A 113,612-nucleotide genomic window follows, 5' to 3' on the forward strand; every position below is an offset into this window, starting at 1 on the left:
GGTCGGCGCCTGGGCGCTGCCCCTGCCGACCATCGACGCGCAGATCGTCCGGCGGTCCGCGCAGGCCCTGGAGCGGTACGGCCCCGACTTCCGCTACCGCGAGTACGCGGCGGTGCGGCGTCTGCCGGCCGCGCTGGGCGGGGTCGCGGCCGTGGGCGCGCTCTTCGCCGCCGCCCAACTGCCGCCCGCACGCCGCTGGTTGTCCGACCGGCTGAAGCCCGGGGAGGGGCCGGGGCCGCAGAAGCGCGCGAAGAGCTGGTTCTCCGTCCGTTTCGTGGGCGAGGGCGGCGGCCGGCGTGTGTACACCGAGGTGGCGGGCGGCGACCCCGGGTACGGCGAGACGGCGAAGATCTTCGCCGAGTCGGCGCTGTCCCTGGCCTTCGACGACCTCCCGCCGACGGCCGGTCAGGTCACGACGGCGGTCGCGATGGGCGACGCGCTGACGGAGCGGCTGCGGCGGGCGGGGATCACGTTCCGGGTCGCGGCCGGCCACTGACCGGCCCGCCTACGCGGACCATCCCACCACCGTGTAGATCATCCCGCCGATCCAGCCGATCCCGGCCAGTACCGCGAGGACCAACGCGGCCGTCACGGCACGCTCCACGGGCCGGTCGGGGTCGGAAAGGGGCTTGGGGGCACGGTGCGTCGTCATGGGGCCCAGCCTGTCGATCCGCCCTGCGCCCCCACATCCGTACAGGTACTCAGACGAGGTACTCAGACGGTCGCCTCCCGCAGTGCCCTCCGGCACAGCGCGTCCGCCCTGCGGGTCGTCTCCGGCAGGCGGTACTCGGGTGTCAGCGCGAGCGTGTGGGCGCAGGCGTTGTCGAGGCTCACGCGGTGACCGACGGAGACGAACACCGGCTTGACCGCCTCTCGTGTGCGCAGGGCGCGGCCCACTTCCTCGGTGTCGGCGAGGAGGGGCGACGTACTGCCGCGCGGGGCGTCGGGGTCGTCGTACGTGAAGGTGAACGGGTTCTTGGCGACGCCGATCGTCGGCAGGCCGGTGAGGACGCCGAGGTGGCCGGCGAGGCCGAAGCGGCGCGGGTGGGCGCGGCCGTAGCCGTCGCAGACGACCAGGCCGGGCGGGCAGGGCAGGGCGTCCAGGGCGGCGAGGACGGTGGGGATCTCGCGGAAGGCGAGCAGGCCGGGCACGTACGGGAAGGAGATCCGGCCGACGGCCGTGGCCTCGGCGACGACGGCGAGACTCGCCGCGTCCAGCACGACGGCGGCGGCCACGACGACGTCCCGCTCGTCGTCGTAGGCCACGTCGACTCCGGTCACGTGGCCCGTGCCGGGCGGCGGACCGGGCTCGTCGAGCACCACCCGCTCGCGCAACTCGTCCTGGATCGCGCGGGCCTGCTCCTCGGTCGCGGGCCAGCCCGCGGGAATGCGTACGGTCGTCATGATGGGGACGAGCCTACGACCGGCCAACGAGCGCGGCGTAGGCTCGCGATCATGTTCGTACTCGAGCTGACCTACACCGCCCCACTGGACGCCGTCGACGCCGCGCTGCAGGCGCACATCGCCTGGCTCGACCAGCACTACGAGAAGGGCGTCTTCCTGGCGTCCGGGGCAAAGAACCCCCGCGACGGCGGGGTGATCGTCGCCGTCGCGGAGGACCGCGCGCGCATGGAGGAGATCGCGGCGGGCGACCCGTTCGTCACCGCAGGGGTGTGCGCGTACCGCATCACCGAGTTCACCGCGACGAAGACGGCACCGGAGTTGGAGCGGTTCCGGGAGACCGCCGGCTGAGCGGTCAGCGGTCAGCTCTTTCCGCCCAGCGCGCGCTGCAGCTGGCTCTTGTTCATGTCCGAACGGCCCTGGATTCCGCGCCGCTTGGCCTCCTCGTAGAGCTGGTCGTAGGTGGGTCCCTGGGAGCCCTTGCCGGAACGCTGGCCGCCCCGCTTGCCGGACGACATGTCCTTGGTCGAGGTGCGGCTCGCGCCCTTCGACTCGCCGGACCGGGCGCGTTCCTTGTTGACCGTCCGCGCCGCGATCTCCTTGGCGCGGCCGGTGCTCTCGCCCCGGTCCTCGGCGCTCTTCTTGATGTGCTCATACTGGCGCTCTCTCTTGGAGCTGGAACCACGTGGCATGTCCGCTCACTCCTCTCACGTTCGGTGAACGGGTACCCGGATTCCGGCAAATACGGCATACCGCAAGCTGTCTGCTCTACGGAAAGTTCTCAGCTCTCCAAGCGAGCCACCCGCCCCTGCTCGCCGGACGCCCAGCAGCCCATGTCCGGCGTGCAGTCCACGGTGTCGTACGAGCCGGTGTCCACCGTCCGCCACGTGCGGCCGCCGTCCGTCGTCAGATCCGTGCCGCTGGGACCCACCGCGAGGGCGGCCGTACGGCTGTACGGGAGCCAGGCCACGCCGGATCGGTAGGCGGGCGGCGGCTCGGCGGCGGGCTGCCAGTCGCGGCCGCCGTCGGCGGTGCGGGCCGCGGGCTGCGGCGAGGTCTGGTCCGGGCGGTAGTCGCCGCCGACCGCGAGGCCGTGCGTGCGGTCGCGGAAGGCGAGGGCGAAGACGCCACGGGCCGGATCGCCCGCCGGGATCGGCGTGTCGGAGGCCGTCCAGGTCAGCCCGCGGTCGGCGGAGTGCAGCACGCGCGCGCGTGCGGCCCCTCCGGTGGCCAGCCAGACATCCTTGGGGCCGGACGAGACCAGGCACTGGCCGCTCGCCGCGAACCCCGCCTCACCGTCCTGCGCGGCCGGCATGCCCTCGCTCGGCAGCACCTTCCAGGTACGGCCGCCGTCGCCGGTGGACAGGATGCGGAACTTGCCGTCCACCGGGTCGCTCATCGCGAGGCCGTGGCGGCGGTCGAAGAAGGTGAGGCAGTCGTAGAAGGCCCGCGCGTCGGTGTTGCGGAAGGACTCGGTCCAGGTCGCGCCGCCGTCGTCGGTGCGGTACACCCGGGACGCCTCGCCCTCGCCGATGGCCAGCACGACGGCGCGCCGCGCGTCGAACGCCTCGATGTCGCGGAACTGCAGTTCGGCGGCGCCCGGCGGCGAGACGTTCCGCCAGCTCGCGCCGCCGTCGGTGGTGCGCAGGACGGTGCCCCGGGTGCCGGCGGCCCACGCGGTGTTCCGGCTGACGGCCGCGAGGCCCCGGAACCGCACGTCGGGGCTGCCGCTGTCCTTGAGCTCCCAGTGCGGCGTCCGGTGCTCCGGTCCATGTGCCTGTGCCGGTACGGCGGTCAGGGCGGCCAGCGCCGCCGCACAGGCGGCCCCCGCGGCAATGGTCCGGCTCGCAGGTGTCGTCCGTCGTCTCGTCCGTCGCGTGTTCCCCAAGCGCCTCATGGCGGGCGAAGCTAGCCCACCGTCCCGGTGCCGTCCAGAGGCCCTCGACCACGCCGGGGCAGGTGCGCCGCTCGCCACAAGTGCCCGTCGGATCCCGGGAGGAGAGCTGCGCCACTCCCGTGAATGAACGCGGTGACAGAGGTCACTCGACTTTCGTGTGCACGGATTGGCTCATTCCGTCGTCTCTTCCAGTGCCCGGCCTCATCCCCGGAAGTCCGTCCCGCCGTCACAAGGGAGCAAGGCGTTGTCCATCGTCATCGAGCAGCCCGTCGAGGCCCGTCTCGTCGCCGCCGCGCCGCGGATGCCGAGCATTCCCGCCACGCTGCACTACGACCGGCGTGATCCGTTCGCCGTCCGCATGACCTTCCCCGCCCCGGCCACCCTGGAGGGCGTGGAGGTCTGCTGGACCTTCAGCCGCGAACTGCTCACGGCCGGCCTGGAAGAGCCCGAGGGCCACGGCGACGTGCGCGTACGGCCGTACGGCTACGACCGCACCGTCCTTGAGTTCCACGCCCCGGAGGGCACCGCCGTCGTGCACGTCCGCACGGGCGAGCTGCGGCGCTTCCTCCAGGCGACCGGCGAACTGGTGCCCGTCGGTCTGGAGCACCTCCAGCTCGACCTGGACCACGACCTGGCGGAGCTGATGCGGGACGCCTGCTGAAGCTCCGCTAACGGACCCGCCCCAGCAGCGCGTTGAGCTCGCCGTAGTCGAGCGCGCCCGCCAGCGACTCGTACGTCCCCGCGCCCAGCAGCTCCCGCGCGGCCCGGCGGACCAGGGCGTGCGCGGCCTGGGCGATGCCCGAGCCGACGCTCACGCGCGCCACACCCAGAGCGGCCAGCTCGGCAACAGGCGGTGCACCGGGAGCGGCCATGACATTCAGCGGTCCGTCGACGCCGTCGACGAGCAGCTTCACGGTCCCCGGGTCGACGGCCCCGGGGACGAAGATCCCGTCGGCGCCCGCGGCGAGGAAGGCGGCGGCCCGCTCCAGGGTGAGGTCGACTCCCCCGGTGCCGCGCAGGAGTGTGTCGATACGGGCGTTGACGAACAGCGGCACGCCCTGCGAGTCGGCGGCCTCGCGGGCGGCGGCGATCCTCTCGGCCTGCTCGGCGATCGGCCGCAGCGGGGCTTCCCCGGCCTCATACAGCGCGTCCTCGATGTTCACCCCGACCGCACCCGCCGCGAGCACCGCCCGGACGGTGTCGGCGACGCCCGCCGGATCCTTCGCATACCCGCTCTCGATGTCCGCGCTGACGGGCACGTGGACCGCGGCGGCGATGCGCGCCACCGCGTCGAGGGCGCGGTCGCCCTCCAGCCGGTCGCCGTCCGCCGCGCCCAGGGCCCAGGCGAGCCCGGCGCTCGTGGTCGCCACGGCGGCGGCGCCGGCGTCCTGGACGAGACGGGCGCTCGCGGTGTCCCAGGCGTTCGGCAGGACGAGCGGGCTCCCCGGAGCGTGCAGGAAGCGGAAGGCGAGAGCGCGGTCGCGAAGGGTGTTCGGGTTCGTCATGCGGTTCACCCAACCAGCCGTGACCGACCGCCGGCTGGCAAGAATCCGACATCGACGTGCGGGCTCAGCCACCGCCGGATGCGGACACCGCCATCAGCACTTCGGGAAAGACCCTCCGCAGCACGGGCGAGGCCGCCCCGCTCCGCTCGGTCAGTTCCTCCAGCCGCTGCCTGTGGCCTGCGAGGTCCTTGCCCGGCACCAGCGTGCGCAGCTCGGCCGCGGCGGCCAGGGCCACGACGGCCGCGTCCCGGTCGGAGACCTCCGCGACCGGCACCGGTCCTTGGAGAACCCGGCGCGCCTCCTCCTGCAACGCCCTCACATCGGCGACACGCTCCAAGGCGTACTCCACGGTCGGGAAGACCCCGAGGACCCGGCTCTTCTCCGCGCGCAGGTAGCCCTCGGCGGTCAGCTGCTCCCGTACGGCGTCCAAGGTGACCCGTGCCCGTAGGGTCACCCAGGCCCGCCACCGGTGCGGGCGGGACTCCCGCACGAGCTCCAGCACCCCGTCCAGGACGGCGTCCCCGGTGAGGGCGTCCAGGTCCACCGGCGTGGCGATGCCGTCCTCGTCGGTGAGCAGGCCGCGCCGGACCAGTTCGGTGAGGGCGCCGGCCCGGACCAGGCGGTCCAGGCCGGCGGCATCCGTCGCCTCCTGCCTCGCGGTGTCCCAGGCCAGCAGATAGAGCCGGGCCGGCAGCGAGAGCGAACCGTTGGGCACGGGGCCTCCTTGGCGCAGTGAAGGGGGCTCACGTTAATGCGTTGACAGCCCCAAAGCCCGCTCCTACGGTGTACAGCGGTCCTGTTGCCGTCGATTGGAGAAGGACGTTGCTCGTCTGAGGTCCTGAGACACCGCGTCACACCCGCGAGGTGTGTGCGCCGCGTGCGACCTCGGCGTTCGAGCCGTCCTCCGGAGCAGGGCTTTTCTCATGCCCCCGGGGCTTCTCCCCCGTTGGTCGCCGGTGTCTCGATACGCGTTTGCCCCTGATCACCTCGAGCAACCGCGGAGGCCCGCATGCCTACTGCCATCACCTGTACGTCCCTGTCCTTCACCTGGTCCGACGGCACCCCTGTCTTCGAGGACCTCGACGTCGCCTTCAGCCCCGGCCGGACCGGACTCGTCGGCGTCAACGGGTCAGGAAAATCAACCCTGTTGAAGCTGATCGCCGGAGAACTCACCCCGACCGACGGCACCGTCCGCGTCGCCGGTGAGATCGGCTACCTCCCGCAGAACGTCACGCTCGACACGGCACTGCGCGTCGACGAGGCGCTCGGCATCGCCGCACAGCGCGTCGCGCTGCACGCCATCGAGGCGGGCGACGTGGCCGAGGAGCACTTCGAGACGGTCGGCGACGACTGGGACGTAGAAGAACGAGCCCTCGCCACGCTCGGCGAACTCGGGCTCGGCCACATCGAGTTGGACCGCACCATCGGCGAGGTCTCGGGCGGTGAGTCGGTGCTGCTGCGGCTGGCCGCGCTGCTGCTGCGCCGGCCGGACGTCCTGCTGCTCGACGAGCCCACGAACAACCTCGACGTGTACGCGCGCAGGCGGCTGTACGCGGCCGTGGCGGCCTGGCCGGGGGTCATGGTCGTGGTCAGCCACGACCGCGAGCTCCTGGAACTGGCCGACCAGATCGCCGATCTGCGCTCCGGAGGGATCACCTGGTACGGCGGCAACTACTCCGCCTACGAGGAGGCGCTCGCCACCGAACAGGAGGCGGCGGAGCGGATGGTGCGGTTCGCCGAGGCCGATCTGAAGAAGCAGAAACGCGAACTCGTCGAAGCCCACACCAAGTTGGCCCGGCGGACCCGCTACGCGAACAAGATGTACGAGAACAAGCGCGAGCCCAGGGCGGTGATGAAGCTGAAGAAGCGCTCGGCGCAGGTCTCCGCGGGCAAGCACCGCATCATGCACGAGGAGAAGCTGGCCGAGGCCAAGGACCGGCTCGACGAGGCGGTGGAGGCCGTACGGGACGACGACGAGATCCGCGTCGACCTGCCGTACACGGCCGTACCGCCGGGCCGCGACGTTCTCACCCTCATGGATCTGGAGCTCGCGTACGGCGCGCGCGTGGCCGGCGGTTTCGATCTGCGCGGCCCGGAGCGGATCGCGTTGATCGGACGCAACGGCGCGGGCAAGACCACGCTGCTGCGGACGATCGCCGGGGAGCTGGAGCCGGTGTCGGGTGAGGCGAAGGCGCACGTTCCGCTCCGCTTCCTGCCGCAGCGGCTGGACGTGCTCGACGGCGAGCTGACCGTTGCCGAGAACGTGTACCGGTTCGCGCCCAGCGCCACCAACAACCGGATCAGGGCGCGGCTGGCCCGCTTCCTGTTCCGGGGTGGCCGCGCCGACCAGAAGGCGGCGACGCTGTCCGGCGGCGAACGCTTCCGGGCGGCGCTGGCCGCGCTGATGCTGGCGGAGCCGGCACCGCAGCTGCTGATGCTGGACGAGCCGACGAACAACCTGGACATGGCGAGCGTACGGCAGCTCACCACGGCCCTGGAGTCGTACGAGGGGGCGCTGATCGTGGCCAGCCACGACCTGCCGTTCCTGGAGTCGATCGGCATCACGCGCTGGCTGCTGCTGGACGGAGAACTCCAGGAAATCACGCCAGAAGCTGTCGGGTATCCCGCCTAGCGTCGGTGCATGCCCGATTTCATCACCCTCACCGGAGCCCGGGAGAACAACCTCAAGGACGTCACCCTCCGCATCCCGAAAGGCCGGCTGACCGTGTTCACCGGCGTTTCGGGATCGGGGAAGTCGTCGGTCGTCTTCGACACGATCGCGGTCGAGTCGCAGCGCCAGCTGAACGAGACGTTCACCTGGTTCGTGCGCAACCGGCTGCCCAAGTACGAGCGGCCGCACGCCGACGCGCTGGAGGACCTCACGCCCGCCATCGTCGTCGACCAGCGGCCGATCGGGGGCCACTCCCGGTCCACGGTCGGCACGATGACCGACATCTACTCGGTGATCCGGGTGCTGTTCTCCCGGCACGGCACCCCGAGCGCCGGTCCGGCGACGGCGTACTCGTTCAACGACCCGTCGGGCATGTGCCCCGAGTGCGACGGCCTGGGCCGGACGGTACGGCCGGACTGGGACCGCATCCTGGACGCCGGCCGCTCGCTGGCGGACGGGGCGGTCCGTTTCCCGCCGTTCGCGGCGGGGACCTGGCAGGGGCAGGCGTACACGAACACCGACGAGCTGGACCCGCACAAGCGTGTCGGTGAGTTCACGGCCGCCGAACGCGAGTTCCTGATGCGCGGCAGGCCCGGCAGCAAGGTCACCGTCAACGGCAGCGGCGGCACCTGGACCACGGAGTACGAGGGCCTCGCCGACCGGTTCGAGCGGCTGTACCTCAAGCGCGACCTGTCGGCCATGAGCCAGAAGACCCGTGACCTCGTGCGGGACTTCCTGGCCGAGGGCACCTGCCCGGTCTGCCACGGCGCACGCCTCAACCAGGCCGCGCTCGCCACCCGGATCGGCGGCCGGAACATCGCCGACTGCACACGGATGCAGGTCACCGACCTCGTCGCCGTACTGAAGGAGATCGACGACCCGGTCGCCGCCCCCATCGCCGGGGCCGCGATCACGGCGCTCGAACGCATCGACGCGATCGGCCTGGGCTATCTCAGCCTCGACCGGGAAACCGCCACACTCTCCGGCGGCGAGGGGCAGCGGTTGAAGACGGTGCGGCATCTGGGCTCCAGCCTCACCGGGATGACGTACATCTTCGACGAGCCCAGCGTCGGCCTGCACCCGCGGGACGTCGGCCGACTCGGCGACCTGCTGCTGCGGCTGCGCGACAAGGGGAACACCGTGCTGGTCGTCGAGCACGACCCGGACGTCATCGCGCTGGCCGACCATGTCGTCGACATGGGGCCGGGGGCCGGTGCGCAGGGCGGGCGGGTGGTGTTCGAGGGGACGCCGGACGAGCTGGCCGGGACGGAAACCCTCACCGGGCGGTGCCTGCGTCGCCGTACCGCGCTCAAGGCAGAGACACGCACGGCCACCGGCGGGCTGTGGGTGAAGGGCGCCGACCGGCACAACCTGCGGGACGTGAGCGTCGAGTTCCCTACCGGGGTGCTGACCGTGGTGACCGGGGTCGCCGGGTCCGGGAAGAGCACACTGGTCGCGGAGTTCACCGGCGGCCATCCGGACGCCGTCGTCGTGGACCAGTCGTCGATCGGGATCTCGGCGCGGTCGACTCCGGCGACGTACATCGGGATCATGGACACGGTACGGAAGGTCTTCGCCCGCGAGACGGGGGCCGAGCCCGGGTACTTCAGCTTCAACTCCACCGGCGCGTGCGGCACTTGCGAGGGTCGCGGGATCATCTACACCGACCTCGCCTTCATGGACCCGGTGACGACGACCTGCCACGACTGCGAGGGGCGCCGCTTCAGGGGCGAGGTGCTGCGGCTGACCGTCGGGGGCAACTCCATCGCGGACGTACTGGAGATGACGGCCGACCAGGCGCTCGGCTTCTTCGACGACTCGGGGGTACGACGCCGGCTGCGCGCCCTGCGTGACGTCGGACTCACCTACCTCACGCTCGGCCAGCCGCTGTCCACGCTGTCGGGCGGTGAGCGGCAGCGCATCAAGCTGGCCACGCGCCTGCACCGCACGGGCGCTGTCTACGTGCTCGACGAGCCGACGACCGGGCTGCACATGGCGGACGTCGAGGGGCTGCTGGCCCTGCTGGACCGGCTGGTCGAGGCGGGCAACACGGTCGTGGTGGTCGAGCACAACCTGGACGTCGTGGCCCACGCCGACTGGATCATCGACCTCGGCCCGGACGGAGGCCGCGACGGGGGTCGGGTGATCTTCGAAGGGACCCCACGAAATCTTCTGAAAGCACGGGACTCCCACACGGCGGAGCATCTCAGGAGGGCCACAGCCTGACAACGAGGGTTTTGCCCGCGCGGACCGGCGCTGCATGATGGCTGATCGGCGCCGCAAAACGGCGCCGGACCTGCCCCGCCGATACGGAGTTCCCTCGTGCCCAGCAAGAAGGCCCTCGTCCGCCGTCCCAGCCCGCGTCTCGCCGAAGGTCTGGTGACGCACATCGAGCGGGAGAAGGTCGATGTCGACCTCGCGCTCGAACAGTGGGAGGCGTATGCCGAGGCCCTGCGGGCGCACGGCTGGGAGACGATCGAGGTGGACCCGGCCGACGACTGTCCCGACTCGGTGTTCGTCGAGGACACGGTCGTCATGTACAAGAACGTCGCGCTGATCACCCGTCCGGGCGCGCGGTCCCGGCGTGACGAGACCATGGGCGTCGAGGAGGCCGTGGCCCGCCTGGGCTGCTCGGTGAACTGGATATGGGAGCCGGGCACGCTGGACGGCGGCGACGTGCTGAAGGTCGACGACACGATCTACGTCGGCCGGGGCGGCCGTACGAACGCGGCCGGCGTCCAGCAACTGCGAGCCGCCTTCGAGCCGCTCGGGGCGCGGATCGTCGCCGTGCCGGTGAGCAAGGTGCTGCACCTGAAGTCGTCGGTCACCGCGCTGCCCGACGGGACGGTCGTCGGACACATCCCGAAGGTGGACAAGCCCTCGCTGTTCCCCCGGTTCTTGTCGGTGCCGGAGGAGTCCGGGTCGCACGTGGTGCTGCTGGGCGGCGAGAAGCTGCTGATGGCGGCGAGCGCGCCGAAGACGGCGGAACTGCTCGCCGACCTCGGCCACGAGCCGGTCCTGGTCGACATCAGCGAGTTCGAGAAGCTGGAGGGCTGTGTGACATGTCTCTCGGTGAGGATGCGGGAGCTGTATGCATGACGGGGTGAGTGCATCGCCCCTTTCCGTCCCGGACCTGCGGTTCCGGGGGCCATTTGCCACGCCGGGGAACACGGCTGATCAGGGGTCTTTACACGGCACTTAACCTACGGCTTCGTAACCTACGGTTTCGTAGCCTACGATTCCGTAGGTTGTCGGCACCGCTCGCCGACTCGTACCCCTTTCCCGCGTCCCACTGGAGTACCCGTGACGATCACTTCCCCTCACCTCGGCAGTCCGTCCTCCGCGTGGACCGACGCCCGGCTGCTGTACGCACTGGAGGAAGTCGTCGAGAAGGAGCTCAACCGGCACCTGAGCGTCGCCAAGGACTGGATGCCGCACGAGTACGTGCCGTGGAGCGACGGCCGCAACTTCCCGGGCGTCTTCGACGACGGCGAGGCCTGGGAGAAGGAGCAGTCCAAGGTCACCGAGATCGGCCGGATCGCGCTGGTGGTGAACCTGCTCACCGAGGACAACCTCCCCAGCTACCACCACGAGATCGCCAGCCTCTTCGGCCGTGACGGCGCCTGGGGCACCTGGGTGCACCGCTGGACGGCCGAGGAGGGCCGGCACGGCATCGTGATGCGGGACTACCTGCTCACCTCCCGCGCGGTGGACCCGGACAAGCTGGAGCAGTTCCGTATGGCCCACATGAGCGAGGGCTTCGAGTCGGACAACCGCCACTCGATGCTCCACTCGGTGGCCTACGTCGCCTTCCAGGAGCTGGCGACCCGCGTCTCGCACCGCAACACCGGCCACCAGTCGGGTGATCCGGTCTGCGACCGCATGCTGGCGCGCATCGCGACCGACGAGAACCTCCACATGGTCTTCTACCGCAACCTGCTGAAGGCGGCCTTCGACCTCGCGCCCGACCTGACGATGCAGGCGGTGCGCGACGTGATCGTGAACTTCCGCATGCCCGGTCACGGCATGCCCGGCTTCGAGCGGGCCGCCGCGCAGATGGCGATCGGCGAGATCTACAACATGCGCATCCACCACGACGACGTCATCCAGCCCGTCCTGCGCTTCCTGAAGGTCCTGGAGATCGACGGCCTCGGCCCGGAGGGCCTCAAGGCGCAGGAGGAACTCGGCCTGTACATGAGCGGCCTGGACTCGGAGGCCTCCAAGTTCGACGAGAAGCTGGCGGCGCGCAAGGCGCGGATGGCGGCGCGGGCGGGCGCCTGACAACTCGCCGACACGCCGGCGGCGAGCAGGGCGTACGACTCGGGGGGCCTGGAGCGGGCCCTAGTGCCCCGACAGGCAGCGTCCGCCCCGTCGCGACGCCCGGCACGCTCCCCCACTGCCTCAGGGGCGTGGGAGATGCTCCCAGTCGCCGCTCCTCAATGGGCAAACGTTGCCCGCCGGGGCACTAGTGGGTCGGGCGCCTGAGGTGCAGCCGCTCCTTCTCCGACAGGCCGCCCCAGACGCCGAAGCGTTCGTCGTTCGCCAGCGCGTACTCCAAACAGGCGGAGCGCATCTCGCACATGCCGCAGATGCGCTTCGCCTCGCGCACCGAACTGCCCGGCTCGGGAAAGAAGAAGTCCGCCCCGGTCTGCGCGCACAGCGCCTGCGTCTGCCAGGCGAGGTCGGCCGGGGTGATCGTGTCGATGTGCATGAGCGAGATCGTGCCGGGAGGCGAAAAACGTTCGATCAACGCCCGATCAACGCCTCGTTCAGGGCCTCCGGCCGTCCGATCATGACGTGGTCGGGCACCCGAGCGCACGGCGGCGCGCGGGAAGATGTGGCGACGATATGAACGCCTGTGATCACCCAGTGTGACCATGCCTGGGCGGCAAACCCGCGCGATTGTCAGTGGGCGGTGGAAGACTCGGCAGTGCAGGCAACGGGACCCCGAAGAACGGGACCTCTCAAAGGAGGGCAGAGATGCTCACCACCCGCTTTGTCACCGGCGCTCCGAACTGGCTCGATCTCGGCACACCCGACATCGACGGCGCCGCCTCCTTCTACGGCGGCCTCTTCGGCTGGGAGTTCCGTTCGGGTGGTCCCGAGACGGGCGGCTACGGCTTCTTCCAGCTCGACGGCAGGACGGCCGCAGGCGGCATGCAGACCACCCCGGACCAGGGCCCGCCATCCTGGACGGTGTATTTCCAGACCCCGGACGCCGACGCCACGGCGAAGGCGGCCGAGCAGGCGCACGGCTCGGTGCTCATGCAGCCCATGGACGTCCTGGACCAGGGCCGTATGGCGATCCTCGCCGATCAGGCGGGCGTGCCCTTCGGCATCTGGCAGCCCGCCGCCAACAAGGGCCTGGAGGTCGTGGAGAAACCGGGCTCGCTGTGCTGGCTGGAGCTGTACACGCCGGACCTCCCGGGGGCCGCCGGGTTCTACAACCGGTTGTTCGGCTGGGAGACCTCCGCCCTCACGTTCGCCGGGGTCACGTACACCACCGTCCACCCGGCGGGGACCGAGTCGGACGCCATGTTCGGCGGCATCGTCCCGCTGGATGACGATCCGACCAGGGAGAAGGCCGGGGCCTGGCTGCCCTACTTCGAGGTCCTGGACACGGACGCCACGGTCGCCGCGGCGCAGGAGCGGGGCGGCGTCGTCCGCCTGCCCGCGTCGGACCTGGAGGACGTCGGCCGCATCGCCGAACTCGCCGACCCGTACGGCGCACGCTTCGCGGTGATCAAGAGTTCGCCGCCGCAGACGTGACCGAGTGCATTCCCCGATAGGCATCACGCCGAGGCGCGTCGCACCAGCGTCGTCGGCAGGACGACACCGGACGGTGTGGCTCCCTGCTCCAGCGTGGTGTTCCGCCGGTCGAGGCCGCGCAGCAGCAGGCGGGCCATCAACCGGCCCATCTCCTCGATGTCCTGACGGACCGTCGTGAGCGGCGGATCGGTCTGTTCGGCGACCGGGAGCATGTCGTCGAAGCCGATCACGGCGACGTCCTCGGGCACCCGCAGCCCGCGCTCGCGCAGCACGCGCAGGGCTCCCGAGGCGGCGAGGTCGTTCGCGGCGAAGACGGCGTCCAGGTCCGGGCGGCGGTCGAGGAGTTCGCGCATCGCCCGTTCGCCGCCGGCCGGGGTGAAATCGCCCTCGACGATCAGCCGCGGGTCGGCGTCCACCATGACGTCCCGGTAGCCGTCGAGCCGGTCCACCGCCGAGGTCTGGTCGAGGGCGCCGGTGATGTGTGCGACCCGGGTGCGGCCGAGGCCGACGAGATGGCGTACGGCCTCTCGGGCGCCGCCTCGGTTGTCGCTGTCGACGTACACCACACCGCCCCAGTCGCCGCTCCAACCGGGCCGGCCGCCGAACACGGTCGGCACTCCCGCCCGTTGGATCAGTTCCGGCAGCGGGTCGTCGAGGTGCAGCGAGAACACCAGCGCTCCGTCGACGTGACCGCCGGCGAGATAGCGGCCGACGCGGGCGTGGTCGTCGCGGCCCTCGGTGAGCAGCAGCACGAGCTGGTTGTCGTGGGCCGTCAACTCCTGGCTGATGCCGCGCAGTTGCAGGGCGAAGAAGGGGTCGGCGAAGACGCGGGTCTCGGGTTCGGCGACGACGACGGCGACGGCGTCGTGGCGTTTGGTCACCAGACTGCGGGCGGCCTGGTTGGGCACGTACCCGAGTTCCTCCACGGCCCGCCGCACCCGCTCGACGAGGGGCTCGCGCACCCCGTCCCCGCCGTTGACCACACGGGAGGCGGTGGCCCGTGAGACCCCGGCCCGGGCGGCCACGGCCTCCAGCGTGGGGCGCGGCACTGTGTCGGTCACTTCGGGGCTCCTCGTCGGCGGGTGCGGATCAGGATAGCCCTGGCCCGACCACCGGGGTGAGAGCGCTCTCGACACCCTCACCGACGGGTTTCCGCAGCGTCACGACCCCATGGTCCCGTTCCCCGTCGCTGGCCGACCTTCGACCGTCGACTGCCGACCGTCGACTGCCGACCGTCGTCTGTCGCCTGCCGTCTGCCGTCTGCCGTCTGCCGGTGACCGTCGACCGTCAGTGTTCGTGCGGGGACGCAGACTCGGGCGCGGCCCGGTGCTCGTGCGGCTCGTACCCGGGGATCGTCCCGTCCGTCTTCTTCACCAGGAACAGCCCCACCATCCCCATGTCGGAGTGGCTCTGCACATGGCAGTGGTACATCCAGGCCCCCGCTCCGACGCCCTCCCCCGCGATCACCTGGAAGCCGAAGGAGTCGGCCGGGCCCGTGATCTTGTTGTCGATGACCTGACTCGGGTCGTCGGGCCCGGTGAGCATGCCCGTACGGTTGTCCGCCCAGCGGTGACCGTGCATGTGGAACGTGTGGTAGAACTCGCCGTGCGTGATCACCGCGAACTCGACGCGATCCCCCACCGTGGCCTCGAAGTTGGGCCCGGAATGCGCCGGCTTGTTGTTGATCAGCATGTCGTTGAAGACGATCGTGTGCGTCCGGTCGGGCAGGACGTCTCCCTTGCGGCGGACGATCACCGGGCCGTACAGGCCGTTGCGGAGACCGCCGGTGCCGTGCTCCGTGCCGACGACATGGTCGTGGTAATGCCAGTAGCCCGCGCTGCCCGCCCGCCAGGTGCCGTCCTTGCGGCGGCCGGGGGCGTGGGTGCGCCAGGTGTAGGTGCGGGTGCCGCCGGGTTCGACGTCGCTCTTGTTCAACTTCGTGCCATCGCTGGTGATTTCATAGTCCAAGCCGTGGACGTGGAGGCTCACCGCGACATCCATCGTGTTCTCGAACTCGATGTGCAGGGTGTCGCCCTCGTTGAGCTCGATCAGCGGCCCGGGGATCGTCGCCTTCCCCTTCTCGAGGCCGTACCCCATCTGTCCACCGGCGAGCCTCTCGGCGTACAGCTTGATGCGCTTGACCTGGCCGCCGGCCGGGGCCGTCCTCGCCGGTCCGTCCGCACTGACGGCCTCGGGGGCCAGGGACAACGATGTCGCGGCGACCCCACCACCCACGGCGACCGCGCCGCCCAGCAGCACACGCCGGTTGAACCCGCGTCTGTCCATGCGGAACTCCCCACCCTGATACGGAATTTGCGGAGACGTACCTGTGATGAACCTGTGCGACGGTACCGGCCCCGCTCCTGTTTATCCACACTCAGGACAAAGTTGGTGCCATTGCGGTCATAGGTATTGGCGAGTGATGCAAAGAGGTCTAGCTTCCTTGGCGCCGTTGCTGTGACCGAGGAGGTGCCCATGCACTTACGAGGGTTGAGCACAACAAGCACGAGAAGACGGGCCTGGGCGGCCACCGTGACCGCCGGGGTCGTCGCCACGGGACTGCTGTCGGGCCCCGCGGCCAACGCCCGCCCTACCCCGGAACCGTCCCCGACAACGATGTCCGTCAAGTCGCCGCCCGGCGGCGCGAACGTACGGGTGCTGCTCTTCCACGGGTCCGCCGCGGCCGGGGACGAGTCGCCGGTCGTGAACGCCGGCATCGAGGCCATCGAGCGGATCGGCCTGTCCGGCCCGGCGAACCAGCGCTTCAAGGTCGAGGCCACCGACGACGCCTCGGTCTTCACCAATGACACGAAACTGGGCCGGTTCAACGCGATCGTGTTCCTGACCGGCGGCGGAGACGTCCTCGATCCCGAGCAGGAGGCGGGCCTGGAGGCCTACATGGAGGCCGGCGGCGGTTTCGTCGGCATCCATGACGCGGCCCGTGCGGAGCCGTACTCGGACTGGTTCACCGGCCTGGTCGGCGCCCGCCCCGCCGCGTCCAGCCCTACGACCGTACAGCGCGCGACCGTTGAGGTCGCAGACCGGCAGCATCCGGCCACCAAGGGGCTGCCGGTGCAGTGGAAGCGCCCCGACCAGTGGCTGAACTGGGTGAAGAACCCGTCGGGTGACGTGCATACGGTCGCCCGCGTACGGGAGTCGACATACCAGCCGGGGGCGAGCGCCAACGGCTGGGACCATCCGATCAGCTGGTGCCGGGACTACGACGGCGGCCGCTCCTTCTACACGGGCATGGGCGGCACGGTGTCGTCGTACGACGAGACCGACTTCCGTGCGCATCTGCGCGGCGCCCTGATGTGGACCACCCGTCTGGTGCAGGCCGACTGCAAGGCGACGATCACCGGCAACTACAAGGCGGAGCGGCTCACCCAGCCCAACCAGCCGGGGAAGAACGACCAGATCGGCGAGCCGCACGGTCTGGTCACCGCGCCCGACGGCCGCGTCCTGTACATCGGACGGGGCGGCGCCGACTCCTCCCAGCCGGTGGTCACCGACTGGAACAACCCCGACATCGGCAAGGGCAAGGGCGAGATCCACATCTACGACCCGAAGACCAAGAAGGTCACGCTGGCGGGCGAGTTGACGGTCTTCGGCAACAAGGGCGGCGGCGACGAGCTGGTCAAGGTCGAGGAGGGTCTGCTCGGCATCGAACTCGACCCGCGCTTCGAGCAGAACGGCTGGGTGTATCTGCACTACACGCCCCACGCGCAGATCAACCGTGACACGCGGATGGCCGAGCGGCGTGTCTCCCGCTTCACGCTCGACCCAGCCACCGACAAACTCGACCTGAGCAGCGAGAAGGTGCTGCTCAAGTGGCCGGTGCAGATCCACAGTTGCTGCCACGCGGGCGGCGGGATGGCCTGGGACTCCAAGGGCAACCTGTACATCGCCACCGGTGACAACAACTCCAGTGGCTTCAGCGGCGGTTACTCGGGCAACAACCCCCAGCCCAACTACAAGGGCGTCTCCTTCGCCGACGCGCGCCGCACCGCCGGCAACACCAACAACCTCAACGGCAAGATCCTGCGCATCCATCCGGAGCCCGACGGGACGTACACCCTCCCGGACGGCAACCTGTTCACCGGCAGGGAGACCGACGAGGGCGGCGGTAAGACACGCGGCGAGATCTATGTGATGGGGGTCAGGAACCCCGCGCGCATCTTCGTCGACCGGCGGACCGACGTCCTGTACGCGGGCTGGGTCGGCCCGGACGCGAGTGCGCCGTCCCCGACCTGGGGTCCGGCCAAGTACGACACGTTCGCCGTGATCACCGAGGCGGGCAACCGTGGCTGGCCGTACTGCATGGGCAACAAGCAGCCCTACCGCGACCGCAATCTGCCCGATCCGTCGCAGCCGCTGGGCTGGTACGACTGCGACCACCCGAAGAACGAGTCGCCGAACAACGACGGCCTGGTCAACCTCCCGCCGGTCACCGGCAACAACATCTGGTACTCGCCCCAGGGCGGCGCCCCGGACTACCCGCGCGACGCGAACGGCATCCCGTCGTACAAGCAGGAGGAAGCCACCCATCTGCTGCCGTGGCTCAAGGGCGGCGGCCAGGCGGCGATGAACGGGCCGGTCTACCGGTACGACGACGTCTCGGCCGGCAGTGACGTCAAGTGGCCTTCGTACTGGGACGGCAAGTGGTTCGTCGGCGACTTCTACGACGCCGACCAGCCGCGTCACGCGGTCATCACCGACCCGAAGAACCACGGCGACGGCGGTCTGCCGATCCACGCGGAGTCGCTGAAGAGGATCGTGCCGGTCGGCAACGACGGCATCAAGAACCTCATGGACTGGAAGTTCGGTCCGGACGGCGCGCTGTACGTCCTCGACTACGGCCGCGGCTTCTTCACCTCGGACGCCAAGTCGGCGCTGTGGCACGTCACTTACACGGGCGGCGGCCAGACGCCGACCGCCGACCAGCTGGCCAGGGGGGCGCAGTGAGACGGCAACGAAGAGTCTGGACGGCCCTGTTGGCCGCCGTACTGATGATGCTCGGGCTGCAGTCGACGTCCACCGCGCAGGCCGGGCGGGCTGAGCAGAGCGAGCAGCCGGCTGCCGCCCAGGTGCTCACCTGGACCGCCGGCAACGACATCGACAAGTACACGTCCGCGCCCGCCACGGCCGTCGCGGGCGCGGCGACCATCGTCTTCGAGAACAGCGAGGCCACCGGCAACACGACCGGCATGCCGCACACGCTGACGTTCGTGACCAGCGATCCCGAGTTCAACAACGACGTCCAGCTGAACATCCTGGCCAACCCGAACGACGACCAGGGCGGCCGCCACACCGCCGAGGTCACGCTCACGCCCGGCCGGTACTTCTACCACTGCACGATCCCCGGCCACGGCCAGATGCAGGGCATCCTCGTGGTGACCGAGGGCGGGGGCGAGGACACGACGCCGCCGGAGACGGCGGCGAAGGTGACCGGCACGCAGAACACCCAGGGTGAGTACGTCGGTTCGGCGAGCGTCGCGATCAGCGCGACGGACGAGGGTGGGTCCGGTGTCGACGGTATCCAGTACGCGATCGGCGACGCGGGCGACTGGCGACCGTATACCGCGCCGGTCGTCGTCGACCAGGTCGGCGGCCACAAGGTCCGTTACCGAGCCACCGACAAGGCGGGCAACACCTCCGCCGAGAAGAGCGCCGAGTTCACCGTCGTCGCACCGTCCTCCGACGACACCACACCGCCGGACACCTCGGCGACGGTGAGTGGCGAGAAGAACGCCGACGGGGCGTACATCGACATGGCCACGGTGACCGTCTCCGCCTCCGACACCGGCTCCGGCGTCAACACGATCGAGTACGCGGTCGGCTCCGGCGCCTGGCAGCCGTACACCGCGCCCGTGATGGTGCATCAGGTCGGCACGCACACCGTGCGCTACCGCGCCACCGACAAGGCGGGCAACGTCGCGGCCGAGAAGAGCGTCGAGTTCACGGTCGTCGCGGCACCCGCGCAGGACACGACACCGCCGGTGACGGGCGTGACCGTCGAGGGCACGAAGAACTCCGACGGGGCGTACGTCGGGAATGCCAAGGTCACCGTGAGCGCCACCGACGACCACGGCGGGTCGGGTGTCGACCGAATCGAGTATTCACTCGACGGGGGACCGTACATCGCATACACCATTCCGGTGGTGGTCGACCGCGCGGGTGCACACACCGTGGCCTACCGGGCGGCCGACAAGGCGGGCAACACCTCCGCGGCACGCACGGTGAGCTTCACGGTGGTGTCGAGTCAGGTTCCGGCCCCCAACTGCCCCGAGTACGACGAGCGGTTGACGGTGATCGTCGGCACGGTCGACTCGGGCGTGCCGAACCGGGTCACGGGCAGCCGGTGCCGGATCAACGAGTTGATCGAGGACGAGAAGGAGTGGACGTCCCACGCACTGTTCCTCAAGCACGTGAAGTCAGTCCTGGACGAGCTGCTCGCGGAAGGAATCGTCGACCAGCGCGAGTTCAACGCGATCCAGAAGGCCGCCCGTCAGTCCGGCATCGGCAAGCCCGGCCAGACCGAGGGCTACCGTACGATCCTCGACGGCAGCGCGGAGTCCTTCGCCAAGTGGCAGCAGGTGGGCGGCGGTTCGTTCGGGCTGAACGCCGACGGGTCGATCACCAGCGGCACCACCAGGGCGGGCCTGGGCATGCTGTGGTTCCCGCAGCGCAAGTACGGCGACTTCTCGCTGAGGCTCCAGTGGCGTGACGACGCTCCGGGCACCGGGAACGCCAACTCCGGTGTGTTCGTGCGGTTCCCGTGGGTCCACGACCACCCGGAGGAGTCCCGGCCGGAGTGGGTCGCCATCAAGTACGGGCACGAGGTGCAGGTGCTCGACCGGCCCGACGGCGACATGTACAAGACGGGCTCGGTCTACGGCTTCGACCGGGTGGGGCTCGCCGGTGCCGGCGTCACCCAGAAGGGAACCTGGAACGACTACGAGATCCGGGTGGTCGACCAGCACTACTCGGTCTACCGCAACGGCGTGCTGATCAACGAGTTCGACAACATCGGCGGCCAGGACTTCACCCCGCCCCGCTCGGACGACCCGGGCACGGACGGGCGACGGTTCGCCTCCGGCTACATCGGGCTCCAGGTGCACGGCACGACGGACGTGGTCTCGTACCGGGACATCAGGATCAAGGAGCTGTAGGCCCCGGAGGAGGTACCGCCTTCTTCGCTCTGCTCGGCTGTACCCGCTTGGGTTCCCCCGGCATCTTCGGATACTCGGGCGGGTACGGCAGATCGCCGAGCCCGTGATCGTGCTCGTCACGGCGCGCCAGTTCCAGCAGCGCTTCGAGCGAGAAGCGGTGGTCGTCCATGTCCGCGTGCACGTCGCCGAGTTCGGCGAAGCGCACGGGCATGGTCGCGAGGTCGAAGTCCCGCGGATGGGCCTCGCCCACCTCCTCCCAGCGCAGGGGTGCGGAGACCGGGGCGTGCGGGCGCGGCCGCACGGAGTAGGCGGAGGCGATCGTGCGGTCCCGGGCGGTCTGGTTGTAATCCAGGAAGATGCGCCGGCCCCGCTCCTCCTTCCACCACTTGATGGTCACGTGGTCCGGCATCCGGCGTTCCATCTCGCGTCCGACGGCGATGGCTGCGCGCCGGACCTGGGTGAAGGTCCAACGCGGTTCGATGGGGACGAAGACGTGCAGGCCCCGGCCGCCGGACGTCTTGGGCCAGCCGCGCAGGCCGCCGAACTCGTCGAGGACGGCGCGCAGTTCGTGGGAGGCGCGGACGGCGTCCTCGTAGTCGGTGCCGGGCTGCGGGTCGAGGTCGATGCGCAGTTCGTCAGGGCGGTCGACGTCGTCGCGGCGCACCGGCCAGGGGTGGAAGGTGAGCGTGCCGAACTGGGCGGCCCACAGCACGGCCGCCTCCTCGGTGGGGCACATTTCGTCGGCGCTGCGGCCGCTGGGGAAGGTGATGTGGGCGGTGGGGATCCAGTCGGGCATGTTCTTCGGGGCCCGCTTCTGGAAGAAGGATTCGCCGGTCACTCCCTCGGGGTAGCGCTCCAGCATGGTGGGCCGGTCGCGCAGCGCGCGGAGGACGCCGGGGGCGACGGCCTGGTAGTACCGGGCGAGGTCCAGCTTGGTGAAGCCCCGCTCAGGGAAGAAGATCTTGTCCGGGCTGGACAGCCGTACGGTCCGGCCGCCCGCCTCCAGCTCCACCGCTTCACCCATGCGAGCCACGGTAGGCGCACCGAGCGAACCTCGCACACCGGGCGTATCTCGCCGTACAAGAGCAGAATCGGACCATGGATCTGCCGGTGATGCCGCCCGTGAAGCCGATGCTCGCCAAGTCGGTGGCGAGGATCCCGCCGGGCATGCACTACGAGGCGAAGTGGGACGGGTTCCGGGCGATCGTGTTCCGCGACGGGACCGAGGTCGAGCTGGGCAGCCGTACGGGAAAGCCGCTGACCAGGTACTTTCCCGAGCTGGTGGCGGCGCTGAGGGAGCGGTTGCCGCAGCGTTGCGTGCTGGACGGGGAGATCGTCATCGCCCGGGAGGGCCGGCTCGACTTCGACGCGCTGACCGAGCGCATCCACCCGGCGGACTCCCGGGTGCGGATGCTGGCCGAGAGGACGCCGTCGTCGTTCGTGGCCTTCGACCTGCTGGCGCTGGCGGACGAGTCGCTGCTGGACGTGCCGCTGGGCGACCGGCGGGCGCTGCTCACGAGCGCCCTGTCGGGAGTGACGGCGCCGGTGCATGTGGCGCCGGCGACGACGGACATCGACGTGGCGCGGCAGTGGTTCGAGCAGTACGAGGGGGCGGGCCTGGACGGGGTCATCGCCAAGCCGCTCACCGTGCGGTATCTCCAGGACGAGCGCGCCATGTTCAAGATCAAGCACGAGCGCACGGCGGACGTCGTGGTCGCGGGCTACCGCCTCCACAAGAGCGGCCCCGTGGTCGGCTCTCTCCTCCTCGGCCTCTACGACGACCGTGGCGCCCTTCAGCACGTTGGCGTGTCCGCCGCCTTCCCCATGAAGCGGCGTGCCGAGCTGGTCGAGGAGCTGGAGCCGCTGCGCATGGACGACGTGGCGGGGCACCCCTGGGCGGCCTGGTCTCAGGAGGCGGCGCACGAGACGGCCCGGCTGCCGGGCGCGCCCAGCCGCTGGTCGGGCAAGAAGGACCTGTCCTGGGTGCCGCTCAGGCCGGAGCGCGTGGCCGAGGTGGCGTACGACCACATGGAGAACGGCGTGCGCTTCCGCCACACGGCCCGTTTCCGCCGCTGGCGCCCGGACCGGACCCCGAAGAGCTGCACCTACGCGCAGTTGGAGGAGCCGGTCCGCTACGACCTGGAGGAGATCTTCGGGGGCTCCTGACTCACGGCGTCATCAGCACCTTGACGACTCACGGCGTCATCAGCACCTTGACCGCGCCCTCCCGCTTGCGCTGGAACATCTCGTACGCGTGCGGCGCCTCGCTGAGCGGCAGCCGGTGGGTTGCGAAGTCGTCGACGCCGAGGGGGTCCTCGTCGGTGAGATACGGGAGGATCTCGTCGCTCCAGCGGCGCACGTTCGCCTGGCCCATCCGGATCTGGATCTGCTTGTCGAACATGGTGAGCATCGGCAGCGGGTCGGCCATGCCGCCGTAGACGCCGACGAGCGAGAGCGTGCCGCCCCTGCGCACCAGTTCGATGGCGGTGTGCAGGGCGGCGAGCCGGTCGACGCTGAAGCGTTCCGCGAAGGGGCCGCCGATCTTCCGGGGCAGCAGGGCCGAGGCCTGCTGGGCCAGCCTGGCGGCGGCGCTGCCGTGGGCCTCGGTGCCGACCGCGTCGATCACCGCGTCCGGGCCGCGCCCCTCGGTCTCGTCGCGGATCGCCGCGATCAGCTCCTTCTCGTTGTCGTAGCTCCTGAGGTCGTACGTCTCCACGCCCCGGGACCGTGCCCGGCGCAGCCGTTCGCCCACCAGGTCCACGCCGAACACCCGGCCGGCGCCGCGCACCTGGGCGACCCGGCAGGCCATGTCCCCGATCGGCCCGAGGCCGAGCACGGCGACGCTGCCGCCCTGCGGGACGTCCGCGTAGGCGACCGCCTGCCAGGCGGTGGGCAGGACGTCGGAGAGGTAGACGAACCGGTCGTCGGGCGGGCCCTGCGGGACCTTGATCGGGCCGTACTGCGCCTGCGGGACGCGCAGATACTCGGCCTGGGCGCCCGGTACGGCGCCGTACAGGCGGGTGTAGCCGAACAGGGCGGCGCCCATTCCCTCGCTGGTGACCTGGGTGGTCTCGCACTGCGTCGGCAGCCCGGTCAGGCACATCCAGCAGTCGCCGCAGGCGATCTGGAACGGCACCACGACCCGGTCGCCCACCGCGAGGTCCGGCACCCCGGCGCCGACCTCCTCGACGGTGCCGATGGCCTCGTGGCCGAGGATGTCGCCCGGTGTCATGAACGCGGTGAGCACCTCGTACAAATGCAGGTCGGAGCCGCACAGCCCGGTGGAGGTGATGCGGATGACGGCGTCCGTCGGCTCCTGGATCTTCGGATCGGGCATGTCCTCCACCCGGACGTCCCGCTTGCCCTGCCAGGTCACTGCCTTCATCGCGGAGCGCTCCCTCCGTCACGTCTGCGTGTCCGGTTCGGTCCTGCGGTGGCGCCCGGGTACCCGGGCGCCGGGCGCGCGAACCGCCGTATCTGGGTCGATCGGTCTATCCAAGGCACGCAATCGGAACCGGTCAGATATGGCCATCAATGGACCTATAGGCGCACAATCGGCCTATAGGCGAACAATCAATGGCAGAAGGTTGGTTGGTGGGCATGGGACGCAAAGCACGCAGGCAACGCACCACTACGACGGTGGCGCTACTGGCCGCCTCGGTGACGGCCGCGCTGGCGGCGGGCTGCACGGGATCGGGCGGCCCGGCCGACGACGGGCGTGGCCAATCGCGGATGCCCGCCGCGGCCCAGAACCTCGCAGGCCCCACCAGCCGCGCCGGCTCGGTGCTCGCCGTGAAGATCGACAATGTGCGCGAGGCCCGGCCCCAGGCGGGCCTGAACTCCGCGGACGTCGTGTACGTCGAGCAGGTCGAGGGCGGGCTGAGCCGGCTGATGGCGGTGTACGCGACCCAGCTGCCCGAGGTCGTCGGGCCGGTGCGCAGCGCCCGCGAGTCCGACCTGGAGCTGCTGCGCCAGTTCGAGCGGCCGACGCTCGCCTTCTCCGGGGCGCACAGCAAGCTGATCCCCCTGATCAACAAGGCGCCGCTGGACGCGCAGACGCCCGGCAAGTCGGCCGACGCCTTCTTCCGCGACTCCGGCCGGGCGTCGCCGCACAACCTCTTCCTGCGCCCGAACAAGCTGCTGTCCTCCGCTCCGGGCGAGGACGCGCTGACGACCGGCTTCCGCTACGGCGCCGCACCCGAGGGCGGGCAGCGGGAGACCTCGCGGACCGTGCGCTACCCGGCCGCGCAGTTCACCTTCACCTGGTCCGCGGACCAGGGCCGCTGGTTGGTCTCGCAGGACGGGACGCCGACCGTGACGACCGACGGGAAGCGCGCGGCGCCCGCGACGGTTGTCGTGCAGCACGTGAAGATACGCCAGTCCGAATTCCGCGACGTCGTCGGCAGCAACTCGCCGTACACCGAGACGGTCGGCTCGGGGAAGGCCGAGGTGCTGCGCGACGGCCGGGCCCACGACGCGCGCTGGGAGCGCGAGAAGGCGACGGACGGCACGGAGTTCACCACGAACGACGGTGCGCCCGTGAACTTCGCCCGGGGTCAGGTGTGGGTCGTGTTCGTGAAGGCATGACCGGGCCAGGGGCAGTGTTCAGGGCTGTGTGACGAGGGGCTCCGCCGGGTTGCGGAGCCCCTCGGCCGCGTCGGAGACCCGCCGGATGAGGTCGAAGAAGACGGTCTGTTCCTGGGCGGACAGCGGGGCCAGGAAGACCTGGTTCATCCGGGCCGTGCGCACGGTCAGCTTGCGGTGCGTGCGCAGCCCGTCGTCGGTGAGGCGCAGCAGGAAGCGGCGGCCGTCCTGCGGGTCGCGCACCTTGTCGAGCAGTCCGCGCCGGCCGAGCCGGCTGATCACCTCGGCGATGGTGGACCGGTCCAGCCCCACCCGCTCCCCCACCGTGCGCTGGTCGAGTCCCGGCTCGGCGACGAGCGCGTTGAGGACCGCGAACTGCGGCGAGGTGATCTCCTCGGAGACCATCGTGTTCCACAGCAGGTAGTGCGCCTGCTGCAGCCGCCGGGCCAGGTGCCCGGGGTGGGTGGAGAGGTCCACCGCGGCCATACGCGCTCCCGAGATCGAGTTCATCGGTGTATTCGTTGGTGTATTTGTTCGTGTATTCGTTTGCGCTATTCGTTCGTGTACTGAACATTACCGGGTGGTGGCCGACCTGTCTGCGGGTCGTGCACCTCACTGACCTCGCCCTTGTCGGAGGCCTTGACGCCTCGGTCCGCCAGTGGCAGCGTGAGGGACACCTCGCTGAATACTCAGTGCCCTGACTAATCACTCACCGGGGTGCTCGGACGGGATGGGGCTTCACGGATGGACAAGGTGGTCGCCACGGCCCTGGAGGCGGTGGCCGATGTGCCGGACGGTGCGTCACTCGCGGTGGGCGGCTTCGGACTGAGCGGTGTGCCGAACGTGCTGATCCAGGCACTGTACGAGCGGGGGGTCAGTGGCCTGAGCGTCGTCTCGAACAACTGCGGGGCGATGGACTCGGGACTGGCCGTGCTGCTGTCGGCCGGGCGGATCGCCAGGGTGACCGGCTCCTACATCGGCGCGAACAAGGAGTTCGCCCGCCAGTACCTCGGCGGAGAGCTGGAGGTGGAGATGATCCCGCAGGGCACGCTGGCCGAAAGGCTGCGGGCCGGCGGAGCCGGGATCCCCGCCTTCTACACGCCCGCCGGAGTGGGTACCCAGGTCGCCGACGGCGGACTGCCGTGGCGCTACGACGGCTCCGGTGGGGTTGCTCTGGCGTCGCCGCCGAAGGAGGTGCGGGAGTTCGACGGCACGGAGTATGTGCTGGAGCATGGGATCCGTACCGACTTCGCGCTGGTCAGGGCCTGGAAGGGCGACCGGCACGGCAACCTGGTCTTCAACAAGTCCTCGCGCAACTTCAATCCGCTCGCGGCGATGGCCGGCCGGATCACGATCGCCGAGGTGGAGGAGCTGGTGGAGCCCGGGGAGATCGATCCGGACTCGGTGCATCTGCCGGGGATCTTCGTGCAGCAGGTCATCGCGCTGACGCCCGAGCAGGCAGGCGACAAGCAGATCGAACAGCGGACGGTGAGCAGCTGATGGCCTGGACGCGTGAAGAAATGGCCGCGCGGGCCGCCCGCGAGCTCGAGGACGGCCAGTACGTCAATCTCGGCATCGGCCTGCCGACCCTCATCCCCAACTACCTACCGCCCGGCGTCGAGGTGATCCTCGAGTCGGAGAACGGCATCCTGGGTACCGGCCCCTACCCCACCGAGGACCAGGTCGACCCCGACCTGATCAACGCGGGCAAGGAGACCGTCACCGTCCTGCCCGGCGCCTCCTTCTTCGACTCGGCGCTGTCGTTCTCGATGATCCGCGGCGGGCACATCGATGTCGCCGTCCTCGGCGCCATGCAGGTCTCCGAGCGGGGCGACCTGGCCAACTGGGCCATCCCCGGCAAGATGATCACCGGCATCGGCGGGGCGATGGACCTCGTCCACGGGGCCCGCACGGTCATCGTCGTGATGACCCACACGGCCAAGGACGGCTCCCCCAAGATCCTCGCCGAGTGCGCGCTGCCGCTCACCGGCAAGGCGTGCGTGAACCGGATCATCACCGACCTCGGCGTCCTCGACATCACGGAGGACGGCCTGGTGCTCGTCGAGACCGCGCCCGGGGTGAGCGTCGACGAGATCACCGGCAAGACCGACGCCAAGCTGACCGTCGCGGAGGGCCTGAAGTGAAGAACGTCTACATCGTCGACGCCGTCCGCACCCCGGTCGGCCGCTACAACGGCGCCCTCGCCGCCGTACGCCCGGACGACCTGGCCGCGCATTCCATCCGTGAACTGCTCGGCCGTACACCCGGGTTGGACCCGTCCCGGATCGAGGACGTCTACTTCGGCAACGCCAATGGCGCCGGTGAGGAGAACCGCAACGTGGGCAGGATGGCCGCGCTCCTCGCCGGCCTGCCCACCTCCGTGCCGGGCGTGACCGTGAACCGGCTGTGCGCGTCCGGCCTGGAGGCGGTCATCCAGGCCGCCCGGGCCATCGCGGTCGGGGACGCCTCCATCGCCATAGCGGGTGGGGTCGAGTCGATGACTCGGGCGCCGTATGTGCTGCCCAAGTCGGACAAACCGTTCCCGGCCGGGCACGCCGAGCTGTACTCCACCACGCTGGGCTGGCGCATGGTCAACCCGAGGATGGAACCGCAGTGGACCGTCCCGCTGGGCGAGTCGGCCGAGCTCATCGCCGAGAAGCACAAGATCAGCCGGGAGCAGCAGGACGAGTTCGCGCTGAACAGCCACCGCAAGGCCGCGCAGGCCCAGGGCGAGGGCCTGTTCGACGCCGAAATCGCGCCGGTGTCGATCCCGCGGCGCAAGGGCGAGCCGGTGGTCTTCGCCGCCGACGAGTGCGTACGGCCGGATGCCTCGTTGGAGGCGATGGCCAGGCTGAAGCCTTCCTTCCGTACCTCCGAGGGAACGGTCACGGCCGGCAACGCGTCACCTTTGAACGACGGCGCCGCCGCCCTGCTCCTCGTCGACGAGGAGGGCCTGAAGGCCACCGGCCGCGAGCCCCTCGCCCGCGTCTCGGCCACCGGCGTCTCCGCCCTCGACCCGCACTACTTCGGTCTCGCCCCCGTGGAGGCGGTCAACCGGGCTCTCGCCAAGTCCGGCAAGGCATTCGACGATCTGTCGGTGCTGGAGCTCAACGAGGCGTTCGCCGCTCAGGTCCTCGGCTGTGTGGCCGAGTGGCCCGAGTTCGACCCGGCGATCCTCAACCCGCAGGGCGGTGCCATCGCTCTCGGCCACCCGCTGGGCGCCTCCGGGGCCCGCCTCGCCGGTACGGTCGCCCACCAGCTCGCCCGCCGGGGCGGCGGTACCGGCGTCGCCACCCTCTGCATCGGTGTGGGCCAGGGCCTCGCCCTCGTCCTGGAGCGCTAGGAAGCGTTAGGAAACCCATGACTCTCACGCAAGCGGACATCGACCTGGAGATCGCGGCCGAGCGCGCCGCGTACGAGAAGCGCGTCGCCGACGGCGCACCCGTCGAGCACCATCCGCGCCGCGGCTACGCCCCGTACCGCTCCTCGGTGCTGCGCCACCCGAAGCAGCCGCCGATCACCATCGACGTCACCCAGGATCCGGAGCTGGTGGAGCTGTCCTCGCCCGCCTTCGGGGAGCGGGACATCACCGAGATCGACAACGACCTCACGCGGCAGCACCACGGCGAGCCGATCGGCGAGCGCATCACCGTCTCCGGCCGGCTGCTGGACCGGGAGGGGCGGCCGGTCCGCGGACAACTGGTCGAGATCTGGCAGGCGAACTCGGCCGGCCGCTACGCGCACCAGCGCGAGCAGCACGATGCCCCGCTGGACCCCAACTTCACCGGCGTCGGCCGCACGATCACGGACACCGACGGCTTCTACCGCTTCACCACGATCCAGCCGGGCCCGTACCCGTGGCGCAATCACGTCAACGCCTGGCGGCCGGCCCACATCCACTTCTCGATGTTCGGTACGGCGTTCACGCAGCGGCTCGTGACACAGATGTACTTCCCGAGCGACCCGCTGTTCGACTACGACCCGATCCTGCAGTCCGTGACGGACGACGCCGCCCGCCAGCGCCTGATCGCCACCTACGACCACAGCCTGTCCGTGCCCGAGTTCTCGCTCGGCTACCACTGGGACATCGTGCTGGACGGCCCGAACGCCACCTGGATCGAGGAAGGTCGCTGACCCGCCATGACGAAGATCGACACGAGCAGCCCGGAGAGCGTGCTGCCCACCCCCTCGCACACGGTGGGCCCCTTCTACGGGTACGCCCTGCCCTTCCCCGGCGGCGGTGACATCGCGCCCGTCGGCCACCCGGACACCATCACCGTCCAGGGGTATGTGTACGACGGCGAGGGCAAGCCGCTGCCGGACGCCTTCGTGGAGCTGTGGGGGCCGGACCCGGACGGCAACCTGCCGACGGTCGACGGCTCGATGCGCCGCGACCCGGCGAGCGGCGGCTTCCTCGGCCGCAACGGCGTGGAGTTCACGGGCTGGGGGCGCATCCAGACCGACGCCAACGGCCACTGGTACGCGCGGACGCTGCGGCCCGGCGCGCGTGGACGAAACGCCCCCTACCTCAGCGTCTGCGTCTTCGCGCGCGGCCTGCTGGTGCACCTGTTCACCCGGATCTACCTGCCCGGCGACGAGGCCGCCCTCGCGGCGGACCCGCTGCTGTCCCAGCTGGACGAGGGGCGACGCGGCACCCTGATCGCGGCGGACGGGGGCAAGGGAACGTACCGTTTCGACATCCGCCTTCAGGGCGAAGGCGAGACGGTCTTCCTGGAGTTCCAGTGACCTCTGCCGATGGGGACACCGGCCTGCTCGCCCCCGGGTGGGCAGGCTCCCCCGCCGCGTCCGCGACGAGCGACGGCGCCTTCCTCCAGGCACTGCTCGACGCGGAGGCAGCGCTGACCCGCGCCCAGGCCGCGCTGGGGCTCGCCCCGGACGAGGCCGCGACGGCGGTGACCGGGGCGGCCCGCGCGGACCGCTTCGACGTGCGCTCCCTCGCCGAGCGCGCCCGCGCCGGCGGGAACCCGGTCATCCCGCTGGTGGCCGACCTGACGAAGGCGGTCGGCGAGGAGTACGGCCCCTACGTCCACCGGGGTGCCACCAGCCAGGACATCATGGACACAGCGATGATGCTGGTCGCGGAGCGCACGCTGGACCGGGTCCTCGACGACCTCGGCCGCACCGAGCGGGCACTGGCCCGGCTGTCCGCCGAGCACCGGGACACGGCGATGCCGGGGAGGACGCTGACCCAGCACGCCGTACCGACGACGTTCGGGCTGAAGGCGGCGGGGTGGCGTTCGCTGGTGCTCGACGCACGGGACCGCACCACGGCCGTACGGGACGGCCTGCCCGCCCAACTCGGCGGCGCGGCCGGGACGTTGGCCGCGTTCTCCGCGTACGGCGCCGAGGACGCGACCGCGCTCCCGGCGGCGTACGCCCGTGAACTCGGGCTCCGGGAACCACTGTTGCCCTGGCACACCCTCCGCACCCCCATCGCCGACCTCGCCGGGTGCCTGGCCTTCACCGCCGGGGCCCTCGGCAAGATCGCCGTGGACGTGCTCACGCTCTCCCGCACCGAGATCGCCGAGGTGGCGGAGGGCAGCGGCGGCGGTTCCTCGGCCATGCCGCACAAGGCCAATCCCGTGCGGTCCACGCTGATCGCGGCCGCCGCCCGGCGTGCACCGCAGCTCGCGGCCACGCTGTACGGCTCGCTGGCGGCCGAGGACGAGCGGCCGGCCGGGGCCTGGCACGCCGAGTGGGAACCGCTGCGCGACCTGCTCCGGCTGGTCGGCGGTGCCGCCCGGGATGCCGCCGAGCTGGCCGAGGGGCTGCTGGTCCACGCGGACACCATGCGCGAACACCTCGGTCTCACCCACGGGTTGGTCGTCTCCGAGCGGCTGTCCGCCGAGCTCGCCTCCGTGCTGGGGCGGGCCCGCGCCAAGACACTGCTCACCGACCTCGCCCGGCGGACGTACAGCGAGGGGCGGACCCTGCGGGAACTCCTAGCCGATCAGCCGGAGTTGAAGGATCTGGACCTCGACGAGCTCACCGACCCCGCCCGTTATACCGGCTCCGCCGGAACCCTCACCGACCGTGCTCTGGAGCGACGTTGACCGAGAAACTCCTCAACCACCGCGCCGAGGGGCCCACCACCGCTCCCCCGCTGATACTCGGGCCCTCGCTGGGCACGTCGTACGCCCTGTGGGACAAGATCGCACCCGAGCTGTCCATCGGACACCGGGTGATCCGCTGGGACCTTCCCGGACACGGCGGCTCCGCGGCCGATCTGATCGGTCCCGGCGCCACCGTCGGCGATCTCGCGGAGCTGGTGCTGGCGCTCGCCGACTCCCTCGGCGTGGAGCGGTTCGCGTACGCCGGGGTGTCGCTGGGCGGTGCGGTGGGCCTGCATCTGGCCGTCAACCATCCGGAGCGGGTGTCGTCGCTCGCGGTGATCTGCTCCTCGGCCCACTTCAACGGCTCGAAGCCGTGGGAGGAGCGGGCCGAGCGCGTGCGGCGCGAGGGCCTTCAGTGGCTGGCGGAGAGTGCCGACGCCCGCTGGTTCACGCCCGGTTTCACCGTGCCGGAGCTCGTCCGGGACCACCGGGACGCCGACCCCGAGGCGTACGCGGCCTGCTGTGACGCGCTGGCCGCGTTCGACCTGCGCGACCGGCTGGACGGGATCCATGTGCCCACGCTGCTGGTCGCCGGCCGCGAGGACCCGGCGACCCCGCCGGCGCATCTGCGGGAGATCGCGGACGCGGTGCCGGGCGCCGCGCTCGTCGAGCTGCCCGGCGCCTCGCACCTGGCGCCCGCGCAGTGTCCGGAGGCCGTCCTGACCGCGCTGCGGGCGCACCTCGGCGGGCCGGCCCCGCGCGGCATGGAGGTGCGGCGCGAGGTGCTCGGTGACGCGCACGTGGACCGGGCGCAGGCCCGGCAGACGCCCTTCACCGCGCGCTTCCAGGACTTCATCTCCCGCTACGCCTGGGGCGAGATCTGGACCGACCCGACGCTCACCCGCCGCGAGCGCAGCATGATCACCCTGACGGCGCTGGTCGCGCACGGCCACTACGACGAGCTGGCCATGCATGTGCGGGCGGCACGGCGTAACGGGCTCACGCCCGAGGAGATCGGTGCGGTGCTGCTCCAGACGGCCGTGTACTGCGGGGTTCCGGCGGCGAACTCGGCGTTCGCGGCGGCCCAGCGGGTGCTGGCCGAAGACGAAGGGTGACCCTGCTGGTCGTAGCTTCAACAGCACCTCGCACATGTCTTCACCGTGTGCCTACGGTGGAGGCATGTCGACCCTTCTGATCACTGGTGCCACCTCAGGTCTCGGCCGGTACGTCGCCTTCGAACTCGTCCGCTCCGGCCATGTCGTCCTCGCGCACGGGCGCGACCGGGGCCGCACCGAGCGGCTCGTCGAGGAGCTGCGCACCGAGGGCGAGGCGCACGGCTTCGTCGCCGACCTGGCCTCACTGGCCGAGGTGCGCGAGCTGGGCGCGCGGGTCTCCGAGGCTCATCCCGAGCTCGACGTACTGATCAACAATGCGGGGGTGGGCTTCGGTACGCCCGGCTCCGGACGCGAGCTGAGCGCCGACGGGCATGAACTGCGGCTGGCGGTCAACTACTTGGCGCCGGTCGCCCTGACCCGCGCCCTGCTGCCCGTGCTGCGCGCCAACGCGCCCGCGCGGATCGTCAACGTCGGCTCGGCCGGCCAGGAGCCCTTCGACCTCGACGACCCCGAGTTCACCCGCGGCTACGACGGCGTCGACGCGTACCGCCGCAGCAAGTTCGCCCTCGCGGCCCATACGTTCGCCCTCGCCGAGGAGCTGGACGGCACCGGCGTCTCGGTGAACGTGCTGCACCCGGCGACCTTCATGGACACGGCGATGGTCCGGGAGGGCGGGGTCAGCCCCTGGAACACGGTCGCCGACGGCGCTCCGGGCGTACTGGCGCTGGCCACTGAGGACCTCGGCAGCGGCCGCTACTTCGACGGCACGCGTCCGGCGCGGGCGCACGAGGGCACGTACGACCCGGAGGTACGCAAGCGACTGGCCGCGGTGACCGATCAGCTGCTCGGGGGCTGACCCGGCCGGCTACTCAAGGCCCCGTAGTACCGCCGTCGCCTCCGTCACCAGCCCGTCCGCCCCGCAGGACCGCGCGAGCGCCAGGCCCCGGTTCAGTTCGGTCACCGAGCGGGAGAGGATGCCGTACTCGACACGGGCCGCCGCGTGTTCGTACTGGCAGGGCGAGGCCTCCAGGTAGGTGACCGCCTGCGCGGCCAGCCGTACCGCCCGCTGCCCGGTCTCCAGGGCGGCGGCGCAGCGCAGGGCCTCGCCGATGGCCGTGTCGGTACCGAGGCGTTCGGCGTGCCGGCGGAGGTCGGTGGCGAGCCGGGCGGCGCGTCCCGGGTCCTCAGTGGCGAGGGCGCGGGCGAGGTCGCCGGCCCAGGGGACCAGCACCGGGTTGTGGTGGCCGCGGACGGCGGCGGCCTTCTCGGCGGCCTCCAGTTCGTTGATGCCGTCCTTGGTGCGGCCGACGGCGAGCAGGAGGCGGCCGCGCACGGAGCGCGGGTCGGGCAGCACGATGGTGGAGGGGTACGGCGGGGCGAAGCCGTACTGTTCGGATATCGCCCAGGCCTCGTCGACGTGGCCGCGGGCGAGCAGCGTGTCGACGAGGTTGCACGTCGCCGACCAGTACAGGGGCAGGCCGCGGCCGACGCGCTCGGCGAGGCGCAGCGACTCGCGCAGGGACGTCTCCGCTTCCCCCAGCCGGCCGCGTCTTCGGTGGCCGAGACCGAGGTAGGCGTGGGCCAGGGCGAGGTGGCCGCCGCTCCAGCCGGCCGTCTCGTAGGCGCGCAGGGCCTCGGTGTAGAGGCTTTCCGCGCGGTCGAGGCGGTCGGTGTAGGCGTACGAGGCGGCCAGCATCATGAGGAGTTCGACTCCCCACTCGCTGTCGGTCCAGCCGAGTCCGGGGGCGAGCCTGCCGTTGACGAGGGCGCGGTCGCACAGCTCGACGACCTCCTCGGCGTTCTCGCCGTGGGTCAGGGCGTCGAAGCCGCGCAGGATGAGCAGGGCGCGCTCGGAGTTGTCCCGGCCGGTGCAGGTGCGGGCGAGTTCGGCGAGCCGCTGAGAGCGTCCCGGTGAGGTCGCCTCGCCCGCGTGGACGCCCTCCCACATGTACTGCACGGCCTGCAGCCGCATCCGGGTGGGGCCGGGCTCGTGCCGGGCGGCCTCCGCCTCGACCGTGCGGACGGCCTCCTCCAGCTGGTCGTTGTGCAGAAGCGCTTGGGAGAGGCGGAAGACGGCGTCGACGCGTTCGGCGCCGTCGAGGCCCGGCATGGCGAGCGCCATCTGCAGGTGGGCGATGGTCTTGGCGGGCGCGGTGAGCAGGGTGGCACAGCCGAGTTCGTAGAGCACGCGCGCGTGGACCTCGGGCGCCGGGGGTTCCAGCAGGGCGCGCTCGAGGCAGCGGCGGGCCGCGTCGGGGGCGCCGACGGCGAGGTGTTCGCGGGCGGCCTCGCGCAGCTGCTCGACGAGTTCCTCGTCGTCGTCCGGGTGGACCTGGAGGAGGTGGCGGGCGGCGGCCGCGGCGCCGAGCCCGGAGTCGGTGACGACCTGGGCGGCGATGCCGTGCATCGCGGTGCACAGCGCGGGCGGGATGGACTCGTAGACGGCGGTGGCGATCAGCGGGTGGACGAACTCCAGGTCCGTGCCGTCCGCCTGGGTGTTCGCGGGGTCGGGTGCGGTGAGGATGCGGGCGCTGCGCAGCAGTTCGGCGCAGCGCCGGGCGTCCTCCCGGTCCAGGGTGGCCAGCTTGGCCACCAGGTCGACCGAGATGTCGTTGCCGAGGATGGCGGCCGCCCAGGCGAACCGGGTGGCGTCGATGCCGAGTTCCTCCAGGCGGGCGACGAGGCCGCCGCCGCGGGCCGCGCGGTTCAGGGCGCGCAGTTCGCCGGCCGCGCCCTCGGTCGGCTCCAGTTCGCTGTCGCGCACCTTGGCGAGGAGTTCGACGGTCTCGTACGGGTTGCCGGCGGTGACGGCCCAGACCTCGCGGCAGAACGGACCGTCGGCGTGCTCGCCCAGGGTGGCGCGGGTGAGCCCGGCGGTCCCGTCCGGGGTCAGGGCGCTGAGGGTGGTGGCGGGGCGGCCCGCGGCGGCGGCGACCGCGTCGAGGAGCCGGGCGCTCTCGCCGGACACCTCTCCCGGGCGGCGGGCCACCACGACCAGCACGGACAGCTCGTCGAGGCGTTCGGCGAACGCGGCGAGCCAGCGCAGGGTCTCCTGGTCGGCCCAGTGGGCGTCGTCGATGAGCAGCACGAGCGGCCAGTCGCGCCGGGCCAGCCGGCGTACGGCGGTGACCAGACCGTCGGTGACGCCCTGCGGGTCGGCCCGCCGCTCACCGGGTTCGGCGATGCCGAGGGCGGGGCCGGCGATGTCGTACCAGTCGCCGAGGTACTCGCGGACCTCCTCGGGCAGCAGCGACAGGAGGGCGGGTTGCAGGAGCTGTCGTACGACGTGGAAGGGGACGGACCTGAGGGTCTGGCCGCCGCGGGCCGACCACACCGCGCAGCCGCGCTGTTCGGCGATGCGGCGGGTCTCGGCCAGCAGGGCGGTCTTGCCGAAGCCCGCCTCGCCGCGGATCATCAGCAGGCCGCCCGAGGAGGTGCCGTCCGCGCACAGGGTGTCGACCGCCCGGACGACGGCGGCGACTTCCTCGTCGCGCTCCCACAGCGAGGCCGAGGCGGCCCCCGTGGGCCGTGCCTCCGTCATCCCGCTACCTCCCCACGTCGCCCGAATGACGTACAGACCTTGAGCGTAGCCGCCCGGCTGTCGAGGCGGAGGGCGGTCCGGGCACCTGTTGCCATGACGGGTGACGTGGGGTACGGGAGGGCGACGCGTCCTGCCCGTGACCAGCGGACGGAAGGCTTGACCAGCAGTCAGAGACGTTCGCACGGCCGCGGCCGGTGCGGCTCGTCCGGGAATGAGCCGAACTCGGCCTTTCTGGACGCACCGGAACGAGCCGATCCGCGTCTCTCTCATCCGACTTTCAGCGAGGACTCATACGGTGGGGCCATGACGCAGGTGACTCCTCCCGGGTGGTATCCCGATCCGGGCCAGACAAGTGACGCTCCTCCCACCGAGCGCTGGTGGGACGGCAAGGCATGGACGGACCGGACCCGCCCCGCGGGACCGGTCGCCGCATGGGGTCCGCCGGCGCAGTCGCCGGCCGACGGGGTGTATCCGGCGCATCCGGGCTATCCGGGCTATCCCGTGCAGCCGCCGGCCGGCCCGCGGCGCGGTCTGCGCACGGGTGTCGCCGCGGGCGTGGCGGTCGTGGTCCTCGCGTGCATCGGCGTGGGCGTGTACGCGCTGTCCGGCGACGACGGCGGGAGCGACAACACCGCCAACTCCCGGCAGAGTCCGGACGGACAGGGCGGCCCCTTCGGCGAGGGTCCGGGGGGCTCCGGCGGCTCAGGGGGCTCTGGGGGCTCTGGGGGCTCTGGGGGCCAGTCGCCCTCGCCCGACCAGTCGGAGCCGCCGAAGATCGAGAGCGGTTCGGTGACCGACGTGGTCGACGGGATCAGCCTCCCCATCCCGGACGGCTGGTACGGCCAGGAGATGCAGGTCGGCGCGCAGGTCTCGTCGAACGACTCCTACGACTGCCCCGGTGACACCTCCAAGACGTGCACGAAGGGCGGCGGGTACTCGGCCCCGGCCCTGGCGCTCGGCACCGCCGGCAGCACCGCCGAGGAGGTGGCGAAGGCCGACATCTCGGCCAACGCCGAGGAGTCCTACGGCGGCAAGAGCTATGGCGAGATCACCTCCCACGACGTACTGGCGTCCAAGGCGGTGACCGTGGCCGGGCAGAAGGGCTACATGGTCCGCTGGAAGGCGGTCACGAGCAAGGGATCCGACGGCTACGTCCAGTCGCTCGCCTTCCCCTCCCCCGCGAACCCCCAGCAGATGGTCGTCGTCCGCCTCGGCGTCGACGTCGGGGAGACGCAGTCCGTCATCGACGACATCACCAAGGGCATCAAGGTGTCGACCGGCGGCGGCAACGGACAGGACGTCTGACGTCCGTCCCCTCCGCCCCGGTGTCCCGGGACACCGGCCGGCCGGGTGGGGCGCCTCTCCGCTCAGGAGGAACCCCACCCGGCCGGGGGGTGCGCGCCGCCCCCGTCCCCACGGTGCGGCGCGAGCAGATCGCCGTCCGGTCATCCGGTGGACGGCGACCTGAGATGTGACACGGGCTCTCAGTCTCAGGTGAGGCCGAGCGACGGCAGCACCGCGGCCTCCACGAAGCGGACCAGGTAGTCCGGGTCGGCGTACTCCCCGTCCACGACGGGCCGGGCGCGTACGACGCCGAACATCTGCGCCGGGACGTACTCCAGCGCCGGATGGCCGGCGGCGATCTCACCTCGCTCGACCCCGCGCCGCAGGATCTCCCGCAGCGCGGCGATCTCCGGCTCGACGATCGCCTCGCGCAGAGCCCGCGCGAGGTCCTCGTCCTGGGTCAGGGCATGGCCGAGGGCCTGCAGCAGCTTGGTGTCCGTCGTCGACCACCGGCCCGCGGCCCGCGCGGCTTCCCGCAGATCCTCGGCGAGCGACCCGGTGTCGATACCGTCCAGGCGCGACCGGCGGCGGGAGCGCAGGGCGGCCACCACGAACTGCGGTTTGGTCTTCCACTGCCGGTAGAGGGTGGACTTGCTGCACCGCGCGCTGGCGGCGACGCCCTCCATGGTGACGGCTTCGTATCCGCATTCGCGGACCAGTTCGAGCACGGCGTCGAAGATCTCCTGCTCACGCTCCGGCGTGATCTTGGAGCGGCGCGAGGCGGCGACCGTCTCCGCTCCGTCCGCGGCCTGCGACGTCATCGGTTCCGTTCCCCTCGCTCGTGTCCCGCACCCGAGGCGCCTTTATTCCCAGTGTGCGGGGATTCCAGTGTGTCGTACGTCTATCGATACGACACTGTACCGAAACAGGACCGTTTCGGTACAGTGTCGTTTCGGAACGCTGTCGTATCGAAGAGGGGCCGGGGGATGAATGCCCGCACTGAGGCTGCAGAAGCGACGCCGGGCGGCACAGCCCGGCCGCCACTCGTCCGTGAGCTCCTGCTCGTCGCAGGGCTCTTCCTCGTCTACAAGTTCGGCCGACAGCTGGCGACGGGCCACACCGCCGAGGCCTTCCGCAACGGGCACCGCGTGTGGGACCTGGAACGGGCCGTCGACCTGCCCGGCGAGGGCTCGGTGCAGTCCCTGCTGCTGCACGGCGACACGCTGGCGCACCTCGCGAACACCTACTACGCGACCGTGCACTTCCCGGCCACCGCGGCCTTCCTGATCTGGCTCTACCTGCGGCGCCCGGCGCACTATGTGTGGGCCCGCCGGGTGCTCGCCGCGCTCACCGCCGCCGCCCTGGTGCTGCACCTGCTGTTCCCGCTGGCCCCGCCGCGCATGCTCGCCGCGACCGGCCTGGTGGACACCGCGCGGGTGTACGGCCCCTCGGTGTACGGCCCGCCGCAGACGGACCAGCTCTCGAACCAGTTCGCCGCGATGCCCTCGCTGCACTTCGGCTGGGCGCTGATGCTGGCGATCGGCCTGATCGTGGCCACCCGGTCCCGTTGGCGCTGGCTTTGGTTGCTGCATCCGCTGCTGACCCTGCTGGTGATCGTCGGGACGGCGAACCACTACTGGCTCGACGCGATCGTGGCCGGCGCCCTGCTCGGCCTCGCGCTCGCGGTGATCCACCTGCCGCACCGGACGGCGACCACGGCGGGACGGGTGCGGGAGAAGCCGGCCCCGACCACGCCGGCCGAGGAGAACGTCCTGGTCGGAGCGGGCCGATGAACGCCACCCTCCTCGCCGTCGTCCTGTCCCTCTTCTCCGCCGTCGCCTACGCGGCCGCGGCCGTCGCCCAGGAACGCCTGGCCTCCCGCAATCCCGGCTCGGGGCTGGCGCGGCTGCTGGGCTCGGGCGCCTGGTGGTGGTCGGTCGTGCTCAACGCGTCGGCCGCGCTGCTGCACGTCGTCGCCCTCAAGTACGGGCCGCTGACCGTGGTCCAGCCACTGGGCGCGCTCACGCTGGTCGCGGCGGTGCCCCTGGGGGCGCGGGTCGCGGGGCGGCGGGTCAGCGCGGTGGAGTGGCGAGGCACCGCGTTCACTCTGGTCGGCCTGGCCGCCATCCTCGTCACGGCATCCGGGCCCGCGCCCGAGGACGTGCTGAGCGCGTCCGAGGCGCTGACGGTGGCGGCGGTCACGGCCGCGCTGATCGGCGTGCTGGCGCGGCCGGGCGCCCAGCCGGGGCTGAGGCACGCCACCGCGTCCGGTTTCGCCTCCGGTGTCGCCTCGGCGCTCACCCAGACCGTGACGGTGGCCATGACGGATCGCACCGGTCCGCTGCTCAGCGTGCAGGTGATCGGCGTGGCGCTGCTCGTCGCGGCCTTCGCGACGGCCGGGCTGCTGCTGTCGCAGACCGCCTACCGAGGTGGCCTCGGCGCCCCGCTCGCCGTGGTGACCCTGGCGAATCCGGTGGCGGCCGCGGTGATCGGCCTGGCCCTGCTGGGCGAGCGGCTCCAGGGCGGGGCTGCGGGCGTGCTGCTCGCGCTGGCGGGAGCGGGGCTCGCGGCCTGGGGCGTGGTGCTGCTGAGCCGCACGGCACCCCACGTCGACGAGGACGACGACCATCCCGTGGCCGCCGTACTGGCGCTGGAGCCCGGATCTGCGACGGCAGAGCCGGGGCTGATGCCCGGGCGGGCCGAACCGGCGCTGGTGCCCCGGCCGGCTGAGCCGGGGCACCTCACGCCCCTGTGATGAGAGTCGGCGGGTTCAGCCGAGCCCGCGTGAGTCCTGCTTGAGCGCGGTGTCGACGGTCAGGGCCGTCGCCACGACGAGGCTCAGCAGCGGCTCGGTCAGCTGGTAGTGGATCTGCAGGACGTAGTTGTCCGCGGTCGTGAACATCGTCTTGGCGAGGCCCTCCCAGGTCTTGGTGATCCGGGCGACCTCGTTCTCGGCGTGGTCGACGATCGCGAAGTTCCACGCCCGCCAGTTCTCCGCCTTGATCGCGCCGACCTGCTGGCCGTTCACGTTCATCGCGAAGTTGATCTTGCCGATCATGTTCTGCTGAACGATCTCGCCGACCGGCGAGCCGTCCGGCCGCTGCACGACCACCCGCGACTTGAGGAACTTCGCGGGCCGGGTCAGCACCAGCACCGGCTGTCCGTGAGCGTCGCGGATCTCCAGCTTGTGCGTCATGAACTGGTCGACGCTTGCGACGAAGCGCAGGGCCTTCTTCAGCGCGCTCTGCCCGACCTGGACGACCGAGCCGAGCTGGTTGCCGTGCTGATCCATGACCTTGTACTCGTTGGTCAGCTCGATCAGCTTGGCCTTCTGGTTCACCACCAGCACCGGCTCGGTGAACAGGCTGCCGCCGCCGGGGCCGCCCGCCGCGACCCCGGCCTGCTGCTGCACCTGCCGCTGCACCCGCGGATCCGGCCCGGCCGGCTGCTGGGGTATCTGCGGCGCGGCCTGGGCCTGCTGGGCGGGATTCGCCTGCTGGGCAGGGTTAGTGTGCTCGGTCCACTGCGCGCCGTCCCAGTAGCGGAGCGTCTGGGCCGCTCCGTGCGGATCCGGGTACCAGCCTGCGGGTGTGTTCGATTGCGTGGTCACCGACGCACACTATCCCGGCACCGTCGGTTTTCGGCCTGCCGGGCGAGGCGCCCCGCGTGAGGCTTTACTCGGTGATGACCGCCGGATCGCTCACCCCCGGCCGCCCGTTCTCGACGTGTCCTGCGAAGCGCCGCAGGAACGCCGGGTCGGCGTCGGAGGTGACGGTCAGGTCGTACCAGCGCCTGCTCGCCGTGAGGTCGACGGTGTGCTTCACGGTGGCGCCGGCGCGCACGGTGAAGGTCCTGGCCCGGTCGCCGTATCCGTCGGCGACCTTCAACCGCACCGTGCGGGAGCCCTTGTTGGTGAGGGTCAGCGTGACGTCGTCGCCCGTGTGGCGGGCGGTGACCTCGGGTCCGGCGGTCTTGTTCGGGCCCTTGAAGACGCGCAGGAAGCCGTTCGGGCCGTGCACGGTCAGGTCGTACGAGCCGTTCGAGTACGCCGAGTTCCAGGTGTCGGCGATGGTCTTGCCGGCCTCGGTCGTGTACGTCCAGGGGCCGTCGGTGCGGTTGCCGGAGGTCACCAGGAACGCGGCACCGGCCTTGGCGCCGGAGGCGAAGGTGAGGGTCAGCTTCCCGGCCGCCGCGTCCACCGAACCGTCCACGTGCGGCGCGTACTTGAGCGGGCGGGCGAGCCGCAGGCCGCGCTCCTGCCGGGGCAGGGCACCCTGGGCGGGCGGGGTCGGCTTGTAGTCGGGGTGGCGCTCGCGGTCCGGGGGCTCGTAGCCGTCGGTGTCGGGCAGCGCGACCGGCCGGGTGTCCTTGCGGGAGAAGTCGAAGGCCGAGGTCAGGTCGCCGCAGATGGCGCGCCGCCAGGGCGAGATGTTCGGCTCGCGCACACCGAAGCGGCGCTCCATGAAGCGGACGATCGAGGTGTGGTCCATCGTCTCGGAGCAGACGAAACCGCCCTTGCTCCAGGGCGACACGACCAGCATCGGCACGCGCGGGCCGAGCCCGTAGAAACCGGCGACATGGGTCTTGCTGCCCTCGAAGAGGTCCAGGGAGACATCGGCCGTGGACTTGCCCTGCGCGTCGGACTTCGGCGGGAGCGGCGGCACCAGGTGGTCGAAGAAGCCGTCGTTCTCGTCGTACGTGACGAACAGGGCCGTCTTCGCCCACACCGCCGGGTTCGAGGTGAGCGCGTCCAGGACCTGGGCGATGTACCAGGCGCCGTAGTTGGAGGGCCAGTTGGAGTGCTCGGAGAAGGCCTCCGGGGCGGCGATCCAGGAGATCTGCGGCAGCTTGCCGGCCTTGACGTCCGCCTTCAGCCGGTCGAAGTAGCCGTCGCCGTTCTTGACGTCGGTGCCGGTGCGGGCCTTGTCGTAGAGCGGGTCACCGGGCTCCGCGTTCCGGTACTTGTTGAAGTAGAGCAGCGAGTTGTCGCCGTAGTTGCCGCGGTAGGCGTCCTGGATCCAGCCCCAGGAACCCTTCGCGTCCAGGCCGTCGCCGATGTCCTGGTAGATCTTCCAGGAGACGCCGGCCTTCTCCAGGCGCTCGGGGTAGGTCGTCCAGTCGTAGCCGAGCTCGTCGTTGCCGAGGACGGGGCCGCCGCCGGTGCCGTCGTTGCCCGTGTAACCGCTCCACATGTAGTAGCGGTTGGGGTCGGTGGAGCCGATGAAGGAGCAGTGGTACGCGTCGCAGATCGTGAACTTGTCGGCGAGCGCGTAGTGGAAGGGGATGTCCTCACGGGTGAGGTACGCCATGGTCGTGGTGCCCTTCGCGGGCACCCACTTGTCGTACTTGCCCTCGTTGTAGGCCTGCTGGCCGTCGGGCCAGCTGTGCGGCAGGCCCTCCAGGAACTGCATGCCGAGGTCGTCGGCGGTCGGGTGGAAGGGCAGCAGTTCCTTGGTGCCGTCCGACTGGTGCCAGACCGACTTGCCGCTGGCGAGCGTGACCGGATGCGGGTCGCCGAAGCCGCGCACGCCCCTCAGCTTGCCGAAGTAGTGGTCGAAGGAACGGTTCTCCTGCATCAGGACGACGATGTGCTCGACGTCCTCGATGGACCCCGTGCGGTGGTTGGCCGGGAGGGCGGCGGCGCGCTCGATGCTGGCGGACAGAGCCGAGAACGCCGTGGTGGCGCCCGCGATCTGGAGGAATCTGCGCCGGTTGACTTCGGGCATGAGTGAGGGACCTCTTCCCTTGAGGGCGGTGACCGGCCGGATCGTGACGGAATGCGCGCGGAAGGAGTGTTCCAGGAGCACCAAACGTCAGGGAAGGGTCCGGTGGCGCTCGTGTGAAAGTCGTCGGTACGTGAGGTGTGGCTGGGCCCGGGACGGGGATGGTCGCGATCATGACAGAGACGCACACGTCATCGTCCACCCCGACGAAACGGCCCGTACGACAGCTCCTCGCCGCCTCCGTGGGCAACGCCGTGGAGTGGTACGACTGGTACGCCTACACGTTCCTGGCCACCTACATCGCCGCCGAGGTCTTCCCCAAGAGCGCGGACAACTCGCTGGTGCCGCTGCTGTCGACGTTCGCGGTGTTCGCGGTGGGCTTCTTCATGCGGCCGGTCGGCGGGCTGCTGATGGGCGCGATCGCGGACCGGCACGGCCGGCGGTCCGCGCTGACGGTCACCATCCTGCTGATGGGCGGCAGTAGTCTGCTGGTCGGGCTGACACCGACCTACGCGTCGGTCGGCGTCCTCGCGCCGGTCATCCTCGTCGCGGCCCGGCTGCTGCAAGGTCTGTCGGTGGGCGGCGAGTTCGCTGCCTCCACGACCTTCCTGGTGGAGTCGGCGGGGCCGGGCCGCCGGGGGCTGTTCTCCAGCTTCCAGTACGTGTCGACGACCGCCGGGCAGTTGGTCGCGTCCGGCATCGCCACGCTGCTCGTGGACACGCTCAGCGACGGGCAGATGAACGGCTGGGGCTGGCGGATCCCCTTCGTCCTCGGGGCCGTACTCAGCCTGGTCGGGTTCTGGATCCGGCAGGGAGCGCAGGAGACACGGAGCGAGGAGCAGCAACAGGCGCCGCGCCCGGGCCTGTTGGAGGCCCTGCGCCGACACCCGCGCGAGTCCCTGTTGATCTGCGGCATCACTGCGGGCGGCACGATCGCGTACTACACCTGGACGTCGTACCTGCCGACGTATGCCGAACTCAACACGAACATCGACAAGTCGGACGCCCTGCTCGCGAGCACGCTGTCGCTGGCCTTCTTCGGCCTGCTCCAGCCGCTCGGCGGACTCCTCTCCGACCGCTTCGGCCGCCGTCCCCTGCTCCTCTTCTTCGGCCTGGGCTTCGCCCTGCTGACCGTGCCGCTGCTGCACGCCCTGAACGACTCGTTCCCGGTGCTGCTGCTGGTGAGTTGCGCGGGCATGATCCTGCTGACCGGCTTCACCTCGATCAGCGCTGCCGTGAACGCCGAGATCTTTCCGCCCCGGGTGCGCGCGGCGGGCATCGGCTTCCCCTACTCCCTGACGGTGGCGCTGTTCGGCGGGACGGCCCCGTACGTCGGCACGCTCTTCAAGGAGCTGGACCACTCGGGGCTCTTCCCCTGGTACGTGGCCGTGCTCTGCCTGCTGTCCTCGCTGGTGTATCTGCGGCTGCCGGAGACCGCTCACACGGAGCTACGGCGATGAGGGCACGGTCCACTCCTTCGCCACGGCCGTCCCCGCCCGGAGCGCGGCCACGGGGTCGGCCGCCTCGTCCAGTTCGATGAGCACGGTGCCGGCGCCGGGCGTGCGGGACATCGCGTCGGCCCAGCCTCGCCAGTCCACGATGCCCGTGCCGAGTTCGGTCATGTAGGGCTGCTGCTGGGCGAAGACCGTTTCGTCGATGGTGAGTTCCACGTCGATGGGCCTGACCGCGTCCTTCCAGTGCGCGAGGGCGATGCGCGGGGTGTGGCGGCGCGCGACGGCGACGGGGTCGCCTCCGCCGAGGGCGATATGGCAGGAGTCGGGGCACAGCCACACGTAGCGCGGGTCGGTGAGGGTCATGAACAGGTCGATGTCCCGCTCGTACCAGAGGGTGCTGTTGGACTCGGTGTGGAAGGCGAGCCTCACCCCGTGTCGGGCGACGGCCTCGCCGACCACGTGGGCGATGTCGGCCATGCGGGTCATGTACGCGGCGTCGACGAAGAAGGGCGGCCGGGTCCCGTACGTCGTCCGCATGGGCAGGCCGGCGACGAGGAGTTCCGCCCCGACGTCGGCGAGGAAGGCCGCGCGGCGTTCGGCGTCGGCGACGATCGCGGGCAGGTTCTCGCCGTGCCGCCAGTCGGGGGCGTCGCTGCCGGCGATGAAGGCGCTCACGACGCACAGGCCCCGGGCCGCGAGCTCGCGGCGGAACGCGGGTGCGCTGCCGAAGGCGCGCAGGGCGGAGTCGATGTCGCCGGGGGCGAAGGTCAGCTCGACGCCGGTGACACCGGCATCGACGAGGGCGTCCATGACCCGCGCCCAGAAGCGCTCCGGGTGCGCCAGGGCCCAGTCGCGCACGGCGTCCGCGGATTCGAGTCCCCAGAACTCCGGGTGGTAGAAGGTGATGATGTCGGTCGCGAATCGGGGCGTCATTCGGCACCTCCGCGGGCGTTGTAGACGACGATGCCGGCGGCCGCGTCGACAGCCTTGCGGTAGTCGCGGAACACCGCGAGGGCCTCGTCCCGGAGCACGTCTGACACGACCTCGATGCCCCGTGCCTCGAACTGCTCGGCCCAGTCCGCGCCGAGCGGGCCCTCGTCGAAGGTGGTGATCTCCTCCAGTTCCGGACCCTCGCCGGCGACCACGAGTCGGCGCACGCCGGACCACATGGTGGCGCCGTAACACTGGATGCACGGACGCCAGTTGACGACGAGTTCGTGCGCGGGCAGCCCGTCGCCGCCGAGGTCCCAGCCGCCGGTCGCCGTCTGGGCGAGGCCGAGCGCGACGACCTCGGCGTGGGCGCTGGAGACGCCGGAGGCGAGCACGACGTTCACGCCGACCGAGACGATCCTGCCGGTGTCCCGCTCGGCGACGAGGGCGGCGAACGGACCGCCGTTGCCCTCGCGCCAGTTGCGGTCGGCGAGACGGTGCACGAGGCGCATACGGTCGTCGCGGCCGGGGAGGACGGCCGGCACGTCGGCCAGTTCGTCGTCGATCCAGGCCGGCAGTGCCACGTGGTACTGCTTGGCGATGTCGATCACGGTGGGGCTTCCTGTCAGTGGGCGGCGAGCGTGGTTGCGTACGGCCACGGCACGGGCGGCCCGGATGGCGGTCACCGCGCCGGTCAGGGTGACGTTGGCTGCCATCGCGGTGGGGATCACGCCGTTTCCGGCGAGGTACAGGTTGTCGTAGCCCCACACCCTGCCGTCCGGGTCGCACACGCTGGTGCCGTCGTCGGCGGCGCCGGAGCGGACGGTGCCGGTCTGGTGCAGCGAGGAGCCGGGCGGGAGCAGCACGCTCTCGGTCGCGGGATTGAAAGGGCCGAACTCCTCGGCCATCGACCGGACTTCGGTGAGGGCCCGGTCGATCAGCGCCCGGTCGGTGTCGGAGTAGTCGAACTCGACGGTGATCCGGGGCATCCCGGCGAGGTCGGTCTCGGTGTCGGAGAACACGAGCCGGTTCTCGGGGCGGGACTCGACGGGGGCGTACAGCGACAGGCCCACGGAGTGGGCGAGGGGGCGGCCGCCTGCGTCGACGTACGTGCGGTTCATGATCTGGCCGTGGAACGGCTGGGCCGCCCCGTTCTGCGGCAGCCAGAGCGAGTCCGTGCTGAACTCGCCGGGGCGTGGCAGGGGCAGAACGTCGAGGTCGATGCCGAACCGGTCGAGGTCGAGCAGGACCCGGGCGGTGATGAACGCGTGCTCGTTGAGGTGGCGGCCCAGCGCGGGGGGTCGTATGCCCGAGGCGAACAGCAGTTGCGGGGTGCGCAGCGCGTCGGCGCACACCACCACGGTGTCGGCGAGGAGTTCGGACTCGGCGCCGTCGGCGACGCGGCGCAGCCGGGCGCCGGTGACGCGGTCGCCGCAGACGATGAGCGAGGTCGCGAGCGTGCCCGTCACCAGGGTGAACGCCGGGTCGCCGCCGGTCGCGAGGGCGGGGAAGATGGTCCCGGGAGCCGTACGGGGCATGGGGCCCGAGGCCGTCGGGGTGACGGCCATGGGCATCGGCTGCGGCCGCCGGTCGTGCGGTCCCGCGCCGTCAAAGCGTCGGCGCAGTACGTCGAGGACCAGGCTCCCGACCTCGGTCGGGCCGATCGCGGCGGGCGTGACGGCGAGCAGGCGGCGCGCGGTGTCGAGGTCCGCCGCCCAGCCGGCCGGGTCGCCGAAGTCGAACACCTCGTCGCCGGCGGGCCAGGGTGTAGCGGCGGTCCAGTGGACGCCCATGCCGCCCGCGTTCCACGCGAGCGCCGTCGCGGGCATCGCCTCGGCGTCCTCACCGAAGGCCAGGGCGTGGAACATGCCGGGCGTCAGACCGGTGAGGCTGCCGGCGACCTCGCGCACCACCTCGGCGCCGGTGTACATGCCCTGGATGCCGGTGGCGACCTGTTCGTTGTAGCGCGCCCACAGGTCCGGGTCGCCGAGGTCGTGCAGGTGCAGACCGGGAACCTCGCCGATCGCGCTGCCGCCGTCCACCATGGTGATGCGCAGCGCCGGATCGCCGGCGCGCAGCTGTCGGGCCACGACGGAACCCATGATGCCGCTGCCCACGATGAGGACGTCGGTGCGGAGGGTGTCGGTCAAGGGTGAGACTCCATGTGTGTGCCCCGGGGGGCGTAGTGAGGGTGCGGTCATGCGCGCGGGACGAGCGGGCCGAACAGTTCCGTGTCCATGCGGTCGAGGGCCAGTTTCACGGCGCCGACGAGGGCCGCGTCGCGGCCCAGGACGGTGGCGCGCAGCTCTATCGCGGGGGCGCGGGCGTCGAGCATCGCCTCCCGCACGCGGGGCAGCAGCACGTCGGCCGCGTCCTCCAGGCCGCCGCCGAGCACGATGAGCGAGGGGGCGACCGTCCACGACAGGATGGTGAGGATCGAGGCGATGTTCTCCACGAACTCGCCGACCTCGGCGAGCGCGGAGGGCTCACCCGCCCGAGCGGCCTCGCAGCGGGCGAGGGCGACGGCCCGCTCTGCCGGTTCCGGTGAGCTCAACCAGGCCACCGGGTGGTTCTCGACCGAGGCCGTCGGTATCGACCGTGCCTCGACGATCTCGCCCGCCGCGCCGTCGAGACCGCGGTGCACGGCGCCCCGTATGAGGATCCCGAGACCGGTCCGGTTGCCGAGGATCGCCCATACGACGTTGTCGTGGTCGCCGGCCACGCCCCGCCAACGTTCCGCGAGCGCACCGAGGTTGGTGTCGTTGTCCGCGAACCAGGGCATCGGGATACGCCGGTTGAGTTCCTCGGGCAGGTGCACGCCTTCCCAGTGCGTGGTGTGCACCAGGCGCCGTACGACTCCCTCGTCGTCGATCGCGCCGCCGCCCGCGACCGCCCCGGCGCGCAGCCGGTCCACGGACCCGCCCGCGTCCTCAAGCGCCTGAAGGACCAGTGCCGCCGCGTCGTCGAGCGTGACCTGCGGGTCCTGATAGGCGCGCAGCGGCCCCTGTGCCCGGCCGAGGATGCGTCCGCGTACGTCGGCCACCACCGCGGACGCGCCCGAGGTGGTGATGCACGCGGCCGCCAACAGGGCGTGTTCGGCGCGCAGTTCATAGCGCCGTGCGGGCCGCCCGGCCGAGCCGCTGACCGGGACCCGGTCCAGCTCCGCGACCCAGCCGGCCTCGACGAGCGAGTCCAGGATGAGTTCGATCGTGCGGCGGGACAGACCGGCCTGATCGGCGAGCGCGGTCAGCGTCGTCGGCCCGGCCGACACCGCCAGTGCGCGCAGGACGACCGAGGTGTTGACGCGTCGGACGGCGCTCTGGTTCATCCCCGGCGTCAGCATGCCCCCGCCGCCTCGGACACCGGTCCTACGACGGGATCGAAGACACCCGTGGTGTCGGCCACGAGCGGCGCGCCGGTGCGGCCGTACTCGCGCGCCGGATCGCCGGGCGCCCCGGTCGCCCGCGCCCAGGCCGGTTCCTCGCCGTGGAGGAACGCGACCAGGTCGGCGTGCATAGAAGTGGCCAGTTCCTGGGGCGGGTTGGGACCGAGGGCTGCGGCGACCCCTCTCGCGTCGAGTACGTCGAAGAAGTACGGGAGGTCGACGCAGTGCGCGGCGCCGCCCAGCGCGGGCGAGGGCCACTCGAAGGAGTACAGCCAGGTGCCGGCGCGGGCGCCTCGACGGGCGGCCGCGGCCCGCGGGCAGGCGGCGCGGAACAGGGTGTCGGTGAGGCGGGTGCCTGCCGCGCGGGCTCCGTGAAGGAGACCTGAGCCGCTGTCGAACTCGTCCCCCGTCGCGCCGAGCAGCAGAGGGACGTCGTGCCCGTGCACGGCGAGACCCTCCGCGACCGGCACCGGAAGGACGTCGTCGCCGACGAACGGACCCAGCACCAGCGCGTCGCCGCCTCTTTCGTCCCGCAGGTCGAGGACCGCCCGCTGCACGTCCTCCACGGCAATGCCGCCGAATCCGGCTCGCGTCGCCGCAACGCCGAGCCTGTCCCCCAGTTGATCGAGGAATTCGCGTACCGCACATGGTTCGAAGAAACCACCGGACAAGCTGACCGCCCGCTGGAAGCGGCCACGGCCGGCCGACGACGAGAGCAGCGCGAGCACCGCCGCTCCCCCGGCCGACTGCCCGGCTACGGTGACCCGGTCCGGCTCCCCGCCGAAGGCGGCGATGTTCTCCCGCACCCAGTCGAGGGCGAGCAGCAGGTCCCGCAGCCCGAGGTTGGTGGGGACGTCGTCCAGTACGGCGAATCCGTCGACGCCGAGCCGGTAGCCGACGGTGACGCAGACGACGCCGTCGCGGGCGAAGGCGCGGCCGTCGTACCAGGGGCTGGCCGGGCTGCCTGCCAGGAACCCGCCGCCATGGATCCACACCATGACCGGAAAGGGGCCGCGGTCGTCGTCCGCGGCCGGGGCGACGACGCCGAGGTTCAGCACGTCCTCTCCCGGCACCGACGGCTCGGGCACGGTGGTCGTGGCGAACAGCGGCAGGCGCTGGGAGGTGGGGCCGTGCCGGGACGCGTCGTACGGCTCGGTGAAGCGGCCGCGTCGGACGGGTGCGGCGAACCGCCGTGCGCCGGTGGGCGGTTGGGCGTAGGGGATGCCGAGGAAGCGGCGTGTCCGGCCGTCGCGCCGGCCGACGATCGTGCCCCCGGGGGTGTGCACGGTGACCGGCTCGCCTGGGGCGTCGCGGGAGTCCATCACGCTCACCGCATTCCCGTTCCGGAGATGCCCTGCACGAAGTAGCGCTGCAGGAAAAGGAAGAGCAGCAGCACCGGCAGCATCACGACGATCGCACCGGCCAGCATCAGGCCGTAGTCCCTGACGTTGGCGGCCGCCTGGCTGGTGGCGGCCAGGCCCACCGGCAGCGTGTAGGTGGACATGCTCTGGGCGACGATGAGCGGCCAGATGAAGTTGTTCCACGAGGCGAGGAACGACATGATCGTGATCGTCGCGACGGCGGGGCCGGCCAGCGGGAGGAAGATCCGGAAGAAGATCCGGAACTCGCCCGCGCCGTCGATCCGGGCCGCTTCGAGGAGTTCGTCGGGGATCGACATCGCGTACTGCCGCATGATGAAGACGGACAGCGGCATCGCCACGCCGGGCAGGGCGATCCCGGTGAGGGTGTCCGCCAGGCCGAGATCGACGGTGATCACGAACTGCGTGACGAACACCGCGGTGAACGGCACCATCATCGCCGCCATGACCGCGCCGAACGCGAGCCTCTTGCCGGCGAAGTCGAGTTTCGCGAGCGCGTACCCGGCGGCCGACGCCGCGACGATGTTGCCGGCCACGACGATGACCGCGACCACGACGCTGTTGACGACGAACTGGTCGAAACCCTCGGTTCGGAACAGCCGCAGGAAGTTGTCGAAGGTGACGTCGTGCGGGAGCCAGGCGCCGGGGTCGGAGCGGATCTCGTCGAGGCTTCGCAGCGAGCCGCTGATCACCCAGAAGAACGGCAGCATCGTGAGCAGCGCGCACAGCACCAGCGCGCCGTACAACAGTGGTTGGGCCACGGACCGGCGGCGCGGGGCGACCCGGTCGGTGACGGTTTCGGCGTTCCGCAACGCGGCGACGGCGGTCATACGCGGGACCTCAGCAGTCGGAACTGGACAAGACTCACCAGGGCCACCAGGACGAGCATCACGAAGGACGCGGCCGAGGACATCCCGAACTCGCCGGCCCCGAACTGGTGGTAGGTGTACAGCGCCACGGACTCGGTGGAGCCGAGCGGGCCGCCGTCCGTGAGCAGGTAGGGCTCGTCGAAGACCTGGAGGTAGAAGACGGTCAGCAGCACCGACACCATCAGGGTGGTCGGCAGCAGCAGCGGCAGGGTGATGTGCCTCAGCTGCCGCCACCGTCCCGCCCCGTCGAGGGACGCGGCCTCGTACACGTCGTCCGGGATCGCCTGCAGGCCGGCGAGGAAGAGCACCATCGCGATGCCGAAGTTGCGCCAGACGCCGAGGAGGATGACCACGGGCATGGCGAGGTTGGGGTCGTCCAGCCAGTTCGGTCCGGCGAGGCCGACGGCGCCGAGCGCCTTGTTGACGGTGCCGTCGGCGTAGAAGGCGTACTGCCAGATCAGGGCGACCGCCACCACGTTGGTGACGACCGGCGCGAAGAACAGCGTGCGGAACGTGCCGCGCAGGCGGCGGATGCCGGAGTTCAGCGCGACGGCCAGTGCGAAGCCGATCACCATGGTCAGCGGCACGCCGACCGCCACGAACAGGGCGGTGTTCAGGATGTCGCGCAGGAAGCTCTGGTCCTTCAGCAGCCGGACGAAGTTGTCCAAGCCCGTGAAGTCGACCGCGAGTGGATGCCTGAGGTCCGTGCCCCGCAGGTCGGTGAGGCTGAAGCCGAGCGCGGCGACGGTGGGGATCGCCGTGTAGAGAAGGAACACCAGGGCGAACGGCGTGAGGAACAGCCAGGCGACGGCCGTACGACGGGTGCGCCGCCGGGTGCCCACGACAGGGGTGATGGTCATGGGCGGCTCACTTCGCACCCGTGCCGAGGCTCTCGGCGTACGACTGGATGTTCGCGGCGGCCTTCTCCGCGGTCGCCGTGCCCTTGGCCACGGCCTCCATCTCCTTGCCGATCCGGGTCGCGACCTGCTGCCAGGTGCTGACCTGCGGGAACGCCCGGGTGTTCTTCAGCTGGGTGAGGAAGGCGGCGAGGAGCGGCTGGTCCTTGATGGCGGGGTCGTCCCAGGCGGAGATCGCAGCGGGCAGCGAGCTGTACGCCTTGTACTGCGCCACCTGGGTGCTGGGCTGCGATATGTACCGGACCAGCTTCCACGACGCGTCCGCGTTGCCGCTGCCCGCGAGCACGCCCCAGCTGCCGCCGGCGGAGAAGGAGACACTGCCCGACGATCCGGCCGGCAGGGGTGCGGTGGCGACGTGGGACGCGGTCCAGCCGTCCTTCTTCGCGGCGGTGTCGAGCTGGCCGACGACCCACGGGCCGGTGATCATCGTGGCGGTCTTCCCGCTGACGAAGTACGGCTGTGCGTCGAGGAAGGTGGGTGTGGCGGTGTCGGCGGAGCCCGAGGTGAAGAACGACGCGTTGTACTTCAGCGCGTCGACCATCGCCGGGGTGTCGAGTGTCCACTTCCCGTCGGCCGTGAGCAGCGAGCCGCCGGCCTGCCAGGCGTACATCGCGACGTCCTGGCCGTTGAAGATGTCCCACCCGTTGTCGGCTCCCAGGCCGCGCCGCGCACCGGCGCCCTGGAGGGCCTTGAAGAAGGGCACCATCTCGTCCCACGTGGTCGGCGCCTCGACGCCGGCCTTCTTGGCCAGGTCGGAGCGGTAGACGAGCGCGTACGTGTAGGCGTACCAGGGCACCGTGTAGGCCACGTCGTCGACCACGCCCGCGTCCCAGAGACTGTCGAAGAAACTGTTCGGGTCGACGAGTCCGTCCGGGACGGGCCGGAGGATCGACGCGTCGAGGAACTGCGCCTGCGACTCGGGGAAGAACTGGGCGACATCGGGCCCCTTGCCCGCCGCGATCGCCGACTGCAGCTTGGTGTAGTAATCGGCGTTTGGGATCAGCGTGAACTTCACGGTGGCGTCGGGGTTGGCGGTCCTGAAGGGCTTGATGACCTGCTCGAGCACGTCGGCGTCGCCCTGGGCGGCCCAGACGTCGACGGTGCCGGTGGCCGGCGAGTCGCCGACGGGCTCGGCGGAGGCCTTCGCGGCGGCGGTGTCGTCCTCGCGCCCACAGCCCGTCAGGCCGAGGGTGCCGAGGACGGCCAGCCCGGCGGTCAGTTTCAGGGCACCGCGTCGGGAGAGATTGGGCATCTTGGGCTCCTGTCTCATGGAGGCGCTGAGAACAGTGGGGGATCTCAATAGGGATTTGAGTGGGGGATCTGCGCGTGGTGGATCTGCGCGTGGTGGATCTGCGTGGGGGATCCGAGTTGGGGGATCCGAGTTGGGGGATTTCTGGGGGAAGTAGCTTTTTCGGTCCGAGGGACCCGATGGCGAAGCTATGAGGGACGCATTTCGGCCACGTGGCGGAGCCATCACGAATAATTTCGGAACTTGTAGCGAAAACGTTTTATGGGGATTCGGGACGTCGGCGGCACCGGTCAAGTGACGGATTCGTCCTGGTCAGGGTGGCGGAGACAAGAGGCGACGACCAGAAAGGGCCACAGGGACTGAAGGGACGTCACCACGCGTTCAGCGACACCAATGGCACCGTGACCCTGCATTTCGATCAAGAACCATGCCGCACCGACGCACATCAGAGCGGTCGCCATGATGGAGGGCGCGGGCCGCAGCCCCCACGGTGGGGCTCCGCCGCGATCGGCGGCCAGAACCGGCCATACGGCCAGGAGAGTGAACCCGACCGCGGCAACGGAACCGTGATGCAGGGAGCCACCGCTGCTCGGTGCCGGAAACAGTGCCACCACGAACGCCGACACGCCACCGCCACCCAGCGCCACACGTCCGGCGAGTGCGGCAGCGCGCAGCCCCCAAGCGGTGAGCAGGTGACAGGCGCCCAGGGCGACCAGCGCTCCGGTCATCACCCAGGACCCGGCAGCGCCGTCAGCCGCCAGCACGCTGATCGTCTGAGCAGCGGGGTCGTAGGCGGGCCCCTCGAGCAACCCCGCGATCACCCAGCCTCCGGCCAACAAGACAGGCGCACACCCCGACGAGAGCAAGGCCCACCTGGGCACAAATCGCATCAGAGCACCGTAAACATCCAGACCCATCAGAGTTCTTCTGATATCCCCACAGGGCGGGCATTCTTCACGCGGCTGGCCGCACCGGGTCGGGGTGGGCAGCCGACCAGAGCGCCGCTACGGCCCGTGCCCTCACCGGCCGCACCGGGTTTCAGCCACGGCCTCGGCGCCAGGAGCGGGCTGCCGTTCCCCTGACGGGTACGGGGATGGTGAGCACCGCGCCGGAGGCCGCTGTCGGGTTCTTCACCCCGTGCCTGGCCGTGGTGACGAAGAGGCGGTTGTCGTTGGGGTGCAGGCACACCGAGGTGGGGTGCGGGGCGGGCACGGTCAGGGTGTGGAGCAGGCGGCCGTCGGGGTGGTACCGGCGGACCGCTCCGGCGCCCCACATCGCGACCCACAGGCAGCCCTCGTCGTCGACGGTCATTCCGTCGGGGCTGCCTTCACCGTCGCGCAGTTGGGCGAAGGTCTCCGGGCCGCCGGAGAGGTCACCCGAGACGAGGTCGACCCGGCAGCGGAGGATGGTGCCGGCGGCCGTGTCGGCGAGGTACATGGTCGTGCCGTCGGCGGTGAACGCCGGCCCGTTGACGATGGTCAGCCCGTCGAGGACGCGTACGACCGTGCCGTCGGCGTCCGTACGGTAGAGCGAGCCCGCGCCGGGGGCGCCGTCGTAGGCCATGCTGCCGGCAGAAGCGGCCGACGGGGTCGGCGACGCCGTCGTTCATCCGGCTGGGCAGCGGGGTGCGGTCCTCGGGGCGATCCAGCCATTCCAGTGCGCCGTCGGCAGCGAGCACAGCGATCCCGGTGCCTGCGGCGGCGATCCAGGAGCCCGGCGGGGTTCGGTCAGCAGCAGTCCCGTGGGCCGGCCGGTGTCGTCGGTGACCGCCTGGCCGGTGTCGATGCCCTCGGCGCGGAGTGTGCGCAGCACCAGCGCGCCGAGCTCGTCCGCACCGACCCGGCCGGCCCAGCGCACCCGGTGCCCGAGCCGGGCGAGACCGATCGCGACGTTGGACCCGGCTCCCGCCACGGACAGGCCGAGACCGCCTCCGAGCCGCAGCGCGCCGTGGGCGCGCCCCCATACCGTCCCCCGTCCCCATGGACCCGCCGGCCGGGGTGGCCGATCCCGCCTTCGCTTGCGCGGACGACGAGTCGCAGCCGGCACCCGGCGAGTGGAGCGCGGGACTGGCCTCGCGCGGCGGAGCAGAGACCGGCGCCGAAGCTGCGAGCTGCGACCAGGCGACGTTCGTGCTCGCCACCAAGGACACGGCGTTCATGGAACGCACGGTGACGTTCAAGGCTCGCCTTCAGACCGTCAGGCGTTGAGCGTGTCGATCAGGGCCTTGGTCACGTCCTCGGTCGTGGCCGTGCCGCCGACGTCGCGGGTGAGGATGCCCGCGGCGGTCGTGGCCTCGATGGCCTTGTGCAGTCGGGCCGCCTGGTCGGGCAGTCCGAAGTGGTCCAGCATCAGCGCGGCGCTGCCGACCGCGCCGATGGGGTTGGCCAGGCCCTGGCCGGCGATGTCCGGGGCGGAGCCGTGGACCGGCTCGAACATGCTGGGGAAGCGGCGCTCGGGGTTGAGGTTGGCGCTGGCGGCCAGGCCCAGGCTGCCCGCCAGGGCGCTGCCGAGGTCGGAGAGGATGTCGGCGTTCAGGTTGGAGGCCACAACCACCGACAAGTCCTCGGGGCGCAGGACGAACTTCGCGGACATGGCGTCCACGAGCACGCTCTCCGTCTCGACGTCCGGGTAGTCGGCGGCGACGCGCTGGAAGACGTCGTCCCACAGGACCATGCCGTACTGCTGGGCGTTGCTCTTGGTGACGGAGGAGACCTTCTTGTGCGCCCTCGTGCGGGCCAGGTCGAAGGCGAAGCGCATGATGCGTTCGCAGCCCACCTCGGTGAACAGGGCCGACTGGACGGCGACTTCGCCGCCGGGTCCGCGGCCGGAGAGGTTGCGGCCGCCGAGGCCCGCGTACTCGCCCTCGCTGTTCTCGCGGACGACGACCCAGTCCAGCTCGGTGTCGTCGGCCTTGCGCAGGGGGCTCTGCACGCCGGGCAGGAAGTGCACGGGGCGGACGTTGGCCCACTGGTCGAAGTTCTGGCAGATCTTCAGGCGCAGGCCCCACTGGCTGACGTGGTCGGGAACGGTCGGCCAGCCGGCCACCGACATCGCCCCCGTACTGACTCCGCTCGCCGCGACCGGCCTGGTCGTGGTGATGGTGCTGGCCGCGATCACCCACGCCCGCCGCAAGGAACCCGGCGCCATCGCCTTCAACGCCGTCCTGCTGATCCTGGCCGCCCTGGTGGCCTGGGGCCGCTTCGGCCCCTACAGCTTCTGACCCCACCCTCTTGACCGCCACCGCGAGGAAGCACCCCTGATGCGTGTCACCGTCTTCGGCGCGAGCGGCGCCATCGGCCGACTTGTCGTCCAGCAGCTCCTGGACGGCGGCCACCAGGTCACCGCCCTGGTCCGCGCTCCCGCCAAGCTCGCCCTCATCCACTCCCATCTCACGGTCGTCACCGGGCAGTTGTCCGACCGCGACTCCATCGAGCAGGCCCTCAGCGGCGCGGACGCGGTGATCAGCGCGCTCGGCCCCTCCCTGAAACGGTCCACGACCGGCACCCAGGTGACCGACGGCACCCGCACCATCGTGCAGGCCATGGAGGCCCAGAAGGTGGCCCGCTTCATCGGCCTGGCCACGCCCTCACTGGCCGATCCGCAGGACAAGCCGCACTGGAAACACAAGGTGCTGCCCGTCATGGCCGGGCTGATGTTCCCCAACGCGCTGGCCGAGTTGAAGGGCATGACCGAGGCCGTCACCGACTCGGGTCTCGACTACACCATCGCCCGCATCACCAACCCGACGGACAAGCCCGCCAGCGGCCGTATCCGATCCGGCTTCCTCGGCCACGACAAGGTCGCATCCGCCATGAGCCGCGCCGACATCGCCGCGTTCCTCGTCTCCCCCGTCCCGAGCAGCCGCTGAAGATCTGGCTGGGCACCGGGGGCAGCCCGGATTCGGTGTCCCGCGCCGTCGAGTTGGGGCTGCCGATGTTCCTCGGCATCCTCGGCGGCACCCCCGAGCACTGGGCGCGCTACGGACACGCCTACCGCGCCGCCTGGGACGAGGCCGGCCACCCCGCCGAGCAGGCCGACATCGCGGTCGCCGTGCACGGGTTCGTCGCCGAGTCCGACGCCCAGGCCCGGTCGACCTACCTGGAGCACGAGCACCGCATGATGGCCGAGGGCCTGGCCGAACTGGGCCGCCCCGCCCCCTCCCCCGCCGACCGCGCCGCGCAGTACGGCCCCGACGGCATGGTCTTCGTCGGCAGTCCCGACGAGATCACCGACCGCATCCTCCACCTGCACGGACTGTTCGGCCACACCCGCCAGATCCTCCAGATGGACGTCGGCGGCATGCCCCAGCGCGACTTCCTGCACGCCATCGAACTCCTCGGCACCAAGGTGCTCCCCCAGATCCGCGCCGAACTGGCGTGGCCATGAGCTGGAGCCGTCCCCGCCACGGAGGCCGCCTGCCGCCTTGCGATCTCTGCCATACGGCCGCCTCGGCGTGCCCCCGACCAGTGGGTGAGTGTCTGCGGGCCCAGGGGTGGGCCGCCGGCCGACCGCCAACCGATCCGCCGGACTCCTCGCAGCCGAAGTCGCCCCCGCCATCCGCAGGCACCCTGCCCTGCCTCCCGAAGTGACCGCGGCGTGAAGACCGTCCCCACCCGCTTCCGCACCCGTGCCCCTCCGATCCTTCCGCACACCCCGGGCGACTGATGCCCGCCCTCAGCGATCCCCCCACCTTGAAGGAGTAGACCGGAATGACCACGACCACCGATCCGTCCCGGCGCTGATCAACCCCCGCGCGGTACGTCTCGTCGAGGCGTTCAAGGACGCCCTGGCCCGCCTCCGCGACGAAGAAGGACTGACCTTCGACGACCTCAACGCCGTCACCGACCTGCTGCAGCAGATGCAGACGGCCACCGGCGCCCCGCTGGCGCTGGTCGCCATGCCCCTGTACAGCGAGCTCTTCCAGGGCGGCCAGGACGGCTACACCCCCTCCGACGACGTCACCAGCCCCACCTTCATCCCCGGCTCCCCGCGCATCGACAACCCCGGCACCCTTCCGATGCGGCCGGACGAGCCCGGCGTCCCGCTGGTCGTGTCCGGCCGCGTTCTGGACGGCCACGGTCAGCCGCTCGCCGACGCCAAGCTGGACATCTACCACGCGGCCAACAACGGCGACTACGCCGGGCTGTACGACGACGGAGTGCCCAGGTACAACCTGCGCGGGCACCTGTTCACCGACGCCGACGGCCGCTACACCTACACCACCATCACCCCCGTCGCCTACGCCGACGCCCACGTCATGGCCATCGACAAGGCCGTCGAGGCCACCGCGGCCCTCGGCCGCAGCCTCTACCGCCCGGCCCACATCCACTACGAGGTCCACCACCCCGACCTGATCCGCCCCTGGTTCGGCGAGATCTACTTCACGGGAGACCCCGTCATCCCCGTCGACTTCGTCGGCGCGAAGATCGCCCACCCCGCCCTGCAGGCGGACACCACCCTGCATGAGGACCCCGAGGACATCGCCGCACACGGCTTCCAGGGCCCCTACCGGACCATGGAGTTCGACTTCGTCCTCAAGACCCGCACCAGCCCGGACACCATCACCTCGAAGGAGGAGACGGCATGACCGCCGAGGAGGCCACGGCCTGGTCGCTGGCCCGGCTCAACATGGTCTTCTTCCACCACTACGACCGTCGCGAGTACGACGAGCTGCTCGCACTCTTCGCCCCGGACGCCCTGTACGAGGTCCATGGACGCAAGCTGCGCGGCCACGCGGAGATCCGGGACTTGCTCAACGCCCGTCCCGGACCCGAGACGACGATCCGCCACCTCGTCACCAGCCAGATCTTCCACACCGTCGGGGACGGGAGCGCCCAGGGCACCGTCTCCCTGCTCGCCTACGGCGGACCCACGCCCGTAGGCGACGGCCCCGCCCTCTATCCGGCCGCGAACGCCGGACAGATCGTCGAACTGAACGACCACTACCGGCTCGACAACGCGCACTGGAAGATCACCCACCGCACAGCGCACACGATCCTCGCCCCGGCCCCCGCCTGATCACCCCCACGGTGTCGTGGTGTCTCGTCGGTGGGAACCGCCATGGCCGTTCCCGCCGACGAGCATCCGCCCGTCGACGAAGAGCCGCGACCGCACGCCGACGTCATCGCCTCCACACGCGACGCCGCGACTGACACCTCGCGCCGCCTGCTCAGGTGAGTTCGGCGATGACGCCACACCGTTGTGCCGGATATCGTCAACGACACCGGCGCTGAGCTGCACCGAGTCATCGAACTCCGCCTCACGTCACACCTCTTACCCCAGACAAGGCCTGCCCATCGGGCAGAATCACGCGGACCTCAAGAGGTGGTGGTTCAGCGGAGGACATGCGGACCCACCAGCTCTCGGACCGGTGACCGCCGTCCGAATCCGTCGCGACGAGGCGTCCCTACCCCCACGCCACGAGCAGGCGCTCGCTCCCATCAGCGTCGTCGGTCAGTCGGATGACGACCTTCTCGTCGCTGCCGTAGAGCCCAACCCAGTCCCGCCAGGTTCGACGGGCTGTCACACCGTCGGCCAACTGAACAGCGCTCAGTGGAACGACCTTCCTGTTTTTCCTGGGCCCGGCGTGCAGTGGAAACGGTCCACCCGTTCCAGTTAGGTAGAGTGGGTGCATGACCGCACCTTCCGACCAGACTCCGGACCAGCAGCCCGGCACGGGACTGCGCGCCGACGCCGAGCGCAACCGCGACCGCATCCTGGCCGCCGCCCGCCGCCTCTACGCCACCGAAGGGCTCGGCGTCTCCATGGCATCCGTCGCCCGCGAGGCCGGCGTCGGCAAAGCCACCCTCTCCCGGCGCTTCGCCACCCGGGAGGAGCTGATCAACGCGGTCTTCGCCGACCGCATGGACGCCTACGCCGCCGCCGTCACCGAGGCACTGGCCGACCCCGACCCCTGGCACGGCTTCACCGGCTACATCCACGCCGTCTGCGCCATGCAGGCCGCCGACCGCGGCTTCGCCGACGTCCTGACCATGACCTTCCCCACAGCCAAGGCCCTGGAAGCCCGCCGCACCGAGTCGTACAACGGCTTCCTCGAACTCATCGCCCACGCCAAGAACACCGGACACCTCCGCGAGGACTTCGTCCCCGAGGACCTCGTCATCCTGCAAATGGCCAACGCCGGCGTCATCGCCGCCACCGGCGATGACGCCCCCGACACCTGGCGCCGCCTCGTGGGCCACATACTCCGCTCCTACGCCTCCCCCGGCGCACCGATCCCCGAACTGCCCGAAGCCCCGAAACCCACTGCCCTCTACCGCGCCATGGTCCGCCTCACACGAACGGGCTCGGGCGCCGCCTAGGTCGGCGGCCTTGGCCCGCGGTACGCGTTCGCGCGGCGGCGGACGTCTACCGACAGCGAGGGACCGCCCTGCTCCGCCCGTGCGCAGGCGATGGCGATTTGGGTGCGGAGACGACCATGGCCTGACGAGAGGTGCCGATGACGGCAAGGAGGGTGCTGGCTCACCGGCTCGGTCCTCGCCGAACAGCCGACATGCGGATCTCCTGCCTTGCGGTGCTACGGAACGCGTCAGTCGGCCATTGCCTCGCGGACGAGGGCGGTGTCGACGAACTGTTCGAAGCGGACGATGAATCCGCCGCGTACGACGAAATGGTGGGCGACGCGGACGGCGAGCGGCTTGCCGGTGGCCTTGTTGACGGCGGTGTAGCGGGCGAGGACGACGACGTTCTCGCCGTCGACGACGTAGGTGTCGTCGTGGGCGGCCCAGCCGTCCCAGTCCTGGCCGAGCTTCTCCATCACGTTGGCGGTGACCCCGTCGGGGGTGCGGTAGGTGCCGGCGAGGGGGAAGCCGGCCATCTCGGTCCACTCCACGTCGGGGGCGAGGGTGGCCCGCAGGGCTGTCAGGTCACCGGCCGCGGAGGCCAGGTACTGGCGGCGTACGACGTCGGCGGGAGCGGTGGAGGTGGCGAACTCGCTCATGGTCAGCCCCACTTCATTTCGCCCTTGGCGACCTTGGCGCCGATCTGGGCGGCGATCAGCATGCCGTTGTCGGGGTAGCGCTTGACCAGCGCCTCGGTCAGCGCGGCGCCGTCGGCCGCCTTGCCGAACTCCTCCTCGAAGGCGAGCAGGTAGTCGCGGGTGGCGGTGATGGCGGAGGCGTCGGCGGCGGTGTCGGGCAGGCGGTGGCCGGGGACGACCAGCTGCGGGTCGAGGGCGGCCATCTCGTCCAGGAGGTCGATCCAGGCGGAGCGGTCGCCGGGGGTGGGGGTGTCGGCGACCCAGACGTGCTCCTGCTGGAAGAGCAGCACGCCGCCGAGGAGGGCGCGGTGCTCGGCCTGCCACAGGTAGTGGCGGTCGGGCAGCGCGGCCGGGCCGCCCTTGAGCTCGAAGCGGTGGCCTTCGAGGGTGAGATCCCCGGTCAGCGGGGTGAGGTCGACCAGGCGGGTGGGCAGGTTAGGGCCGAGCGCGGCCCACGCCTTGAGCTTGCCCTCGTAGGAGTGCTGGATGTGCTCGATGACGATCGGGGTGGCGACGAACTCCGCCTCGGGGAAGGCGTCGGCGATCACCTCGGCGCCGAAGTAGAAGTCCGGGTCGGCGTGGCTGACGAACACGGTGGTCAGCTTCTTGCCGGAGTCGAGGATCTCGGCGGCGAGGCGGTGGCCGTCGGCGCGGGTGAAGGCGGCGTCGACCAGCAGGGCCTCGTGCTCGCCGGTGACGAGGGTGGCGGTCTTGTTCTTGCTGCCGGCCGGGAAGTCGAGGTCGAGGACCTTGAAGGAAAGCGTGCTCATTGATGACTCCTTCGTGCAAGGGATGGGGATGGGTGGGGAGGGGGGAAGCTCAGTGAGCGGCGAGGCGTTCGTCGACCTCTTCGGCGGTGGCGTGACCGTATGCCAGCGGGGTGACGGAGTCGCCGTCGACGGCCAGCAGAGTGGGGAACCCGGTGACCCCGAGTTCGGCCGCGCGACGGAATTCGGCGCGGGCCACGGTCTGCGCCTCGGGTGCTTCGAAGGCGGCGACGACGGCATCCGCGTCGAGCCCGGCCGCCTGGGCGATCCACCGGTAGGTGGCCGCGTCGGACAGGCTCCGTCCGTCGACGTAGAAGGCGTGCTGCAGGACCGCGGCCAATTCCGCTGCGCGGTCGGGGGCGACCTGGCGCAGGGCCGCGACGCCACGGGCGGCGGCCTCGGAGTCCATCACGAACGAGCCGTCGGCGATCAACTCCTCGTACGCCTGGCCGAACGTGGCACCGGTCAGTTCGGCGATCTTGGCGTTCGCGCCCCGGACGTGGCCGAACTCGCGGATCGGCACCCGGCGCGGTCCGGTGAACAGACCGCCGGAGACCACCTCGACCGGCAGCTCGGGGTGGCGGTCTGTGACCTCGCGCAGGGTGCCGGAGAACCCGTGCGACCAGCCGCAGTAGGCGTCGAAGACGTAGACGAGCTTCATCGAAGACCTCGGCAGAGAGGGACGCCCGCCGGTTGCGAGCGATTCACCTGACCAAACAGTAACTGACTCCTCAGATATTTCTCGACCTGTGTGAACTGGGACACGCGAGCGCGGCCCATGCCATTAGACCTGCGCCGCTAGACCTGCGCTGCCGCCGGTCCGCAGGCTAGGGCAGCCGGGGCAGCACGTCCCGCGCCGTGTGGCTGAGGATCCGGAGATCCTCCGCGAACCGCTCGCGGTCCGCCGCGGGGAGCGGCTCCACGAAGTACCGCTTGATGTTCTCCAGGTGCACCCGGGCAGCGCGTACGGCCGTCTCCTCGCCCAGCGGGGTCAGCCGCACGAGCTTGCCGCGCCGGTCGTCGGGGGATTCCGCACGCGTCACCAGACCCGCCGTCTCCATCCGGTCCACCAATCGGGTGGCACCGCCGGTGGTCAGGACCTGCTCCTGGGCGATGGCCCGCATGGAGAGCCCCGGCTCGCCCGCCCGCCCGAGGATCAGCAGCACCTCGAACATCAGATGGCTGATCCCGCACTCCACCTCGAGCGCCCGGCCGAGAATGTACTCCAGCCGGTTGGCCGCCCCTTGCAGCCGCCCGAACGCCAGAACGAGCTCGTGGTCGGCGGCCTCCTTCGCCGTCCTGATCTCCGCTTCCTCGCCCACAGCCGCGACCACCCCTCTCGTCGTCCCGGCACCACCGTACCGATCATGTCCGCTCGACCCGGGTGAACGGCAGCGGCCCCATAGCTTCTCGCCGGGCAGCGCGGTGTGCTGGGCCTGCGCCGCCTCCACGGCCGTCTTCGCGATCGAGCCATGGCCGTCGGCCCGCACCTCGCCCCTTCAGAGGCGTACGCCGTCGGCGCCGGCGCCGACGCCTTAGTCGACGTCCTGCCGCCGGCGGGCGACCTCGGCGGCGCGGCCATCGGTGCCGCCGAGGTCGCCGTCGGCGGCCCGGCCGTCTCGCGGTGGAGATGGCCGGCCGTGTCCGCCCGGACGTCGTGGTGATGGACATCCGGATGCCCCACACGGACGGCGTGAGCGCCACCCGCCAGATCATGAGCCGCCCGGACCCACCGGCCGTCCTGGCACTGACGACCTTCGACCTCGACGAGTACCTGTTCGGGGTACTGCGTGCGGGCGCCGCCGGCACCCTCCTTCTGGTTGACCCGGAGCAGGGTGAGCAGGCTCCGACGGACTCCCGTCTGGGCGTTCGCGTGGTGCAGTGAGGAAGTGACCGCCGGAATCCCAGCGGCGTAGTCCTTCGGTGGGCCCACCCTCAGTCGGGCGTCGCCGGGGTCCTCAGAAGGAGCCTTGCGGGTCATCGATGGCGCTCCGCGGTCGTGTGGGAGTGGATGGCAGCCGCCCCACCCCAAGGGGGCAGGAGTTGCTTATTGCGCTGTGAATTTCTCCACGCACAACACGACCCAGGAAGCCCGCTGGCGGATTTCTGTCAAGACACACCCTTGACCGGACCTCCTCCCCCTTGGACTATGTTGCGTATCGCTCGACTTGTTGCTCATTACGCACCGCTGGAGGATGCTGTGCCCCCTCGCCCCCGCCCCGGCCGCGAGTTCGTCCTCACCCTCTCCTGTCCCGACCAGGCCGGACTGGTCCACGCCGTCACCGGCTTCCTCGTCGGGCACTCCGGGAACATCCTGGAGAGCCAGCAGTTCGACGACCGCCTGCAGGACCGCTTCTTCATGCGTGTGCACTTCGACGTCTCCGACCCGGAGACGTCACTGGAACGCCTGCGCGCAGGTTTCGCCCCGCTGGCCGAGACCTACCGGATCGACTGGCGACTGTTCGAAGCGGCCGCCCCCACCCGCACGCTGATCATGGTCTCCAAGTACGGCCACTGCCTGAACGACCTGCTGTTCCGCAAGAGTACCGGCGCCCTCAACATCGAGATACCGGCGATCGTCTCCAACCACCGGGACTTCGAGCCGCTCGCACAGAGCCACGGCATCCCCTTCCACCACATCCCCGTCACACCGCAGACCAAGGCGGAGGCGGAGACCCGACTGCTGGAGCTGGTGGAGCGTTTCGAGATCGACCTCGTGGTCCTCGCCCGCTACATGCAGATCCTGTCGGACGACCTGTGCAAGCAGTTCGAGGGCCGGGCCATCAACATCCACCACTCCTTCCTCCCCAGCTTCAAGGGAGCCCGGCCCTACCTCCAGGCCCACCAACGAGGGGTCAAGCTGGTCGGGGCCACCGCCCACTACGTCACCCCCGACCTGGACGAGGGGCCCATCATCGAGCAGGACGTCGTCCGCGTGGACCATTCCCACGACCCCGACCAGCTGGTCACCACGGGCCGGGACGTCGAGGCACGTGTGCTGTCACGGGCCGTGCAATGGCACAGCGAAAGCCGCATCCTGCTCAACGGCCACCACACCGTGGTCTTCCGCTGAGGCCACTCCCGCGTCTCCCCGCTGCCGCAGCCGCCACCCGACAGCTCCACCGAGGCGTACGGCCCGCCCTGCGCCGCAACATGAGGAAGCCGCAGATGACCGTCCTGAACACGTCCCTGCACGAGCTCGACCCGGCCGTCGCCGCCGCGCTCGACGCCGAGCTGGAACGCCAGCAGTCCACCCTGGAGATGATCGCCTCCGAGAACTTCGCCCCGGTCGCGGTGATGGAGGCCCAGGGCTCGGTCCTGACCAACAAGTACGCCGAGGGCTACCCGGGGCGGCGCTACTACGGCGGCTGCGAGCACGTCGACGTGGTCGAGCAGATCGCCATGGACCGCCTCAAGGAGCTGTTCGGCGCCGAGTACGCCAACGTCCAGCCCCACTCCGGCGCCTCCGCCAATCAAGCCGCCCTGTTCGCGCTGGCCCAGCCGGGCGACACCATCCTCGGCCTGGACCTGGCGCACGGCGGCCACCTGACCCACGGGATGCGGCTGAACTTCTCCGGCATGCAGTTCAACGTGGTCGCCTACCACGTGGACACCGCCACCGGCCTGGTCGACATGGCCGAACTGGAGAAGCTGGCCAAGGAGCACCGCCCCAAGGTGATCATCGCCGGATGGTCGGCGTACCCGCGGCAGCTGGACTTCGCTCAGTTCCGGCGGATCGCCGACGAAGTCGGGGCGTACTTGTGGGTCGACATGGCGCACTTCGCGGGCCTGGTCGCCGCCGGGCTGCACCCGAACCCGGTGCCCCACGCGGACGTCGTGACCTCCACCACCCACAAGACGCTGGGCGGTCCGCGCGGCGGCATCATCCTCGCCCGGAGCAAGGACTTCGCGAAGAAGCTGAACTCCTCCGTCTTCCCGGGCTTCCAGGGCGGCCCGCTGGAGCACGTGATCGCGGCCAAGGCGGTCTCCTTCAAGGTCGCGGCGAGCGAGGAGTTCAAGGAGCGCCAGCGGCGTACGGTCGAGGGTGCGCGCATCCTCGCCGAGCGGCTCACCGCCGCCGACGCCCGCAAGGCCGGCGTGAACGTCCTGTCCGGCGGCACGGACGTCCACCTCATCCTGGTCGACCTGCGCGAGTCGGAACTGGACGGCCGGCAGGCCGAGGACCGCCTCCACGAGGTCGGCATCACGGTCAACCGCAACGCCGTCCCGAACGACCCGCGCCCGCCGATGGTGACCTCCGGCCTGCGCATCGGCACACCCGCCCTGGCCACCCGCGGCTTCACGGCCCAGGACTTCGCCGAGGTCGCGGACATCATCGCCGAGACACTGAAACCGTCCTACGACGCCGAGGCACTCAAGACCCGGGTCAAGGCACTGGCCGACAAGCACCCGCTCTACCCCGGCCTGACCAAGTAACAGCGCCCCGCACGGAGGAGTGACCGTGGCCATCTCGGTCTTCGACCTGTTCTCGATCGGCATCGGCCCGTCCAGCTCCCACACGGTCGGCCCGATGCGCGCGGCACGCATGTTCGTCGTCCGCCTGAAGGAGGACGGCGTACTCGACCGGACCGCCACGGTCCGCGCCGAGTTGTACGGCTCCCTCGGCGCGACCGGCCACGGCCACGGCACCCCGAAGGCGGTACTGCTCGGGCTGGAGGGCAACGAGCCGCACACCGTCGACGTCGTCCAGGCGGACCATGACGTAGAGCGGATCAAGTCGGCCGGAAGGCTGCGGCTGTTGGGCGTCGAGATCGGCGATGCCCAGGAAGTCGCCTTCGACTTGGGCGACGACGTGGTGCTGCACCGCCGCAAGGCCCTGCCGTACCACGCGAACGGCATGACCCTGTGGGCGTACGACGCCTCGGGCGCGGAGCTGCTGAGCAAGACCTACTACTCGGTCGGCGGCGGCTTCGTCGTCGACGAGGCTGTGCTTGATCAGGACGTGGTCGGCGCGGACCGCATCAAGCTCGACGACACCGTGCTGAAGTACCCCTTCCGCACGGGCGACGAGCTGCTGCGCATGGCCCGGGAGACGGGCCTGTCCATCTCCGCGCTGATGCTGGAGAACGAGCGGGCCTGGCGCACCGAGGAGGAGATCCGCGCCGGACTGCTGGAGATCTGGCGGGTGATGGAGGCGTGCGTAGCGCGCGGCATGTCCCGCGAGGGCATCCTGCCGGGCGGTCTGAAGGTGCGCCGCCGGGCCGCGAACACCGCCCGCAAGCTCCGCTCCGAGGGCGACCCGAAGGCCCTCGCCATGGAGTGGATCACGCTCTACGCGATGGCGGTCAACGAGGAGAACGCGGCCGGGGGCCGGGTCGTCACCGCCCCCACGAACGGCGCGGCCGGCATCATCCCCTCGGTCCTGCACTACTACGTCAACTTCGTGCCCGGCGCCGACGAGGAGGGCGTGGTCCGCTTCCTGCTCGCCGCGGGCGCGATCGGCATGCTCTTCAAGGAGAACGCCTCCATCTCCGGCGCCGAGGTCGGCTGCCAGGGCGAGGTCGGCTCCGCCTGCTCCATGGCGGCGGGCGCGCTGGCCGAGGTGCTCGGCGGCTCGCCCGAGCAGGTCGAGAACGCCGCCGAGATCGGCATGGAGCACAACCTCGGCCTGACCTGCGACCCGGTCGGCGGCCTGGTGCAGATCCCGTGCATCGAGCGCAACGGCATGGCCGCGGTGAAGGCGGTCACCGCCGCGCGCATGGCCCTGCGCGGCGACGGCCGCCACCACGTCTCCCTGGACAAGGTCATCAAAACCATGAAGGAGACCGGCGCCGACATGTCGGTCAAGTACAAGGAGACCGCCCGAGGCGGCCTCGCCGTCAACATCATCGAGTGCTGAGCGGGGGCCGGCGTGGGACGAGTCACCGAACGTCGGCGCGTGCTGCGGATCCGGGAGGGTGAGGAGGTGGTGTACACCTTCCGCTCGAGCGTGATGTCGGGCACCGCCACACCGGTGGCGAGCCGCACGTCGACACGCCGCCGGGCTGTTCTCGCCCGACGGCGTGCTGCTGGACCTGCGTGAGGACATCGGCAGGCACAACGCCGTGGACAAGCTGATCGGACGCGCGCTCCAGTCCGGTGAACTGCCCCTGTCGCAGACCGTCCTGCTGGTATCCGGGCGAGTGTCGTTCGAGCTGGTGCAGAAGGCGGTCATGGCGGGCATCCCGGTGCTGGCGGCGGTCTCGGCGCCGTCGTCCCTCGCCGTGGACCTGGACTGCTTCCGGCCGGACGCCCCAGGCGTCGAAGCCGGCCGAGCCGCGGCCCGTGTACGCCTCGGGCTGCCGGCCGACGCGCTGATCCCGCTGTTCTCGGGGCGCCTACAGCCCCTGAAAGCGCCGGACGTCCTGCTGCTCGCGGTCGCCCGACTCCTTCAAGAGCGGCCACAGCTGCGCGCGCGGCTCGTCGTGCCGGTGGTGGGCGGGCCAAGCGGAGCCCGCCCGTCGAACAGGCACAGCTCGTGGAAGCGGCCGAGGTGGGCGGTCTGCCGGTGGCCGTTCGGAAGGAGGTCAGCGGCATACTCGTGCCAGGTCACCACCCGGCCGCCTACGCACGGATGCTGGGCCGCTTCGCCGACGTTCCGGCGCTTTCCACCCGGATGGGTGAGGCAGCCGCCGTGCACGCCCGGGCCTTCGGCTGGGACACGGCGGCCTCCGCGACCGTGGACGTGTACACGTCTGCGATGTGTCAACGACGGCGCGCGCGCTCGCTGTTCCGTCCCGTTCCGTGAGGTCCGGGCACACCGAGGCTGTGTGAGCCGCTCAGCGGCTCACACAGCCGGGTCAGATCGATCAGACGTATTCCGTCGCCGCGTCGAGCAGCCAGTCCGCCAGGTAGCCGGCGAATGACGAGCGGACCAGTACCCAGAATCCTGCCCTGGGTTCGTCCCGGGAGACCAGGACGACCTGGGTGCGGCCCAGTGTCGTCTGGGCGCAGCGCCCGGCCTCGAAGGCCCGTGGGTGCAGGTCCAGCGGGCACCCGTGGGCCAGCAGGTCGCGTGCGCGCGAACCCGTCACGAGGAGTGTGGTGCGCTGGGCGGAGACGTCGGTGACCGAGACCGGCTCGTCTCCCGCGGCCTCCCGGATCAGGCTCTCCAGGCCCCCCTCGGTCCCCGGCGGCCTCACGAGCAGCCACTCGTCCGGACCGAGCCACAGCGCGGTCGACTCCCCCGCGCGCACGACGGTGTTGGGTTCGAGGGGCAGTTGGAGGCCCAGTGCCAGCCCGACGGCGTCCGCCGCCGCTCCCTTGGTGTCCAGGCGCACGTTCACCTGGGTCAGGAAGGGGAGTTCGGCCAGCCGGATCGCGCCCCGGGAGGCGCGGGTGGCGGCGGCCAGGCGGTCGGCGGCGTGCGACAGGGGGCTGCGGGGCGGGGCGGCAAGGGCGGTGTCAGCCATCGCGACGGGCTCCCTCGGGGTCGTAGAGGACGGGGCTTGCGACAGTCACCGGGACCAGCCGGGCGCCCACGGGGGCGTACAGCCGCTCGCCGATGCGTTCCCGGCCGCCCTTGATCAGGGCGAGCGCGAACGTCCGGCCGAGGGCCGCGCTGCGGTAACTGGAGGTGACGTGGCCGAGCATCGGGACGGGCGGCGCCGGCAGCACACTGTCGGCGACAAGGTGAGTGCCCTCCGGCAGGAAGGCGCCCGGGTCCTCCGGGAGCAGGCCGACCAAGTGCTTACGGTCCGGGCGGGCGGTGTCCGCCCGGGCGTAGGACCGCTTGCCGATGAAGTCCGGCTTCTTCTTCGACACCACCCAGTTCATGCCGAGATCGTGTGGGGTGACGGTGCCGTCGGTGTCCTGGCCGATGATCGGGTAGCCCTTCTCGGCCCGCAGGACGTGCATGGCCTCGGTGCCGTACGGGGTGATGCCGTACGGTGCACCGGCCTCGTACAGCGCCTGCCACAGGGCGAGAGCCTGCCACGGTGACACGTTGATCTCGTAGGCCAGTTCGCCGGAGAAGCTGATCCGGCACACCCTTGCCTCGATGCCCGCGACGGTCGTCTCGCGCCAGGCCATGAACGGGAAGTCCTCGTTGGCGACAGCGAGTCGGGGCGCGAGCGAGCCAAGGACCTCACGGGACTTCGGGCCGACCAGGGCGACGGTGGCCCACTGCTCGGTCACGGACGTGCAGTGGACCTTCAGCTCGGGCCACTCGGTCTGCAGCCACTCCTCCATCCAGTCCAGTACGGCCGCCGCGTTGCCGGTCGTGGTGGTGACCAGGAAGCGGTCCTGGTCGAGGCGGATGACGGTGCCGTCGTCGAAGACCATGCCGTCGGGGCGGCACATGACGCCGTAGCGGATCATGCCGACCTTCAGGGTGCTCATCATGTTGGTGTAGAGCAGGTCGAGGAAGACGGCGGCGTCCGGGCCCTGCACGTCGATCTTGCCGAGGGTGGAGGCGTCCATGAAGGCGACGCTCTCGCGGGCGGCGGCGCATTCGCGCAGCACCGCGGACTCCATGTCCTCGCCGTCGCGCGGGTAGTACCAGGGCCGCTTCCACTGGCCGACGTTCTCGAACAGGGCGCCGTGAGCGGCATGCCACTCGTGGATGGCCGTCACCCGGATCGGGTCGTGCAGGGCTCCTCGGTCTCGGCCCGCGAGGGCGGCGAAGGAGACAGGGGTGTAGGGCGGGCGGAACGTGGTCGTGCCGAGCGCCGAGACGTCCACGCCGAGCAGTTCGGCTACGACCCCGCCGGCCAGAACGCCGGACGTCTTGCCCTGGTCGTTGGCGGTGCCGGCCGTGGTGTAGCGCTTGGTGTGCTCGACGGAGCGCATCCCGGCACCGGTCGCGCGGGCCAGGTCGTGGACCGTGACATCGCGTTGGAGGTCGACGAAACGGGGGGCGGCTTCGCGGCCGGCGACGGTGAAGACGTGCATGGCGGGCGTGTACGGCTGTGCGGCCGGCTGCGGCAGTCCGGGCGTCTCGGGGGTGTAGCCCTCGGCCTCGATCGCACGGGCGCCGGCGGCCGCGCCCTGCGCGAGGACACCGGCCAGGTCGAAGACACCGCTCGCGCTGCCCGCCACCTCGACGGCCTGGCGACAGGTGTCGGGGACGAAGGTGCCGAGTTCCTCGTCGTGGCGCAGCTTGCCTCCCGCCTGGCTGAACAGGTGCGCCACCGGATTCCAGCCGCCGGATACCAGCAGCAGGTCGGCGGCGAACTCCCGCTGCCCGGCGGACTCGCCGTACGGGGCGACGGTCACGGCCGTGATCCGCGCGTCGCCCTGCGTGCCGGTGACGGCATGACCGGTCAGCACCTCGATGCCTGCCGCGCGCGCACGCCCGGCCCATTCCCCCGGCTCGGGGCGCGTGTCGACGACGGCCTGGACGGACACGCCTGCCGCGGCGAGGTCCAACGCCGTTGGATAGGCGCTGTCGTTGGTGGTGAAGACGACCGCGTGGCGGCCAGGAAGGACGCCGTAGCGGTTGACGTAGGTGCGTGCGGAGGTCGCCAGCATCACTCCGGGGCGGTCGTTGTCCGCGAAGGCCAGGGAACGTTCGTGCGCGCCGGTGGCGAGGACGACGCGACGGGCACGGATGCGCCAGACGCGTTCCCGGGAGACGTTCTCGGGGGCCCCTGCGCCGAGGTGGTTGGTGCGGCGTTCGACGGCGAGAAGGTGGTTGTCGTCGTAGTGACCGAAGACGGTGGTGCGGCGGAGAACGCGTACCTCGGGGGCGACGTCGAGCCGGGCGGTGGTCTCCTCGACCCAGTCGGGCAGTTCGGCCGTGCCGAGGAGGGTGCCGCCGAGTTCCGGCTGGTCGTCGGCGACGATGACACGGGCGCCGCTCTTCGCTGCCGCGGCCGCTGCGGCGAGGCCGGCCGGGCCGGCGCCGACGATCAGCAGATCGCAGTGGGCGTGTACGGCGTCGTAGCGAGCCGGGTCCGGTTCGGCCGCCAGGCGCCCCTGGCCGGTGAGGCTGCTCGCTACCAGACCGTCGTAGAGCTCGACGGTCGTCGCGGGCAGCATCGGCTCCGGGAAGGGAGCCTCGATCTGGATGACCGCGTTGGGTTCCTCCACGCCGGCGGAGAAGATGCCGCGGGGGCGGCCGAGCTTGATACTGGTGCCGGCCTGGATGACGCCGTTGGCGAGGAGGGCGGAGGCGAGGGTGTCGCCGCGGTAGCCCTGGTATTCGGTGCCGTCGAAGGTGAAGCTGATCGGGGTGTCGCGGTGGACTCGGCCGCGGGTTGGGTGACGGAAGGGCTGGCCCGCGGCGGAGCCGCTGATGGATGCAGCGCCCCCGCCGCCCCTACCCGTCCCCTCCTGAAGGGGCTCCGCCCCTTCGACCCCGCCAGGGGGCTCCGCCCCCTGGACCCCCGTCGGCCCTGAAAGGGCCTCGTCCTCAAACGCCGGACGGGCTGGATTTGCCGGACTCGGCTGAGAAGTCACCGGACGCGACTCAACCGTTTCGGGGCGCTCCTCCCCCGCCCGATAAACCGTCAGAATCTCGTTCGTCGCCGTGTCCCGCACCGCGTTGAACCAGCGCCGGCAGCCCGCCGCGTGGCTCCACCGCTCGGCGAACGGGCCCTTCGGGTTGTCGCGGAAGAACAGGTACCGGGCCCACTCCTCGTCGCTGAGCGCCGACGGGTCCTCGGGGTAGGGCACATGGGCCTGGCCGCCGTAGTGGAACTCGGCCTCGTCGCGGGGCCCGCACCACGGGCAGGGGATGAGCAGCATGGTTCGGCTCCCAAAGAGTCCAGTGGTCCTAGTGGGCCACCGCGGCCGCGCCGTGCTCGTCGACGAGCGCACCGGTGGTGAAACGGTCGAGCGAGAAGGGGGCGTTCAGCGGATGCGGTGTGTCGTGGGCGATGGTGTGGGCGTAGACCCAGCCCACGCCCGGGGTGGCCTTGAAACCGCCCGTGCCCCAGCCGCAGTTGAGGTAGAGGTTGTCGACCGGGGTCAGGCCGATGATCGGTGAGGCGTCAGGGCTGACGTCGACGATGCCGCCCCAGGTGCGCAGGACGTGAGCGCGGGCGAAGACCGGGAAGAGCTCCAGGGCCGCGGACATCTGCTCCTCGATGATGTGGAAGGCGCCACGCTGGGTGTAGGAGTTGTAGGCGTCGACGCCCGCGCCCATCACCAACTCGCCCTTGTGCGCCTGGCTGACGTACACGTGAACCGCGTTGGACATCACGACCGTCGGGTGCACCGGCTCCAGCAGCTCCGACACCAGTGCCTGCAACGGGTGGCTCTGCAGCGGCAGTTCGATGCCCGCCATCGCGGCGAGGACCGAGGTGTGGCCCGCCGAGCACAGCGCCACCCTGCCCGCCGCGATCGGGCCGCGGTTCGTCTGGACTCCCACCACCCGGTTGCCGACCACGTCCAGGCCGGTGACCTCGCAGTTCTGGATGATGTCGATCCCGGCGGCGTCCGCCGAGCGGGCCAGGCCCCAGGCGACGTGGTCGTGCTTGGCGATGCCGGCACGCGGCTGATAGGTGGCGCCCAGGACCGGGTAGCGCACGTCCGGGGAGATGTTGACGATCGGGCAGACTTCCTTGACGCCGTCCGCGTCGAGCCACTCGGCGTCCACGCCGTTGAGGCGGTTCGCCTCGACGCGGCGCACGCTGTCGCGGACGTCCTGGAAGCTGTGCGCGAGGTTGAGCACGCCACGCTGGGAGAAGAGGATCGGGTAGTCGAGCTCATCCGCCAGGCCCTCCCACAGCTTGAGCGCGTGCTCGTAGATGCCGGCGCTCTCGTCCCAGAGGTAGTTGGAGCGGATGATCGTGGTGTTGCGGGCCATGTTGCCGCCCGCCAGCCAGCCCTTCTCCAGCACCGCTACATTCGTGATGCCGTGGTTCTTCGCCAGGTAGTGGGCGGTGGCCAGACCGTGGCCGCCGCCGCCCACGATGATGACGTCGTACGACCGCTTCGGCTCGGGGTTGCGCCACAACCAGTCGGGGTGCTCCGGGAGTTCGGCGCCGGGGGTGCGAGGGCTCATCGAACGCCTCCGGCCAGGGGGATGCTCAGCGTATTCATGGAGTGTTCGCGTTCCTCTCGGCTGCCTCGACGACATTGGCCAACAGCATCGCCCGCGTCATGGGGCCCACTCCCCCGGGCATCGGCGCGAGCCATCCGGCGACCTGGGCGGCGTCCGGGTGGACATCGCCGACCAGCCCCTGATCGGTCCGGGTGATGCCGACGTCCAGGACCGCCGCGCCCGGGCGCAGCAGGTCGGGGGTGACCAGCCCGGGCGAGCCGGCGGCCGCGATGACGATGTCGGCCTCGCGCACGTGCCAGGCCAGGCCCTTGGTGCCGGTGTGGCACAGGGTGACGGTGGCGTTCTCTGACCTGCGGGTGAGCAGCAGGCCGAGGGGACGTCCGACCGTGATGCCCCGGCCGATCACACACACCCGCGCTCCCGCGAGCGGCACTTCGTACCGGCGCAGCAGTTCGACGATGCCGTGCGGAGTACACGGCAGCGGCGCCTCGACGCCCAGGACGAGTCGGCCGAGGTTGACAGGGTGCAGGCCGTCGGCGTCCTTGGCCGGGTCCATACGTTCCAGCACGGCGTTCGCGTTCAGATGGCGCGGGAGCGGGAGCTGGACGATGTATCCCGTACAGGCCGGGTCCGCGTTGAGCTCGTCGATGACGTCCTCGACCTGCTGTTGCGACGCGTCGGCGGGCAGCTCGCGCCGGATGGACGCGATGCCCACCTGCGCGCAGTCACGGTGCTTGCCGGCGACGTAGGCACGGCTGCCGGGGTCGTCACCGATCAGAACGGTACCCAGTCCCGGCGTGCGGCCGACGGTAGCGGTCAACTTGGCCACGCGCTCGGCCAATGCGCGGCGAACCTCGGCGGCGGTCGCCTTGCCGTCGAGCAACTGTGCGTTCACCGACGGTACTCCTTTCCCGTGGAGGCGGCGCTCTGTGTCAGCCACGGAGGCGGGACATGGCAGGGTCGAACAGGGGCTCCTTGGCGACGACCGCCTCGACGCGCTGGTCGAAGTAGCCGATGTGCACGGTCGTGCCGGGGACGGCCAGCTCCGCGGGGAGCCAGGCGTAGGCGATGCCCTTGCCGATCGTGTAGCCGTAGGCGGCGCTGGTGACATAGCCGACCGCGCGGTCGCCGTCGTACACCGGCTCCTTGCCCATGACGACCGACCGCGGATCGTCGATGGTGAGGCAGGTCAGCTTGCGCCGCACGTTCTCCTTACGGCGCTCCAGCGCGGCCTTGCCGATGAAGTCTTCCTTGTCGAGCTTGACGGCGAAGCCGACGCCGGCCTCGTAGGGGTCGTGCTCGTAGGTCATGTCGGTGCCGAAGGAGCGGTAACCCTTCTCCAGCCGGAGGCTGTTGAAGGCGCCGCGGCCGGCGATGACGCCGCCGAGGGGCCTTGCCGCTTGCCACAGGGTGTCCCACAGCTTCAGGCCCTGGTCGGCGGTGGTGTAGAGCTCCCAGCCGAGCTCACCGACGTACGACAGGCGCATCGCGGTGACCGGGACGCTGCCGATGTAGGCGCGCTTGGCGCGGAAGTACTTCAGGCCGTCATGGGAGAAGTCCTCGTCCGTCAGCGGCTGCAGGACCTTGCGGGCCAGCGGACCCCACAGGCCGATGCAGCAGGTGCCGGGGGTGATGTCGCGGACCTGGACCGTGCCGTCGGCGGGGAGGTGGCGGGTGAACCAGTCGAGGTCCAGGTTGCCGTTGGCGCCGACCTGGAAGAGGTCGCGGGCCAGGCGGGCGACGGTGATGTCGCTGCGGATGCCGCCGTCGTGGTCGAGGAGCAGCGTGTACGTCACCGACCCCACGGACTTGGCCACCTTGCCGGTGACCAGCCGCTCCAGGAAGTCCGCGGCACCCGGGCCGGTCACCTCCAGCCGCTTGAGGGCCGTCATGTCGTACATCGCCACAGTCTCGCGGGTGACCTGCGCCTCGACGCCGACGATGGGCGACCAGTACTGCGCGGCCCAGTCGTTGGGGGTGGGGATGCTGCGGCCTTCGACTAGGCGCGCGTTGGCCTCGTACCACTGCGGGCGCTCCCAGCCGTTCGCCTCTAGGAAGAAGGCGCCCAGCTCCTGCTGGCGGGCGTGGAAGGGGCTGGTGCGGATCGGGCGCGGGTCCCCCGACGGCTGCAGCGGGTGCAGGATGTCGTAGACCTCGACGAAGTTCTGGCAGTCGCGGGCCAGGACGTACTCGGGGGAGAGCTGGTGCGGCTCGAAGCGGTTGACGTCGCACTCGTGCAGGTCGAAGGACGAGCAGTAGCCGTCGACCAGCCACTCGGCCATCGCACGCCCCACGCCCGCGGAGTGGGTGACCCACACGGCCTCGGCCACCCAGAAGCCCTTGACGTCCGGGGACTCGCCGAGCAGCGGATTGCCGTCGGTGGTGAAGGAGAACAGGCCGTTGATGCCCTCCTCCACCTTCGCTTCCCTGGTCGCGGGGAGCAGGGACTGCGTCTCGGTCCAGGCGGGCTCGAAGTCCGCCTCGGTGAACGTCAGAACCGACGGCATCTCGTCGGCCTCGTCCACGGACAGGATGTCGTCGGCGGAGATGGGCATCGGGCGGTGACCGTAGTAGCCGATGCCGATGCCGTCGAAGCGGTCGCGGTAGTAGAGGTCGGCGTCCTGGTGCCGCAGGATCGGGCGGACCGCCTCCTCGGTCTGGCCGACGAGGGCAGGGACGGGGCCGGTCCAGGCGAGTTGGTGGGCGAGCGGGGTGAGCGGGAGCTTCATGCCGACCATACGCGCGATCCTCGGGCCCCAGATGCCGGCACAGCACACCACGATGTCGGCCGGGATCTCGCCCTGGTCGGTCAGGACGCCGGTCACCTCGCCGTCGGCCCGAGTCACGTCGAGCACCTCATGGCGGGCCAGGAAGCGCACGCCGCGCTCGGTGGCCCGGCGGATCTGCGCCTCGACGGCGAGGACCGCCTTGGCGAGGCCGTCGGTCGGGACGAGAAGGCCGCCGAGCACCTTGTCGCGGTCGACCAGCGGGTGTCGCTCGACGCACTCGTCGGGGGTCAGGATCCGGGATTCGATGCCCCAGGCGGCGATCCAGCCGTGGCGGCGGTGCAGTTCCGCCAGGCGCTCCGGGGTGGTCGCCACTTCCAGCCCCCCGACCTGCAGGAAGCAGGGCTCGCCGTCGACGTCGAGGGAGCAGAACTTCTCGACGGTGTAGCGGGCCAGCTCGGTCATGGTCTTGGAGGGGTTCGTCTGGAAGACCAGGCCCGGGGCGTGCGACGACGAGCCGCCGGTGGCGGGGAGCGGGCCCTGGTCGACCACGGTCACTTCGGTCCAGCCGCGCGCGGAGATCTCGTCCGCGAGTGCCGCGCCGACGACCCCCGCTCCGATGATGACCACTCGGGGTCCCGCCATCGCCGCACCTCCGGTTTGATAACCAGTCGAGCCGATCCAGTTGCTGCCTACGCAACATGCTTCAGGTTGCGCAACTCAATGTGCCTGGCGGACAAGTGGGTGTCAAGAGGGTCCGTGACGTCGGAGAACAGGCCGGAGCGCGGGTGGGGCGTGGGTGGAAACAAAGGCCCGAACACGGCAATGCCCGGTGGGCGGAGCGCACCTGTGCACTCCGCCCACCGGGCACTTCCGAGCGGCTTCCGGCTTCGGTCTCCGGCTTCGGCTTCGGCTTCGGCTTCCGGTACTACTTGATCCAGGCGTCCACCTTGTCGCGGTTGGCCTCGACCCACTTCTTCGCCGCCGCCTCGGGGGCCATCTTGTCCACCGCGATGTACTTGGCCACGGTGTTCTGGTCGTCGTTCGTCCAGGTGAAGTTCTTCACCAGGTCATAGGCCGGGCTGCCCGACTCGGCGAACTTCGCGCTGACGATCTTGTCCAGCTTGTACACGGGGTAGTCGCAGGCGACCTTCTCGGCGTCGGCGTCACAACCGGTCTTGTACTCCGGCAGTTTGACCTTCACCAGCGGCACCTCGGACATGAACCACTGCGGCTCGTAGAAGTAGCCGATCACCCATTCCTTGTTCTTCTCCGCCTTGCGGAAGGCCTGGATGAGTGCGGTCTCGCTGCCCGCATACACCACCTTGAAGTCCAGCTTCAGGTTCTTCACCAGCGCCGCGTCGTTGGTCACGAACGACGGGTCACCGTCGAGGAGCTGGCCCTTGCCGCCCGACTCGGACGTCCTGAACCTGTCGGCGTACTTGTTGAGGTTGTTCCAGTCGGTGATGTCCGGGTGCGCCTTGGCCAGCCACGGCGGCACGTACCAGCCGATGAGGCCTTCGTTGCCGGTCGGGCCCGCGTCGACGGCGGTCTTCTGGTCGGTGATGTACTTCTTCTTCAGGTCGTCGTGACCCCAGTTCTCGACGACGGCGTCGACCTCGCCCGTCCCGAAACCCTGCCAGGCGATCTCTTCCTTCAGATCCTTCTGGTTGACCTTGCAGCCGAGGTCCTGCTCCGCGACGTACGCGAGGACCGCAGCGTTCGCCTCGTAGCCCACCCACGGGTTGACGGCGAGGTTGAAGGTGCCGCACTTGCCGGAGCTGCCCGAGCCACCGGCCTCCGAGGAGCTGTCACCGACCTTCGCACCGCCGCAGGCGGTGAGGGTGAGGCCGAGGACCGCTATGCCGGCCGCGCCGACTCTCCACTGTCTGACTTGCCCTGCCATTGCCAGTTGCTCCTTACGCGGTCACGCGCCGTGCCGCTGCCTGAGTGATCCGGTCGAACATGACTCCGAGAAGGACGATGGCCAGCCCCGCGGCGAGCCCCTTCCCGTACAGCTCCCCCTGTGAGAATCCGGCCACGACGTCGTAGCCGAGGGCGCCCGCGCCTACCAGGCCGCCCACCACAACCATCGACAGCACGTAGATCAGGCCCTGGTTGGTCGCGAGCGTCAGGGCGCCGCGTGCCATCGGCAGTTGGACCTTGGTGATGATCTGCCAGGTGTTGCACCCGGTGGACGTCGCCGCTTCGACGGTGGTTTCCGGCACCGCCCGCACCCCGTCGGCGATGATCTTGATGGCGACCGGCGCCGCGTAGACGATCGCGGCGACGATGGCCGTGAAGCGGGTCGCGCCGAACAGCGCGAGGAACGGAACGAGATAGACGAACGGCGGCATGACCTGCGCCGCGTCCAGGGTGGGCCGCAGAACCCGGTCCACGAGCAGGCTGCGCCCCATCCATACCCCGAAGGCGACGCCGAGCACCATCACCAGCACCGTGGCAACGACGGTCGACGCCAGCGTCGTCATGGCGTCCGACCACACGCCCGTGCCGACCAGCAGGCTCACGCACACGGCCGCGGTGATCCCGGCGCGCCAGCCGCCGAGGACCGTGCCGAGGCCGATCAGCGCCAGGCCGACGAGCCACCACGGGGAGTCGGTGAGCAGCGTCTGGAACGGGTTGAGCAGGGCGTTGGTGAGGGCGTCGCGGAAGGAGTTGGTCAGGCCCGACAGGTTGTCCTGCGCCCAGGTCGTCGCGGTGTCGGCAGCCCTCACAATGGAGCTGCCGATGCCGCCCTCGCCGGGAAACTCCGCCGCCCATACATAGGTGTGCGACATGTAGACCAGCACTGCCGTGACCACCGCTCCCGCCCCCAGCAGCGGCCGCCGCCACCTGAGGAAGCGGCTGCCGGAGCGCCGGGCGGTCTCCGCGCGTGCGCTGGCGGCGGTGGTGACCCGGTCCAGCACGATGGCCATGACGACGATGGACAGTCCCGCGTTGAAGGCCGTGCCGACGTCGAGGGACTGCAGGGCCTGGATGACGGTCTTGCCGAGTCCGGGGGCGTCGATCAGGGCGGCGATGGTCACCATGGCCAGGGCGGCCATGATGGTCTGGTTGACGCCCATCACGACGGTCCGCTTGGACATCGGCAGCAGAACCTTGACCAGGGCCTGCCGCCGTGTGGCGCCCAGTGAGTCGGCCGCCTCGACCGTCGTCTCCGGTACGGAGCGGATGGCGTGCGCGGTGATGCGGATCGCCGGCGGCGCCGCATAGATCATGGTCGCGATGGTGGCGGAGGCCGGCCCGATGAGGAAGAACAGGGTCAGTGGGGCCAGATAGACGAAGGTCGGCATCGTCTGCATGAAGTCCAGAAGCGGCGTCACGATCCGGTTGAACCGGTCGGACAGCCCCGCCCACACGCCCAGGGGGATGGCGAACAGCAGCGCGACGAACACCGCGGAGAGCGTGAGCGCCAGGGTGTCCATGCTCTCCTGCCACAGCCCCTGCAGCCCCATGAAGGTGAAGCCCGCGACGGCCAGAAGGGCGACCCGCCAGTTGCCCACCGCCCAGGAGACATAGCCCACGATGCCGACGACGCCGAGCCAGCCGATCTGCGGGACGGGGCGGCCTGCGGCGGGCTGTGAGATCAGTTCCTGGACGAAGGTCACCAGAGTGTCGATGACGAGACGGATCTCATTGAAGAAGTAGAGGAACAGCGGATTGGAGTTGCGGTTGGCGCCGATGGAGTCGTTGGCGTCGTTGAACCACCGGTGCAGATCCGTGAGGTCCGCCGCCGCCAGATCAAGCGTGTCCTTGCCGCGCAGCACGGCGAAGAGCAGCAGCCAGACAACCAGGATGGCGGCGACGACCGTACGCCGGCTGACCCTGCGTACGGCCGCGGCGGGCCCGGCGGGCCCGGTGGGCTCAGGCTTCTGCGTTTTCTCGGGCTTCTCCATCGCGACAGTCATCACATGTCGCCTTCCTGGCCGGCGATCACCGCGAGGATCTCGTCGTCGCCGACGATGCCGAGCAGCTTGCCGTTCTCGACGACCTTGACCGGCTTGTCGGCCACCAGTACGGCCCGGGTGGCTTCCCGCACCACGACGTCGGGACCCATCTCGGGACCGTCCAGAGCGTCGCCGTCCTCCAGCGGCCGCATGATCCACCGCAGGGTGAGCACGTCGCCGCGCGGCACGTCCTTGACGAACTCGCGTACGTAGTCGTCGGCCGGGGCGCCGACGAGTTCGTCGCCGGTACCACACTGGACCATCTTGCCGTCGCGCATGATGAGGATACGGTCGCCCAGTTTGAGAGCCTCGGAGAGGTCGTGGGTGATGAAGACCATGGTCTTGCCGACCTCGTGGTGCAGGCGGATGACCTCGTTCTGCATGTCACGGCGGATCAGTGGGTCGAGTGCGGAGAACGGCTCGTCGAAGAAGAGCACGTCGGGATTGCCGGCCAGCGCACGGGCGAGGCCGACGCGCTGCTGCATGCCACCGGAGAGCTGGTCGGGGAAGGAGTGCTCATAGCCCGCGAGGCCGACCAGCTCGACGACCTCCTGGGCCCGCCTGGTGCGCTCGGCCCTGCCCATGCCGCGGATCTCCAGACCGAACGCCACGTTCTCGACGACGCGGCGGTGCGGCAGCAGCCCGAAGTGCTGGAAAACCATGGAGAACTGGCTGCGCCGCAGCTCGCGCAGCCGCTTGTCGTCTGCTTCCCGAATGTCCTCGCCCTCGAAGACGATCTCGCCCGCGGTGGGTTCGATGAGCCGGGTCAGACATCGCACCAGCGTGGACTTGCCGGAGCCCGACAGGCCCATGACGACGAAGACCTCGCCGGGCGAGACGTCGAAATGGACATCCCGTACGGCCGCGGTGCATCCGGTGCGGTCCATGAGCTCACGGCGGGCGAGGCCGCACAGCTCCTCGGAGTCCGGGACCTGGTCGGCCTTCGGCCCGAACACCTTCCACAGCCGGCGCACGGATATGACCGGGGTGGAACCCGAGTCCTGGGGCGTGCCGCGCAGCTGCGACACCTCGGTCTGGGTGGTCACGTTCGACCTTCTTTCGGCGTTCAGCCGCGAAACCAGTGCTGCGGCCGGGGTTGGATGTTCTGCCAGATGTGTTTCGGCTCTCGGTAGTCGTCCAGGCCGGCCCGCCCCAGCTCCCGGCCCACACCCGAGTGTCCGAAGCCACCCCATTCCGCCTGCGGCACATAGGGGTGGTAGTCGTTGATCCACACCGTGCCGTGGCGCAGCCGCCGGGCGACCCGCTGCGCCTTGCCGGCGTCCTGCGTCCAGACGGCGCCGGCGAGTCCGTACTCGGTGTCGTTGGCGATGCGTACGGCGTCGTCCTCGTCGGTGAAGCGCTCCACGGTGAGCACGGGGCCGAAGGACTCCTCGTGGACCACACGCATGTCCTGCCGGCACTCGTCGAGCACGGTCGGCGGGTAGTAGTAACCGTCGGCGAGCGCCGGATCGTCGGGCCGTTCGCCGCCGCAACGTAGCACGGCGCCCTCGGCGAGGCCGGCGGCGACGTAGGCCTCGACCTTCTCCAGGTGCTGCGCGGAGATCAGCGCTCCGGTATCGGCCTCGGGATCGAAGGGGCCGCCGAGCCGGATCCGCCGGGCGCGCCTGACGACCTCCTCGACGAAGCGGTCGTGCAGAGGGTCCTCGACGATCAGCCGTGCGCCCGCCGAGCAAACCTGACCTGAGTGCAGAAAGACGGCCGTAAGGGCGAAGTCCACGGCCGTCTCGAAGTCGGCGTCGGCGAAGACGACATTGGGGTTCTTGCCGCCGAGCTCCAGCGCGACCTTCTTCACGGTCGCGGCGGCGGTGGCCATGATCCGCTTGCCGGTCTCCAGGCCGCCGGTGAAGGAGACCATGTCCACAGCCGGGTCCTCGGCGAGCGGCGCGCCCACCTCAGGTCCGCTGCCCAGGACGAGATTGGCGGCGCCGGCCGGGAGCCCCGCCTCCTCAAGAGCCCTCATCAGCAGGATCGACGTGGAAGGGGTGAGCTCACTGGGCTTGAGGACGAAGGTGTTCCCGGCGACAAGAGCGGGGGCGACCTTCCAGGACGCCTGGAGCAACGGGTAGTTCCAGGGAGTGATCAGCGCGCAGACGCCGACCGGCTCGTACACGACGCGGCTGACGGCGTCGTCCCGGCCCGTGTCGATCACGTGCCCGGCGTCGGTGCCGCCGAGCCCACCGTAGTACCGGAAACAGGAGACGACATCGGCGATGTCGTACTCGCTCTCCACCAGCCGCTTGCCGGTGTCCAGCGACTCCGCGCGGGCGAACTCCTTGGCATCGCGCTCGATGATGTCGGCCGTCCGCAGCAGCAGCGCCCCGCGCTCCCGCTCGGGAATGCGCGGCCAGGGTCCCTCGTCGAAGGAGCGGCGGGCCGCGGTGATCGCCGCCTCCGCGTCGGGGCGGGTCCCCTCGGAGACGGTCGCGGCCAACGCGCCGTCAGCCGGACAGCGGATCTCCCGGCGCCCACCGGCCACCGGATCCCGCCATTCACCGGCCACATACAGGTCTGCCACGCGCCAAGCCCTTCAGCCGGATAACGTTGCGCATCGCGCATTCGATTGCTTGTGATGGAACACCCTGACGAATGTCAAGACAGACGTCAAGAGGTTGGTTCGTGACGATTGCGCTAGGGCCACCAGCCCTTTTCCCGAGCGGAAAAGTCCGTGTTACCTGTTCAACCGCTCTTCCACCCTGTCCGTCCGGTGCCCGCTTTCACGCCCCGAGACGGTCCAGCAGCGCGCGGCGCCACCGCTCCGTTTCGGCGATCTGGTTGAAGGTGAACAGGTGCAGGCCCGCCACCTTCGCCGCCGGCGGGGTGAGGTCCGCGACGGCGGGCGTGAGCAGCCTCTCGGGTGAGTAGCCGCCGGGCGTCGCGAACCGCAGGAACCACGAGGGGTGCTTGGCCAGGAAGCGTGTCGACTCCCCCACTCCGATCCTGGTCGCCATCGCGAGCAGTTTCGCCCGCTGCACGGGCCCCGCGACGCCCACATGCACCGGCAGGGACACATCCCGGCGTCGTATACGAACGATCCACTGCCCCAGCACGCGCGGGTCGAAGCAGAGGTTGCTCACAATGTACGTGGCGTGCTCGCGCTTGTCCCACATCGCCTGGACGGTGACGTCGTCGTGGATGAGCGGGTGACTCTCGGGATAGCCGGTGACGCCGACCCGGGTGAAGGGCCGGCCCAGCTCGGTCAGCCGGCGCAGCACCGGCAGCGCCCCGGCGTAGGCCCCGGCCGGCGGGTCGGCGTCGCCGGCCGGGACGAAGACGTCGTCCACACCGGCCGCGCGGAGCCGGTCGACGACCTCCTTCAGGTGGGCGTCGTCCCGCAGCAGCCGCGCCGGCACGTGCGGGACGACCCGATAGCCGTGTCCCGCGAGCCGGCCGGTGAGGTCGAGGGTCGGCTCCAGGCCCCTGACAGGCGACGCCGTCACGGTGACGACGATGTCGCGCGGGACATGGGCGAGGACCTTGTCCTCGGTCGACTTCGCGGGCAGCACCTCGTAGCGGACGCTGTCCAGCAGCGGCCTCAGACCTGCGGCGCCCAACGTCTACCCGTCCTGCTTCTGAGCGTCACGGTGGCGGTAGTACGCGGCCTTCGACGGCGCGAGCGGCTCCTTGCCGAGGATCAGGTCGGCGGCCTTCTCGGCGATCATCATCACCGGCGCGTAGATGTTGCCGTTGGTGACGTACGGCATCACCGACGCGTCCACCACCCGCAGGCCCTCCAGGCCGTGCACCCGCATGCTGGCGGGGTCGACGACCGACATCTCGTCGGTGCCCATCTTGCAGGTGCACGACGGGTGAAGGGCGGTCTCGCCCTCCTTGGCGACCCAGGCGAGGATCTCGTCGTCCGTCTCCACCGCGGGTCCGGGCGAGACCTCCCCGCCGTTGTAGGGGGCGAGCGCGGGCTGGCTGAGGAGTTTGCGGGCCACCCGGATCGCCTCGACCCACTCACGGCGGTCCTGCTCGGTGGAGAGATAGTTGAAGCGCAGCGCCGGGTGCTCGCGCGGATCCTTGCTCTTGATCTTCACCGAGCCGATGGCGTCGGAGTACATGGGCCCGACGTGCACCTGGTAGCCGTGGTCACCGGCGGGCGAGGAGCCGTCGTAGCGGACCGCGACCGGCAGGAAGTGGAACATCAGGTTGGGATACTCGACGTCCTCGTTGCTGCGGGCGAAACCACCTGCCTCGAAGTGGTTGGTCGCCGCCGGGCCCTTGCGGAAGAGCCACTGCAGCCCGATGAAGGGGGCGCGCCACTTCGCCATGTACGGCTGCATGGAGACCGGCTGCTTGCAGGCGTACTGGACGTAGACCTCGAGGTGGTCCTGCATGTTCTCGCCGACGCCCGGGAGGTCGCGGACGACCTCGATGCCGAGGGCGCGCAGTTCGGCCGCGTTGCCCACCCCGGACAGTTGCAGCAGTTGCGGGGAGTTGATCGCGCCGCCGCACAGGATGATCTCCTTGGCGCGGACCTGCTGGAGCGCTCCCCTGCCCCGCCGGTACTCGACACCGACGGCCCGCTCGCCCTCGAAGAGCACGCGGGTGACGAGGGCGCGGGTCGTGACGGTGAGGTTCGGCCGTTTCATCGCGGGCTTGAGGTACGCCTTCGAGGCCGACAGACGGCGTCCGCGGTGGACGTTGCGGTCGAACTTGGCGAAGCCTTCCTGGCGGTAGCCGTTGACGTCGTCGGTGGGGGCGTAGCCCGCCTCCTGGGTGGCTTGCAGGAAGGCGGTGAACAACGGGTTCGTGGCCGGGCCGCGCTCCAGGACGAGAGGGCCGTCGTGGCCGCGGAACTCGTCGTCCGGGTCGGCCGCGAGACAGTTCTCCATCCGCCGGAAGTACGGCAGACAGTGCGCGTAATCCCAGCCCTCCATCCCGGGGTCGGCCGCCCAGCGCTCGTAGTCCATGGGGTTGCCGCGCTGAAAGATCATGCCGTTGATGCTGCTGGAACCGCCCAGCACCTTGCCGCGCGCGTGGTAGACGCGCCGGCCGCCCATGTGGGGTTCCGGCTCGGACTCGTACTTCCAGTCATAGAACCGGCTGCCGATCGGATAGGTCAGCGCCGCGGGCATGTGGATGAAGACATCCCACGGATAGTCCGACCGGCCGGCTTCCAGGACCAGCACCCGGTTCGCCGGGTCCGCGGAGAGTCTGTTCGCCAGTGCGCTGCCGGCCGAACCGCCACCGACGATGACGAAGTCGTATTGGAAGGGAGCCATGCTGCCTCGTCTCGCTCGCGCCGTAGATACGCGAGGCATGCTAACGGCAGTAGCGCTATACGCACCAGGTTGCGATGCACGCAACTTACGGCGAGCTTGACGTGATCATGGTTACTTGGCGTGGCGTTGTTTACTGAGGGTATAGTTGCGTCATGAGCAACTACAGCCTTGAAACCCAGACCTCGAGTTCGGGTGCCGGAGGAGTGCAGTCGGTCGACCGCGCCATCAGCGTCCTGGAGATCCTCGCCCAGCGCGGCGAGGCGGGCGTCAGCGAGGTGGCCGCAGAGATCGACGTTCACAAGTCGACCGCGTTCCGTCTGCTCGGCGCCCTGGAGGTACGCGGCCTGGTGGAGCAGGCGGGCGAGCGCGGCAAGTACCGGCTCGGCTTCGGCATCGTACGCCTGGCCGGGGCGGTCACAGGGCGCATCGACATCACCCAGCAGGGCCGGCCGGTCTGCGAGCAGCTGGCCGAGGAGATCGGCGAGACCGTCAACATCGCCGTGCTCCAGGAGCACTACGCGGTCAACCTCTACCAGGTGCGCGGCCCGGGGGCCGTCACCGCGCAGAACTGGGTCGGCCAGCTGACCCCGCTGCACGCCACCTCGAGCGGCAAGATCCTGCTGGCCCATCTGCCCGCCAAGGAATGCGCCGCGCTGCTGACCCGGGCCGGCCTGAAGAAGGTCACCTCGCACACCATCACCGCCAAGACGAAGCTCGAGAAGAACCTCGCCGAGGCCCGGGAGCGTGGCTACGCCTGGGCCCTGGAGGAGCTGGAGATCGGTCTGCACGCCATGGCCGCTCCGATTCGCAATCGGGACGGGGTCGTCGTCGCGGCGCTGAGCGCCTCCGGACCCTCGTACCGGCTCACCGAGGAGCGCCTGCACGAGCTCGCTCCGGTGCTGACCAAGGGCGCGGAGGAGATCAGCCACCGGATGGGTTACCTGGGCTGAGCGGGAGCCGCTACTGCGGCTGGTGTGTGCCCAGGCGCTCGTGCACCCAGTCGTGGAAGGCACCGATGTGGTGCTCACTGGGCACGAGGACGCCTCCCTTGGCGTACATCCTCGAACTCATCCCTAGCTGTGTGCGCTCGCAGGCGTCGAAGTCCTGCCTGTTGACCCGGTCGAAGAGTTCCACGGACCGGCTGACGTCCCTGCCGCTGTCGACGACGTGCGGCAGGTACAGCCAGTCGCACTCGACGATCGTGCGGTCGGCGGCCACCGGGTACATGCGGTGGAAGATGACGTGGTCGGGGACGAGGTTGATGAAGACCTGCGGCTTGACGGTGATCGCGTAGTAACGGCGGTCCTGGTCGTCGGCAACGCCCGGGATGCGGTCGAGGCCCGCGCTGCCGTCCACGGTGAAACCCTGAACCTCCTTACCGAACTCGGCACCGTGGCCGACGTAGTACTGGGCGGCGAAGCCGTCGGCGAACTCGGGGAGTACCTCGGTGAGTTCGGGGTGGATCGTGGCGCAGTGGTAGCACTCCATGAAGTTCTCGATGATGAGCTTCCAGTTCGCCTTCACGTCGTAGGTGATCCGCTTGCCGACCGAGAGGCTCTCTATGCCGTAGCGCTCGATCGCCTCGGCGTCGCCGAGGCGGGTGACGACCTCCCCGATGACGTCCTTCTCGAAGGAGGGCGGGTTCTCAGCCAGGCAGACCCAGACATAGCCGAGCCATTCACGGGTGGCCACCGGCGTCAGGCCGTACTCGGTGCGGCCGACGTCGGGCATCTTGGTGAGGTTGGGCGCGGCGACGAGCTTGCCGTCCAGGCCGTACGTCCAGGCGTGGTACGGGCATTGGAAGGCCCGCTTGACCTCGCCGGCCTCCTCCGTGCAAAGCCGGGCTCCGCGGTGCCGGCATACGTTGAAGTACGCTCGGACGCTGCTGTCCCTCGCCCGGGTGACCAGGATGCTTTCGCGGCCCACGTCAACGGTCCTGAAGGCGCCGGGCTTCGCCAGCTCGGACGAGCGCGCGACGCAGAACCACATGGTCTCGAAGATGAACTCCTGCTCCTGCGCGAAGATCGCGGGATCGGTGTACGCAGTGCCGGGGAGGGTGGCGATCAGGCTTTCCGGCAGGCTGGTCGAGGTCACGGTGCACTCCTCGGGAAACGTCGTGGATCGGTTCATTCACGCGCCGGGAAGAGCGACTCCGGACGGCGTTGTGTATGGAGCAACGCTGCGGGCCATGTGCAACCGCAGCATGGGATGCCTGAGGGGCGGTGTCAAGATGTCGTGCGGCCGAGCTGTTTGCGCCAGCGGGTGAACAGCCGCGGCTGGTTCATGCCGAGTACGGCGACCGGCTGACCTGCGCGCCGGTAGACGGCGAGGACGTTGCGGTCGTCCGGGGCGCCTTCCTCGACCGTCACGCTGTCGGCGCCTGCCGCGTGCCCCGCGAACTGGATCTTCACGCCGTACTGGTCGGACCAGAAGTACGGCGGCCGGGGCGCCCCCGGCTCCGTCGCGCCGCCCGCCAGCAGCGTGGCGACCGCGGCGTCGGGGCGCTCCCGCGCGCCGGTCCAGTGCTCGACGCGGCGATGGGCCCCCGCACGGGGGTCGTACCAGTTGGCGCAGTCGCCGACGGCGACCACACCGGCCAGGCTGGTACGGCCGTCCGCACCGCACTTGACCCCGTTGTCGAGTTCGACGCCGGATCCTGCCAGCCACTCGACGCACGGCCGTGCGCCCACACCGACCACGACGATGTCGGCCGGGATGCCGCGACCGTCCTCCAGCAGGACGGCGTCCACCCGGCGCTCACCGCTCAGCCCTTTCACCCCCACACCGCACACCAGCCGTACCCCGTGGTCCGCATGGAGCGCGGAGACGATGGCGCCCATGGTCTCGCCGAGTGGTCCGGCGAGCGGCGTCGGGGCTGCCTCGACCACCGTCACGTCGAGCCCGAGGGCACGTGCGGTGGAGGCGACCTCGGCGCCGATGAACCCACCGCCGATCACTACCAGCCGTCCACCCTGGGCAAGTTCGGCCCGCAGGGCGCGGGCGTCGTCCAACGTGCGCACGACGTGCACCCCGGACAACCCTTCGGAGCCGGGCAGAGTGCGCGCGGCGGCACCGGTCGCGATGACGATGCCGTCGACGCGGACCTCCCTGCCGTCGGCGAGCCGGACGGCACGGTCCGTACGGTCGAGCCCGGTGGCCCGGACGCCGAGCAGCCACTCCGCCCGCAGATCCTCGCCGTCGACCTCCAGCGCGAGCTCCGCCTCGTCGACGGTGCCGGCCAGGAACTCCTTGGACAGCGGCGGCCTGTCGTAGGGACGGTGGAGCTCGTCTCCGATGACGACCAGCCGCCCGTCGTAGCCCTGTTTGCGCAGTGAGCGCGTCGCCGACAGACCGGCCAGCGACGCGCCCACCACCGCGACCGTCCTCACGCGGGAACCCCGGCGAGCTTGGCTGCGACGCAGGGCGGCAGGTTGGGAACGGCCGTGGACAGCCGCACGTAGATCATGCCGTCCTCGACGACGACCTCATGGGCCCGAACCGGGAGCTTGGCCGGCGGGGCGTCGACGGCACCGGTCTTCAGGTTGAACTTCGAGGCATGCAGCGGGCATTCCACCCAGCAGCCCTCCACCCAGCCGTCGGCGAGCGAGGCGTCCTGGTGGGTGCACGTGTCGTCGATGGCGAAGAGCTCACCGTCCTCGGTGTGGAACACCGAGACCGGCGGGTCGATCTCGAGCCGGAAGGCCTCTCCTCGCGGGAGATCCGCCAGAGGGCACGCGGGAATCATCATGACCACCTCGGTGCGTATAGCGAAACGGATTGCGGTTAGCGCAACATCAGTCTGAGGTTGCCCCGAAACCCTTGTCAAGGCGTTCAGAGGGCCGATTAAGCCGCCTGTTCGAGTTGCACATCACACAACCCAAAGCGCATTGAGAAACGCAACGGGAGAAGACGCGACGTCTGAATCGGCCTCACTGCCTGGTCGAAGGGGCGTCTCAGCCCTCCGCTTCCCCTTCCGGGTTGCGCATGCGCGCGCACGCCCGCCTCATCGGCCGGTATGGCCGAGAGCGGGCGTGCGCTGTTCGACGGACGGCGGTCAGAAGCCGCGGTCGAGCCACTCCTGGAGGTGCGGCGCCTCGGCCGCGATCGTGGTCGTCTCCCCGTGTCCGGTATGCACGACGGTGCCGCCCGGCAGCGTCAGCAGCCGGTCCCGGATCGAGTCGATGATCGTCGGGAAGTGGCTGTACGACCTTCCCGTCGCCCCCGGCCCGCCCGCGAAGAGCGTGTCGCCGCTGAAGAGGGCGGTGAGGGCCGGCGCGTACAGACAGACGGCACCTGGGGCGTGCCCTGGGGTGTGGAGCACGCTCAGCTCGATGCCTGCCAGAGCGAGCACCCGACCGTCGGTCAGGTCCCCGTCCGGCAGCCGGTCCGGGTGGGTCTGCTTCCACAGCGGGAGGTCATCCGGGTGGAGGAGGATCGGGGCACCCGTGCGCGCCGCCAGTTCGGGCGCGGCGTCGATGTGGTCGTTGTGGGCGTGCGTGCACACGATGGCCCGCAGGGTGCGCCCGCCGACCGCTCGGGCGATGGCCTCGGCGTCATGTGCGGCGTCGATGACGACGGCCTCACTGTCGTCGCCGACGATCCAGACGTTGTTGTCGACGTCCCAGGTGCCGCCGTCCAGGGAAAAGGTCCCCGAGGTGACGAGGTGCTCGATGCGGGCGCCGGCCATCACAGGACCACCACCGAGCGCAGGACATCGCCGCCGTGCATCCGCTCGAAGGCCTTCTCGACCTCGTCCAGCGCGATGGTCTCCGTGACGAAGGCGTCCAGATCCAGTCGGCCTTGGAGGTAGAGGTCGATGAGCATCGGGAAGTCGCGGGAGGGCAGGCAGTCGCCGTACCAGGAGGACTTCAGCGCGCCGCCGCGCCCGAACACGTCCAGCAGCGGCAGTTCGAGCTTCATCTCGGGGGTGGGCACGCCGACCAGCACGACCGTGCCGGCGAGGTCGCGGGCGTAGAAGGCCTGCTGGTACGTCTCCGGACGGCCGACGGCCTCGATGACGACGTCAGCGCCGAAGCCGCCGGTCAGCTCGCGGATCGCCTCGACCGCGTCCACCTCCTTGGAGTTGACGGTGTGGGTGGCCCCCAGCTTCTGCGCGGTGGCCAGCTTGGCGTCGTCGATGTCGACGGCGATGATCTTCGCTGCGCCCGCCAGGTTCGACCCGACGACCGCCGCTGCCCCGACGCCGCCGCAGCCGATGACGGCCACACTGTCGCCGCGTCCGACGTTGCCGGTGTTGATGGCGGCGCCGATGCCCGCCATCACTCCGCAGCCGAGCAGCCCGGCGGTGGCCGCCGACGCAGCCCGGTCGACCTTGGTGCACTGGCCTGCCGCCACCAGCGTCTTCTCCGCGAACGCGCCGATGCCCAGGGCCGGTGACAGCTCGGTGCCGTCGGTCAGGGTCATCTTCTGCTTGGCGTTGTGGGTGCTGAAACAGTACCAGGGCCGTCCGCGCAGACACGCACGGCACTGGCCGCACACCGCACGCCAGTTGAGGATGACGAAGTCGCCGGGCGCGACATCGGTGACCCCCTCCCCCACCGACTCCACCACACCCGCGGCCTCGTGCCCCAGGAGGAAGGGGAAGTCGTCGTTGATGCCGCCCTCGCGATAGTGCAGATCGGTGTGGCACACCCCGCAGGCCTCGACCTTCACCAGCGCCTCACCCGGGCCCGGATCAGGCACGACGATCGTTTCCAGACTGACGGGGGCACCCTTGCCCCGCGCGACGACAGCACGGACCTGGTGAGCCATGGCCACTCCTCGACTGGTACGAGAACTGAATCAGATGTTGCTCATTACGGCACACATCTCATCTTTCGCAACACAGCATCCTGGAGCGCCGACCACGGGTCAAGGCTCACCGACGTGAAGGGAACGGGAGACCCTGTTCCGGGCAAGACGCAGGGTCGCGAGGTCCGTGCCACACCGCTCACCCCACGCGAGAGCAGTGCCCACGCCTCAGGGGTCTGCTCATGTCTGACGGAGTCACTGCTCATATCTGACGGAGTCAGCTGACCAGCGCGGCCCCGAAGACCGCGACCATGGTCACCGAGCCGGCCGCGAGGAGGGCCGACCGGTGGGTGAGCCTCGGCGGCTGAGGTGTGCCGAATGCGCGCATGCGCCGGTGTGCGACCACAACGAAGCCGAGCCAGGAAAGGATCGCGCATGCGGTCGGCAGCATTCCGCTCGCTTCCGCCACGCCGAGCAGGGCCACGCGGACCGCGAGCGCAGCAGCCACCGTCATGGCCAGGATGGTGCGCAGCCAGGCCAATCGGGTCCGCTCGGGCTGAAGTCCGGGGTCGCGCGGGACCGGGGCTGGATCGCCGGCGAGGCCGGCGCTCACCTGGTCCAGCCGAAGAGCACCACGACCATCATGGCCAGCGCCACCGGCCCCACGATCAGCGCGATCAACGTCGGGAACCGGCTCAGTGGCAGGTCCTCGCCCTTCCGCATGGCTCGCTCGCACTTCACCCAGTGGTTCACCGCTCGCCCGGCGCACAACACGCCCGCCGCCAGCAGCGCCAGCGCCAGCCCGACCCGCCAACCGGCCGCCAGGTGCGGCAGGAACTGGTCGACGGCGAAGCCGCCGCCGACCAGCGCCAGCGCGGTGCGCAGCCAGGCCAGGAAGGTCCACTCGTTGGCGAGGGAGAAGCGGTAGTCCGGGGTCTCGCCCTCGGACCGCACCCGCTCCGGCGACAACCAGAACGGCAGGTCACGCAGCGCATCGAACACGTTGGATCCTCACCTCAAGCGGTTGCTCGTCTCCTCGGCCCAGGCCGCACAGACGGCGCACGCCGGTCTCAGGCTCTCCCGCCGGAGTTCCCTACGGGCCGCCGACGACGTGCCCCACGCTTTCGGAACCGATCCGAACGGGCAATGCGGCCGAGGGGGTGAACCGAGAGAACCCTTCACCTGGAGAAAGAGAAAATCCCTATTGCTTGTCATTCTCCGGCGACGCTGACACCGGGCGCGCGAAGACCTCGCGGGCCACATCGATGAACGACTGTGCGGCAGGCGAGAGCGGCCCACGCCGCCACATCAGCCAGACCGGCCGGACCAGGCGCGGACGGGTCACCAGCGCAACCGCGCCGCGCCGCGCCGCCTCCTCGGCGAGAGAGCGCGGGAGTAGCGTCGCCCCCGCTCCGGCCAGCACCAGGGGGACGACCGCCGCCTGGTGAACCGTCTCCACTGCGATGCGTGGACTTCGCCCCTCCCCGCCCAGCGCCTGATCCATCAGAGCCCGCGTCGCGGTACCGCGCGCGGTCGCCACCAGGTCCATCCGGGCCACCTCACCGAGCGCCACCGGTCCGGCCTGAGGAAAGCAGTCGGACCGCGGCACCACCGCCAGAATCTCCTGCCGACACAGCTCCAGGGTCTCGACGGCCTTGCCGTGCGTCCTCACGTCGGCCAGCCCCAACTCGCACTCGCCGGTACGCACCACGTCCGCGACCGCGGCTGCGTTCGGTGGCTCGACGATGACGATGTCGATCGCGGGATGGCGCCGGCGGAACGCGCCGGCGAGGTCCGCCAGCGGATCGACCGCCAGCGTCGTCGGCGCGACGATGTCCAGCGTGCCGCCTGCCAGCCCGGCGATGGTGCGCACCACCGACCGAGCGGTCTCCAGATCGCGCATGACCTGCCGGGCAGGCTCCACAAACGCCTCGCCCGCCGAAGTCAGCATGACTCCGCGACCAAGCCGGTGGAAGAGAGGGGTGCCCAGTTCCCGCTCGAGCAGGCGGATCGCGTGCGACAGCGACGGCTGCGCCACGCGCAGGGTGTGGGCGGCGCTGGTGAAGCTCCGGTGCGCGGCTACGGCGAGGAAGTACTCGACTTGGCGACGTTCCATAGAAATGTTCTATCGCGTGGGCCGAACCATCTCGCCATCACCCTCCGCGGTCGGCCAGGACAGAGCCCCTCGGGTATAGAAGGTTTCTATGGCCCTCATTCAAAACCGGTCCACAAAATTCAGGAGGTCTTGTTGACCGGCCTCGGCGGCGACTGACAGTTTGACTGCATCGCAGGCCAGGGCGTTTCGGGGCCGCTGAAGTGCAGCCGTATTACGCCTGCAATTCGGCCGCGACAAGACGGTGTGACATTTCCTCGCCGGGCACCGAATCGGAGAAATACATGACTGAGTTCGCCGCCGGGCGGCACGTACTTCCGCGGCCCGACATCCGTCGCCCCCTGACGACCGCGATGGATGTCCACGACCAGGAGACCGCCTTCACGCCCATCGGCCCGGTCCCTCCGCCCGAGGGCGCACCGCATGTGGTGATCGTGCTCGTCGACGACCTCGGGTTCGGCACCTCCAGCGCGTTCGGCGGACCGTGCGAGATGCCGGCCGCGGAACGACTCGCGGACGACGGGCTGCGCTACACACGGTTTCACGTCACGGCCCTGTGCTCGCCGACCCGGCAGGCCCTGCTGACCGGGCGTAACCACCACTCGGTCGGCATGGGCGGCACCACCGAGATGACCACCGCGGCCCCCGGGTACAACGGGTTCCGGCCGCGCAGCGCGGCGACCATGGCCCAGATCCTGCAGGGCAACGGCTACAGCACGGCCGCCTTCGGCAAATGGCACCAGACCCCGCCACGGGAGATCAGCGCGGTCGGGCCGTTCGACCGCTGGCCCACCGGGGAGGGGTTCGACACCTTCTACGGGTTCATGGGCGCCGAGATGAACCACTGGTACCCGCTGCTGTACCAAGGCACCACTCCGGTCGAGCCGGATCGCCGGCCGGAGGACGGCTACCACCTGTCCGAGGACCTCGTCGACCACGCCATCGACTGGGTGCGCACCCAGCGCACGCTGACTCCGGACCGGCCGTTCTTCACCTACCTCGCGCTCGGCGCCGCGCACGCGCCGCTGCACGTAGGCCCCGAATGGCAGGAGAAGTACCGCGGAAGGTTCGACCACGGTTGGGACCGGCAGCGCGAGGTGACCCTCGAGCGGCAGAAGGAACTCGGCGTCGTGCCTCCGGAGACGGAGCTCGCGAAGTGGGCCGAGGGCGTTCCCCACTGGGACGAACTCACCGACAACCAGCGTCGGCTGTCGGCCAGGTTCATGGAGACGTTCGCGGGGTTCACCGAGCACGCCGACGTGCAGGTCGGCAGGTTCGTCGACGCGCTGGAGGAACTCGGCGAGCTGGACAACACCCTGTTCCTCTACATCCTGGGTGACAACGGCGCCTCGGGCGAGGGGGGCATCGAGGGGACGATCGTCGAGCACCGGCTGGGGCACGGTGTGGTGGACGACCCGGACGAGATGATCGACCACATCGACGAGATCGGCGGCCCGCTCAGCTACCCGATCGCCCCGGCGGGATGGGCGCTGGCGCTGAACACGCCCTACCAGTGGACCAAGCAGGTGGCCTCGCACTTCGGCGGCACCCGCGACGGCATGATCCTGCACTGGCCGCGGGGGGTCTCCGAGCGCGGCGGGCTGCGTCACCAGTTCTCGCATGTGATCGACGTGCTGCCGACGATCCTGGACTGCGTGGGAATTCCGGCGCCCTTCAGCGTGGACGGGGTCCCGCAGCAGCCCATCGAGGGCACGAGCATGCAGCAGACGCTCGCTGATCCCGACGCGCCCGAGCATCGCCGTACCCAGTACTTCGAGATGTGCGGCAACCGGGGCATCTACCACGACGGCTGGATGGCGGTCACCCGGCACGGCATCCCCTGGGAGATGGTGCCGGCCAACGACCGGAGGTTCGCCGACGACGTGTGGGAGCTCTACGACCTGAGCAGGGACTGGAGTCAGGCGTACGACCTCGCCGCCGAACACCCCGACAGGCTGCGCCAGTTGCAGGACCTGTTCCTGATCGAAGCGGCGAAATACCAGGTCTTCCCCCTGGACGACCGGGTCACGGAGCGCGAGAACCCCGTCATGGCCGGCCGTCTCGATCTGCTCGGCGACCGCGCCTGCGTCACCTACCGCGCGGGAATGCGGCGGTTCACCGAGGAGACCACACTCAACGTCAAGAACCGCTCGCACAGCATCACGGCCGACGTCGACCTGCCGGAGACGACGGCCGAGGGCGTGATCATCGCGCAGGGTGGCCGGTTCGGCGGCTGGACCCTGTACGTCACCGAGGGCAGGCCGGCCTACGCCTACAACTACTTCGGCATGAACCTGTACACCGTGCGCGGCGGCGAGCCCTTGGCCCCGGGACGGCACGAGATACGACTCGAGTTCGACTACGACGGCGGAGGACTCGGCAAGGGCGGCACCGCCGTGCTCCTGGTCGACGGTGAGAAGCACGCCACCGGACGGGTAGCGCAGACCATCCCGTACTACTTCTCCTTCGACGAGACACTCGACGTCGGAGTGGATCTGAGCACACCGGTCAGCGACGACTATGCCGTCCTCGACAACGAGTTCACCGGGACCATTCACACGGTGCGCATCGACCTGGACGCCCGGAGCGCCGAGTCGTCCGAGTTCGACGGCGGACTGCACCGGCGCGTCATGGGGGCACAGTGAACTGCTGTGCACCGTCCGGCGGCCGGGGAGTGGAAGGGCCACCCGCACCCCGGCAATCCACCGTCCGCCCAACGGCCACCGAGGGCATGGTGGCCGTTCCCGCCGGCCGGTTCCTCATGGGCAGCCAAGACGCGCTCTCCTACCCGGCCGACGGAGAAGGCCCAGTGCGCACGGTCTACGTCGACGCCTTCTGGATCGACGCCTGCACGGTGTCCAACGCCCAGTTCGCGCGCTTCGCCGCCGAATCCGGGTACCGCACCTCGGCCGAGCGAATCGGCTGGTCGTTCGTCTTCGCCGGGCTGCTCCCGGACGACTTTCCGCCCACCCGGGCAGTGGCGGCCGCGCCCTGGTGGCGGCAGGTCCAGGGTGCCGACTGGCGCCATCCCGACGGACCGCACTCCACCTGGGAAGACCGAGCGGATCACCCGGTCGTCCACGTCGACTGGGATGACGCCCACGCCTACTGCGCCTGGGCCGGCAAACGCCTGCCCACCGAGGCGGAATGGGAACGCGCCGCCCGAGGAGGGCTGCACGCGAAAGTGTTCCCCTGGGGCGACGAGTTCGAGCCGGGCGGCCGCCCCCGGATGAACGTGTGGCAGGGCGACTTCCCCAACCGCCACCCCACGGCCGACGGCTGGTACGGCACCTGCCCCGTCGACGCCTACGAGCCCAACGGCTTCGGCCTGCACAACACCACCGGCAACGTCTGGGAGTGGTGTGAGGACCCGTTCTCCCCCTCCCCCGGCGGACAGGATCGCGTCGCCAAGGGCGGCTCCTATCTCTGCCACGCCTCCTACTGCCGCCGCTACCGGGTCGCCGCGCGTCAGGGCCTCTACCCGGATTCGGCAACCGGCAACGTGGGTTTCCGATGCGCCCTGAACATGACCTGACCCTTTTTCCACACATGACATGACCCCTTTTTCCAGCCCGTCGGACAACGGCGCGAGACGCCCGGTGCACAAGGAGCAGGACCATGGCAAAACGAGCAGGACAATGGCGTTCCGGCGCGGCCGGGATGGCCGTACTCGGTCTCACCCTGACCGCCTGCGGCGGGGCGAAGATCGGCGAGGACTCCGCCGGGTCTGACGCCGGCCCGGGCAAGTGCGGCACCTTCAACCTCGCGGTCAACCCATGGGTGGGCTACGAGGCCGATGCGGCGGTCGTCACGTACGTCGCGGAGAAGGAACTCGGCTGCAAAGTCGTCACGAAGGATCTGAAGGCGGAGATCGGCTGGCAGGGCTTCGAGACGGGCGAGGTCGACGCCGTCCTGGAGAACTGGGGCCACGAGGACCTGAAGAAGAAGTACATCGACCAGCAGAAGACCGCCGTGAGCCTCGGCTCGACCGGCAACAAGGGCATCATCGGCTGGTACATCCCGCCGTGGATCGCGAAGAAGTACCCGGACATCACCAACTGGAAGAACCTCAACAAGTACGCCGCGAAATTCAAGACGTCCGAGTCGGGCAGCAAGGGCCAGCTCCTCGACGGCGACCCGTCGTACCAGACCAACGACGAGGCCCTGGTGAAGAACCTCAAGCTGGACTTCAAGGTGGTGTACGCGGGCAGTGAAACCGCGCTGATCCAGGCGTTCCGGGACGCCCAGAAGAACAAGAAGTGGGTGATCGGCTACTTCTACGAGCCGCAGTGGTTCCTGTCCGAGGTACCGCTGGTCAAGATCGACCTGCCCAAGCACACGCCAGGTTGCGACGCGGACCCGGCGAAGGTCGCCTGCGACTATCCCGTGTTCGACCTCGACAAGATCGTCAGCACGAAGTTCGCCAAGTCGGGCAGCCCGGCCTACGAGCTGGTGAAGAAGTTCAAGTGGACCAACGACGACCAGAACACCGTCGCCAAGTACATCGCGCTCGACAAGATGACACCGGAGGCAGCGGCGAAGAAGTGGATCGATGCGAACCCCGACAAGGTCAAGGCCTGGCTCGGCTAGAACCCACGAGCGCGCAGCAGAGCGCGAGTTCTTCACCGGCGCCGTAGGAGATCTGCCGTGGTCCGGCGGCGATGTGAGCTTCGCGGCCTTCATCATCAGCAGCAGCACGCGACGCAAAATCATCGCCGGCCGGTCCCCTGGTCCCGCTAAGTTCTGCGCTGTGGACCACGATGACGCGAGCAAGGCCCGTATACGTCACGGCGAACACTGCGCTCGGTGGGACGTGTTCGAGATCGAGATCAACGGACCGTCGCAGGGCAATCCGTTCACCGACGTCGAACTCGGCGCGACGTTCAGCGACGGACGGCGCGAGATGCGCGTCGGCGGCTTCTACGACGGGGACGGAACGTACCGGATCAGGTTCATGCCGGACGCCGAGGGACCCTGGACCTTCGTCACGTCGTCCACGGCACGGTCGCTCGACGGCCTCTCCGGCCGCTTCCGGAGCGGGCCGGCCACACCGGGAGTACACGGTCCGGTGCGGGTGGCCGACCGGTACCACTTCGCGTATGCCGACGGCACGCGGTACCTGCCGATCGGAACCACCGCGTACGCCTGGACGCACCAGGAAGAACGCCTGCGAGCCGCGACCCGGAACACGCTGGCGGCCGGCCCGTTCACCAAGGTGCGGATGTGCCTGCTGCCCAAGGCGTACGTCTACAACACCGACGAGCCCGAGCTGTACCCGTTCCCCGGCTCCCCGGCGGACGGATGGGACACCACCCGCTTCGACCCCCGGTTCTTCCGGCGGTTCGAGGACGAGGTGCGCGCACTGCGGGAGCTGGGGATCGAGGCGGACGTCATCCTCTTCCACCCCTACGACCGGTGGGGCTTCGCCGAGCTGGGGCGCGACGCCGACGACCGGCTGACGCGCTACGCCGTGCGGCGACTGTCGGCGCAGTCGAACGTATGGTGGTCGATGGCCAACGAGTACGACCTGGTGGGGGCCAAGAGCGAGGCAGACTGGGAACGTCTGGCCGGCATCGTGGCCGAGGAGGACCCGGTCGGCCACCTGACCTCCATCCACAACTGCCGCCCGTTCTACGACCACACAAGGCCATGGATCACGCACTGCAGCATCCAGCGCACCGACGTGTACCGCACCGCGGAGAACACCGACGCCTGGCGGGAACGGTGGGGCAAGCCCGTCGTGGTCGACGAGTGCGGGTACGAAGGCGACGTCGAACACGGCTGGGGCAACCTCACGGGCGAGGAACTGGTGCGGCGCTGCTGGGAAGGCGCGGTCCGCGGCGGGTACGTCCAGCACGGCGAGACCTACCTCGACGACCCGAGGAGCTGTGGTGGTCCAAGGGCGGCGAACTGATCGGGACCAGCCCTGAACGCATCGGGTTCCTGCACGACGTCATCCGCCAGTCCCCCACCGGCGTTCTCGACCCCCTTCCCTCCGACTGGGACGCCCCCCGCGGCGGAGTCCAGGGCACGTACGAACTCATCTACTTCGGCTTCAACCGCCCACGATTCCGGAACATCAGCGTGCCCGCCGGCGGCCGGTTCGCGATCGACGTGATCGACACGTGGGCCATGACCACCGACCGTGTCGGCGTGACGGCGGACACCAGCGTGCGCGTGGACCTGCCAGGCCGCCCGTACATGGCCGTCCGCCTGACCCGCCTGCCCGACGATGCCGCGTCCGGCGACGGGTGAACGCACGTCATGGGCGTGGTGGCGGCGCATGACTCGGCCACGTCCGCGGTGCCGGCCAGCTGGCGGCACACCAGTTGATGCAGCCGCCCGTCGGTGTCGGCGAGCAGTTCCGCGGGGCAGCCCTGCTGGACCACGCGTCCCTCGGACCTGACTCGGCGTCTTTGTCTGGGGTATGGCGGCACGTCTGTCTTTCAGAACGCAGCACGGTTCACCTGCCACCTGGCTGCCCCCACACTCACGACATGACCGACGCCGTCCTGTACGAGGCCGAGGGCCCCCTCGCCCGCATCACCCTGAACCGTCCCGACAAGCTCAACGCCCTCAACACCGAGGCGGTGCTCGAGCTCGGCCGGCTCGTCGCCCGCGCGGCCGCGGACGACAGCGTCAAGGTCGTCCTGATCAGCGGGACCGGCCGGGCGTTCTGCGCCGGGTACGACATCAACGACGAGATCGAGGACGGCACGCAGACGCCGCTGGACTGGCTGCCCGTGCTGCGCCGCGACGCCGATGTGACCATGCGGATCTGGTCCTGCCCGAAGCCGACCATCGCCGTCGTCCAGGGCTACTGCCTGGCGGGCGGCTGCGAGATCGCCATGGCCTGCGACATGATCGTCGCGGCCGAGGACGCCCGGTTCGGGGAACCCGAGATCCAGTACGGATCGGGCCCCGTCGCCCTGATCATGCCGTTCGTTCTCGGGCAGAAGAAGACGAACGAGCTCCTCTTCACCGGTGACAGGATCAACGCGCGCGAAGCGCTCAGCGCCGGACTCGTCAACAAGGTGGTGCCGCTTCAGGAGCTCTCCGCGGCCGCCGAGCAACTCGCGCTGCGGATCGCCCCCACGCCGCTCGCTGTCCTGCGGCTGACCAAGCAGGCCCTGAACAGGGCCTACGAAGCAAAGGGCTTGCGCACCGCGGTGGAGGCAGGCGTGGACATCTCGGCGATCCTCAACGGCGCCAACACCCCGGAGCAGCAGGAGTTCGACAGGATCGCGGCAGCCGAGGGGCTCAAGGCCGCCCTGGCTTGGCGGGACGCCCGGTACGGCGCCGCGGGGTGAGTGCCTCGGGGGCGGCGCCCGAGACCGGACGCGACGGGGTCTCCGTTTCCTGTACGACGGTCCGCAGTGCGAGCAGCGCCATCCAGCACTCGGCGACGTCCTGGGTGGTGCCCAGGCTGCGCCCCGTGAGCTGTTCGATCTTGGCGAGCCTGGGACCCAGCGTCTGCTTGTGGATGCTCAGCACCTCGGCCGCTCTCTTCCACGACCGGTCGCAGGCCAGGTACACCTCCAGCGACCGGATCAACTCGGTACGGTGCGCACTGTCGTGGTCGATCACCGCACCCAGTACGCTGCGTGCCGCGTTCTGCGCCTCGGTGACGGTCCTCGGCAGGAACAGGGGGTGCGCGGCCGCGTAGTCGACGTGCCCCCCGCCCCGGGAATGTGCCGCTTGCAGCGCCCACCGGGCCTCGCGCGTCGCATCGGGTATGTGCGAGAGGACATGGACCGTAGAGGACGTACCGACCGCAGTCTCCGCGTCGAGGACGTCCAGCAGACTTCCTCCCTGTGCCGCTTCCACCAGGACGAGGACGACGTCACCGGCGGTGGTGGCGAGGTGTGCGATCCCGTGATCGGACAGGACGTCACTCACGTACCGCTCGTCCTCACGGAGGGCGGCCACCGTCAGTGATTCCTCGACGATTCCGTGCTCGCGCAGTTGCCGGGCCGCGGAGTCACTGTCAACACGTCCCTCGATCAGCTGACTGAACAGCTGCCGGGCCGCTCGTTCGAGGTTCTCGCGCTCCATGGTGAGCCGCTCCACCTCGACGGCGATCAGACTCGCCAGGTGCAGTACGGCGAAGGGGTCGATGCGGTTGCCCGTGCGGTCGGGGATGACGAGCATGGCGGGCCGGCTGCTGGGCACCGGGAAGCAGGTGCAGGAGGCGTCACCGAGAGCCAGGTGCAGGCGGGCGGGCAGTCGTTGCAGATTCGACTCCACTCCTTGGACGACTGCGCGTGCCACCCGCTTTTCGAGCCGCTCCTTTCCGGTCAGGATTTCCGTTCCATGCCGTGCGTCGACGACGAAGACGGCGTGCCCCAGCTCTTTGGCGACCCGATCAAGGAGAGACTCATTTCCTTTCCGGTCGGGGCTGCCCACCGCGACGTTCAGGCGCGAGAGCTGCCAGAGCCGCTGGAGTTCCGAGTGCTGATTGGCGGTCGCCACGGCACGCGCGACAACGGAAAAGGGGGGTGTCGTGCGCGGTGAGCAGGACAGGGAAACCGAGGTCGTCGGCGGTGTCCAGCATGGCCTGCGAGAGTCGTGGCATCGGTGCGTAGTCGCCCAGGGCCACACCGCACAGGCCCGCCTCGGCCAGCTGTCTGACGAAGTGCGCCTGCCCGCTCTCGTCGACGGGGACGCAGTGCCCGATGGACATGAGGAGCTCGCCCTCGCCCACCCAGTCCCAGGGCGCCGGCATCTCGCAGGCGTGCGCCCAGACCACGGGACGGTCAAGACCGGCGGATCCGGCCAGCACCTTGTTGGTGATCTGTGGAATCGCGAGCAGTTCCCGCAACGTCAGGGTCATGGCTCCCGCTCCCTTGCGTCTCGCATCTCGATGCCACCGCCGTCCACGATCACCGTCCACGGTATGAAGGCAAGAGGAACTTTCGTACCCCGGCACGGTTCAGGTGCCTGGTGTGATGCAGCACAGTAGGGCCACGGTCGGAGCATCAGCAAGCCGATGGGGCAAGGGATTTTCCTGCCGCGTCCGGTGACTTTTCCATGGCAGAAACAAGCGCGACTTAAATCTGAAGGTGGGGGTCGCCATGAGACAGTCGGGGATTCAAAAGCGGGACGCGGTCAGAGATATCGAGGCTCTTTTCAACCCGCGATCCATCGCCATTGTCGGCGCATCGGACGATCCGGAGAAGTACGGAAACTGGCTGGCCGCCCGTGCCGTCGTCGGCACCCGCCCGGTGCACCTCGTCAACCGCTCCCGGTCAACGGTGCTGGGGCGCCCCGCCGTTCGTAGCCTCGCGGGCCTCGGAGAAGAGGTCGATCTTGCCGTGGTCACCGTCCCGGCCGCCGCGTTCGAGGAGGCGGTGGACGACGCCCTGAGCGCCGGGGTCCGCGCCATCGTGGGCATCACCTCCGGGCTGGGCGAGCTGGGCGGCGAGCATCTGGTGCGCCAGCGCGCGCTCGTCCAGCGCGTCCGTCAGGCAGGGGCGATCCTGCTCGGCCCCAACTGTCTGGGCGTACTCGACCACACGTCGGCGCTCGACGCCTGCGCCAACACCTTCCCGGTCGGCACGGTGGGGCTGATCTCGCAGAGCGGCAACATCGCCATCGACGTGGCCGCCCGGCTGGCGGACTACGGCATGGGCATCTCACGCTTCGCGAGCATCGGCAACCAGGCCGACGTCGACTGCGCCGACCTGATCGACTCCATGGCCACTCACGACGGAACCGACGCCGTCGCGGTGTACTGCGAGGGCTTCCAGGAAGGCCGGCGTTTCGCGCGAGCCGCGGCCCGCGCGACCGCGGCGGGCAAGCCCGTCGTTGTGCTGACCGTCGGCCGGGGCGCCGCCTCCGCCCGGGGCGCGGCCTCCCACACCGGAGCCATGGTCAGCTCCGAGACCGCGATCAGGTCCGTCTGCGCCGCCACCGGGGCCGAACTCGTCACCAGCCCCCCCGAGATGGCGGACCTCCTGCAGGCGCTCACCCGCACCGCGCCGCCCACGGGGCCGCGTGTGGCAGTGTTCGCCGACGGCGGCGGTGTACACGCCGCCGATGCCGACGAGCACGACGGGGCCGAACGACGGATCGCGGCGTACACCGCAGCCTGCCAGGCGCGGTCTCGCCTTGCGAAACAGATGTGCAATGCGGTACGCACGATGTCAAGGGGTCGAACGGCCCGTCAAGACCCTTGGACGGAGGAAGCGGGGAATTTACGCAGGGCGATCAGCAGGGCAGGGTCACTCCGCGGCCGCAACACGGGGTTCACAGGGGGAGGTCAGGAGGCACGGGCGGCGTTCGGGCGCTCGGCTACTCTGGCGGTCATGACCAGTAGCGGAAGCCGCCCTCGTGATCATTCGGTGCAGTCCGTCGACCGGGCGGTGTCGATTCTGCAGGTGCTGGCCGCACAGGGTCCGTGCGGCGTGACCGAGATCGCCGAAGCGCTGGGCATCCACAAGTCGACCGTGTTCCGGCTGCTGGCGACGCTGGAGTCGCGGGGAATGGTCGAGCAGAACAGCGAGCGCGGACGGTACCGCATCGGCTCCACGATGGTCGAACTCGCCGGCGGGGCGAGCAAGTCGAACGACCTGTCCGCACTGAGTCACTCCATCTGCCAGGAACTCGCCGCGGCCGTGGGCGACACGGTGAACGTCGCGATCCGCGACGGGGACGACGTGATCAGCGTCGACCAGGCGATCGGTACGTCGATCATGAGCATCGACTGGGTCGGCAAGCGCACTCCGATCCACGCCACGTCGGCGGGCAAGCTCTTCATGGCACACATGCCCCCGGACGAGGTCGAGAAGATCTTCACGAAGGGCCCTGAGAGGTACACCCCGCACACCATCGTCGACCCGGCGCGCCTCGCGGCCGAGCTGGAGGAGGTCCGCGAGCGGGGCTACGCCGTCAGTCGCGAGGAGCACGAGATCGGACTGGTCGCCATCGCCGCCCCGATCCGCGACCTGAACGGCCGGATCATCGCCGCCGTGACCCTCTCCGGCCCGGCCTTCCGCATCAGCGAGGACACCATCCCCGGCCTCGCGGAACAGTTGCTGGCGGCCGGCGCGAAGATCTCCTGGCGCCGCGGGTACGTGAAGCGAGGCTGACCGCGACACCGGGCTGACGCCGGGTGGTGAAGTCGGACCGGAGCAGAGCGAGGACTGGAGGGCTCTTGACGACTGGGCCTTCCAGGCTCCACATTTGTCTCGTATCACGAGGTTGTTTTGCATAGCGAAACAACACCCACGGTTCGGTCTCGTACGGCCGATTCGGCTTCCACCGGCGCGGCGCACCGACGCAGCCGACGCATCCAGCCCAGAGCGTCCCGAGGAGCGGCTGTGCCCTCAACCACCCTGGACCCCCTGCTCCAGCCCTTCGAACTCAAGCACCTGACCCTGCGCAACCGCGTCGTGAGCACCTCGCACGAACCGGCGTTCGGCGAGGACGGCATGCCCAAGGACCGCTACCGCGCCTACCACGTCGAAAAGGCGCGGGGCGGGGTCGGCCTGACGATGATCGGCGGCTCCGCGGTGGTCTCCCCCGACAGCCCGCCTGCCTTCGGCAACCTGCTGCTGTACCGCGACGACATCGTGCCGTGGTTGCGCCGGCTCACCGACGACGTGCACGAAGCCGGGGCCGCGGTCATGTGCCAGGTCACCCATCTCGGCCGCCGTACCAGCAACTACGCCGGCGACTGGCTCCCCTTGGTGGCCGCATCACCGCTGCGCGAACCCGCACACCGCTCCTTCCCCAAGGCCGCCGAGCCATGGGACCTGGACCGCATCGTCGCCGACTACGTCGCCGCAGCGCTGCGCTGCCGGGCGGGCGGCCTGGACGGCATCGAGTTGGAGGCATACGGCCACTTCCTGGACAGTTTCCTGTCGCCCGCGACGAACCACCGCGACGACGAACTCGGCGGCAGCCTGGAGAACCGGATGGCGTTCCCGCGCCGGGTGATCCGGGCCGTGCGCGAAGCCGTCGGTCCCGATTTCGTCGTCGGCATCCGGATGTCACTCGACGAGGCCCTGCCCGGCGGCCTGACGTTCGACGAGGCTCGGGTGGCAGCCGAGCGGTTCAGCTCCGACGGCATCGACTTCATCAGCGCCATCCGGGGCTCCATAGAAAGCGACGCCTCCCTGGCGAAGACGATCCCCTCCATCGGCACGCCGCTCGGGCCCTACCTGGACTTCACCGGCGAGATCAAGCGACGCCTGTCCATCCCCGTGATGCACGCGGCCCGCATCGCCGACATCGCAACCGCCCGCCACGCCCTGCGCGAGGGGCTGCTGGACCTGGTCGGCATGACCCGCGCGCAGATCGCCGATCCGTACCTGGTCGCCAAGGTGAAGGCCCGCCAGGAGGACCGCATCCGGCCCTGCGTCGGGGCGAGCTACTGCCTTGATGCCATCTACGACTCGGGCGACACCAAGTGTGTCCACAATCCGGCCGCCGGCCGCGAACTGCACGTCCCGCACCTGATTCCCGCCACAACAGGCCGTCGTAAAAAGGCAGTTGTCGTCGGGGGCGGTCCGGCCGGCCTGGAAGCGGCGCGCGTGCTGGGCGAGCGTGGCCACGACGTCGTTCTCTTCGAGGCGAGCGACCAGCCCGGCGGACAGATCAAGCTCGCCGCCTCCAACCCGCGCCGGAACGACCTGATCCAGATCGTCGACTGGCGCGTCGCCGAGTGCAAGCACCTCGGGACCGACCTGCGCCTGGGAACGTACGCCGAGGCGGACGACGTCCTCGCCGAACACCCCGACCTCGTGATCATCGCTACCGGAGGCATGCCCGACCGCGGCTTCCTCACCAAGGGCGAGGGCCTGGTCGCCGACACCTGGGACGTGATGACCGGCTCCCTGCGCCGCCCGCGCGGCGAGGTCCTGGTCTACGACGACCACGGCGGCTACCCGGCCATGGACGCCGTGGAACTCCTCACGGCCTCCCCCGACGTCCGCATCGAGTACGTCACCCCCGAGCGCACCCTCGCTCCCGATGTCGGCAGCATGAACTCCCCCGCCTACCTGCGAACGTTCACCGCACACGGGGTCACCACCACGCTCGCCCAGCGGCTGCGCGCCGTGCGCCGCACCCTGGACGGACGCCTCGCCGCCACCCTCTACAGCGAGTACACCGAGGCGGAGACCGAGCGGATCGTGGACCACGTGATCGTGGAACACGGGACGCTCCCGAACGACGAGTTGTACGCCGAACTGCTGCCCGGCTCCACCAACCTCGGCGAGGTCGACCACCGCGCCCTGCTGGCACACGAACAGCAGACGGTGGTCCGCAACGAGGACGGCCGCTACCAGCTGTTCCGCATCGGCGACGCCGTCGCCTCCCGCAACATCCACGCCGCGATCTACGACGCGCTGCGGCTGTGCCTGCCGGTCTGAGCACCGACCACCCCAGTCAACCCCTCGGTTTTGTCGGAGAGATGAGATGAACGCAGTGACACCCGTCGCCGAGACGGCCGATCTCGTAGCCCGGCGACCGGCCGGACAGAGCCTGGAAGCCCCCTTCTACACCGGCGAGGAGTTCTTCGGCCTCGACATCGAGGCGATCTTCGCGGGGCACTGGCTCTTCGTCGCCGCCGAGGCCGAGGTCTCCGAACCCGGCGACTATGTGACGGTCACCCTCGGGCCGTACTCGGTCATCGTCGTCCGCGACGACGAGGAGGACGTACGGGCCTTCCACAACGTCTGCCGCCACCGCGGCGCCCGCATCCTCAACGAGGAGCGCGGCTCGGTGGGCAACATCGTCTGCGGCTACCACCACTGGACCTACGGCGTGGACGGCAGACTGCTGCACGCCGAGTCCCAGGCACCCGGCTTCGACCCGAAGTGCTTCGGACTGCGGTCCGTGCACGTCCGCACGGTCGCCGGACTGGTCTATATCTGCCTGGCCGACGAGCCGCCCGCCGACTTCGACGAGATCATCACCCGCGTCGAGCCGTACCTCGCACCCCACAACCTCGCCAAGGCGAAGGTCGCCGCCCAGACCGACCTGATCGAGAACGGCAACTGGAAGCTGACCATGGAGAACAACCGGGAGTGCTACCACTGCGTCGGCCACCCCGAGCTCCAGGCCTGCTACTTCCCCATCTACGGCTATCAGGAGCAGGACATCCCCCCTGCGCTGCGCCCGGCCTACGAGCGTTACCTGCGGGCCGACGCCGACGCCCGTGAGACCTACGAGTCACTCGGCCTCCCCTACACGGCGATCGAGGAACTGGACACCCGACCCACCGGCTTCCGTATCCAGCGCGAAGCCCTCGACGGGGCCGGGGAGTCCTACACCCCGGACGGCACCGCCGCCTGCAAGCGCCTGCTGGCCGAGTTCCCCACCGCCCGCCTGGGCCGCCTGTCCTTCCACACCCAGCCCAACGCCTGGTTCCACCTCATGGCCGACCACGCGATCACCTTCTCCGCGATCCCCCTCGCCCCGGGCCGCACCTTGGTGCGCACCACCTGGCTCGTGCACGCCGACGCCGTCGAGGGCGTGGACTACGACCTCGAGACGCTCACCAAGGTCTGGAAGGCCACCAACGACCAGGACGCGGTGTTCGTCGCCCGCGCCCACCAGGGTGTCAGCAGCCCGGCCTACCTGCCCGGCCCCTACAGTCCGACCGAGCAACAGGTCGAGGCCTTCGTCAACTGGTACATCACCCGGCTCAAGACACACCTGGAGCGGCAGCGATGACCGAGACCGAAGAACTGCTGGTGTGCCGCCAGGTCCACCCGCTCACCCACGACGTCACCACGTTCGTCTTCGAGTACGCCGAACCCCGCCTCTTCCGGCACGATCCCGGCCAGTTCATCACGCTGACCGTGGACATCGACGGCAGGCCGGTGCAGCGCCGCTACACCATCTCCTCCCCGCCCACCCGCCCCTTCCTGCTCTCGATCACGGTGAAACGGGTACCGGGGGGACTGGTCTCGAACTGGCTGCACGATCACCTCGAGCCCGGCGACACAGTGCGGGCCCACGGCCCGCTGGGCGACTTCTCGACGGCCCGCCACCCGGCGTCCAAGTACCTCTTCCTGTCCGGGGGCGTCGGTGTGACACCGTCGATGGCGATGACCAGGACGCTCTACGACCTCGCCGACCCGGCCGACGTCGTGTTCGTGCACAGCGCCCGCGCTCCGCGCGACATCGTCTTCCGTCACGAACTCGACCTCATCGCCGCGACCGCGCCGAACATCCGCGTGGTCCACATATGCGAAGACGACCGCCCCTACGAACCCTGGGGCGGCTACCGCGGCCGGCTCACCATCGAGACGCTCCGCCAGGTCGCGCCGGACTTCCTCGAACGCGAGGTCTTCACCTGCGGACCCGCCCCCTACATGGCCGCCGTGCGCGGCATGTTGTCGGAGGCGGGCCTGGACATGGACCACTACCACCAGGAGAACTTCACCTTCGAGGCGTTGGAGACATCGACCGCATCGGCCGACACCGCTGACGGTACGGCCGCCGGTTTCAAGGTCCAGTTCGCCCGCAGCGGACGCACGATCGAGTGCGACGCCGACACCGCGCTCCTCGCCGCCGCCTCCCGAGCCGGGCTCAGCCTGCCGGCCTCCTGCGCACAGGGCATGTGCGGCACCTGCAAGACGACCCTCGTGTCCGGCTCCGTCGACATGCGGCACAGCGGAGGCATCCGCCCCCGCGAAATCACCCAGAACAAGATCCTCCTCTGCTGCTCGAAGCCACTGGAAGACCTCGTCATCGACTCATGAGAACAGCACGGCACCAACCGGACCGTGGTCCTGGCGAAGGACACCGGCACCGCATCACCCCGAAAAGGACAGCCAGTGAGCTCGAGGATCGTTGTCACCGTGAAGTACGTGCCCGACGCCACGGGCGACCGGCACTTCGCCGCTGACCTGACCGTCGACCGGGACGACGTGGACGGTCTGCTCTCCGAGCTCGACGAGTACGCGGTCGAGCAGGCGCTGCAGATCTCCGAAGACCGGCGGGAAAAGGGGGACGACGACGTGGAGATCACCGTCCTGACGGTGGGCCCCAAGGACGCCAAGGACGCGCTGCGCAAGGCGCTGTCCATGGGCGCCGACAAGGCGATCCACGTCGAGGACGACGACCTGCACGGCACCGACGCCATCGGCACCTCCCTGGTGCTGGCCAAGGCGATCGAGAAGGCCGGCTACGACCTGGTGATCTCCGGCATGGCCTCCACCGACGGCACCATGGGCGTCGTTCCCGCGCTGCTCGCCGAGCGTCTCGGCGTCCCGCAGGTCACCCTGCTCTCCGAGGTCTCCTACGAGGACGGTGTCGTCAAGGGCCGCCGTGACGGCGACGCCGCCTCGGAGCAGGTCGAGGCGCAGCTCCCGGCCGTCGTGTCCGTCACCGACCAGTCGGGCGAGGCGCGTTACCCGTCCTTCAAGGGCATCATGGCGGCCAAGAAGAAGCCGGTTCAGTCCTGGGACCTGTCCGACCTGGACATCGAGGCCGACGAGGTCGGTCTGGACGGCGCCTACACCACGGTCGACGCCGCGGCCGAGCGCCCGGCCCGCACGGCCGGCACGATCGTCAAGGACGAGGGCGAGGGCGGCAAGCAGTTCGCTGAGTTCCTCGCGAGCCAGAAGTTCATCTGAGCCCTGAGCTCGACTTCGTTGACCGCCCTCACCACTTCGCAAGCAGGAGAGAAGAAGTCCCATGGCTGAAGTTCTCATCTACGTCGGCCAGGTGGACGGTGCCGTCCGCAAGCCCACACTGGAACTGCTGACCCTGGCCCGCCGCATCGGCGAGCCCGTCGCCGTCGCCCTCGGCAACGGCGCCGCCGACACCGCCGCCACGCTCGCCGAGCACGGCGCGGCCCGGGTCCTCACCCACGACGCGTCCGAGTACGCCGAGTACCTGGTCGTACCGAAGGTCGAGGCGCTGCAGGTGGCTGTCGAGGCCGTCTCCCCGGCCGCCGTACTGGTGCCGTCCTCCGCCGAGGGCAAGGAGATCGCCGCCCGTCTGGCGCTGCGCATCGGCTCCGGCATCATCACCGACGCCGTCGACCTGGAGGCCGGCGACGAGGGCCCGATCGCGACGCAGTCAGTGTTCGCCGCGTCCTTCACCACCAAGTCCCGCATCACCAAGGGCACCCCGGTCATCACCGTCAAGCCGAACTCGGCCGCCGTCGAGCCCACCCCCGCCGCCGGTGCGGTCGAGGCCCTGAACGTCACCTTCTCGGACAAGGCGACCGGCACCAAGGTCACCGGCCGCACTGCGCGCGAATCGACCGGTCGTCCTGAGCTGACCGAGGCCGCGATCGTGGTCTCCGGCGGCCGCGGCGTGGGCGGCGACTTCTCCCCCGTAGAAGCCCTCGCCGACAGCCTCGGCGCGGCCGTCGGCGCCTCCCGCGCCGCGGTGGACGCCGGCTGGTACCCGCACACCCATCAGGTCGGTCAGACCGGCAAGAGCGTGTCCCCCCAGCTGTACATCGCGAGCGGCATCTCCGGCGCCATCCAGCACCGCGCCGGCATGCAGACCTCGAAGACCATCGTCGCCGTCAACAAGGACGCCGAGGCCCCGATCTTCGACCTCGTCGACTACGGCGTCGTCGGCGACCTCTTCGACGTCGTCCCGCAGCTCACCGAGGAGATCAAGACCCGCAAGGATTGACCCCGCTCAGGCGTAAAAGGCCCGCTGCTCAGCACACGACCCGTACGGAGCCCCCGCCATGCCCGGTCCGCACGACCCCTACGTCCGCGTCCGCGGCGCCCGCGAGCACAACCTCAAGGGCGTGGACGTCGACATTCCGCGCGACGTACTGGCGGTCTTCACAGGCGTGTCCGGCTCCGGCAAGTCGTCGCTGGCGTACGCGGATTGATCCTGCCTGCCACCTCCCTGACGTGCGATAACCCAGCCAGTTACGCCAAGACGGGCCAATTCGACCCGGATTCGACCCAGCACGCCCTTGCGACAGCAGCGACCAATCTTGAACTGCGAGGATGCAAGTTCTGCCGGTGTACCACTCAAGCATCGGCAAGAAATTGATGCGTTCACTAACAAGAGTTCCGTTTTCGGACAATCACGGCAGCACCGCGATCAGACTTGGTCGCCGAATCCATCAGCGGCCGCCTCGGGAGTGATCCACACATCCGCGGTGCTCCGCAGCCCCTGCCAGTGATGAGCAAGACGCATGACAAGGCCCTGAACAGCTCTTTCGTAGAGGCGCTTCCGTCTGACAGAAGCCGCCTTGCGCGGCGACCACAGCCGTCAGGAACCTGTTCCCAACCACGGCACGCGGGGCGACGACGCCCCGCCGACAGGGACGGGAACGCCATGCCCCACATGACCGCCTTCGCCAGGAACCAGTGGTACGTCGCCGCCTACAGCCACGAGGTCGGGCGTGAGCTGCTCGGCCGGACGATTCTCGGTGAGCCGCTCGTCTTCTATCGCACCGAGGAGGACGGGACGCCCGTCGTCCTGCACGACCGGTGTGTGCACCGTCGCTACCCGCTGTCCGAGGCCCCGACCCGCCTCGACGGCGACCGGATCGTGTGCGGCTACCACGGGTTCACGTACGACACGACGGGCACCTGTGTGTACGTGCCCGGGCAAAAACGCGTACCGCGCACCGCGCGCGTCGCCTCGTACCCCGTCGTCGAGCAGGACTCGCTGATCTGGGTGTGGATCGGCGACCCGGCCCTCGCCGACCCGCAGACCATTCCGCGGGCGAAGCACCTGGACTCCCCCGGCTGGGTCACCGTCCGTGGCATGGAGCCGATCGACGCCGACTACGGCCTGCTCGTCGACAACCTTCTCGACCTCTCCCACGAGACGTATCTGCACGGCGGCTACATCGGCACCCCCGAGGTCGCCGAGACGCCGATCACCACGGAGGTCGACGAGGGCGCGGGCATCGTACGGGTGAGCCGGCACATGGACGACGCCGAGTGCCCGCCGTTCTACGCCAAGTCCACCGGCATCCAGGGCCGGATCACGCGCTGGCAGGACATCGAGTACCACGCGCCCTGCCTCTACCTGCTGCACAGCCGCATCGCCCCGGTCGGTGTGCTGCCCGAGCCGGACGGCAGCGACCCGAACGGCTTCCACACCGAGATCACGTACGCCATCACGCCGTCCGCCGACGGCAAGGTGTACGACTTCTGGATGGTCTCGCGGGACTGGGCGACGGACGACGCCGAGGTCACCGAGTTCCTGCGGGGCAACAACCACACGGTCGTGATGCAGGACGTCGACGCGCTCAACCTGCTGCAGAAGACGCTCGGCACCGAGCGCACCGGCTACCAGGAGCTGAGCATCAACATCGACACCGGCGGCCTCGCCGCCCGCCGTATCCTCGCCCGCCTGGTCGAGGAGGGCGCCAAGCCCATGGAGAAGGTCCAGTGACGAGCCCGACCGGCGAGATCTACCGCATCGACTGGCTGCCGGGCACCGACATCCTGCACGGCACCTGTCACTGCGGCCGCGAGCACACCGCGCAGGATCCCATCGAGATGTGGGAGTGGATGCTCGCCCATCCGCAAGGACACGAGCCGCGACACGAGCAGCACAGCGAGCCGCGAGGAAACAGCTCATGAGCGTGTACGAAGCCGAACTCGTCGTCGACCGCCGGGAGCACGCGGCCGACGGCGTGCTCGCCCTCACCCTGCGCCACCCGCTGGGCGAGGAACTCCCCGCCTGGGAACCGGGCGCGCACATCGACGTGCTGCTCGGCCCCGATCTGGAGCGGCAGTACTCGCTGTGCGGGGACCCGGCGGACCGGCAGGTGTGGCGGATCGGTGTCCTGCGCGAGCCCGAGGGGCGCGGTGGGTCCGCTTACGTCCACGGGGAGTTGCGGCAGGGCGACAAGGTCCGGGTGCGCGGGCCCCGCAACAACTTCGCACTCGAACCCGCCCCGCGCTATCGCTTCATCGCGGGCGGCATCGGCATCACCCCGATCCTGCCGATGCTGGCGGCGGCCGAGGCGGCGGGCGCTCAGTGGACGCTGCTGTACGGGGGCCGGACGCGTGACTCCATGGCTTTCACCGAGGAGTTGGGCGCGTACGGGGACAAGGCCACCCTCGCCCCGCAGGACGAGAGAGGGCTGCTGGACCTCGGCTCTGTGCTCGACGACCTGCCCGAGGGCACCCTCGTCTACTGCTGTGGTCCTGGGCCCCTGCTGGACGCGGTCGAGGAGCGCTGCCCGCGCGGGCGACTGCGCGTCGAACGGTTCCAG

The 113,612-nt window shown here is 70.2% G+C and carries 102 protein-coding genes and 6 pseudogenes (1 of these 108 running past the window's edge); 55 read left to right on the forward strand and 53 right to left on the reverse strand.

The window, feature by feature from the left end:
• Positions 1 to 496, forward strand: a pseudogene (locus CLM62_RS36150) (saccharopine dehydrogenase); the annotation flags it as partial.
• A 9-nt stretch (positions 497 to 505) separates the two neighbouring features.
• Here the strand turns inward: CLM62_RS36150 and mmpA are convergent.
• Positions 506 to 652, reverse strand: coding sequence for a morphogenic membrane protein MmpA (gene mmpA, locus CLM62_RS50415; protein ID WP_095754122.1), 147 nt, complete (start codon positions 650 to 652; stop codon positions 506 to 508).
• A gap of 62 nt (positions 653 to 714) precedes the next feature.
• Positions 715 to 1,404, reverse strand: coding sequence for an endonuclease V (locus tag CLM62_RS36160; protein WP_095754123.1), 690 nt, complete (start codon positions 1,402 to 1,404; stop codon positions 715 to 717).
• A gap of 51 nt (positions 1,405 to 1,455) precedes the next feature.
• Between CLM62_RS36160 and CLM62_RS36165 the strand changes: the two genes are divergently transcribed.
• On the forward strand, positions 1,456 to 1,752 hold the full coding sequence (locus CLM62_RS36165) for a YciI family protein (protein ID WP_095754124.1): 297 nt from the start codon (positions 1,456 to 1,458) through the stop codon (positions 1,750 to 1,752).
• A gap of 11 nt (positions 1,753 to 1,763) precedes the next feature.
• Here the strand turns inward: CLM62_RS36165 and CLM62_RS36170 are convergent, their stop codons facing one another.
• Together CLM62_RS36170 and CLM62_RS36175 are read right to left on the reverse strand one after the other, a co-directional pair.
• Positions 1,764 to 2,093, reverse strand: coding sequence for a plasmid stabilization protein (locus CLM62_RS36170; protein ID WP_095754125.1), 330 nt, complete (start codon positions 2,091 to 2,093; stop codon positions 1,764 to 1,766).
• An 89-nt stretch (positions 2,094 to 2,182) separates the two neighbouring features.
• Positions 2,183 to 3,298, reverse strand: a complete 1,116-nt coding sequence (locus CLM62_RS36175; protein WP_257004289.1) for an oxidoreductase — start codon at positions 3,296 to 3,298, stop codon at positions 2,183 to 2,185.
• Between the two features lie 244 nt (positions 3,299 to 3,542).
• Here CLM62_RS36175 and CLM62_RS36180 point away from each other — a divergent pair, with 244 nt between their 5' ends.
• Positions 3,543 to 3,959: an SsgA family sporulation/cell division regulator gene (locus CLM62_RS36180; RefSeq protein ID WP_095754126.1), complete on the forward strand. Its 417-nt coding sequence runs from the start codon at positions 3,543 to 3,545 to the stop codon at positions 3,957 to 3,959.
• 7 nt (positions 3,960 to 3,966) lie between these two features.
• On the opposite strand, the gene CLM62_RS36185 is transcribed toward CLM62_RS36180, so the two are convergent.
• Positions 3,967 to 4,803 carry an isocitrate lyase/phosphoenolpyruvate mutase family protein gene (locus CLM62_RS36185; protein WP_095754127.1) on the reverse strand — a complete coding sequence of 279 codons (837 nt, stop codon included), beginning with the start codon at positions 4,801 to 4,803 and terminating at the stop codon, positions 3,967 to 3,969.
• 64 nt (positions 4,804 to 4,867) lie between these two features.
• Positions 4,868 to 5,518, reverse strand: coding sequence for a GPP34 family phosphoprotein (locus tag CLM62_RS36190; RefSeq protein WP_095754128.1), 651 nt, complete (start codon positions 5,516 to 5,518; stop codon positions 4,868 to 4,870).
• Positions 5,519 to 5,812: 294 nt separating this feature from the next.
• Here CLM62_RS36190 and CLM62_RS36195 point away from each other — a divergent pair, with 294 nt between their 5' ends.
• The 4 genes from CLM62_RS36195 to CLM62_RS36210 all read left to right on the forward strand — a co-directional run bounded on the left by CLM62_RS36195 (position 5,813) and on the right by CLM62_RS36210 (position 11,755).
• Positions 5,813 to 7,435 (forward strand): ABC-F family ATP-binding cassette domain-containing protein, encoded by a 1,623-nt coding sequence (locus tag CLM62_RS36195; protein WP_095754129.1) that lies wholly within the window; start codon positions 5,813 to 5,815, stop codon positions 7,433 to 7,435.
• 9 nt (positions 7,436 to 7,444) lie between these two features.
• Positions 7,445 to 9,700 (forward strand): excinuclease ABC subunit UvrA, encoded by a 2,256-nt coding sequence (locus tag CLM62_RS36200; protein ID WP_095754130.1) that lies wholly within the window; start codon positions 7,445 to 7,447, stop codon positions 9,698 to 9,700.
• A gap of 96 nt (positions 9,701 to 9,796) precedes the next feature.
• Positions 9,797 to 10,573: a dimethylargininase gene (gene ddaH / locus CLM62_RS36205; protein WP_095754131.1), complete on the forward strand. Its 777-nt coding sequence runs from the start codon at positions 9,797 to 9,799 to the stop codon at positions 10,571 to 10,573.
• A gap of 204 nt (positions 10,574 to 10,777) precedes the next feature.
• The gene (locus CLM62_RS36210; RefSeq protein ID WP_095754132.1) at positions 10,778 to 11,755 is read left to right on the forward strand and encodes an acyl-ACP desaturase; all 978 of its coding nucleotides are present in this window, start codon (positions 10,778 to 10,780) and stop codon (positions 11,753 to 11,755) included.
• Positions 11,756 to 11,939: 184 nt separating this feature from the next.
• Here the strand turns inward: CLM62_RS36210 and CLM62_RS36215 are convergent, their stop codons facing one another.
• Positions 11,940 to 12,185, reverse strand: a complete 246-nt coding sequence (locus tag CLM62_RS36215; protein WP_179382381.1) for a WhiB family transcriptional regulator — start codon at positions 12,183 to 12,185, stop codon at positions 11,940 to 11,942.
• Positions 12,186 to 12,454: 269 nt separating this feature from the next.
• Here CLM62_RS36215 and CLM62_RS36220 point away from each other — a divergent pair, with 269 nt between their 5' ends.
• Complete coding sequence (locus CLM62_RS36220; protein WP_095754134.1) at positions 12,455 to 13,243, forward strand: VOC family protein; 789 nt, start codon at positions 12,455 to 12,457, stop codon at positions 13,241 to 13,243.
• A 23-nt stretch (positions 13,244 to 13,266) separates the two neighbouring features.
• On the opposite strand, the gene CLM62_RS36225 is transcribed toward CLM62_RS36220, so the two are convergent.
• Together CLM62_RS36225 and CLM62_RS36230 are read right to left on the reverse strand one after the other, a co-directional pair.
• Positions 13,267 to 14,304 (reverse strand): LacI family DNA-binding transcriptional regulator, encoded by a 1,038-nt coding sequence (locus CLM62_RS36225; protein ID WP_095754135.1) that lies wholly within the window; start codon positions 14,302 to 14,304, stop codon positions 13,267 to 13,269.
• Positions 14,305 to 14,530: 226 nt separating this feature from the next.
• Entirely contained in the window at positions 14,531 to 15,529 is a 999-nt protein-coding gene (locus CLM62_RS36230; protein ID WP_095754136.1) for a multicopper oxidase domain-containing protein, read from the reverse strand.
• A gap of 189 nt (positions 15,530 to 15,718) precedes the next feature.
• Between CLM62_RS36230 and CLM62_RS36235 the strand changes: the two genes are divergently transcribed.
• A complete protein-coding gene (locus CLM62_RS36235; RefSeq protein WP_179382382.1) occupies positions 15,719 to 18,208 on the forward strand; it encodes a ThuA domain-containing protein in 2,490 nt (829 codons plus the stop codon).
• A gap of 44 nt (positions 18,209 to 18,252) precedes the next feature.
• A complete protein-coding gene (locus CLM62_RS36240) occupies positions 18,253 to 20,415 on the forward strand; it encodes an OmpL47-type beta-barrel domain-containing protein (RefSeq protein ID WP_095754249.1) in 2,163 nt (720 codons plus the stop codon).
• On the opposite strand, the gene ligD is transcribed toward CLM62_RS36240, so the two are convergent.
• Positions 20,402 to 21,439, reverse strand: a complete 1,038-nt coding sequence (gene ligD / locus CLM62_RS36245) for a non-homologous end-joining DNA ligase (RefSeq protein WP_095754138.1) — start codon at positions 21,437 to 21,439, stop codon at positions 20,402 to 20,404. The two genes, CLM62_RS36240 and ligD, sit on opposite strands and share 14 nt — an antisense overlap.
• 74 nt (positions 21,440 to 21,513) lie before the next feature.
• Between ligD and CLM62_RS36250 the strand changes: the two genes are divergently transcribed.
• Positions 21,514 to 22,581, forward strand: coding sequence for an ATP-dependent DNA ligase (locus CLM62_RS36250; protein WP_095754139.1), 1,068 nt, complete (start codon positions 21,514 to 21,516; stop codon positions 22,579 to 22,581).
• A 28-nt stretch (positions 22,582 to 22,609) separates the two neighbouring features.
• Here the strand turns inward: CLM62_RS36250 and CLM62_RS36255 are convergent, their stop codons facing one another.
• Complete coding sequence (locus tag CLM62_RS36255; RefSeq protein WP_095754140.1) at positions 22,610 to 23,800, reverse strand: zinc-dependent alcohol dehydrogenase; 1,191 nt, start codon at positions 23,798 to 23,800, stop codon at positions 22,610 to 22,612.
• Between the two features lie 215 nt (positions 23,801 to 24,015).
• Between CLM62_RS36255 and CLM62_RS36260 the strand changes: the two genes are divergently transcribed.
• On the forward strand, positions 24,016 to 25,002 hold the full coding sequence (locus CLM62_RS36260) for a DUF3048 domain-containing protein (RefSeq protein ID WP_095754141.1): 987 nt from the start codon (positions 24,016 to 24,018) through the stop codon (positions 25,000 to 25,002).
• A gap of 18 nt (positions 25,003 to 25,020) precedes the next feature.
• Here the strand turns inward: CLM62_RS36260 and CLM62_RS36265 are convergent, their stop codons facing one another.
• Positions 25,021 to 25,485, reverse strand: coding sequence for a MarR family winged helix-turn-helix transcriptional regulator (locus CLM62_RS36265; RefSeq protein ID WP_095754250.1), 465 nt, complete (start codon positions 25,483 to 25,485; stop codon positions 25,021 to 25,023).
• Positions 25,486 to 25,743: 258 nt separating this feature from the next.
• On the opposite strand from CLM62_RS36265, the gene CLM62_RS36270 reads away from it, so the two are divergent.
• From CLM62_RS36270 to CLM62_RS36305, 8 genes are all read left to right on the forward strand, one after another.
• Complete coding sequence (locus tag CLM62_RS36270; protein WP_095754142.1) at positions 25,744 to 26,499, forward strand: CoA transferase subunit A; 756 nt, start codon at positions 25,744 to 25,746, stop codon at positions 26,497 to 26,499.
• Positions 26,499 to 27,143: a CoA transferase subunit B gene (locus CLM62_RS36275; RefSeq protein WP_095754143.1), complete on the forward strand. Its 645-nt coding sequence runs from the start codon at positions 26,499 to 26,501 to the stop codon at positions 27,141 to 27,143. The genes CLM62_RS36270 and CLM62_RS36275 overlap by 1 nt, the downstream gene beginning before the upstream one ends.
• Positions 27,140 to 28,342 carry a thiolase family protein gene (locus CLM62_RS36280; protein WP_095754144.1) on the forward strand — a complete coding sequence of 401 codons (1,203 nt, stop codon included), beginning with the start codon at positions 27,140 to 27,142 and terminating at the stop codon, positions 28,340 to 28,342. Before CLM62_RS36275 ends, CLM62_RS36280 begins: the two co-directional genes overlap by 4 nt.
• A gap of 17 nt (positions 28,343 to 28,359) precedes the next feature.
• A complete protein-coding gene (gene pcaH, locus CLM62_RS36285) occupies positions 28,360 to 29,133 on the forward strand; it encodes a protocatechuate 3,4-dioxygenase subunit beta (RefSeq protein WP_095754145.1) in 774 nt (257 codons plus the stop codon).
• Between the two features lie 6 nt (positions 29,134 to 29,139).
• On the forward strand, positions 29,140 to 29,745 hold the full coding sequence (gene pcaG / locus CLM62_RS36290) for a protocatechuate 3,4-dioxygenase subunit alpha (protein ID WP_095754146.1): 606 nt from the start codon (positions 29,140 to 29,142) through the stop codon (positions 29,743 to 29,745).
• Positions 29,742 to 31,073 (forward strand): 3-carboxy-cis,cis-muconate cycloisomerase, encoded by a 1,332-nt coding sequence (gene pcaB / locus CLM62_RS36295; protein WP_095754147.1) that lies wholly within the window; start codon positions 29,742 to 29,744, stop codon positions 31,071 to 31,073. Before pcaG ends, pcaB begins: the two co-directional genes overlap by 4 nt.
• The gene (gene pcaD, locus CLM62_RS36300; RefSeq protein WP_095754148.1) at positions 31,070 to 32,188 is read left to right on the forward strand and encodes a 3-oxoadipate enol-lactonase; all 1,119 of its coding nucleotides are present in this window, start codon (positions 31,070 to 31,072) and stop codon (positions 32,186 to 32,188) included. The genes pcaB and pcaD overlap by 4 nt, the downstream gene beginning before the upstream one ends.
• 64 nt (positions 32,189 to 32,252) lie before the next feature.
• Positions 32,253 to 33,044, forward strand: coding sequence for an SDR family NAD(P)-dependent oxidoreductase (locus CLM62_RS36305; protein WP_095754149.1), 792 nt, complete (start codon positions 32,253 to 32,255; stop codon positions 33,042 to 33,044).
• 9 nt (positions 33,045 to 33,053) lie between these two features.
• Here the strand turns inward: CLM62_RS36305 and CLM62_RS36310 are convergent, their stop codons facing one another.
• Complete coding sequence (locus CLM62_RS36310) at positions 33,054 to 35,729, reverse strand: AAA family ATPase (protein ID WP_095754150.1); 2,676 nt, start codon at positions 35,727 to 35,729, stop codon at positions 33,054 to 33,056.
• A gap of 303 nt (positions 35,730 to 36,032) precedes the next feature.
• Between CLM62_RS36310 and CLM62_RS36315 the strand changes: the two genes are divergently transcribed.
• Positions 36,033 to 37,034 (forward strand): DUF2510 domain-containing protein, encoded by a 1,002-nt coding sequence (locus CLM62_RS36315; RefSeq protein ID WP_095754151.1) that lies wholly within the window; start codon positions 36,033 to 36,035, stop codon positions 37,032 to 37,034.
• Between the two features lie 185 nt (positions 37,035 to 37,219).
• Here the strand turns inward: CLM62_RS36315 and CLM62_RS36320 are convergent, their stop codons facing one another.
• Positions 37,220 to 37,834: a TetR/AcrR family transcriptional regulator gene (locus tag CLM62_RS36320; protein WP_095754152.1), complete on the reverse strand. Its 615-nt coding sequence runs from the start codon at positions 37,832 to 37,834 to the stop codon at positions 37,220 to 37,222.
• Between the two features lie 165 nt (positions 37,835 to 37,999).
• On the opposite strand from CLM62_RS36320, the gene CLM62_RS36325 reads away from it, so the two are divergent.
• Both CLM62_RS36325 and CLM62_RS36330 read left to right on the forward strand, forming a co-directional pair.
• Positions 38,000 to 38,806, forward strand: coding sequence for a phosphatase PAP2 family protein (locus tag CLM62_RS36325; protein WP_095754153.1), 807 nt, complete (start codon positions 38,000 to 38,002; stop codon positions 38,804 to 38,806).
• Positions 38,803 to 39,768 carry a DMT family transporter gene (locus CLM62_RS36330; RefSeq protein WP_095754154.1) on the forward strand — a complete coding sequence of 322 codons (966 nt, stop codon included), beginning with the start codon at positions 38,803 to 38,805 and terminating at the stop codon, positions 39,766 to 39,768. Before CLM62_RS36325 ends, CLM62_RS36330 begins: the two co-directional genes overlap by 4 nt.
• A gap of 15 nt (positions 39,769 to 39,783) precedes the next feature.
• Here the strand turns inward: CLM62_RS36330 and CLM62_RS36335 are convergent, their stop codons facing one another.
• Together CLM62_RS36335 and CLM62_RS36340 are read right to left on the reverse strand one after the other, a co-directional pair.
• Positions 39,784 to 40,623 (reverse strand): phospholipid scramblase-related protein, encoded by an 840-nt coding sequence (locus CLM62_RS36335; RefSeq protein ID WP_095754155.1) that lies wholly within the window; start codon positions 40,621 to 40,623, stop codon positions 39,784 to 39,786.
• A gap of 64 nt (positions 40,624 to 40,687) precedes the next feature.
• Positions 40,688 to 42,739: a phosphocholine-specific phospholipase C gene (locus CLM62_RS36340; RefSeq protein WP_095754251.1), complete on the reverse strand. Its 2,052-nt coding sequence runs from the start codon at positions 42,737 to 42,739 to the stop codon at positions 40,688 to 40,690.
• Positions 42,740 to 42,897: 158 nt separating this feature from the next.
• Here CLM62_RS36340 and CLM62_RS36345 point away from each other — a divergent pair, with 158 nt between their 5' ends.
• Positions 42,898 to 44,196 (forward strand): MFS transporter, encoded by a 1,299-nt coding sequence (locus CLM62_RS36345; RefSeq protein WP_095754156.1) that lies wholly within the window; start codon positions 42,898 to 42,900, stop codon positions 44,194 to 44,196.
• Here the strand turns inward: CLM62_RS36345 and CLM62_RS36350 are convergent.
• The 11 genes and pseudogenes from CLM62_RS36350 to CLM62_RS36400 all read right to left on the reverse strand — a co-directional run.
• Positions 44,185 to 45,123 carry a sugar phosphate isomerase/epimerase gene (locus CLM62_RS36350; RefSeq protein WP_095754157.1) on the reverse strand — a complete coding sequence of 313 codons (939 nt, stop codon included), beginning with the start codon at positions 45,121 to 45,123 and terminating at the stop codon, positions 44,185 to 44,187. The genes CLM62_RS36345 and CLM62_RS36350 overlap by 12 nt on opposite strands.
• Entirely contained in the window at positions 45,120 to 45,731 is a 612-nt protein-coding gene (locus CLM62_RS52810; protein ID WP_095754252.1) for a CMP deaminase, read from the reverse strand. The genes CLM62_RS36350 and CLM62_RS52810 overlap by 4 nt, the downstream gene beginning before the upstream one ends.
• 129 nt (positions 45,732 to 45,860) lie before the next feature.
• Positions 45,861 to 47,321: pseudogene (locus CLM62_RS36360) on the reverse strand (GMC oxidoreductase); the annotation flags it as partial.
• Positions 47,318 to 48,463, reverse strand: a complete 1,146-nt coding sequence (locus tag CLM62_RS36365; protein ID WP_095754158.1) for an ROK family transcriptional regulator — start codon at positions 48,461 to 48,463, stop codon at positions 47,318 to 47,320. The gene CLM62_RS36365 and the pseudogene CLM62_RS36360, both read right to left, overlap by 4 nt.
• On the reverse strand, positions 48,457 to 49,827 hold the full coding sequence (locus tag CLM62_RS36370) for a carboxylesterase family protein (RefSeq protein ID WP_095754253.1): 1,371 nt from the start codon (positions 49,825 to 49,827) through the stop codon (positions 48,457 to 48,459). Before CLM62_RS36370 ends, CLM62_RS36365 begins: the two co-directional genes overlap by 7 nt.
• A 5-nt stretch (positions 49,828 to 49,832) precedes the next feature.
• Complete coding sequence (locus CLM62_RS36375) at positions 49,833 to 50,714, reverse strand: carbohydrate ABC transporter permease (RefSeq protein ID WP_095754159.1); 882 nt, start codon at positions 50,712 to 50,714, stop codon at positions 49,833 to 49,835.
• A complete protein-coding gene (locus CLM62_RS36380; RefSeq protein WP_095754160.1) occupies positions 50,711 to 51,613 on the reverse strand; it encodes a carbohydrate ABC transporter permease in 903 nt (300 codons plus the stop codon). Before CLM62_RS36380 ends, CLM62_RS36375 begins: the two co-directional genes overlap by 4 nt.
• A 7-nt stretch (positions 51,614 to 51,620) precedes the next feature.
• A complete protein-coding gene (locus CLM62_RS36385) occupies positions 51,621 to 52,922 on the reverse strand; it encodes an extracellular solute-binding protein (protein WP_095754161.1) in 1,302 nt (433 codons plus the stop codon).
• A 287-nt stretch (positions 52,923 to 53,209) separates the two neighbouring features.
• On the reverse strand, positions 53,210 to 53,809 hold the full coding sequence (locus CLM62_RS36390) for a DUF998 domain-containing protein (RefSeq protein WP_095754254.1): 600 nt from the start codon (positions 53,807 to 53,809) through the stop codon (positions 53,210 to 53,212).
• 148 nt (positions 53,810 to 53,957) lie between these two features.
• Positions 53,958 to 54,482, reverse strand: a complete 525-nt coding sequence (locus CLM62_RS36395; RefSeq protein ID WP_257004291.1) for an SMP-30/gluconolactonase/LRE family protein — start codon at positions 54,480 to 54,482, stop codon at positions 53,958 to 53,960.
• Between the two features lie 153 nt (positions 54,483 to 54,635).
• A pseudogene (locus CLM62_RS36400) lies at positions 54,636 to 54,860 on the reverse strand (PfkB family carbohydrate kinase); the annotation flags it as partial.
• A gap of 38 nt (positions 54,861 to 54,898) precedes the next feature.
• Between CLM62_RS36400 and CLM62_RS36405 the strand changes: the two are divergent.
• Positions 54,899 to 55,126 carry a hypothetical protein gene (locus tag CLM62_RS36405; RefSeq protein WP_143659209.1) on the forward strand — a complete coding sequence of 76 codons (228 nt, stop codon included), beginning with the start codon at positions 54,899 to 54,901 and terminating at the stop codon, positions 55,124 to 55,126.
• On the opposite strand, the gene CLM62_RS36410 is transcribed toward CLM62_RS36405, so the two are convergent.
• The gene (locus CLM62_RS36410) at positions 55,116 to 55,970 is read right to left on the reverse strand and encodes an isocitrate/isopropylmalate family dehydrogenase (RefSeq protein WP_373559222.1); all 855 of its coding nucleotides are present in this window, start codon (positions 55,968 to 55,970) and stop codon (positions 55,116 to 55,118) included. The two genes, CLM62_RS36405 and CLM62_RS36410, sit on opposite strands and share 11 nt — an antisense overlap.
• Between CLM62_RS36410 and CLM62_RS36415 the strand changes: the two genes are divergently transcribed.
• The 6 genes from CLM62_RS36415 to CLM62_RS36445 all read left to right on the forward strand — a co-directional run bounded on the left by CLM62_RS36415 (position 55,879) and on the right by CLM62_RS36445 (position 60,241).
• A complete protein-coding gene (locus tag CLM62_RS36415) occupies positions 55,879 to 56,139 on the forward strand; it encodes a DoxX family protein (protein ID WP_306457962.1) in 261 nt (86 codons plus the stop codon). The two genes, CLM62_RS36410 and CLM62_RS36415, sit on opposite strands and share 92 nt — an antisense overlap.
• A gap of 39 nt (positions 56,140 to 56,178) precedes the next feature.
• On the forward strand, positions 56,179 to 56,787 hold the full coding sequence (locus tag CLM62_RS36420; RefSeq protein ID WP_095754163.1) for an NAD(P)-dependent oxidoreductase: 609 nt from the start codon (positions 56,179 to 56,181) through the stop codon (positions 56,785 to 56,787).
• Entirely contained in the window at positions 56,784 to 57,305 is a 522-nt protein-coding gene (locus CLM62_RS36425) for an LLM class flavin-dependent oxidoreductase (RefSeq protein WP_373559223.1), read from the forward strand. The genes CLM62_RS36420 and CLM62_RS36425 overlap by 4 nt, the downstream gene beginning before the upstream one ends.
• A gap of 241 nt (positions 57,306 to 57,546) precedes the next feature.
• Positions 57,547 to 58,506 (forward strand): hypothetical protein, encoded by a 960-nt coding sequence (locus tag CLM62_RS36430; protein ID WP_095754164.1) that lies wholly within the window; start codon positions 57,547 to 57,549, stop codon positions 58,504 to 58,506.
• On the forward strand, positions 58,503 to 58,937 hold the full coding sequence (locus CLM62_RS36435; RefSeq protein WP_095754165.1) for a nuclear transport factor 2 family protein: 435 nt from the start codon (positions 58,503 to 58,505) through the stop codon (positions 58,935 to 58,937). The genes CLM62_RS36430 and CLM62_RS36435 overlap by 4 nt, the downstream gene beginning before the upstream one ends.
• A 614-nt stretch (positions 58,938 to 59,551) precedes the next feature.
• On the forward strand, positions 59,552 to 60,241 hold the full coding sequence (locus tag CLM62_RS36445) for a TetR/AcrR family transcriptional regulator (RefSeq protein ID WP_095754166.1): 690 nt from the start codon (positions 59,552 to 59,554) through the stop codon (positions 60,239 to 60,241).
• A 227-nt stretch (positions 60,242 to 60,468) separates the two neighbouring features.
• On the opposite strand, the gene CLM62_RS36450 is transcribed toward CLM62_RS36445, so the two are convergent.
• The 4 genes from CLM62_RS36450 to CLM62_RS36465 form a co-directional block, all read right to left on the reverse strand.
• Positions 60,469 to 60,879 (reverse strand): nuclear transport factor 2 family protein, encoded by a 411-nt coding sequence (locus tag CLM62_RS36450; protein ID WP_179382383.1) that lies wholly within the window; start codon positions 60,877 to 60,879, stop codon positions 60,469 to 60,471.
• A 2-nt stretch (positions 60,880 to 60,881) separates the two neighbouring features.
• Positions 60,882 to 61,688, reverse strand: coding sequence for an MBL fold metallo-hydrolase (locus CLM62_RS36455; RefSeq protein ID WP_095754168.1), 807 nt, complete (start codon positions 61,686 to 61,688; stop codon positions 60,882 to 60,884).
• Between the two features lie 49 nt (positions 61,689 to 61,737).
• Positions 61,738 to 62,346 carry a DsbA family protein gene (locus CLM62_RS36460; protein WP_095754169.1) on the reverse strand — a complete coding sequence of 203 codons (609 nt, stop codon included), beginning with the start codon at positions 62,344 to 62,346 and terminating at the stop codon, positions 61,738 to 61,740.
• Between the two features lie 166 nt (positions 62,347 to 62,512).
• The gene (locus CLM62_RS36465; RefSeq protein ID WP_095754256.1) at positions 62,513 to 63,007 is read right to left on the reverse strand and encodes a MarR family winged helix-turn-helix transcriptional regulator; all 495 of its coding nucleotides are present in this window, start codon (positions 63,005 to 63,007) and stop codon (positions 62,513 to 62,515) included.
• Between the two features lie 150 nt (positions 63,008 to 63,157).
• Between CLM62_RS36465 and CLM62_RS50420 the strand changes: the two genes are divergently transcribed.
• The 7 genes and pseudogenes from CLM62_RS50420 to CLM62_RS36500 all read left to right on the forward strand — a co-directional run.
• Positions 63,158 to 63,349: a hypothetical protein gene (locus CLM62_RS50420; protein WP_095754170.1), complete on the forward strand. Its 192-nt coding sequence runs from the start codon at positions 63,158 to 63,160 to the stop codon at positions 63,347 to 63,349.
• A pseudogene (locus tag CLM62_RS36475) lies at positions 63,298 to 63,501 on the forward strand (response regulator transcription factor); the annotation flags it as partial. The gene CLM62_RS50420 and the pseudogene CLM62_RS36475, both read left to right, overlap by 52 nt.
• A 384-nt stretch (positions 63,502 to 63,885) precedes the next feature.
• On the forward strand, positions 63,886 to 64,758 hold the full coding sequence (gene purU / locus CLM62_RS36480) for a formyltetrahydrofolate deformylase (RefSeq protein ID WP_095754172.1): 873 nt from the start codon (positions 63,886 to 63,888) through the stop codon (positions 64,756 to 64,758).
• Positions 64,759 to 64,853: 95 nt separating this feature from the next.
• Entirely contained in the window at positions 64,854 to 66,122 is a 1,269-nt protein-coding gene (gene glyA, locus CLM62_RS36485; RefSeq protein WP_095754173.1) for a serine hydroxymethyltransferase, read from the forward strand.
• 25 nt (positions 66,123 to 66,147) lie between these two features.
• Entirely contained in the window at positions 66,148 to 67,545 is a 1,398-nt protein-coding gene (locus CLM62_RS36490; RefSeq protein WP_095754257.1) for an L-serine ammonia-lyase, read from the forward strand.
• Positions 67,546 to 67,651: 106 nt separating this feature from the next.
• Positions 67,652 to 67,918, forward strand: a pseudogene (locus tag CLM62_RS36495) (formate dehydrogenase accessory sulfurtransferase FdhD); the annotation flags it as partial.
• Positions 67,895 to 68,433: pseudogene (locus CLM62_RS36500) on the forward strand (D-inositol-3-phosphate glycosyltransferase); the annotation flags it as partial. The pseudogenes CLM62_RS36495 and CLM62_RS36500, both read left to right, overlap by 24 nt.
• A 61-nt stretch (positions 68,434 to 68,494) precedes the next feature.
• Here CLM62_RS36500 and CLM62_RS36505 read toward each other — a convergent pair.
• The 11 genes from CLM62_RS36505 to betA all read right to left on the reverse strand — a co-directional run bounded on the left by CLM62_RS36505 (position 68,495) and on the right by betA (position 85,575).
• The gene (locus CLM62_RS36505) at positions 68,495 to 69,097 is read right to left on the reverse strand and encodes a sarcosine oxidase subunit gamma (protein WP_095754174.1); all 603 of its coding nucleotides are present in this window, start codon (positions 69,095 to 69,097) and stop codon (positions 68,495 to 68,497) included.
• Positions 69,090 to 72,374, reverse strand: coding sequence for a sarcosine oxidase subunit alpha family protein (locus tag CLM62_RS36510; protein ID WP_095754175.1), 3,285 nt, complete (start codon positions 72,372 to 72,374; stop codon positions 69,090 to 69,092). The genes CLM62_RS36505 and CLM62_RS36510 overlap by 8 nt, the downstream gene beginning before the upstream one ends.
• 28 nt (positions 72,375 to 72,402) lie before the next feature.
• Positions 72,403 to 73,635: a sarcosine oxidase subunit beta family protein gene (locus CLM62_RS36515; RefSeq protein WP_095754176.1), complete on the reverse strand. Its 1,233-nt coding sequence runs from the start codon at positions 73,633 to 73,635 to the stop codon at positions 72,403 to 72,405.
• A gap of 34 nt (positions 73,636 to 73,669) precedes the next feature.
• Positions 73,670 to 74,530 (reverse strand): bifunctional methylenetetrahydrofolate dehydrogenase/methenyltetrahydrofolate cyclohydrolase, encoded by an 861-nt coding sequence (locus CLM62_RS36520; protein WP_095754177.1) that lies wholly within the window; start codon positions 74,528 to 74,530, stop codon positions 73,670 to 73,672.
• A gap of 37 nt (positions 74,531 to 74,567) precedes the next feature.
• Complete coding sequence (locus tag CLM62_RS36525; RefSeq protein ID WP_095754178.1) at positions 74,568 to 77,006, reverse strand: FAD-dependent oxidoreductase; 2,439 nt, start codon at positions 77,004 to 77,006, stop codon at positions 74,568 to 74,570.
• 283 nt (positions 77,007 to 77,289) lie between these two features.
• A complete protein-coding gene (locus tag CLM62_RS36530) occupies positions 77,290 to 78,267 on the reverse strand; it encodes an ABC transporter substrate-binding protein (RefSeq protein ID WP_095754179.1) in 978 nt (325 codons plus the stop codon).
• A gap of 13 nt (positions 78,268 to 78,280) precedes the next feature.
• Positions 78,281 to 80,290, reverse strand: coding sequence for a proline/glycine betaine ABC transporter permease (locus tag CLM62_RS36535; protein WP_095754180.1), 2,010 nt, complete (start codon positions 80,288 to 80,290; stop codon positions 78,281 to 78,283).
• Positions 80,290 to 81,375, reverse strand: coding sequence for a glycine betaine/L-proline ABC transporter ATP-binding protein (locus tag CLM62_RS36540; protein ID WP_095754181.1), 1,086 nt, complete (start codon positions 81,373 to 81,375; stop codon positions 80,290 to 80,292). Before CLM62_RS36540 ends, CLM62_RS36535 begins: the two co-directional genes overlap by 1 nt.
• A 20-nt stretch (positions 81,376 to 81,395) precedes the next feature.
• A complete protein-coding gene (locus CLM62_RS36545; RefSeq protein WP_095754182.1) occupies positions 81,396 to 82,865 on the reverse strand; it encodes an aldehyde dehydrogenase family protein in 1,470 nt (489 codons plus the stop codon).
• A 199-nt stretch (positions 82,866 to 83,064) separates the two neighbouring features.
• Positions 83,065 to 83,901, reverse strand: a complete 837-nt coding sequence (locus CLM62_RS36550; protein ID WP_095754183.1) for a 5,10-methylenetetrahydrofolate reductase — start codon at positions 83,899 to 83,901, stop codon at positions 83,065 to 83,067.
• Positions 83,902 to 83,904: 3 nt separating this feature from the next.
• Positions 83,905 to 85,575, reverse strand: a complete 1,671-nt coding sequence (gene betA / locus CLM62_RS36555) for a choline dehydrogenase (RefSeq protein WP_095754184.1) — start codon at positions 85,573 to 85,575, stop codon at positions 83,905 to 83,907.
• Positions 85,576 to 85,727: 152 nt separating this feature from the next.
• Here betA and CLM62_RS36560 point away from each other — a divergent pair, with 152 nt between their 5' ends.
• Positions 85,728 to 86,525, forward strand: coding sequence for an IclR family transcriptional regulator (locus CLM62_RS36560; RefSeq protein WP_095754185.1), 798 nt, complete (start codon positions 85,728 to 85,730; stop codon positions 86,523 to 86,525).
• A gap of 10 nt (positions 86,526 to 86,535) precedes the next feature.
• Here CLM62_RS36560 and CLM62_RS36565 read toward each other — a convergent pair whose 3' ends face one another.
• From CLM62_RS36565 to CLM62_RS36600, 8 genes are all read right to left on the reverse strand, one after another.
• Entirely contained in the window at positions 86,536 to 87,669 is a 1,134-nt protein-coding gene (locus tag CLM62_RS36565; RefSeq protein WP_095754186.1) for an aromatic ring-hydroxylating dioxygenase subunit alpha, read from the reverse strand.
• Positions 87,670 to 87,800: 131 nt separating this feature from the next.
• Positions 87,801 to 88,964: an FAD-dependent oxidoreductase gene (locus tag CLM62_RS36570; RefSeq protein ID WP_179382384.1), complete on the reverse strand. Its 1,164-nt coding sequence runs from the start codon at positions 88,962 to 88,964 to the stop codon at positions 87,801 to 87,803.
• Positions 88,961 to 89,323 (reverse strand): bifunctional 3-phenylpropionate/cinnamic acid dioxygenase ferredoxin subunit, encoded by a 363-nt coding sequence (locus CLM62_RS36575; protein ID WP_095754188.1) that lies wholly within the window; start codon positions 89,321 to 89,323, stop codon positions 88,961 to 88,963. Before CLM62_RS36575 ends, CLM62_RS36570 begins: the two co-directional genes overlap by 4 nt.
• Positions 89,324 to 89,629: 306 nt before the next feature.
• Entirely contained in the window at positions 89,630 to 90,262 is a 633-nt protein-coding gene (locus CLM62_RS36580; protein ID WP_095754189.1) for an MBL fold metallo-hydrolase, read from the reverse strand.
• Complete coding sequence (locus CLM62_RS36585; protein WP_095754190.1) at positions 90,262 to 91,347, reverse strand: S-(hydroxymethyl)mycothiol dehydrogenase; 1,086 nt, start codon at positions 91,345 to 91,347, stop codon at positions 90,262 to 90,264. Before CLM62_RS36585 ends, CLM62_RS36580 begins: the two co-directional genes overlap by 1 nt.
• A gap of 256 nt (positions 91,348 to 91,603) precedes the next feature.
• On the reverse strand, positions 91,604 to 91,939 hold the full coding sequence (locus CLM62_RS36590) for a DUF202 domain-containing protein (RefSeq protein ID WP_095754191.1): 336 nt from the start codon (positions 91,937 to 91,939) through the stop codon (positions 91,604 to 91,606).
• A complete protein-coding gene (locus CLM62_RS36595) occupies positions 91,936 to 92,328 on the reverse strand; it encodes a YidH family protein (protein ID WP_095754192.1) in 393 nt (130 codons plus the stop codon). Before CLM62_RS36595 ends, CLM62_RS36590 begins: the two co-directional genes overlap by 4 nt.
• Before the next feature lie 199 nt (positions 92,329 to 92,527).
• Positions 92,528 to 93,442 carry a LysR family transcriptional regulator gene (locus CLM62_RS36600; protein ID WP_095754193.1) on the reverse strand — a complete coding sequence of 305 codons (915 nt, stop codon included), beginning with the start codon at positions 93,440 to 93,442 and terminating at the stop codon, positions 92,528 to 92,530.
• A gap of 281 nt (positions 93,443 to 93,723) precedes the next feature.
• Here CLM62_RS36600 and CLM62_RS36605 point away from each other — a divergent pair, with 281 nt between their 5' ends.
• From CLM62_RS36605 to CLM62_RS36625, 6 genes are all read left to right on the forward strand, one after another.
• Entirely contained in the window at positions 93,724 to 96,084 is a 2,361-nt protein-coding gene (locus CLM62_RS36605) for an arylsulfatase (RefSeq protein WP_095754194.1), read from the forward strand.
• A gap of 86 nt (positions 96,085 to 96,170) precedes the next feature.
• Positions 96,171 to 96,974 (forward strand): formylglycine-generating enzyme family protein, encoded by an 804-nt coding sequence (locus CLM62_RS36610; RefSeq protein WP_095754195.1) that lies wholly within the window; start codon positions 96,171 to 96,173, stop codon positions 96,972 to 96,974.
• 83 nt (positions 96,975 to 97,057) lie between these two features.
• Complete coding sequence (locus CLM62_RS36615; protein ID WP_095754196.1) at positions 97,058 to 98,029, forward strand: ABC transporter substrate-binding protein; 972 nt, start codon at positions 97,058 to 97,060, stop codon at positions 98,027 to 98,029.
• A 160-nt stretch (positions 98,030 to 98,189) separates the two neighbouring features.
• Complete coding sequence (locus tag CLM62_RS36620; protein ID WP_218835653.1) at positions 98,190 to 99,353, forward strand: DUF5060 domain-containing protein; 1,164 nt, start codon at positions 98,190 to 98,192, stop codon at positions 99,351 to 99,353.
• A gap of 41 nt (positions 99,354 to 99,394) precedes the next feature.
• Positions 99,395 to 99,694, forward strand: coding sequence for a DUF5605 domain-containing protein (locus CLM62_RS52245; RefSeq protein WP_257004296.1), 300 nt, complete (start codon positions 99,395 to 99,397; stop codon positions 99,692 to 99,694).
• Positions 99,695 to 99,936: 242 nt separating this feature from the next.
• Positions 99,937 to 100,749, forward strand: a complete 813-nt coding sequence (locus CLM62_RS36625) for an enoyl-CoA hydratase/isomerase family protein (RefSeq protein ID WP_095754197.1) — start codon at positions 99,937 to 99,939, stop codon at positions 100,747 to 100,749.
• Here CLM62_RS36625 and CLM62_RS36630 read toward each other — a convergent pair.
• Both CLM62_RS36630 and CLM62_RS36635 read right to left on the reverse strand, forming a co-directional pair.
• Complete coding sequence (locus CLM62_RS36630) at positions 100,700 to 101,710, reverse strand: CdaR family transcriptional regulator (protein WP_143659210.1); 1,011 nt, start codon at positions 101,708 to 101,710, stop codon at positions 100,700 to 100,702. The genes CLM62_RS36625 and CLM62_RS36630 overlap by 50 nt on opposite strands.
• 106 nt (positions 101,711 to 101,816) lie before the next feature.
• Entirely contained in the window at positions 101,817 to 102,272 is a 456-nt protein-coding gene (locus CLM62_RS36635; RefSeq protein WP_095754199.1) for a PucR family transcriptional regulator ligand-binding domain-containing protein, read from the reverse strand.
• A gap of 241 nt (positions 102,273 to 102,513) precedes the next feature.
• On the opposite strand from CLM62_RS36635, the gene CLM62_RS36640 reads away from it, so the two are divergent.
• From CLM62_RS36640 to CLM62_RS36680, 10 genes are all read left to right on the forward strand, one after another.
• Positions 102,514 to 104,529 (forward strand): IclR family transcriptional regulator C-terminal domain-containing protein, encoded by a 2,016-nt coding sequence (locus CLM62_RS36640; RefSeq protein ID WP_095754200.1) that lies wholly within the window; start codon positions 102,514 to 102,516, stop codon positions 104,527 to 104,529.
• 231 nt (positions 104,530 to 104,760) lie between these two features.
• Positions 104,761 to 106,815 (forward strand): NADH:flavin oxidoreductase, encoded by a 2,055-nt coding sequence (locus tag CLM62_RS36645; protein ID WP_095754201.1) that lies wholly within the window; start codon positions 104,761 to 104,763, stop codon positions 106,813 to 106,815.
• A 46-nt stretch (positions 106,816 to 106,861) separates the two neighbouring features.
• Entirely contained in the window at positions 106,862 to 108,121 is a 1,260-nt protein-coding gene (locus CLM62_RS36650) for an aromatic ring-hydroxylating dioxygenase subunit alpha (protein WP_095754202.1), read from the forward strand.
• Entirely contained in the window at positions 108,118 to 109,155 is a 1,038-nt protein-coding gene (locus CLM62_RS36655) for a hybrid-cluster NAD(P)-dependent oxidoreductase (protein ID WP_095754203.1), read from the forward strand. The genes CLM62_RS36650 and CLM62_RS36655 overlap by 4 nt, the downstream gene beginning before the upstream one ends.
• 75 nt (positions 109,156 to 109,230) lie before the next feature.
• Complete coding sequence (locus tag CLM62_RS36660; protein ID WP_095754204.1) at positions 109,231 to 110,031, forward strand: electron transfer flavoprotein subunit beta/FixA family protein; 801 nt, start codon at positions 109,231 to 109,233, stop codon at positions 110,029 to 110,031.
• A 61-nt stretch (positions 110,032 to 110,092) separates the two neighbouring features.
• Complete coding sequence (locus CLM62_RS36665) at positions 110,093 to 111,049, forward strand: electron transfer flavoprotein subunit alpha/FixB family protein (RefSeq protein ID WP_095754205.1); 957 nt, start codon at positions 110,093 to 110,095, stop codon at positions 111,047 to 111,049.
• A gap of 58 nt (positions 111,050 to 111,107) precedes the next feature.
• On the forward strand, positions 111,108 to 111,257 hold the full coding sequence (locus CLM62_RS50425; protein WP_179382380.1) for a hypothetical protein: 150 nt from the start codon (positions 111,108 to 111,110) through the stop codon (positions 111,255 to 111,257).
• A 455-nt stretch (positions 111,258 to 111,712) separates the two neighbouring features.
• Positions 111,713 to 112,783 (forward strand): aromatic ring-hydroxylating dioxygenase subunit alpha, encoded by a 1,071-nt coding sequence (locus CLM62_RS36670; protein WP_179382386.1) that lies wholly within the window; start codon positions 111,713 to 111,715, stop codon positions 112,781 to 112,783.
• Positions 112,780 to 112,974, forward strand: coding sequence for a hypothetical protein (locus tag CLM62_RS36675; RefSeq protein WP_095754206.1), 195 nt, complete (start codon positions 112,780 to 112,782; stop codon positions 112,972 to 112,974). The genes CLM62_RS36670 and CLM62_RS36675 overlap by 4 nt, the downstream gene beginning before the upstream one ends.
• Positions 112,971 to 113,612 carry the 5' portion of a PDR/VanB family oxidoreductase gene (locus CLM62_RS36680; RefSeq protein ID WP_095754207.1) on the forward strand. Its footprint extends 294 nt past the window's final position, so only the first 642 of its 936 coding nucleotides appear in the window; it begins with the start codon at positions 112,971 to 112,973; its stop codon lies off the right edge, out of view. Before CLM62_RS36675 ends, CLM62_RS36680 begins: the two co-directional genes overlap by 4 nt.

Origin of the sequence: Streptomyces sp. SA15 (genome assembly GCF_002291145.1) — a bacterium.
Taxonomy (GTDB): domain Bacteria; phylum Actinomycetota; class Actinomycetes; order Streptomycetales; family Streptomycetaceae; genus Streptomyces.

Bases quoted from the DNA above. Each gene is read 5' to 3' on its own strand.
- mmpA (WP_095754122.1), bottom strand. From the start codon at position 652: ATGACGACGCACCGTGCCCCCAAGCCCCTTTCCGACCCCGACCGGCCC.
- CLM62_RS36160 (WP_095754123.1), bottom strand. From the start codon at position 1,404: ATGACGACCGTACGCATTCCCGCGGGCTGGCCCGCGACCGAGGAGCAG.
- CLM62_RS36165 (WP_095754124.1), top strand. From the start codon at position 1,456: ATGTTCGTACTCGAGCTGACCTACACCGCCCCACTGGACGCCGTCGAC.
- CLM62_RS36170 (WP_095754125.1), bottom strand. From the start codon at position 2,093: ATGCCACGTGGTTCCAGCTCCAAGAGAGAGCGCCAGTATGAGCACATC.
- CLM62_RS36175 (WP_257004289.1), bottom strand. From the start codon at position 3,298: ATGAGGCGCTTGGGGAACACGCGACGGACGAGACGACGGACGACACCT.
- CLM62_RS36185 (WP_095754127.1), bottom strand. From the start codon at position 4,803: ATGACGAACCCGAACACCCTTCGCGACCGCGCTCTCGCCTTCCGCTTC.
- CLM62_RS36195 (WP_095754129.1), top strand. From the start codon at position 5,813: ATGCCTACTGCCATCACCTGTACGTCCCTGTCCTTCACCTGGTCCGAC.
- CLM62_RS36200 (WP_095754130.1), top strand. From the start codon at position 7,445: ATGCCCGATTTCATCACCCTCACCGGAGCCCGGGAGAACAACCTCAAG.
- CLM62_RS36215 (WP_179382381.1), bottom strand. From the start codon at position 12,185: ATGCACATCGACACGATCACCCCGGCCGACCTCGCCTGGCAGACGCAG.
- CLM62_RS36220 (WP_095754134.1), top strand. From the start codon at position 12,455: ATGCTCACCACCCGCTTTGTCACCGGCGCTCCGAACTGGCTCGATCTC.
- CLM62_RS36230 (WP_095754136.1), bottom strand. From the start codon at position 15,529: ATGGACAGACGCGGGTTCAACCGGCGTGTGCTGCTGGGCGGCGCGGTC.
- CLM62_RS36235 (WP_179382382.1), top strand. From the start codon at position 15,719: ATGCACTTACGAGGGTTGAGCACAACAAGCACGAGAAGACGGGCCTGG.
- CLM62_RS36240 (WP_095754249.1), top strand. From the start codon at position 18,253: ATGATGCTCGGGCTGCAGTCGACGTCCACCGCGCAGGCCGGGCGGGCT.
- ligD (WP_095754138.1), bottom strand. From the start codon at position 21,439: ATGGGTGAAGCGGTGGAGCTGGAGGCGGGCGGCCGGACCGTACGGCTG.
- CLM62_RS36250 (WP_095754139.1), top strand. From the start codon at position 21,514: ATGGATCTGCCGGTGATGCCGCCCGTGAAGCCGATGCTCGCCAAGTCG.
- CLM62_RS36255 (WP_095754140.1), bottom strand. From the start codon at position 23,800: ATGAAGGCAGTGACCTGGCAGGGCAAGCGGGACGTCCGGGTGGAGGAC.
- CLM62_RS36260 (WP_095754141.1), top strand. From the start codon at position 24,016: ATGGGACGCAAAGCACGCAGGCAACGCACCACTACGACGGTGGCGCTA.
- CLM62_RS36265 (WP_095754250.1), bottom strand. From the start codon at position 25,485: ATGGCCGCGGTGGACCTCTCCACCCACCCCGGGCACCTGGCCCGGCGG.
- CLM62_RS36270 (WP_095754142.1), top strand. From the start codon at position 25,744: ATGGACAAGGTGGTCGCCACGGCCCTGGAGGCGGTGGCCGATGTGCCG.
- CLM62_RS36275 (WP_095754143.1), top strand. From the start codon at position 26,499: ATGGCCTGGACGCGTGAAGAAATGGCCGCGCGGGCCGCCCGCGAGCTC.
- pcaH (WP_095754145.1), top strand. From the start codon at position 28,360: ATGACTCTCACGCAAGCGGACATCGACCTGGAGATCGCGGCCGAGCGC.
- pcaG (WP_095754146.1), top strand. From the start codon at position 29,140: ATGACGAAGATCGACACGAGCAGCCCGGAGAGCGTGCTGCCCACCCCC.
- CLM62_RS36305 (WP_095754149.1), top strand. From the start codon at position 32,253: ATGTCGACCCTTCTGATCACTGGTGCCACCTCAGGTCTCGGCCGGTAC.
- CLM62_RS36310 (WP_095754150.1), bottom strand. From the start codon at position 35,729: ATGACGGAGGCACGGCCCACGGGGGCCGCCTCGGCCTCGCTGTGGGAG.
- CLM62_RS36315 (WP_095754151.1), top strand. From the start codon at position 36,033: ATGACGCAGGTGACTCCTCCCGGGTGGTATCCCGATCCGGGCCAGACA.
- CLM62_RS36320 (WP_095754152.1), bottom strand. From the start codon at position 37,834: ATGACGTCGCAGGCCGCGGACGGAGCGGAGACGGTCGCCGCCTCGCGC.
- CLM62_RS36325 (WP_095754153.1), top strand. From the start codon at position 38,000: ATGAATGCCCGCACTGAGGCTGCAGAAGCGACGCCGGGCGGCACAGCC.
- CLM62_RS36330 (WP_095754154.1), top strand. From the start codon at position 38,803: ATGAACGCCACCCTCCTCGCCGTCGTCCTGTCCCTCTTCTCCGCCGTC.
- CLM62_RS36340 (WP_095754251.1), bottom strand. From the start codon at position 42,739: ATGCCCGAAGTCAACCGGCGCAGATTCCTCCAGATCGCGGGCGCCACC.
- CLM62_RS36345 (WP_095754156.1), top strand. From the start codon at position 42,898: ATGGTCGCGATCATGACAGAGACGCACACGTCATCGTCCACCCCGACG.
- CLM62_RS36350 (WP_095754157.1), bottom strand. From the start codon at position 45,123: ATGACGCCCCGATTCGCGACCGACATCATCACCTTCTACCACCCGGAG.
- CLM62_RS36365 (WP_095754158.1), bottom strand. From the start codon at position 48,463: ATGCTGACGCCGGGGATGAACCAGAGCGCCGTCCGACGCGTCAACACC.
- CLM62_RS36370 (WP_095754253.1), bottom strand. From the start codon at position 49,827: ATGGACTCCCGCGACGCCCCAGGCGAGCCGGTCACCGTGCACACCCCC.
- CLM62_RS36375 (WP_095754159.1), bottom strand. From the start codon at position 50,714: ATGACCGCCGTCGCCGCGTTGCGGAACGCCGAAACCGTCACCGACCGG.
- CLM62_RS36380 (WP_095754160.1), bottom strand. From the start codon at position 51,613: ATGACCATCACCCCTGTCGTGGGCACCCGGCGGCGCACCCGTCGTACG.
- CLM62_RS36385 (WP_095754161.1), bottom strand. From the start codon at position 52,922: ATGCCCAATCTCTCCCGACGCGGTGCCCTGAAACTGACCGCCGGGCTG.
- CLM62_RS36390 (WP_095754254.1), bottom strand. From the start codon at position 53,809: ATGCGATTTGTGCCCAGGTGGGCCTTGCTCTCGTCGGGGTGTGCGCCT.
- CLM62_RS36395 (WP_257004291.1), bottom strand. From the start codon at position 54,482: ATGGCCTACGACGGCGCCCCCGGCGCGGGCTCGCTCTACCGTACGGAC.
- CLM62_RS36405 (WP_143659209.1), top strand. From the start codon at position 54,899: ATGGACCCGCCGGCCGGGGTGGCCGATCCCGCCTTCGCTTGCGCGGAC.
- CLM62_RS36410 (WP_373559222.1), bottom strand. From the start codon at position 55,970: ATGTCGGTGGCCGGCTGGCCGACCGTTCCCGACCACGTCAGCCAGTGG.
- CLM62_RS36420 (WP_095754163.1), top strand. From the start codon at position 56,179: ATGCGTGTCACCGTCTTCGGCGCGAGCGGCGCCATCGGCCGACTTGTC.
- CLM62_RS36435 (WP_095754165.1), top strand. From the start codon at position 58,503: ATGACCGCCGAGGAGGCCACGGCCTGGTCGCTGGCCCGGCTCAACATG.
- CLM62_RS36445 (WP_095754166.1), top strand. From the start codon at position 59,552: ATGACCGCACCTTCCGACCAGACTCCGGACCAGCAGCCCGGCACGGGA.
- CLM62_RS36450 (WP_179382383.1), bottom strand. From the start codon at position 60,879: ATGAGCGAGTTCGCCACCTCCACCGCTCCCGCCGACGTCGTACGCCGC.
- CLM62_RS36455 (WP_095754168.1), bottom strand. From the start codon at position 61,688: ATGAGCACGCTTTCCTTCAAGGTCCTCGACCTCGACTTCCCGGCCGGC.
- CLM62_RS36460 (WP_095754169.1), bottom strand. From the start codon at position 62,346: ATGAAGCTCGTCTACGTCTTCGACGCCTACTGCGGCTGGTCGCACGGG.
- CLM62_RS50420 (WP_095754170.1), top strand. From the start codon at position 63,158: ATGGCCGTCGGCCCGCACCTCGCCCCTTCAGAGGCGTACGCCGTCGGC.
- glyA (WP_095754173.1), top strand. From the start codon at position 64,854: ATGACCGTCCTGAACACGTCCCTGCACGAGCTCGACCCGGCCGTCGCC.
- CLM62_RS36505 (WP_095754174.1), bottom strand. From the start codon at position 69,097: ATGGCTGACACCGCCCTTGCCGCCCCGCCCCGCAGCCCCCTGTCGCAC.
- CLM62_RS36510 (WP_095754175.1), bottom strand. From the start codon at position 72,374: ATGCTGCTCATCCCCTGCCCGTGGTGCGGGCCCCGCGACGAGGCCGAG.
- CLM62_RS36515 (WP_095754176.1), bottom strand. From the start codon at position 73,635: ATGAGCCCTCGCACCCCCGGCGCCGAACTCCCGGAGCACCCCGACTGG.
- CLM62_RS36525 (WP_095754178.1), bottom strand. From the start codon at position 77,006: ATGGCGGGACCCCGAGTGGTCATCATCGGAGCGGGGGTCGTCGGCGCG.
- CLM62_RS36530 (WP_095754179.1), bottom strand. From the start codon at position 78,267: ATGGCAGGGCAAGTCAGACAGTGGAGAGTCGGCGCGGCCGGCATAGCG.
- CLM62_RS36535 (WP_095754180.1), bottom strand. From the start codon at position 80,290: ATGACTGTCGCGATGGAGAAGCCCGAGAAAACGCAGAAGCCTGAGCCC.
- betA (WP_095754184.1), bottom strand. From the start codon at position 85,575: ATGGCTCCCTTCCAATACGACTTCGTCATCGTCGGTGGCGGTTCGGCC.
- CLM62_RS36560 (WP_095754185.1), top strand. From the start codon at position 85,728: ATGAGCAACTACAGCCTTGAAACCCAGACCTCGAGTTCGGGTGCCGGA.
- CLM62_RS36575 (WP_095754188.1), bottom strand. From the start codon at position 89,323: ATGATGATTCCCGCGTGCCCTCTGGCGGATCTCCCGCGAGGAGAGGCC.
- CLM62_RS36580 (WP_095754189.1), bottom strand. From the start codon at position 90,262: ATGGCCGGCGCCCGCATCGAGCACCTCGTCACCTCGGGGACCTTTTCC.
- CLM62_RS36585 (WP_095754190.1), bottom strand. From the start codon at position 91,347: ATGGCTCACCAGGTCCGTGCTGTCGTCGCGCGGGGCAAGGGTGCCCCC.
- CLM62_RS36600 (WP_095754193.1), bottom strand. From the start codon at position 93,442: ATGGAACGTCGCCAAGTCGAGTACTTCCTCGCCGTAGCCGCGCACCGG.
- CLM62_RS36605 (WP_095754194.1), top strand. From the start codon at position 93,724: ATGACTGAGTTCGCCGCCGGGCGGCACGTACTTCCGCGGCCCGACATC.
- CLM62_RS36610 (WP_095754195.1), top strand. From the start codon at position 96,171: ATGGTGGCCGTTCCCGCCGGCCGGTTCCTCATGGGCAGCCAAGACGCG.
- CLM62_RS36615 (WP_095754196.1), top strand. From the start codon at position 97,058: ATGGCAAAACGAGCAGGACAATGGCGTTCCGGCGCGGCCGGGATGGCC.
- CLM62_RS36625 (WP_095754197.1), top strand. From the start codon at position 99,937: ATGACCGACGCCGTCCTGTACGAGGCCGAGGGCCCCCTCGCCCGCATC.
- CLM62_RS36635 (WP_095754199.1), bottom strand. From the start codon at position 102,272: ATGACCCTGACGTTGCGGGAACTGCTCGCGATTCCACAGATCACCAAC.
- CLM62_RS36640 (WP_095754200.1), top strand. From the start codon at position 102,514: ATGAGACAGTCGGGGATTCAAAAGCGGGACGCGGTCAGAGATATCGAG.
- CLM62_RS36650 (WP_095754202.1), top strand. From the start codon at position 106,862: ATGAACGCAGTGACACCCGTCGCCGAGACGGCCGATCTCGTAGCCCGG.
- CLM62_RS36655 (WP_095754203.1), top strand. From the start codon at position 108,118: ATGACCGAGACCGAAGAACTGCTGGTGTGCCGCCAGGTCCACCCGCTC.
- CLM62_RS36665 (WP_095754205.1), top strand. From the start codon at position 110,093: ATGGCTGAAGTTCTCATCTACGTCGGCCAGGTGGACGGTGCCGTCCGC.
- CLM62_RS50425 (WP_179382380.1), top strand. From the start codon at position 111,108: ATGCCCGGTCCGCACGACCCCTACGTCCGCGTCCGCGGCGCCCGCGAG.
- CLM62_RS36670 (WP_179382386.1), top strand. From the start codon at position 111,713: ATGCCCCACATGACCGCCTTCGCCAGGAACCAGTGGTACGTCGCCGCC.